This window comes from Streptococcus sp. CCH8-C6, from assembly GCF_001557225.1.
GTDB lineage: Bacteria > Bacillota > Bacilli > Lactobacillales > Streptococcaceae > Streptococcus > Streptococcus sanguinis_C.
Window position 1 is genome coordinate 54,719 of sequence record NZ_LSJN01000061.1, and the last position, 97,469, is coordinate 152,187.

At 44.3% G+C, this 97,469-nt stretch carries 91 protein-coding genes, 1 tRNA gene and 1 pseudogene (1 of these 93 cut by a window edge); 13 read left to right on the forward strand and 80 right to left on the reverse strand.

Features of this window, described 5'->3' with window-relative positions; genetic code table 11:
* A protein-coding gene (locus tag AX677_RS06020; RefSeq protein WP_060976495.1) for a hypothetical protein crosses the window boundary here: on the reverse strand, positions 1-1,434 show its 5' portion. It extends 549 nt beyond the left edge of the window; the window shows 1,434 of its 1,983 coding nt (coding positions 1-1,434); its start codon is at positions 1,432-1,434; its stop codon lies off the left edge, out of view.
* A gap of 326 nt (positions 1,435-1,760) precedes the next feature.
* Here AX677_RS06020 and AX677_RS06025 point away from each other — a divergent pair, with 326 nt between their 5' ends.
* On the forward strand, positions 1,761-2,609 hold the full coding sequence (locus AX677_RS06025) for a helix-turn-helix domain-containing protein (RefSeq protein WP_060976496.1): 849 nt from the start codon (positions 1,761-1,763) through the stop codon (positions 2,607-2,609).
* A gap of 9 nt (positions 2,610-2,618) precedes the next feature.
* On the opposite strand, the gene AX677_RS06030 is transcribed toward AX677_RS06025, so the two are convergent.
* Together AX677_RS06030 and ruvA are read right to left on the reverse strand one after the other, a co-directional pair.
* Entirely contained in the window at positions 2,619-3,191 is a 573-nt protein-coding gene (locus tag AX677_RS06030; protein ID WP_060976497.1) for a DNA-3-methyladenine glycosylase I, read from the reverse strand.
* 9 nt (positions 3,192-3,200) lie between these two features.
* Positions 3,201-3,791, reverse strand: coding sequence for a Holliday junction branch migration protein RuvA (gene ruvA / locus AX677_RS06035; RefSeq protein ID WP_060976498.1), 591 nt, complete (start codon positions 3,789-3,791; stop codon positions 3,201-3,203).
* 169 nt (positions 3,792-3,960) lie between these two features.
* On the opposite strand from ruvA, the gene AX677_RS06040 reads away from it, so the two are divergent.
* Together AX677_RS06040 and AX677_RS06045 are read left to right on the forward strand one after the other, a co-directional pair.
* Positions 3,961-4,467, forward strand: coding sequence for a helix-turn-helix domain-containing protein (locus AX677_RS06040; protein WP_060976499.1), 507 nt, complete (start codon positions 3,961-3,963; stop codon positions 4,465-4,467).
* Positions 4,451-4,972 (forward strand): RDD family protein, encoded by a 522-nt coding sequence (locus AX677_RS06045; protein ID WP_060976500.1) that lies wholly within the window; start codon positions 4,451-4,453, stop codon positions 4,970-4,972. Before AX677_RS06040 ends, AX677_RS06045 begins: the two co-directional genes overlap by 17 nt.
* A 35-nt stretch (positions 4,973-5,007) precedes the next feature.
* On the opposite strand, the gene mutL is transcribed toward AX677_RS06045, so the two are convergent.
* Positions 5,008-6,954 carry a DNA mismatch repair endonuclease MutL gene (gene mutL / locus AX677_RS06050; protein ID WP_060976501.1) on the reverse strand — a complete coding sequence of 649 codons (1,947 nt, stop codon included), beginning with the start codon at positions 6,952-6,954 and terminating at the stop codon, positions 5,008-5,010.
* A 184-nt stretch (positions 6,955-7,138) separates the two neighbouring features.
* On the opposite strand from mutL, the gene AX677_RS06055 reads away from it, so the two are divergent.
* The gene (locus tag AX677_RS06055; protein ID WP_060976502.1) at positions 7,139-7,579 is read left to right on the forward strand and encodes a LytTR family DNA-binding domain-containing protein; all 441 of its coding nucleotides are present in this window, start codon (positions 7,139-7,141) and stop codon (positions 7,577-7,579) included.
* Positions 7,576-8,037, forward strand: coding sequence for a DUF3021 domain-containing protein (locus AX677_RS06060; RefSeq protein WP_060976503.1), 462 nt, complete (start codon positions 7,576-7,578; stop codon positions 8,035-8,037). The genes AX677_RS06055 and AX677_RS06060 overlap by 4 nt, the downstream gene beginning before the upstream one ends.
* 48 nt (positions 8,038-8,085) lie before the next feature.
* On the opposite strand, the gene mutS is transcribed toward AX677_RS06060, so the two are convergent.
* Positions 8,086-10,635 carry a DNA mismatch repair protein MutS gene (gene mutS, locus AX677_RS06065; RefSeq protein ID WP_060976504.1) on the reverse strand — a complete coding sequence of 850 codons (2,550 nt, stop codon included), beginning with the start codon at positions 10,633-10,635 and terminating at the stop codon, positions 8,086-8,088.
* 78 nt (positions 10,636-10,713) lie between these two features.
* Entirely contained in the window at positions 10,714-11,151 is a 438-nt protein-coding gene (gene argR, locus AX677_RS06070) for an arginine repressor (RefSeq protein WP_060976505.1), read from the reverse strand.
* Positions 11,152-11,451: 300 nt separating this feature from the next.
* Between argR and argS the strand changes: the two genes are divergently transcribed.
* Positions 11,452-13,140, forward strand: a complete 1,689-nt coding sequence (gene argS / locus AX677_RS06075) for an arginine--tRNA ligase (protein ID WP_048773722.1) — start codon at positions 11,452-11,454, stop codon at positions 13,138-13,140.
* Positions 13,141-13,171: 31 nt separating this feature from the next.
* Here argS and nrdI read toward each other — a convergent pair whose 3' ends face one another.
* From nrdI to malQ, 4 genes are all read right to left on the reverse strand, one after another.
* A complete protein-coding gene (gene nrdI / locus AX677_RS06080; protein ID WP_060976506.1) occupies positions 13,172-13,660 on the reverse strand; it encodes a class Ib ribonucleoside-diphosphate reductase assembly flavoprotein NrdI in 489 nt (162 codons plus the stop codon).
* 62 nt (positions 13,661-13,722) lie between these two features.
* Entirely contained in the window at positions 13,723-14,241 is a 519-nt protein-coding gene (locus tag AX677_RS06085; RefSeq protein WP_002902015.1) for a hypothetical protein, read from the reverse strand.
* Between the two features lie 177 nt (positions 14,242-14,418).
* Entirely contained in the window at positions 14,419-16,680 is a 2,262-nt protein-coding gene (glgP, locus tag AX677_RS06090) for a glycogen/starch/alpha-glucan family phosphorylase (RefSeq protein WP_060976507.1), read from the reverse strand.
* A gap of 32 nt (positions 16,681-16,712) precedes the next feature.
* Positions 16,713-18,224, reverse strand: a complete 1,512-nt coding sequence (gene malQ, locus AX677_RS06095; RefSeq protein ID WP_060976508.1) for a 4-alpha-glucanotransferase — start codon at positions 18,222-18,224, stop codon at positions 16,713-16,715.
* 432 nt (positions 18,225-18,656) lie between these two features.
* On the opposite strand from malQ, the gene AX677_RS06100 reads away from it, so the two are divergent.
* Both AX677_RS06100 and pulA read left to right on the forward strand, forming a co-directional pair.
* Entirely contained in the window at positions 18,657-19,640 is a 984-nt protein-coding gene (locus tag AX677_RS06100; protein ID WP_060976509.1) for a LacI family DNA-binding transcriptional regulator, read from the forward strand.
* Positions 19,641-19,757: 117 nt separating this feature from the next.
* Positions 19,758-21,833, forward strand: a complete 2,076-nt coding sequence (pulA, locus tag AX677_RS06105) for a type I pullulanase (RefSeq protein WP_060976510.1) — start codon at positions 19,758-19,760, stop codon at positions 21,831-21,833.
* A 43-nt stretch (positions 21,834-21,876) separates the two neighbouring features.
* Here pulA and thrC read toward each other — a convergent pair whose 3' ends face one another.
* The 12 genes from thrC to AX677_RS06165 all read right to left on the reverse strand — a co-directional run bounded on the left by thrC (position 21,877) and on the right by AX677_RS06165 (position 34,369).
* Positions 21,877-23,361 (reverse strand): threonine synthase, encoded by a 1,485-nt coding sequence (thrC, locus tag AX677_RS06110; protein ID WP_060976511.1) that lies wholly within the window; start codon positions 23,359-23,361, stop codon positions 21,877-21,879.
* A 112-nt stretch (positions 23,362-23,473) separates the two neighbouring features.
* The gene (locus tag AX677_RS06115; RefSeq protein WP_060976512.1) at positions 23,474-24,571 is read right to left on the reverse strand and encodes a LysM domain-containing protein; all 1,098 of its coding nucleotides are present in this window, start codon (positions 24,569-24,571) and stop codon (positions 23,474-23,476) included.
* A 326-nt stretch (positions 24,572-24,897) separates the two neighbouring features.
* On the reverse strand, positions 24,898-25,521 hold the full coding sequence (locus AX677_RS06120; RefSeq protein WP_060976513.1) for a V-type ATP synthase subunit D: 624 nt from the start codon (positions 25,519-25,521) through the stop codon (positions 24,898-24,900).
* Complete coding sequence (locus AX677_RS06125) at positions 25,518-26,912, reverse strand: V-type ATP synthase subunit B (protein ID WP_002902006.1); 1,395 nt, start codon at positions 26,910-26,912, stop codon at positions 25,518-25,520. The genes AX677_RS06120 and AX677_RS06125 overlap by 4 nt, the downstream gene beginning before the upstream one ends.
* A complete protein-coding gene (locus AX677_RS06130; protein ID WP_060976514.1) occupies positions 26,899-28,689 on the reverse strand; it encodes a V-type ATP synthase subunit A in 1,791 nt (596 codons plus the stop codon). Before AX677_RS06130 ends, AX677_RS06125 begins: the two co-directional genes overlap by 14 nt.
* 164 nt (positions 28,690-28,853) lie before the next feature.
* Entirely contained in the window at positions 28,854-29,549 is a 696-nt protein-coding gene (locus AX677_RS06135; RefSeq protein WP_060976515.1) for a GNAT family N-acetyltransferase, read from the reverse strand.
* A gap of 7 nt (positions 29,550-29,556) precedes the next feature.
* Positions 29,557-29,877 (reverse strand): V-type ATP synthase subunit F, encoded by a 321-nt coding sequence (locus AX677_RS06140; protein WP_060976516.1) that lies wholly within the window; start codon positions 29,875-29,877, stop codon positions 29,557-29,559.
* A complete protein-coding gene (locus AX677_RS06145; RefSeq protein ID WP_060976517.1) occupies positions 29,864-30,877 on the reverse strand; it encodes a V-type ATPase subunit in 1,014 nt (337 codons plus the stop codon). The genes AX677_RS06140 and AX677_RS06145 overlap by 14 nt, the downstream gene beginning before the upstream one ends.
* A gap of 10 nt (positions 30,878-30,887) precedes the next feature.
* Complete coding sequence (locus AX677_RS06150; protein WP_002917872.1) at positions 30,888-31,478, reverse strand: hypothetical protein; 591 nt, start codon at positions 31,476-31,478, stop codon at positions 30,888-30,890.
* A gap of 10 nt (positions 31,479-31,488) precedes the next feature.
* Positions 31,489-31,968 (reverse strand): V-type ATP synthase subunit K, encoded by a 480-nt coding sequence (locus AX677_RS06155; protein WP_002898768.1) that lies wholly within the window; start codon positions 31,966-31,968, stop codon positions 31,489-31,491.
* A gap of 132 nt (positions 31,969-32,100) precedes the next feature.
* A complete protein-coding gene (locus tag AX677_RS06160) occupies positions 32,101-34,056 on the reverse strand; it encodes a V-type ATP synthase subunit I (protein WP_060976518.1) in 1,956 nt (651 codons plus the stop codon).
* A complete protein-coding gene (locus AX677_RS06165; RefSeq protein WP_060976519.1) occupies positions 34,046-34,369 on the reverse strand; it encodes a hypothetical protein in 324 nt (107 codons plus the stop codon). The genes AX677_RS06160 and AX677_RS06165 overlap by 11 nt, the downstream gene beginning before the upstream one ends.
* Positions 34,370-34,783: 414 nt before the next feature.
* On the opposite strand from AX677_RS06165, the gene AX677_RS06170 reads away from it, so the two are divergent.
* Positions 34,784-35,635, forward strand: a complete 852-nt coding sequence (locus AX677_RS06170) for a MurR/RpiR family transcriptional regulator (protein WP_060976520.1) — start codon at positions 34,784-34,786, stop codon at positions 35,633-35,635.
* Positions 35,636-35,694: 59 nt separating this feature from the next.
* On the opposite strand, the gene AX677_RS06175 is transcribed toward AX677_RS06170, so the two are convergent.
* The 28 genes from AX677_RS06175 to AX677_RS06300 all read right to left on the reverse strand — a co-directional run bounded on the left by AX677_RS06175 (position 35,695) and on the right by AX677_RS06300 (position 63,076).
* A complete protein-coding gene (locus AX677_RS06175) occupies positions 35,695-36,024 on the reverse strand; it encodes a hypothetical protein (RefSeq protein ID WP_060976521.1) in 330 nt (109 codons plus the stop codon).
* 45 nt (positions 36,025-36,069) lie between these two features.
* The gene (locus AX677_RS06180; RefSeq protein WP_060976522.1) at positions 36,070-36,954 is read right to left on the reverse strand and encodes an ROK family protein; all 885 of its coding nucleotides are present in this window, start codon (positions 36,952-36,954) and stop codon (positions 36,070-36,072) included.
* 33 nt (positions 36,955-36,987) lie between these two features.
* A complete protein-coding gene (locus AX677_RS06185) occupies positions 36,988-37,905 on the reverse strand; it encodes an N-acetylneuraminate lyase (RefSeq protein WP_060976523.1) in 918 nt (305 codons plus the stop codon).
* 62 nt (positions 37,906-37,967) lie between these two features.
* Entirely contained in the window at positions 37,968-39,071 is a 1,104-nt protein-coding gene (locus tag AX677_RS06190) for a Gfo/Idh/MocA family protein (protein WP_002894435.1), read from the reverse strand.
* A 72-nt stretch (positions 39,072-39,143) separates the two neighbouring features.
* Positions 39,144-39,977 (reverse strand): carbohydrate ABC transporter permease, encoded by an 834-nt coding sequence (locus AX677_RS06195; RefSeq protein WP_002898776.1) that lies wholly within the window; start codon positions 39,975-39,977, stop codon positions 39,144-39,146.
* Positions 39,977-40,861 (reverse strand): carbohydrate ABC transporter permease, encoded by an 885-nt coding sequence (locus AX677_RS06200; RefSeq protein ID WP_002898777.1) that lies wholly within the window; start codon positions 40,859-40,861, stop codon positions 39,977-39,979. Before AX677_RS06200 ends, AX677_RS06195 begins: the two co-directional genes overlap by 1 nt.
* Positions 40,862-40,928: 67 nt before the next feature.
* A complete protein-coding gene (locus AX677_RS06205; RefSeq protein ID WP_002894432.1) occupies positions 40,929-42,275 on the reverse strand; it encodes an ABC transporter substrate-binding protein in 1,347 nt (448 codons plus the stop codon).
* A gap of 17 nt (positions 42,276-42,292) precedes the next feature.
* Positions 42,293-42,745, reverse strand: a complete 453-nt coding sequence (locus AX677_RS06210) for a YhcH/YjgK/YiaL family protein (RefSeq protein ID WP_002894431.1) — start codon at positions 42,743-42,745, stop codon at positions 42,293-42,295.
* Between the two features lie 23 nt (positions 42,746-42,768).
* The gene (locus AX677_RS06215; RefSeq protein WP_002894430.1) at positions 42,769-43,902 is read right to left on the reverse strand and encodes an ABC transporter ATP-binding protein; all 1,134 of its coding nucleotides are present in this window, start codon (positions 43,900-43,902) and stop codon (positions 42,769-42,771) included.
* A gap of 13 nt (positions 43,903-43,915) precedes the next feature.
* Positions 43,916-44,614: an N-acetylmannosamine-6-phosphate 2-epimerase gene (locus AX677_RS06220; protein WP_048773683.1), complete on the reverse strand. Its 699-nt coding sequence runs from the start codon at positions 44,612-44,614 to the stop codon at positions 43,916-43,918.
* 376 nt (positions 44,615-44,990) lie between these two features.
* Positions 44,991-45,992, reverse strand: coding sequence for an alpha/beta fold hydrolase (locus tag AX677_RS06225; RefSeq protein ID WP_060976524.1), 1,002 nt, complete (start codon positions 45,990-45,992; stop codon positions 44,991-44,993).
* A gap of 115 nt (positions 45,993-46,107) precedes the next feature.
* Positions 46,108-46,788 (reverse strand): DUF6796 family protein, encoded by a 681-nt coding sequence (locus AX677_RS06230; protein WP_060976525.1) that lies wholly within the window; start codon positions 46,786-46,788, stop codon positions 46,108-46,110.
* Positions 46,789-46,870: 82 nt separating this feature from the next.
* Positions 46,871-47,029 (reverse strand): shikimate dehydrogenase, encoded by a 159-nt coding sequence (locus tag AX677_RS09170; RefSeq protein WP_082730258.1) that lies wholly within the window; start codon positions 47,027-47,029, stop codon positions 46,871-46,873.
* A 4-nt stretch (positions 47,030-47,033) separates the two neighbouring features.
* Complete coding sequence (locus tag AX677_RS09580) at positions 47,034-47,159, reverse strand: hypothetical protein (protein WP_269450185.1); 126 nt, start codon at positions 47,157-47,159, stop codon at positions 47,034-47,036.
* A gap of 72 nt (positions 47,160-47,231) precedes the next feature.
* Positions 47,232-49,886, reverse strand: coding sequence for a bifunctional acetaldehyde-CoA/alcohol dehydrogenase (gene adhE / locus AX677_RS06235; RefSeq protein WP_060976526.1), 2,655 nt, complete (start codon positions 49,884-49,886; stop codon positions 47,232-47,234).
* Between the two features lie 303 nt (positions 49,887-50,189).
* Positions 50,190-51,995, reverse strand: coding sequence for an acyltransferase family protein (locus AX677_RS06240; protein WP_060976527.1), 1,806 nt, complete (start codon positions 51,993-51,995; stop codon positions 50,190-50,192).
* A complete protein-coding gene (locus AX677_RS06245) occupies positions 51,985-52,410 on the reverse strand; it encodes an MORN repeat-containing protein (RefSeq protein ID WP_197416891.1) in 426 nt (141 codons plus the stop codon). The genes AX677_RS06240 and AX677_RS06245 overlap by 11 nt, the downstream gene beginning before the upstream one ends.
* Positions 52,403-52,825, reverse strand: coding sequence for a low molecular weight protein-tyrosine-phosphatase (locus AX677_RS06250; RefSeq protein WP_060976529.1), 423 nt, complete (start codon positions 52,823-52,825; stop codon positions 52,403-52,405). Before AX677_RS06250 ends, AX677_RS06245 begins: the two co-directional genes overlap by 8 nt.
* Positions 52,826-53,100: 275 nt before the next feature.
* Positions 53,101-53,670, reverse strand: a complete 570-nt coding sequence (locus AX677_RS06255) for a nucleotidyltransferase family protein (RefSeq protein ID WP_060976530.1) — start codon at positions 53,668-53,670, stop codon at positions 53,101-53,103.
* A complete protein-coding gene (gene ruvB, locus AX677_RS06260; RefSeq protein WP_060976531.1) occupies positions 53,667-54,665 on the reverse strand; it encodes a Holliday junction branch migration DNA helicase RuvB in 999 nt (332 codons plus the stop codon). Before ruvB ends, AX677_RS06255 begins: the two co-directional genes overlap by 4 nt.
* Before the next feature lie 348 nt (positions 54,666-55,013).
* Complete coding sequence (locus AX677_RS06265) at positions 55,014-56,060, reverse strand: aldose epimerase family protein (protein WP_060976532.1); 1,047 nt, start codon at positions 56,058-56,060, stop codon at positions 55,014-55,016.
* A 24-nt stretch (positions 56,061-56,084) separates the two neighbouring features.
* Positions 56,085-57,122: a tagatose-bisphosphate aldolase gene (gene lacD, locus AX677_RS06270; protein ID WP_060976533.1), complete on the reverse strand. Its 1,038-nt coding sequence runs from the start codon at positions 57,120-57,122 to the stop codon at positions 56,085-56,087.
* Positions 57,123-57,136: 14 nt separating this feature from the next.
* Positions 57,137-58,315: an SIS domain-containing protein gene (locus AX677_RS06275; RefSeq protein WP_082730257.1), complete on the reverse strand. Its 1,179-nt coding sequence runs from the start codon at positions 58,313-58,315 to the stop codon at positions 57,137-57,139.
* Positions 58,316-58,624: 309 nt separating this feature from the next.
* The gene (locus tag AX677_RS06280; protein ID WP_002894390.1) at positions 58,625-59,029 is read right to left on the reverse strand and encodes a PTS sugar transporter subunit IIA; all 405 of its coding nucleotides are present in this window, start codon (positions 59,027-59,029) and stop codon (positions 58,625-58,627) included.
* 11 nt (positions 59,030-59,040) lie between these two features.
* The gene (locus AX677_RS06285) at positions 59,041-59,865 is read right to left on the reverse strand and encodes a PTS system mannose/fructose/sorbose family transporter subunit IID (RefSeq protein ID WP_060976535.1); all 825 of its coding nucleotides are present in this window, start codon (positions 59,863-59,865) and stop codon (positions 59,041-59,043) included.
* On the reverse strand, positions 59,852-60,757 hold the full coding sequence (locus AX677_RS06290) for a PTS mannose/fructose/sorbose/N-acetylgalactosamine transporter subunit IIC (protein ID WP_002894386.1): 906 nt from the start codon (positions 60,755-60,757) through the stop codon (positions 59,852-59,854). The genes AX677_RS06285 and AX677_RS06290 overlap by 14 nt, the downstream gene beginning before the upstream one ends.
* Before the next feature lie 25 nt (positions 60,758-60,782).
* Entirely contained in the window at positions 60,783-61,259 is a 477-nt protein-coding gene (locus AX677_RS06295; protein WP_002898809.1) for a PTS system mannose/fructose/N-acetylgalactosamine-transporter subunit IIB, read from the reverse strand.
* Positions 61,256-63,076: a beta-galactosidase family protein gene (locus AX677_RS06300; protein WP_197416892.1), complete on the reverse strand. Its 1,821-nt coding sequence runs from the start codon at positions 63,074-63,076 to the stop codon at positions 61,256-61,258. The genes AX677_RS06295 and AX677_RS06300 overlap by 4 nt, the downstream gene beginning before the upstream one ends.
* 106 nt (positions 63,077-63,182) lie before the next feature.
* Between AX677_RS06300 and AX677_RS06305 the strand changes: the two genes are divergently transcribed.
* Positions 63,183-63,899, forward strand: coding sequence for a GntR family transcriptional regulator (locus tag AX677_RS06305; RefSeq protein WP_060976537.1), 717 nt, complete (start codon positions 63,183-63,185; stop codon positions 63,897-63,899).
* A 308-nt stretch (positions 63,900-64,207) separates the two neighbouring features.
* Here AX677_RS06305 and dhaM read toward each other — a convergent pair whose 3' ends face one another.
* Genes dhaM through dhaK form a run of 3 tightly spaced genes read right to left on the reverse strand, consistent with a single transcriptional unit; the run spans position 64,208 to position 66,160 of the window.
* A complete protein-coding gene (gene dhaM, locus AX677_RS06310; RefSeq protein ID WP_060976538.1) occupies positions 64,208-64,582 on the reverse strand; it encodes a dihydroxyacetone kinase phosphoryl donor subunit DhaM in 375 nt (124 codons plus the stop codon).
* Positions 64,582-65,160, reverse strand: coding sequence for a dihydroxyacetone kinase subunit DhaL (dhaL, locus tag AX677_RS06315; RefSeq protein WP_060976539.1), 579 nt, complete (start codon positions 65,158-65,160; stop codon positions 64,582-64,584). Before dhaL ends, dhaM begins: the two co-directional genes overlap by 1 nt.
* A 10-nt stretch (positions 65,161-65,170) precedes the next feature.
* Positions 65,171-66,160, reverse strand: a complete 990-nt coding sequence (dhaK, locus tag AX677_RS06320; RefSeq protein WP_060976540.1) for a dihydroxyacetone kinase subunit DhaK — start codon at positions 66,158-66,160, stop codon at positions 65,171-65,173.
* A 216-nt stretch (positions 66,161-66,376) separates the two neighbouring features.
* On the opposite strand from dhaK, the gene AX677_RS06325 reads away from it, so the two are divergent.
* Together AX677_RS06325 and AX677_RS06330 are read left to right on the forward strand one after the other, a co-directional pair.
* Entirely contained in the window at positions 66,377-66,973 is a 597-nt protein-coding gene (locus AX677_RS06325; protein WP_002894377.1) for a TetR/AcrR family transcriptional regulator, read from the forward strand.
* Entirely contained in the window at positions 66,970-67,536 is a 567-nt protein-coding gene (locus AX677_RS06330; RefSeq protein WP_049547559.1) for an NAD(P)H-dependent oxidoreductase, read from the forward strand. The genes AX677_RS06325 and AX677_RS06330 overlap by 4 nt, the downstream gene beginning before the upstream one ends.
* A gap of 44 nt (positions 67,537-67,580) precedes the next feature.
* On the opposite strand, the gene purB is transcribed toward AX677_RS06330, so the two are convergent.
* The 9 genes and pseudogenes from purB to purD form a co-directional block, all read right to left on the reverse strand.
* Positions 67,581-68,876 (reverse strand): adenylosuccinate lyase, encoded by a 1,296-nt coding sequence (gene purB, locus AX677_RS06335; protein ID WP_060976541.1) that lies wholly within the window; start codon positions 68,874-68,876, stop codon positions 67,581-67,583.
* A gap of 11 nt (positions 68,877-68,887) precedes the next feature.
* Complete coding sequence (locus tag AX677_RS06340; protein ID WP_231730788.1) at positions 68,888-71,320, reverse strand: AAA family ATPase; 2,433 nt, start codon at positions 71,318-71,320, stop codon at positions 68,888-68,890.
* 142 nt (positions 71,321-71,462) lie between these two features.
* Positions 71,463-71,598: pseudogene (locus AX677_RS09435) on the reverse strand (SRPBCC family protein); the annotation flags it as partial.
* Positions 71,599-71,604: 6 nt separating this feature from the next.
* Positions 71,605-72,318: an aspartate/glutamate racemase family protein gene (locus AX677_RS06345; RefSeq protein WP_060976543.1), complete on the reverse strand. Its 714-nt coding sequence runs from the start codon at positions 72,316-72,318 to the stop codon at positions 71,605-71,607.
* Positions 72,319-72,321: 3 nt separating this feature from the next.
* Positions 72,322-72,549, reverse strand: coding sequence for a hypothetical protein (locus tag AX677_RS06350; protein ID WP_060976544.1), 228 nt, complete (start codon positions 72,547-72,549; stop codon positions 72,322-72,324).
* Between the two features lie 14 nt (positions 72,550-72,563).
* Positions 72,564-73,199 carry a YdcF family protein gene (locus AX677_RS06355; protein ID WP_060976545.1) on the reverse strand — a complete coding sequence of 212 codons (636 nt, stop codon included), beginning with the start codon at positions 73,197-73,199 and terminating at the stop codon, positions 72,564-72,566.
* A 27-nt stretch (positions 73,200-73,226) separates the two neighbouring features.
* A complete protein-coding gene (gene purK / locus AX677_RS06360; protein WP_060976546.1) occupies positions 73,227-74,318 on the reverse strand; it encodes a 5-(carboxyamino)imidazole ribonucleotide synthase in 1,092 nt (363 codons plus the stop codon).
* On the reverse strand, positions 74,305-74,793 hold the full coding sequence (purE, locus tag AX677_RS06365) for a 5-(carboxyamino)imidazole ribonucleotide mutase (RefSeq protein ID WP_002894355.1): 489 nt from the start codon (positions 74,791-74,793) through the stop codon (positions 74,305-74,307). The genes purK and purE overlap by 14 nt, the downstream gene beginning before the upstream one ends.
* Positions 74,794-74,997: 204 nt before the next feature.
* Positions 74,998-76,263 (reverse strand): phosphoribosylamine--glycine ligase, encoded by a 1,266-nt coding sequence (gene purD / locus AX677_RS06370; protein ID WP_060976547.1) that lies wholly within the window; start codon positions 76,261-76,263, stop codon positions 74,998-75,000.
* 321 nt (positions 76,264-76,584) lie between these two features.
* Here purD and AX677_RS06375 point away from each other — a divergent pair, with 321 nt between their 5' ends.
* Positions 76,585-78,540 (forward strand): GBS Bsp-like repeat-containing protein, encoded by a 1,956-nt coding sequence (locus AX677_RS06375; protein WP_060976548.1) that lies wholly within the window; start codon positions 76,585-76,587, stop codon positions 78,538-78,540.
* Positions 78,541-78,676: 136 nt separating this feature from the next.
* Here the strand turns inward: AX677_RS06375 and purH are convergent, their stop codons facing one another.
* From purH to AX677_RS06465, 18 genes are all read right to left on the reverse strand, one after another.
* The gene (purH, locus tag AX677_RS06380; RefSeq protein ID WP_060976549.1) at positions 78,677-80,224 is read right to left on the reverse strand and encodes a bifunctional phosphoribosylaminoimidazolecarboxamide formyltransferase/IMP cyclohydrolase; all 1,548 of its coding nucleotides are present in this window, start codon (positions 80,222-80,224) and stop codon (positions 78,677-78,679) included.
* Position 80,225: 1 nt separating this feature from the next.
* A complete protein-coding gene (locus AX677_RS06385; RefSeq protein ID WP_060976550.1) occupies positions 80,226-80,690 on the reverse strand; it encodes a GNAT family N-acetyltransferase in 465 nt (154 codons plus the stop codon).
* A 44-nt stretch (positions 80,691-80,734) separates the two neighbouring features.
* Entirely contained in the window at positions 80,735-81,286 is a 552-nt protein-coding gene (gene purN, locus AX677_RS06390) for a phosphoribosylglycinamide formyltransferase (protein ID WP_060976551.1), read from the reverse strand.
* On the reverse strand, positions 81,283-82,305 hold the full coding sequence (purM, locus tag AX677_RS06395; protein WP_060976552.1) for a phosphoribosylformylglycinamidine cyclo-ligase: 1,023 nt from the start codon (positions 82,303-82,305) through the stop codon (positions 81,283-81,285). Before purM ends, purN begins: the two co-directional genes overlap by 4 nt.
* Before the next feature lie 42 nt (positions 82,306-82,347).
* The gene (gene purF / locus AX677_RS06400) at positions 82,348-83,790 is read right to left on the reverse strand and encodes an amidophosphoribosyltransferase (protein WP_060976553.1); all 1,443 of its coding nucleotides are present in this window, start codon (positions 83,788-83,790) and stop codon (positions 82,348-82,350) included.
* Between the two features lie 98 nt (positions 83,791-83,888).
* Positions 83,889-87,623: a phosphoribosylformylglycinamidine synthase gene (locus AX677_RS06405; RefSeq protein WP_060976554.1), complete on the reverse strand. Its 3,735-nt coding sequence runs from the start codon at positions 87,621-87,623 to the stop codon at positions 83,889-83,891.
* Positions 87,624-87,642: 19 nt separating this feature from the next.
* Complete coding sequence (purC, locus tag AX677_RS06410; protein ID WP_060976555.1) at positions 87,643-88,350, reverse strand: phosphoribosylaminoimidazolesuccinocarboxamide synthase; 708 nt, start codon at positions 88,348-88,350, stop codon at positions 87,643-87,645.
* A 153-nt stretch (positions 88,351-88,503) separates the two neighbouring features.
* Positions 88,504-88,752 (reverse strand): acyl carrier protein, encoded by a 249-nt coding sequence (locus tag AX677_RS06415; RefSeq protein WP_049547547.1) that lies wholly within the window; start codon positions 88,750-88,752, stop codon positions 88,504-88,506.
* Positions 88,753-88,754: 2 nt separating this feature from the next.
* The gene (gene plsX, locus AX677_RS06420; RefSeq protein WP_060976556.1) at positions 88,755-89,753 is read right to left on the reverse strand and encodes a phosphate acyltransferase PlsX; all 999 of its coding nucleotides are present in this window, start codon (positions 89,751-89,753) and stop codon (positions 88,755-88,757) included.
* A gap of 5 nt (positions 89,754-89,758) precedes the next feature.
* On the reverse strand, positions 89,759-90,532 hold the full coding sequence (gene recO, locus AX677_RS06425) for a DNA repair protein RecO (protein WP_060976557.1): 774 nt from the start codon (positions 90,530-90,532) through the stop codon (positions 89,759-89,761).
* Positions 90,525-91,697 carry a pyridoxal phosphate-dependent aminotransferase gene (locus tag AX677_RS06430; RefSeq protein ID WP_060976558.1) on the reverse strand — a complete coding sequence of 391 codons (1,173 nt, stop codon included), beginning with the start codon at positions 91,695-91,697 and terminating at the stop codon, positions 90,525-90,527. Before AX677_RS06430 ends, recO begins: the two co-directional genes overlap by 8 nt.
* Positions 91,698-91,876: 179 nt before the next feature.
* Entirely contained in the window at positions 91,877-92,707 is an 831-nt protein-coding gene (gene srtB / locus AX677_RS06435) for a class B sortase, LPKTxAVK-specific (RefSeq protein ID WP_060976559.1), read from the reverse strand.
* A gap of 79 nt (positions 92,708-92,786) precedes the next feature.
* A complete protein-coding gene (locus AX677_RS06440; RefSeq protein ID WP_060976560.1) occupies positions 92,787-93,332 on the reverse strand; it encodes a hypothetical protein in 546 nt (181 codons plus the stop codon).
* A gap of 217 nt (positions 93,333-93,549) precedes the next feature.
* Entirely contained in the window at positions 93,550-94,515 is a 966-nt protein-coding gene (locus tag AX677_RS06445) for a ribose-phosphate diphosphokinase (RefSeq protein WP_002894321.1), read from the reverse strand.
* Positions 94,516-94,639: 124 nt separating this feature from the next.
* Positions 94,640-95,833: a peptidoglycan hydrolase PcsB gene (gene pcsB / locus AX677_RS06450; RefSeq protein ID WP_032907118.1), complete on the reverse strand. Its 1,194-nt coding sequence runs from the start codon at positions 95,831-95,833 to the stop codon at positions 94,640-94,642.
* A 96-nt stretch (positions 95,834-95,929) separates the two neighbouring features.
* Positions 95,930-96,430, reverse strand: a complete 501-nt coding sequence (gene mreD / locus AX677_RS06455; RefSeq protein ID WP_060976561.1) for a rod shape-determining protein MreD — start codon at positions 96,428-96,430, stop codon at positions 95,930-95,932.
* A gap of 1 nt (position 96,431) precedes the next feature.
* Positions 96,432-97,247, reverse strand: a complete 816-nt coding sequence (mreC, locus tag AX677_RS06460) for a rod shape-determining protein MreC (RefSeq protein ID WP_060976563.1) — start codon at positions 97,245-97,247, stop codon at positions 96,432-96,434.
* Between the two features lie 72 nt (positions 97,248-97,319).
* Positions 97,320-97,407 (reverse strand) — tRNA-Ser (locus tag AX677_RS06465).
* Positions 97,408-97,469 lie beyond the last annotated feature (62 nt).

The following is a 97,469-nucleotide window of genomic DNA, read 5'->3' on the forward strand; positions in this document are numbered from 1 at the left end:
ACTTTCCAAAGGTAGATTATCTTTATTTTCAGGGATACTACTGCCATTTTCATTGAAATAGAAAAATTCTTGCCCATCAGGAATGACTTGCACCGTAAGATCATCTTTTGTATAGTTTGTACCAGTAAATTGTTCTGCTACAACCGTATTCTCGATTGATGCCTTATTCTCTTTAAATTTATTAGGAATATAGATGGTTGCTATTTTATTATCTAAAATACGATAGTTTGTTCCATTAACTTTATTTTGTACCTTAGCACCTGTTTGATTGATATAAACCAGCTCTTTATTAACCTCTGGATTCGTTATCCCATCACTTTTTAATTGCTTAGAAAAATCTTCTGTAACATGAGAAGTTTTCATAAAATCTGGAACATAGACTGAAGATGATTTGATATATATAAAATCCAGTTTTTTTAAGGCTTTAGCAATCTCTATATACTTAGCTCCTGAGTCATTTGCTTCTTCTCCATTAGTAACAGATTCATTTTCAATACCCAAAAACTCTAGTCTTTTCCAATCTTTTACTGCACTCCATGGTTCTAAATGCTTTATCTGTATATTTATCTTTGATTGACTAGCCTTTGTTTCCCGTAAAAAGACTCCTGAAACAACTATTATGCTAGAAATAACCGCAAGCCATACGATAAAAATGAGGCTGTTTTTGGCCTTGTTTTTTATAATTTCAATAGGTTTTTCAACCTGAATCGTCAGCCAAAATAAAACAAAGGTGATGAGATCAATGATTTGAAAAATTATAAAATTGGTTAGAAGTAGAGAGAAGAATAACTTGGAACTATAGGTGAAGAGACCACTCCCCAGAAAAGAGCCATAGAAAACCATCAATAAAGCAACTAAAATCAGCTCAAAAGTAACAGAAATTAAGTAATCCTTTTTTAGGTTATACATAGGTAATCCTAAAGAACGTCTTATCACCCCTTCTTTAATCTTTCTCGCTCTAACAACAAATAAAACAACTAATAAGGTTAAGTAAATTGAAATCATTAACAAAAATCTTAAAGAGCCAGTAAATTGTATCATTCCTCCCATATACCAAGGGTAAGCTATATATACTACTTGCAGACCTGTAGACGTAAGTTTTTTTAAATCATTTGAATCTATTTCCCCTAGAGTATAGTACATCCCTGTTATCGGTACAGACTTTAATTGTTCATAGCTGGCATCATCAAGATTTATATAAGTCAACTGCCCTGAATTCTGAACCACCGGCTTGTATATTTTAACTTTTTTTTCTTCTGATAGGCCACTAATCATTTGATACACTTCTTCATTAGAAAGATTGCTTTTCCCTTGAATGGAGAAGGCACCATCAATTGGTAAAGGTATTGGTTTTTGAGTATCACTAATACTAACCAGACCAATGGCAGCAATTAAGCAAAAAAAGAGTCCTATAACACCTAATTTTAATTTCATAAGCTCCTACCTATATTATAAAAGACCCTATAATATTATTGGGTCTTCCAACTTTCATAAACTATTGTTAAAATTTAAAGTAGTTCCAATGTGCATTTATTTGAAATATTTAGAACATTGAACTCACTCCCCTTCTATCCTATCCACCTTATCTCCACGGCCACCACCATGGGAGTGCATTTACAAGCATTATTAGCGTCATTGCCAATAAAATAGAATTGTATTTCACTTTCTTCATTTTTGCCCTCCTTTTTATTTCATGGTATACTATTTTAAAATATTTTTTCAAAATGTAGCTTTTAGTAACATTTTAAAAAGGAGTTCTTATGCGCTGGGATTATGGAAAAATCTATAAAAAAATTAGGAAATCAAAAGGGTTGACTCAAGAAGAAATTTGTGGAGATTTTTTAGCTCGCTCAACTTTGGCACGAATTGAAAGCGGGCAAGTCGTGCCAAAGTTCGATACCATGATTTTTTTACTTCGCCAGATAGATATGACACTAGAAGAATTTAAATACATTTGTGATTATTATCAACCTAGTCAGAGACAGAAAATTTTAAATTCTCTTTACAACCAAGGTGAGTCTATTGTAGGGACAGAAGGTTTGTTACAACTAAAGAGAGAATGCGAGGCATATCTATATAAACATTCCGATATTCCGATTAAACATGCTTTAGATAGCATCAATATTACTATTCATCTGAGACAAAATGGAATTTCTGAGACAAAAGAAATTAATGCTACTACCAATAAAATTTGGGCGTATTTAGAAAAACAGGACACTTGGTATGAAAGTGATTTTCGACTGCTTTCTACCATCCTTTATTTCTTCCCTTTAGAAAATATCAAACAATTTACCCAAAAGATTTTAAATAGCATAAAAAAATACCAATCATTTCGCAATGGGAATAATCTACAAATCGGACTCTTAGTCAACCTTTCTACCATCTATCTTTATAATGGATTAAAGAGAGAATGCGCTGAAATTACTAAGTACATTTACGATTTGTCAAAAAAAGAAAAACGTTATGATTCCCTCGGGCTTTCACAGATTCGACTTGGAATTTGCAAAAATGATAACGAATTAATAAAAAAAGGGATTGCTCTACTACACCTTGCCGATGAAAAAGAGCTAGTAAAATCTCTAAAAGAAGAAATTGAAAAATACCGTTGAGAATCTTTCTCAAACGGTATTTTTATGTGGATTAAAGTCACAATCATTTTCATGGTCATTGATAAGGCCAGCGGCTTCTAAGAATGAATAGACACAAACAGGACCAACAAATTTGAAGCCTTGCTTTTTCAGCGCCTTGGACATAGTTTCTGACAGCTCTGTCTTAGTAGGGGCTTCCTTGTAGTTCGTAATTTGATTGTCAATCGTTTTGAAATCGACAAAGGACCAGATATAGTCGTTAAAAGAGCCAAACTGCTTTTGAACAGCCAAAAAAGCCTGGGCATTAGCCCTAGTCGCATAGATCTTCATCTTATTGCGGACGATATTAGGATTATCCAAAAGAGCATCCAAGTCTGCATCCGTCATCTGGGCAATTTTCTGGGCGTCATAGAAATGAAAAGCTTCCCGAAAAGCCTGGCGTTTATTCAGAATGGTCTCCCAAGAAAGTCCAGCCTGATAGGTCTCCATGCAAAGCAATTCAAATAATTTCTGATCATCATGGAGGGGCTTGCCCCACTCCTCATCATGATAAGCTACATACAAAGGGTTATTCATCTTTACCCAGCCACAGCGTTTGGTCATAGCTTTCTCCTATTTCACCAACATCTTGAGAGCTGACTTGATATAGTTTTCAGCTGTATCCGACGTGCCTTCAAAGAATTTCTTGATTTTCTTAAGTTCAGCAGCTTTGTAGCCCAGAGCCAACATAGCTTCCATGGCTTCTTCCAGCTCCTGATTATCTCCATTCTGGACGGGCGCCTTGCTTTCTGTCGGACCATCCGTCGCCACTACCTTTCCCTCCAAGTCTAGCACCATCTGCTGAGCTGTCTTCTTGCCAATCTTAGGAAACTTGGTCAGGTAGGTGATGTTTTTCTGCTCAATGGCTTGCACTAAGCCAGCATTATCATCCGCCGCAATAATTGCCAGAGCAGACACTGGTCCGATACCTGAGACTGAAATCAAGCTGAGAAAGAGTTGTTTCTCCTCCTCGGTCGCAAAACCGTAAAGGAGCTCCGCGTCTTCTCTCACCACCTGGTGAACATAGACCTTGGCTTCCTGATGAAGATGGCCTGAGTAAGCATAGGGGTTGGCCACATGAAGAATGTAGCCGATAGAGTTGACTTCCAATACAATGTACTTGGCTGTAATTTTGCTGATGATTCCTTTAAAATATTCGTACATAATCTTCCTTCTTTTTGTATCATTTTGCCTATCTAGTATATCATATTTTCTACCTGGAAACTGCAAATAGAAGTGCAACCGGTGGTTGACAAAATGTACAGGAAGCTGTATTCTCAAGATAACTAAAAGCTGTTAGGATAGAGTTAGCAAAGAAAAGGAGGCTGCAATCATGAAACTCGCCGATAAATTATTTGAACTAAGAAAAGAAAAGGGCTGGTCACAAGAAAAGCTAGCTGAACAAATCAATGTCTCTCGCCAAAGCATTTCCAAGTGGGAGTCTGGCCAAGCACTGCCAGAACTCGAAAAAGTTGTAGAACTGAGCAAGATTTTCCAAGTGACGACAGATTATCTGCTTTTAGAAGACAGCGATAAGCCGGAAATAAAACCCGTCCTCTCAGAAGACGAAAAAAATCGCTACTACAAGGAAGTAAAATCTTATGGCTTCTGGCAGGTTCTATATATTTTTGTATCAGCTCTGGCTATCTTTCTCTTTTTCGCAGGTTCTAGCTTTCCAGCAAAATTCACTGCCCTGGTCTGGTTGAGCTTTTTCCTCTTAATCGCATCAGCAATGGCTATTAACAAGGCGCTAAAGATTAAGAAAAAGTATCTGGACAAGGTTATCGGCCTTGATGAGGATTCTAAGAAAGAAGGTGCTAAAGATGAAACTAAAAACTGACAATCCCATACCTGTCAAAACTCGTCTGAAAGAGCTGATTGGAGACTGGCTCTTCATCTCAGGCTACCTCATTGCTCTTTTTTTACTAGCTATGGGCTTTTATAATCTGGTTCTAGGAGGCATTCCTATATTCACTGAAGCCCAGAGCCAGCTACTGGCTTTTTCTAGCTCAGTTCTGCCTCTAACTATCATCTTTGCTTGGCTTGACTATAGAAAAGGCAGTTTTGGCAAGCGTTGGGCAGGTTTACAGTTGGTTTACAAACATAGGAGCCTTTCCCACAGCTTTTTGCGATCTGCTATCAAGTTTTTCCCTTGGCAGCTTGGACATATGGGAGCTATCCGTAGTGCTTATCAAGCAGATACACTGTCAATTTTCTTGTCAACTTCAGCAGGGATTCTCTTCTTAATCTTTCTACCGATGGGACTGCTTCGCAAAGACAAACGCCATCCAGCTGATTTTCTTGCTGGAACACAAGTTCAGCTCAAAAATTCAAAACAGCTCTAGTTTTATAACTAGGGCTGTTTGATTTTCTATAAGGTTTAGTATTTCCCCAACTCCCGCAGGCTAGTATGATTTTCCTGAATGCGGCGGAACATTTTTTCCATATCCGACTTGGTAAAGTTGACCAAGACCGGTCGGCCGTGTGGACAGTTGTAAGGATTGTCACACTGGGACAGCTGAAAGAGCAAGTCACGCGCAGAGTAGTCATCCAGACTGTGATTGGCCTTGATGGAGCGTTTGCAGCTCATCATAATGGCCAGCTCTGCTCGATATTTCTTAATGGAAACTTCCTTGGTCAGGAGAAGCATATCACACATTTCATAGATGCCGGCCTCAATCTCCTCTTCTTTGAACCAAATCGGATGTTCACGGAGGATAAACTGATTGGCTCCGTACTCTTCTAAAAAGATGCCAGCGTCTTCTAACAGCTCCATCCGCTGCTTGATTCGCAGCATATCGTCTGCTGGAAATTCAAAAATATAGGGTACCAAGAGCTGTTGCTGGCTATTGTCCACATCTCCAATCTTCTCCCGATAATACTCATACTTGACCCGCTCTTGGGCAGCATGCTGGTCAATAATGTAAAGACCACCCTTGCCCTGAGCAAAGAGATAAGTGCCATGCATCTGACCGAAATATTCTAACTCTGGGAAGCTTGACTTCTCTTCCTGTTCCAACTTATCCACAGCCCGCTCCAGACTAGCCTGGTCTAGCTCTGGATGGTCTAGTTGGTCATAGCTGGCAGGCTTTCTCTCTGCAAATTTGACCGAAGTTGATTGTGGCAGTTCTGATTTTTCATCTGTCGCTTCATGAACAGGTTCCGCTGATTCTTCAAAGGATAGCTGCTGCTCGGCCACCTGTGGCTTGAGGAAGAAATCATTCTTCTCCTTATCGTAATAGAGGCGATTTTCTTTCAGCGGAAGACTGGTCTGTTCAGGCTTATTGGCACGTTTAACAGTTGATTTGGCTAGATTTTCCAAAGCATCCGGGATAAGATCCTGCTCCTTGAGACTAGCCGCAATAGCTTGCGAAATCAGGGTCATGAGTTCTCGCTCTTTAGAAATCCGCACCTCTTGCTTGGTAGGATGGACATTGACATCAGCCAGATAGGGGTCAATCTGAATATTGATGACCGCTAGTGGAAAACGGCCTACCATCAGCTTGCTGCCGTAGCCGTCCAAAATAGCACGATTGAGTAGGAAATTCTTTATATAGCGGCCATTAATGAGAATCGTAATATAATTGCGATTCGCACGAGTCAGCTCAGGCAGGCTGACATAGCCGCTCACCTCAAAGTCCAGATCTGAAGCCGAGATTTCCACCATTTTCTTAGCTGTTGCCAGGCCATAGATGCCTGCAATAGCCTGACGCAGATTGCCACTGCCGGCAGTCCGTGTCATTTCTCGGCCGTCACTGATAAGGGTGAATGCTACTTCCGGATGGGCTAGACTGAGCCGATTAATCACATCAACGATATGAGACAGCTCAGCCTGCTGGCTCTTCATATACTTGAGCCGGGCGGGAGTATTGAAAAAGAGATCTTCTATCTTGATTTTCGTTCCTACCGGACTGCTGGTAGGCTCATGCTCTTCGATCTCACCACCTTGGGCAACTAGCAAAGTTCCGTGCTGGCCCGTTTCCGTTGCAGTCTCAATGGTAAAGCGCGAGACAGAAGCAATGGAAGGAATGGCCTCACCACGGAAACCCAGCGTCCGAATCCGAAAGAGATCCGCCTGCTTCTTGATTTTACTGGTAGCATGGCGTCGAAGAGCCAGAGGAACATCTTCGTGATCTATGCCCTCGCCATTATCCGTCACCTGAATGCCCTTGAGTCCGGCCTCCTCGATTTCGATAGTAATCTGACTTGCACCCGCATCAATTGAATTCTCCACTAGCTCCTTGACCACGCTGCTGGGCCGCTCAATGACCTCACCGGCCGCAATCTGATTGGCTAGAATTTCTGGAAGTTCGATAATTTTTGACATCTTTTTCTCCGTATTCGTTCTGCTATCTATTATAACACATTGGGCTCTTTCTATCAGAAGGCAGCCTTGTATTAACCACTCTGCTCACAAGACCAACCAGATAGACACAAATAGCTGCCACATGGACAAAAGGGCTTGTTTTCGCTGCCAAGTTGCGGTTTAATAAAGGTGAAAGGAGGAAGTTATGAAAGTTAAGCTAAGAATTGATTCTCAAGTCACCGAAGACTCCGTCAGCATTGAGGCTCGCCTCATGACAGAAAGCATTCAGGAATTGGTCCACTTTGCTCAACATCTAGGCAAAGAAGACAAGATTCATGTCAAAAAAGAAGATGAAATCTATCTGCTGGATGCTAAGGAAATCCACCGAATCTATACAGAAAATCGCCAGATTCAGGTTCGGACAGAAAAAGACGGCTATCGAGCTCAACAAGCTCTTTATCAATTGCTGCAGGTCCTGTCGGAGTATTTCCTGCAGATTTCTCAGTCGGAGATTATCAACAGCCAACAAATCAGCCACCTCAAGCTGACTCCAAATGGTCTGATTCAAATATTTCTGAAAAACGGCGATCAGACATACTCGTCCCGCCGCTATCTCAAATCCATTAAAGAAAGGTTGCAATTATGAAAACTCGTCTTAAAGAACTCTTTTTCGGAGGGATTTTCATCGGTCTCTTCTTCTCCATGATTGTTTCTTATTTTTACAATCCAGCTTATCTACCGCTTCACCCTCGCTCTCCTATTGGCCACTTCTTTTTGAGCCAGCATGTCCATGTTTCCCTCATCATGCTCTACTGCCTGCTTATCTGGTTTATCATGGGAGCTATTTTCAGATGGAGTGGAAGCTTCTTCCAAAGAGACTGGAGCATTATTCGCTCCGTCGTTAGCCACTATTGTGCGATGATTCTGACCTTTGTACTTTTGGCTAATCTAGCTGGATTCTTCCCAAGAGAAAAAATACTCAGCCTGACACTGACTGCCGTCTGGGAATTCACCCTTATCTATCTAATTATTTCAGGCGCCATCTATTACCACACCTATCGCAACATTCAAAAAATCAATAGCGGTTTGTCTGGCAAATCGTGAGAAATAAAAAGAACAGACTTGAAGCATTAACAAGTCTGTTCTTTATTTTTACAACTTCTTCTTGAGCTCGGCCACTGCTGCCATGACTTCCAGGGGAGTCATATTGTAGATGTCCAAGTCTCGGAGTTCAGTCAGGATTGGATTTTCCGTTCCTTCTGCGAAAAGAGACATCTGCTCCGCCACTTGTAACCGTTTTTGTCTGGATTCGGTAGGAAGCTCTGAGCCTAGTCCTGTATCCTGACTCTCCAAATGACTCAAAATGCTATCCGCCCGCTCCAGTAATTTCTCAGGAAGTCCGGCAATCTTCGCCACATGGATTCCGTAGGACTTGTCAGCCGGACCCGGCTCAATCTTATGCAGGAAAGTCACCTGCCCGTCCTTTTCCAAGGTTGCCACATGGACATTTTCCAAATGCTCCAAGCTATCCTCTAAGGCTGTCAGCTCATGATAGTGAGTGGCAAAGAGGGTCTTGGCTCCAGTATAATGATGAATATGCTCGATAATAGCCTGAGCCAGCGCCATCCCATCGTAAGTCGCCGTCCCGCGCCCCAGCTCATCAAAGAGAATGAGCGAACGCTCGCTGGCCTGCCGAATGGCCCGATTGGCCTCCATCATCTCCACCATAAAGGTGGACTGGCCGGACACCAGATCATCCGCCGCACCGATGCGAGTGAAAATCGCATCAAATATTGGCAGACTGGCAGACTGAGCGGGCACATAAGAGCCCATCTGTGCCATAATAACGATGATAGCCAGCTGGCGCATATAAGTTGATTTCCCGCTCATATTAGGCCCGGTAATCAGCTGAATGTTCGTTTCCTGGTCCAGCAGAATACTATTTGGAATGTAGCTTTGGGCTCCCATAACCTTTTCCACAACAGCATGCCGACCTTTTTCAATCTGCAGACGGCGCTCCTCAGTAAAGACAGGGCGCACCAAATGCAGTTGTTCTGCCACGGCAGCAAAGCTCTGTAGGACATCTACAGCTGCCAGCGTTTGTGCCAAGGCCTGCAAGCGCTGGATGTATTTGCCTGCTTCCTCGCGAATCCGCATGAAAATCTCGTATTCCAAATTAGCAGATTTTTCACGCGCCTCCAGCATCTCTCCCTCAATCCGGGCCAGCTCCTCCGTTCCGAAACGCTCCGAATTTTTCAGGGTCGCCTTGCGAAAGAAATGACTAGGCACATGAGCCAGTTGGGAATTGGTCACGTGGAAATAGTAACCATCTTTTTTATTGTAATCAATCTTCAGATTGCTGATGCCGCTCTTAGCACGTTCTTTGACTTCCAGCTCTGCAATCCATCCAGTCCCCTCCCTCAGCACAAGCCGATACTGATCCAGGGTCTCATCAAAGCCTGTCCGAATGATATTGCCCTCGGTGATGATATGAGGTGCATCCGGCGAAATAGCTGAGCTAATCAAGCCCGCCAACTCTGGAATAGGATCTAAGCCCTCAATCAAACGAGCTAGATGCGGGCTGCCGATTCCTTGCAAGATAACCTTAATCTGAGGCACATTGCCCAATGTAGCTGCTAGCTGCAGCAGATCCTTGGGATTAGTCTTGCCAAAAGAAACCCGACTAGCCAGCCGCTCGATATCGTAGACTCCCTTGAGGCTCTCCGTCAAATCACTCCGCTCAAAGAAATGATCCAGAAAAACCTCAACGACATTCTGTCGCTGGCTAATCCGCGCTTCATCAATCAGCGGACGCTGGATCCAAGAGCGCAGCATGCGGCCACCCATGGCCGTCTTAGTCTCGTCCATCAGCCAATAAAGACTGCCGTGCTTCTTACCCGAGCGAGCATTTTCTGTCAAATCCAGACTCGCCTTGGTGGCATAGTCCATTTGCAGAAAGTCCTTGATTTCATAATGCTGGGCCTTCTTCAAATGGCTGAGCTCCCTCATCTGGGTCCGGTGCACATACTCCAGCAATTTCCCCGCTGCCTGACGCTCCATAGGAGACAGCTCCTCGCCCAGCAGCTGAACATCGTCCAAAGCTGTCTGTACATAGGATAATAAGAGGTTCATTTGTCCAGCCAAGACCTGCTCCTCAGCTTCTGGCAAGGCATAGCCCAGCACCACTTCCCTAGCTTTCAAATTGCGGATTTCCCCGCAGACCAAGGCAAAGTCCTCTAGACTGGTCACCTGAAACTCACCGGTCACCAAGTCCATATAAGCCAGACCATAGAGACCGTCTGAGTAATCCAAAGCCACCAGAAAGTTATTCGCAGAGTCCGGCTTACTGGAATCCACTACTGTCCCCGGCGTGATAACCTGAACGACCTCCCGCTTAACAACGCCCTTGGCTTCCTTGGGATCTTCCATCTGCTCTGCAATCGCTACCTTATAGCCTGATTCGACCAAAACATCAATATACTGCTGAGCCGAATGATAGGGAACTCCGGCCATGGGAATAGGATTTTCTGCATTTTTATTGCGGCTGGTGAGGGAAATCTCTAAAATCTGGGCGGCATTGACCGCATCATCATAAAACAACTCATAGAAATCCCCCATCCGAAAGAGCAAGAAAGCATCTGGATAGTCCTTTTTGATATCCAAATACTGCTGCATGCCTGGCGATAACTTTTCTACTGCCATCTCTATCCTTTCTAAAAACAAACGAGGTCAGGACTTCTGTCTCAAACCTCTCCATTTTTCCTGAAAAAACTGTGACTCTTACATCACTTCCTGTATTTGATCTTCAATCTCCTGAGCAGCTGCCTGATCCCGGCAAACCACTAAAAGAGTATTGGCACCCGCAACGGTTCCCAGAATGCGGCTATCGAACGAGCTATCCACGACATTGGCTAGCACTGTTGCCTCTCCCAGACCAGTGCGAAGAACCAGACTAAACTCTGCCCTGGCCACACTCTCCACATGCTTGGCTAAAAACTCTATAAAATCAATTTCTTCAGTCTCATGCGCCAAAACATAATAAGTCAGCCCCTTCTTCTTAACTTTAGTCAGGCCGATTTCACGGAGGTCACGCGACAGGGTAGTCTGCGTTACATAAATCCCTTGCGCTTCCAGACGATCCTGAATCTCCTTTTGCGTTCCTAGCTTTTCTTCCTTAATCATCGTTTTGACTAACTGATGACGGTCATTCTTTCTCATTTTTACCTCATTATTGAATAATTAGAAGCTGCATTCATGAAGGGCACTTCATCCGATTAAAGGCTGCTTCTCCATCAATCTAGGCAAAGATTTGCAGGAATACTGAGAATAAACAAAAAACTTTAACCAAGAGTGTCAGGGAAGGAAGCATTTAGATGGAAAACTCACCTATAAATACAGGTTCTTATCCCTCTTATTATATCAGAAAAATTCCTATTAGCCCAAAAATTATTCCCAAAAAAATTGAAGATTCCTTGAAAAATGTGATAAAATAATAACAAAAGACACAAAGGAGCAAATATGGATAACAAACAGTTGATTGCCGGCGAATTGGCCAAGGTTATTGACAGCCTTGATCAAGACGCTATTTTAAATTTATTGGAGCAGCCAAAGAGCTCTGAACTTGGCGATATCGCCTTCCCAGCCTTTTCTCTGGCAAAGACTGAGCGCAAAGCTCCTCAAATCATCGCTGCTGATATCGCTGAAAAGATTGACACAGCGCATTTTGATAAAGTCGTTGCGACTGGTCCTTATGTCAACTTTTTCCTCAGCAAGGCTGAAATTTCTGGCCAAGTCATCAAAGAAGTCATCAAAGACGGAGCTGACTACGGCCAGCAAAACGAAGGAAACAATCAGAATATCACCATTGACCTGTCCAGCCCAAACATTGCCAAGCCTTTCTCAGTCGGCCACTTGCGCTCTACTGTTATCGGTGATGCTCTTTCCAACATCTTCCGCAAGATTGGCTACAACACCATCAAAATAAACCACTTGGGAGACTGGGGCAAACAGTTTGGCCTCTTGATGGTAGCTTATAAGAAGTGGGGAAGCCAGGAAGCTGTTGAAGCCAACCCAATCGACGAGCTCCTCAAACTCTACGTGCGTATCAATGCCGAGATTGAAAACGACCCATCTCTGGATGAAGAAGGCCGCCTTTGGTTCAAGAAACTGGAAGATGGCGACCCAGAAGCAACTGAGCTCTGGCAATGGTTCCGCGATGAAAGTCTGACAGAATTCAACCGTATCTACGAACTCCTAGGTGTCGAATTTGACAGCCTAAACGGCGAAGCCTTCTACAATGACAAGATGGATGAAGGGATTCAAATCCTCGAAGACAAGGGTCTCCTGCAGGAATCAAAAGGAGCTAGCATTGTAGACTTGGAAGACTTTAACCTTCCGCCTGCTATGATTAAAAAATCAGACGGCGCTACCCTCTACATTACACGGGATATCGCAACAGCCATCTACCGGGCTCGCACTTACAACTTTGTCAAAAATGTCTATGTTGTAGGTCAAGAGCAGGCCAACCACTTCAGACAGCTCAAGGCCGTTCTGAAAAAGATGGGCTTTGACTGGAGCGATGACATGATTCACGTTGACTTCGGACTGGTGACTAAGAACCGTCAAAAACTGTCTACACGTAAAGGAAACATCATCCTCCTCGAACCAACTCTGCTGGAAGCTATCAGCCGGGCTAAGAGCCAGATTGAAGCTAAAAACCCAGATTTGGAAGACAAGGAAGCTGTTGCTCGTGCAGTTGGGGTAGGAGCAGTTAAGTTCTACGACCTCAAAACTGACCGCCGCAATGGTTACGACTTTGATCTGGAAGCTATGGTTTCCTTCGAGGGAGAAACAGGCCCTTACATCCAGTATGCCTATGCTCGTATCCAGTCTATCCTGCGCAAGGCGAACTTCCAGCCTGATGCAGAGGCTACGTACAGCCTGAACGATCCAGAAAGCTGGGAAATTATCAAGCTGCTTCAAGACTTCGGTCGCGTTGTCAAGCGTGCTGCTGATAACTATGAGCCATCTCTGATTGCCAAATACGCTATCAGTCTGGCTCAAGCCTTTAACAAATACTATGCGCACACACGGATTCTGGACGAAAGCCCTGAGCGTGACAGCCGTCTGGCTCTCAGCTACTCAACAGCTGTTGTCCTCAAAGAAGCTCTGCGTCTGCTGGGAGTAGAAGCCCCAGAAAAGATGTAAGCTTGATTTAGAACATCAAAAAACGAAAACCTCACTGGTTTTCGTTTTTTTCAATGTGATAGAGCTCCTCAATAATTCCTGCAACCTTCTTAATGTCTCCCAACATGCCACGCATTTCAAAATCAGCCAAAACCGGAAATCCGAAGCGCTCTGAATATTGCTTGGCTGTCAGACAGTATTGGTTGTTAAAGTTACGATTGCCACTGCCAATGACGCCCAGGCACTTGCTGGCATTCTGACCATAGGCAATAAAGTCCCCCACATCGGTTGTCAGAATTTCTACATCACCATTGTCCACACCATTGCCGCCCTCCAAATAAGTCGGCAGAAAAGCTACGAAAGGATTGTCCATTTCAAAAAAGGGCTGCCCTTCCTTTACCATGTCTTTGATATGAATCTTCTCTACTTCTAGGCTTGGATGCTGCTCCAGCAAATAGTCTGTCAGCCGTCGGACAAAACTCTCTGTATTGCCGCTCAAGCTGATGTAAACCAAGGAAACCTTTGTCATTTTATTCTCCATTCTAAAAAATAACAGATATTGCTTCTTAAAATTGTAAGCACTTATCTGTTATTTGTCAAATTTTATTCGTTTGCAGCTAGTTCCGCTTTTTCAGCCTCTTTTTGCTGCTGGATTAGCTTAAAGACGACGATTGAAAGATAAATTAAACTGATAATAAAGCCCAGCACTGTTCCTAAAAGAAGGCTGTTTGAATGCGTTGCAATGTTTTCAGGGCTTGTAAATACCTTGCCAACAATTCCTTTCGATGAAATATAGACGTAAACTTGAGATAACAAACTGACTAGTATATAAACGATATAGCTAATATTAGCCATCTGCAGATTTTTTCTAACCAAAAAGACGATAGATGCTATTAACAGAGCCGTCATAACGAAAAAAATCATCATATTCATTCCATTACGAAGAAATTCAAAATAAAGTTTATTAAACTGATTTGTCTGATCACTCAATTCTTTTGAGAAACCGATTTGTGTATAATCTACCTCAGAAAATTTAGAGAAAAAACGGCTCCATACTCCTAGTAAAGTTCCGATTGCTGACAAGACCAGCAAAACATAAAGATAAATTGGTTTCTTTTTCATGAACGCCTCCTGTAAAGAAATATTTTCACTTATTATACACCGAAAAGAAAAAGCTGACAAGACCGATTGACTTACACCTTTTCAGAAGCCTACACAATAGCAAAATCCTTATTCATATCTTCGATTAAAAAATCAAAGCCGAAACACTGCTGTCTCGGCTTTTTTGATTTAAAGATATTAGCTGTTCAAGTGCCATACTTCTTCTTCGTATTGAGCGATAGTACGGTCAGATGAGAAGAAGCCAGCTTTAGCGATATTGACGATGACTTTGTCCATCCAAGCATCGCGATCTTCGTAGTCCGCCAACATGCGCTCTTTCACTTGGATATAGTCTTCTAGATCCAGCAGGGTCATGAACCAGTCCTTGCTGATCAGTTCATTGTAAAGACGTTCCAAGCGTTCAGCTTTACCGACTGCCAAGACTTCATCGCTGACGATAAAGTCAACCAATGGCTTGATAGCTTCGCGCGCATAGTACTCACTAGACTTGTAAGCAGATTTTGCGTAGAGGTCAATAACAGTCTCAGAATCTTCACCGAAGATGTAGATGTTGTCTTCGCCGACCAACTCTGCAATCTCAACGTTCGCTCCGTCCATAGTACCAAGAGTCAAAGCACCGTTAAGCATGAACTTCATGTTACCAGTACCAGATGCTTCCTTAGAAGCCAGGGAAATCTGCTCAGAAATGTTACCAGCTGCAATCAAGAAGCTAGACGCTGTAACATTGTAGTTTTCTACCATAACTACTTGCAGGTGTGGAGCCACTTGAGGGTCATTAGCAATCACTTCTGACAAGCAAAGGATGAGGTGGATGATGTCCTGTGCAATTGTGTAAGCAGGAGCAGCCTTACCACCGAAGAAGACAGTAATTGGACGAGCAGGGATGTTACCAGCCTTGATATCCAGATACTTGTGGATAACGTACAGAGCGTTCATTTGTTGGCGCTTGTACTCATGCAGACGCTTGATTTGGATATCAAAGATAGATTCTGGATTGATTTCCACACCTTGGGCTTCCTTCAAGTGACGAGCCAATTTACGTTTGTTGTGAGCCTTGATACCTTCCAATTTTTCTTTAACATTTGCAGCGCCAGTGAATTCCAACAAGCCTTCGAGCTTAGTTGCATCATGGTGCCAGTCGCGGCCCAGCAACTCATCTAGATAATGAGACAGACGTGGGTTGGCATGCATGAGCCAGCGGCGGAAAGTAATACCGTTGGTCTTGTTATTGAATTTTTCAGGGTAGATATCGTAGAAGGCTTTAAGCTCAGAGTTTTTCAGGATTTCTGTATGCAGAGCAGCAACACCATTGACACTGTATCCGTAGTGGATATCCATGTGAGCCATGTGCACACGATCGTCTTCATCAATGATTTGCACTGCTGGATCTGCGTATTTAGCTTTCACGCGCTTGTCAAGCTCTTTGATGATTGGTACCAGATGCGGCACTACTTCTTTCAAGAATTCCAGAGGCCATTTTTCAAGAGCTTCTGCCAGAATCGTGTGGTTCGTATAAGCAGTCATCTTCTGTACGATGGCAATTGCTTCATCCAGATCCAAACCACGTTCAGTCAAGAGACGAATCATTTCTGGGATAACCAGAGATGGGTGGGTATCATTGATTTGGATGACAGCATAGTCTGCCAAGTCGTGCAGGTTGCTGCCTTTTTCAATCGCTTCGTCAATAATCAGCTGAGCACCATTTGAAACCATGAAGTACTGTTGGAAGATACGGAGCAATTCCCCTTGCTTGTCACTATCATCTGGATAGAGGAAGAGGGTCAAGTTGCGGGCAATATCTGTCTTATCAAAGTCAATACCGTCTGTGATGATATCCGCATCCACTGAGTCCAAATCAAAGAGACGAAGACGGTTCTTAGTTTCTGTCTTGTAGCCTGGCACATCAATATCATAAAGAGTAGATGTCAAAGTGAAGTGAGCAAATGGCACTTGGTAGCTGCGGCTAGAGCGAACCAACCAGTTTTGCTCAGTCAGCCAGAAGTTAGGAATTGTTGTCTGTTCGTTGTTTTTCAAAACCTGTTGGAAGAGACCAAAGTGGTAGTTCAGTCCTACACCATCACCATTAAGACCCAAGGTCGCAATAGAGTCTAAGAAGCAGGCAGCCAAACGTCCCAAACCTCCGTTACCCAGAGACGGCTCCAACTCAACTTCTTCTACCTCGATCAAGTCTTTACCAGCATCTGCCAATTCTTGCTTCACATCATCGTAAAGTCCAAGGTTGATCAAGTTGTTAGACAAGAGTTTACCAATCAGGAATTCAGCTGAGATGTAGTAGAGTTTTTTCTTACCAGTGTTGACCGGCTTTTGAGCGCTGGCTAATTTAGTGTAGTTTAAAAGAGCCAGATAGAGTTCTTCGTTGCTGCAATCAGCAAGATTTTTTGAATAAGTATTTTTGATATAAGTTTGTAAGTTTGACATGATTACTCCTTTCAAGTCTAGTTAGCTGTTCTTTATTTGTTAATTAAATCGGTATTCATACGACGGTAAGTCTTGGTCAAGCTGTAAAGCTCACCTTCGACGATTGGATTCAGCTCTTCAGCTGTCATCCGCCAAGTCCAGTTGCCACCAATTGTGGATGGATAGTTCATCCGTGCTGCACTGTCTAATTCCAGCAAGTCTTGCATGGTCGCAATGGCCATAAAGCTGACTGAAGCAAAGATTGTACGCAGCATTGCATGAGGTACTGTTTCGTACTCCTTACGGTTGGTGTACTGTGCCATGTACTGGCGAGTAGCGTCGTCAATCTCATCCTTGTACCAGCCCAAAACAGTATTGTTATCATGGGTTCCTGTATACATGACTGAGTTGTTTGGCGCCAGATGCGGGCTGTCGATGCTTTCATCATCAGGATTGAAGGCGAATTGCAAGATCTTCATTCCTGGGAAACCAGTGCGCTCGCGCAGCTCGATCACTTCGTCCGTCATAAAGCCCAGATCTTCTGCGATGATATTCAAATCACCCAAGGCTTCCTTAACCGCTGCAAAGAGCTTGTAGTCTGGACCTTTGACCCACTTACCAGAAGCAGATGTTTCTGAGCCAGCAGGTACTTCCCAGTAAGACTCAAAGCCGCGGAAGTGGTCGATACGAACAATGTCGTAAATCTTGAAGCTTTCACGCAGGCGTTCAATCCACCAAGCATAACCATCCTTATCCATAGCTTCCCAGTCATAGATAGGATTGCCCCAAAGCTGACCAGTTTCTGAAAATTCATCTGGCGGACAGCCTGCCACACAAGTCGGCTTACCAACAGCATCTGTCTTAAAGAAGTGCGGCTGTGCCCACACATCAGCACTATCAGCTGCCACATAGATTGGCATATCTCCGACAATCTCGATGTGATGTTCATTAGCATAGGCTTTTAATCTTAACCACTGCTTAAAGAAGAGATACTGGGTTACACGATGGTAGGCCAGCTTGTCAGCCAGATTCTCACGGTATGAAGCGAGACTAGCAGCCTCACGGCGACGAATAGCTTCATCCGGCCACTCTGTCCAAGCTAGATTATCAAAATGTTCCTTGATAGCCATGTACTCAGCGAAAACTTCCAACCAAGCTGCATTTTGCTCTACAAAGCTCTCATAGTCAGACAGATCGTCTGCTTTCAAGAAGCGAGCTACTGCTTTTTCCATGATTGGACGGCGAGCGTCAAAAATCTTTGCATAATCCACTTTTCTAGGATCATCTCCAAAATCAGCTCCCTTGACATCTGCCTCGTTCAGCAGTCCTTCTTCTATCAGAATATCAAAATCGATAAAGTAGGTATTCCCCGCGAAAGCAGAGAAAGACTGATAAGGAGAATCACCATAACTGGTCGTTCCCAGTGGCAAAATCTGCCAATAGCGCTGCTTGGTGCGAACCAAGAAGTCTACAAAATCATAAGCACTTTGGCCAAAAGATCCGATACCGTACTTGCCCGGAAGGGATGAAATGTGCATGAGCACACCGCTTTGACGTTTTTTCATTTTGTCACCTCGTTATTTTTCCTCTACGCCTTTTCATTTTTACTTAATGCAAACGTTTGCGTCGACTTGATTATAACCTATTTTTTTTTTTAGTGCAAGGGGTTTTTGAGATTTTTTTCAATTTATTGATTAATGGATATAATGCTCTTTTAGGACTCTCCTACTGCCCCAATTGTTTACCGTTTTTCTCTTCTTGCAAGCGTTCTCTTTTTGTGTTAAAATGTTCTTACAAACAGAAAACGTTTGCGTTTGTGGAGAATCCGCCTCATACTTGCTTTTTTGACCACAATAGTTAGGCAAAATCACTGTCGCTGCCAGCTATTTTCGGCACAGGTTTGCATTCCTTATAGAAAGCGAGTGGCTCTACTAGTTTTCAAATAGTTCATGTTATCGTAAGGATTTCCAGCAAATGCAGGCCTTTAGGAGGTTTTTATGCGAGTTACTATCAAAGAAGTCGCAAAACTAGCAGGCGTGTCGCCCTCTACTGTGACCCGTGTCGTGCAAAACAAATCAACCATTAGTGAAGAAACCAAAAAACGGGTCCGTGCTGCTATGAAGGAACTGGACTATCATCCCAATCTCAATGCCAGAAGTCTGGTCAGTCAATCCAGCCAGGTCATCGGCTTGGTCCTACCGGACGACTCAGATGTCTTCTATCAAAACCCTTTCTTCCCAACTGTATTGCGGGGGATTTCTCAAATCGCTTCTGACTATGACTATGCCATCCAGATCAGCACTGGGCAAGATGAAGAGCACCGCTTGGAAAATCTGAAGCAGATGATTTTAGGCAAGCGAGTAGACGGACTAGTCTTCCTTTATTCTAAGCAGGACGATCCTTTGGTCGACTTTGCAGTTAGAAACAACTTCCCCTTCCTAATCCTAGGGAAAGCTGTCTCACCTTTCATCTCTCTGGTGGACAATGACAATATCAAGGCTGGCTATGACGCGACCAGATATTTCCTTGACAAGGGCTATCAGAAAATTGCCTTTCTAGCCGGGAATAAGGAGCTGGTCGTTTCTCAGGATCGTTACACAGGCTACAAACAAGCTCTGAATGAAGCAGACCGACCTTTGGATGAACGCATTATCAAATTTGCCTTCGGTTTCCTTCTGGAAGACAACAGTTACAAGATTATGGAGGAGCTGCCGCTGGATGAGATTGAAGCTATCGTAACCTCTGATACCTTGGTAGCAGAAGGAGCCCTGCACTATCTCAAAGATCAGGACTACCAGATTCCCATTATCACCTTTGACTCTCTCAAACCGCGCATTGATGTAGATGCTTATATCGATATCAATGCCCTCGAGCTTGGGAAAGAGTCTTTCCGGACCCTCTTCCAAATCATCAAGGACAATAAAGAAGACAAGCAAATCTGCTATCGCCAGCTGATTCCGCATAGCATCAGCACTCGCTAATCCGAGTGCTTTTGCTCATTTATCAACGATTCACAGAACGGCATTGTCCCAACCCAAGGAAGAGCCTAAACTCAAAATAATTACCCGAAGAGAAACTGACAAAGAAAGAGGAAAAACATGGCCTTTCGTATTTTTCAAGCCTATTTAGATGACGAAAACATCATCACCATCGAACTGGAAAAGAGCTTTGAAGCCTACTCCATCCACTTTACACTGGAAGACAAGCACAGCTCTAGCCCCTTAACCATCAAAAACATCAACAATCAGGAAGAGCGAATTATCTACACCGTGTCGGCTAATGAGCCCATTGACCTGACGCAGTCCTACAAGGTCTATGACCAAGACCGCAATCATACCGACCTGCAGTACCGCCATATCGTGAAAAAGCCTATTTTCGATGAGATTTTTGACTATGCAGGCGACGATTTGGGAGCTCGATACAGTCCCCAAGCCACCGACTTCAGATTCTGGGCACCTATTTCTGAAAAAGTCCTCCTGCATCTGAAAGACCAGGTTCACCATCTCAAGCGTCTGGATAAGGGAGTCTGGCATACCCGCATTGAAGGAGATTTAGAGGGAGCCTCCTATTCTTATCTCCATAAGATCAATGGCAAGTGGGTAGAAGTCCATGATCCCTACGCCCTATCCTCAGATGTTAATTCGGGCAACAGCTATATCATTGATTTAGAAAAGATTAAAAAGCCTATCAAACGAGCGAAAACACAGCTGGATCCGACAGAAGCCGTCATTTATGAAATGAGCGTCCGCGATTTCTCTATGCAGAAAGAAGCTGGCTTCTCCTATCCTGGGAAGTTTGCCTCGCTGAGCGAATCACCAGTCGTCCACGGCCAGAAGTTCGGTTTGGACTATCTGAAAGAGCTAGGCATCAGCCACGTGCAACTTATGCCTGTCTATGACTTTGGCAGCGTTGATGAAAAGCATTCAGAGCTCGTCTACAACTGGGGCTACGATCCTGTCCAGTACAATGTCCCAGACGGCAGTTTTGCCAGCGATCCGCGAGACCCTTATGCACGCATCTTAGAGCTGCAGTCAGCCATTTCTGCCTACCACAATGCTGATATCAGCGTCATCATGGACGTGGTCTACAATCATGTCTATGATGCCAACAGCTATGCTTTTGAAAAAATCGTTCCCGGCTATTTTTTCCGGCTCAATGATATGGGCTACCGGACCAACGGGACCTTCTGCGGCAATGATGTAGCCAGTGAGAAGGCCATGGTTCGCCGCTATATCAAGCAGTCGGTCAAGCAATGGGTCAGGCTCTATGGCTTTGACGGTTTCCGCTTTGACCTGATGGGGATTTTAGATATCCAAACCATGCAGCAAATAGCTGACGAGCTCAAGGCACTCTATCCTAACATCTATCTCTACGGTGAAGGCTGGCAAATGGATACTGGACTGGCAAGTGAGCGTTTGGCCCATCAGTACAATGCTACCCAACTGCCAGATTATGGGTTCTTCAGCGACCATTTTCGTGACAGTCTCAAGCAGACCATCGCTCAAGGCCGGCAAATCGAGAGCAAGACGCCTGCCAGTCAGATTGAGAATGTCCTGACAGCCAATATTGGTCTAAAAGGCGAGGCCCACTTCACCGCGCCCCAGCAGGCTATTAATTATGTCGAGTGCCATGATAATGCAACGGTTTTTGATTACTTTGATATCGTCAACCCTGCTATCACCTTGCGGGATCGGCTGGCCAATTCGCGGTTGGCTCTCCAACTCGTCCTGCTGGCTCAAGGTGTTCCCTTTATCCACAGCAGTCAGGAATTTTTCCGGACTAAAAATCTGATTGACAACACCTACAATATGCCTGACGAAATCAATAAACTAGACTGGCTGCGCTCCCTGCATTACACAGAGGATATTGCTTTTGTTAAACAGCTGATTGCTTTTCGCAGAGCACATCCGCTGCTGCATCTAAAGACTAGCGTCGCCATCAAGCAAGCCTGTCAGGTCAATTGGCTGACAGACAGTTTATTGGAGTACAAGATTCAAGACAGCAAAGAAAGTATGACAATCGTCATCAACTTTGGCAACCAAGAGGCTGTCTATGAAAACAAAAACAAGCAAAGATTACATCTCAAGTATCCAGCCATTGATGCCCAAAAACCAATCGCACCACTAGCTGACAGTTACAGCCTAGCTGGCAAGCAGTTGATTGTGTTAAAATAGATTATAAAACATCAGCCAATGAATAAGCTGATGTTTTCGTTTTTTATAATCCCAAATAATCCTCGACTGCTACCTGCATTTGGTCTGCAGCGACTGTCGTTTTGTGGCGCACTGGGGCTGTTTCTAAGCCATCCACAGCTGGTGGAAGGGCTACGCCAGAAAGTTCGTGCAGTTGGTCCAAAGCTTCAAAGTCACCAAGTCCTGTTTGGCCAGTCACAGCTTCAACGGCCACAACTGGGAATTTATAGGGACTAGCGGTAGACGCGATAACAGTCTTGCGCTGATCACCTGTCTCTGCCAGATATTTTTGATAGACAGCAGACGCAACGGCAGTATGAGGGTCTTCGATGTAGTCAGATGCTTGATAGACCCGCTTGATTTCAGTTGCTGTTTCTTCTTCTGTCGCATAATCAGCCGCAAAGAGCTCTAAAATCCCAGCGTCAAAGTCCGTCAGTTCATACTGTCCATGCTCATTCAGGGCCGCCATCAAGGCCGCTGTTTTCTCAGCGCTGTTACCAGACAGATGGAAAATCAAGCGCTCCAAGTTAGAGGAAACCAGAATATCCATGGACGGACTAGACGTCACCTTGAAGCTCCGCTTCTTGTCATAAACCTGAGTCTTGAAGAAGTCCGTCAGGACATTGTTCTCATTTGATGCGCAAATCAGCTTGCCAACCGGCAGACCGATTTGCTTGGCATAGTAGGCCGCCAAGATATTACCAAAGTTCCCTGTCGGAACGGTAAAGTTGACCTTGTCTCCTGCTGTGATTTCTCCTGTCTTCACTAGCTGAGCATAAGCATAGACATAGTAAACAATCTGCGGCACCAAACGGCCGATATTCATGGAATTAGCTGATGAAAACTGCAGTTTGTGCTCCAAGAGACGAGCTCGTAGGGCTGTGTCGTTAAACATGTGCTTGACATTGGTCTGGGCATCGTCAAAGTTGCCGTCAATGGCCACCACATGCGTATTGGCACCTGTCTGTGTCGTCATTTGCAGCTCTTGGACCTTGCTGACACCATCTTTCGGATAAAAGACGATAATCTCAGTCCCAGGAACGTCCGCAAAGCCTGCCATAGCCGCCTTGCCTGTATCGCCAGAAGTTGCTGTCAAAATGACAATTTTGTTTTCCAAGCCGTGCTTTTTGGCTGCGGTTGTCATCAGATGAGGCAGGATAGACAAAGCCATATCCTTGAAGGCAATGGTCGCTCCGTGGAAAAGCTCTAGATTGTACTGACCATCCAGCTTGACCAAGGGAGCAATCGCCGCATCATCAAACTTGCTGTCATAGGCATGGTTGATACAGTAGTCCAGCTCTGCTTCAGAAAAATCGTCCAAAAATGCAGACAAAACCAGCTTGGCTACTTCCTGATAAGAAGCGTCTTTGAGCTTGGCAAAGTCCAAATCGACCTGCGGACAGGTAATGGGCGTAAAGAGACCGCCGTCTGTCGCCAAACCTTGCAGAATCGCCTGGCTAGCTGTTACTCTATTCTTTTCGTCGCGTGTTGATTGATAAACTAAGGTCATTCTCTCTCATCCTTTATCTGTAGTTCGCTTTATTATACCAAAATTTATCAGAAAATTCTCGCTTTTTCACAGAGAATATAAGAAAAAGCCCATTTCTGGGCTTGTTTTCATCTTATTCATTCATAGATACGTGAACGTGGTCGTAATGGTTTTCAGTTACACTACCACGGTCTGGCATTTGGTTCCAAGTATTAGCTGGTCCATAAATACTTTCAAATGGTGCATAGAACTGTTGCTGCCAGATAACGTAAGAGATGCCTCTTTCAGTCATGTTAGAAGTAACATCGGCTGCGACCTGGTTTCCTAATTCAGTATTGTCACCAACGATAAAGTCAGCTGCCAAGCCCTTACCATGGTCACCACTATCACCTGGGCGGTAAAGACTAAATTCTGTAATGCCATATTTAGCTGCTATTTCTTCTTTCAAAGCTGCAGTTTGTGGCTGAAGACCTTCATTAGCAGGATTGTTAGTTGTCACGCTAGCAGCATCTGTTACAGCTGGAGCATTGTAAGTTGTTGGCTCAACAGCGGCAGTTGCTTGACTGACTTGGTCTTGGCCTAATTTAGTAGCTTCTGGAGCCGCCTCTGCTGGAGCTGCTGGACTTGCAGCAACTACTGGCTGCGGTGCTGCTTCTACAGGAGCGGCTGCATTTGCTTCCGCAGCTGGGGCTGCTTCACTTGCAACTTCTGCTACTGGTGCAGGAGCTGCTTCAGCAGGCGCTGGTGCTTGATCTGCTGGAGCCGCAACAGCTTCCTCAACAGCCGGAGCTGGAGTTTCTGCTGCTTGAGTCGGTGCCGCTGGTGCGGCTTCTTCAGTACCAAAAATCTCGCTAGCCGTATAATCTTCTGTTACCAATCCTGCATTATTTCCTGCTTGGTAGCTTTGGATTTCTACAGAGGCAATTTCATTGTGGCCATTTGTCGTAATAGTCAAAACAGTACCTGGGAAAATCAAGTCAGCATTGGCAATTTGGTTGATTTTAGCCAAGTCAACAAGATCAATGTTCATCGCTTGAGCGATATTTCCCAAAGTGTCACCATATTGAACAGTGTACGTTTGTTGGTTTTCATTACTTGTAATATCTGCTTTGATTTGCTCAACTGTTCTGGCAGTCCAATTTTGTGGCTGCTCCTCAGCTCGCGTTGTCAACAAAGGCAATGCTGACAAAGCAACAGTTGAAGCCAAAAGTAATTTCTTATTCATTTTCATATGCAAAATGCACCTTCCTAATCATTCATGATACGAAAACCATCTTACCATAAATCTTCTAAGAAAAAAGCCTTTTTCGACCTATTTAACAAAACTGTCTGACCTCTGTAATATGGAGATTTGTTTGTAACATATAAAAAATTGTAGCAAGCAAAAGAACCCCATTTAGAGAGGTTCTGTTTCTTTTGGGCTTATTTGAATTTTTTCTACTCTGGTGAACTAAACCCGACCTAAGCTCTGGGCAAAAAAGATAAAATCTCCTAGAAGCTATCGCTTCTTCGTCTATTTTCCTATTTTTGCTGTGAGCTCTTAACGGTCTTGGTATCTTATTTCACCTTCATCATTCGGACGAGGCTGGCCCGTTCAGCTTCTTCCAGCTTCATTTCGATGTAGTAGATGGTTTCTTTGAGGTCAGGGATGGTAGCATACTCTAGTCCGTTGACTCGACGGCGGGTTTTCTCGATTTCATCCGCCATGAGCTGGCAGTTTTTTTCAATCTCAGCCAGTCGCAGCAGGTCAGGAAGCAGATCGCTCATGCTTTCAATGGTTTCATCCATCTGGCTGTTAGACGCCACATAGCTATAAACCACGTCTCCCTCGTCATCAGTATGCGGATTGTCAATATGGGTGTACATCTTGGGCACGCGCACACTCATGATATTCTCAGTCTCCACATGCAGATTGACCTCCCGCGTGGGCACAGCAAAAATCTCCTCGACCATGAGGTCACTCTCCAGCGCCTTGGCCATGACAAAATCCTGCAGATGACCGACCAGAGCGGATTCGACCTTTTGGCGGAGCTGATTATTCTCACGGACAGACTCAATGAAGCGCCGCATCAGCTCATCCCGCTTGTCCTTGAGCAATTTATGCCCACGGACAGCCGTTTTGAGACGGGCTTTTAAGTTATTCAGCTCCATCCGAGTCGGCTTGACATTGAGTCGCGTCATCTTTCTTCCTCCTTGGTCTGCGGCAGGTATTGGTCAATCATATCGTCCTTGATCCGCTTAAGCTCCGTTCTAGGTAAGATGGACAGGAGTTCCCAGCCCAGATCCAAGCTTTCCTCGATGGTTCGGTTGGTCTGGAAACCTTGATTAATGTACTCCTGCTCAAAGCGGTCGGTAAAGCGTACATAGAGCTTGTCCGTTTCGGACAGGGCGGATTCCCCCAGAACGACAGCCAGCTCCTTGGCCTGCTTGCCTTGCGCATAGGCTGCAAATAGCTGGTTCATAGTTGCGGCATGGTCTCCTCTGGTCTTGCCCTCACCTGACCCCTTGTCCTTGAGACGAGACAGAGAAGGCAGGACATTGATGGGCGGACGATAGCCACTGTTGTAAAGGTCGCGTGAAAGGATAATCTGACCTTCCGTAATATAACCCGTCAAGTCTGGAATCGGATGGGTAATGTCATCCTCTGGCATGGACAGGATCGGAATCTGCGTCACCGAGCCTTTCTTGCCGACCAGACGTCCAGCCCGCTCATAAAGGGTGGATAGGTTAGTATAGAGGTAACCCGGATACCCACGACGGCCCGGCACCTCACGACGAGCTGCGGAAACTTCCCGCAGGGCTTCACAGTAGTTGGTCATGTCAGTCATGATGACCAGAACGTGCATGTCCTTTTCATAAGCTAGGTACTCGGCTGCTGTCAGGGCAATCCGCGGCGTTGCAATCCGCTCGATAGCCGGATCATTAGCCAGATTGATAAAGAGCACCGAGCGGTCAATGGCTCCCGTCTCCCGGAGGTCATTCATGAAGAACTCGGCTTCTTCAAAGGTAATACCCATGGCCGCAAAGACCACGGCGAAGTTTTCATCAGAGTTGAGCACAGTTGCCTGACGGGCGATTTGAGCAGCTAATTCCTTGTGGGGCAGACCAGAGCCAGAAAATACTGGCAATTTTTGTCCCCGAACCAAGGTATTGAGGTGGTCGATGGCCGAAATTCCAGTCTGAATAAACTCATCCGGATAATCGCGAGCTACTGGATTGATGGCTTGACCGTCAATATCCAGATATTTTTCTGGCAAAATAGCTGGGCCGCCATCAATTGGCTTGCCCATTCCATTGAAAATCCGTCCCACCATGTCTTCTGACACTGGCAGCTCTAGCGGTCGACCGGTAAAGCGGACCTTGGCTTTTTCCAGATTGATACCGCTTGATCCCTCAAAAAGCTGGACCATAGCCTTGTCTTCTTGGACTTCCAGAACCTGGCCCTGACGCTTGCTGCCGTCATGCAGCTGGATTTCTACCAATTCATTGAAATGCACGCCAGCGACTTGGTCGACAATCATCAGAGGGCCGACAACTTCACTGACGGTGCGGTATTCTTTAATGACGCTCATTGTCTAGTCCTCCTTGGGCAAGAATCTGATGCAGGGTTTCCTCGATAGTCTGACTGAGAGCCTGAATTTTTTCCAACTGATCTTCATGGATAAACTTACTGCGGGCAATTCGGTCACGCAGCTCCACTGTTCCTTCCATGATTTCCCGGAAATAAGCCCCCAGCTCCAAGGCACGATTGGCCTCCGCATCGAAGGTCAGGATATTGCTCAATAAAGCCACCTGCTTTTTGAAAGAAGTATAGGTGTCAACATCATCAAAGGCATTCTGCTGCAGGTAGTCCTCGCGGATCATCTTGGCTGCATTCATGGTCAGCCGGTCCTTCTCAGACAAGGAATCCAAGCCAACCAAACGCACGATTTCCTGCAGTTCGCTTTCCTTTTGCAGGATATTCATGGCCTTGGTGACCTTTTCCGCCCAAGCAATCTTCTCATGCTGGTCGATATATGCTCCCACTTCGTCTAAGTAGAGTGAGTAAGAGCTCAGCCAGTTGATAGCTGGGAAATGCCGGCGTTGAGCCAGCTGGGCATCCAAGCCCCAGAATACCTTGACAATCCGCAGGGTATTTTGCGTCACCGGCTCAGAAATATCTCCACCTGGAGGTGATACGGCTCCGATAGCGGTTATAGAGCCTTCGCGTGCAGTCGAACCGAGTGTTTTGACTCGGCCAGCCCGCTCGTAATACTCAGCAATCCGGCTGCCAAGATAGGCTGGATAGCCTTCGTCACCTGGCATTTCTTCCAGACGGCCGGACATTTCCCGCAGGGCTTCTGCCCAGCGAGAGGTGGAGTCCGCCATGATGGCCACGGAATAACCCATGTCACGGAAGTATTCTGCGATCGTAATCCCTGTGTAAATCGACGCTTCCCGAGCCGCCACCGGCATATTGGAGGTGTTGGCAATCAGCACCGTCCGCTGCATGATGGACTGGCCAGTTGATGGGTCAATCAGTTCTGGAAATTCATTGAGTACGTCGGTCATCTCATTGCCACGCTCGCCGCAGCCGACATAGATAACGATGTCAACATTGGCAAACTTGGCCACCTGGTGCTGAACGACAGTCTTACCAGCCCCGAAAGGTCCTGGTACGGCTGCTGCTCCGCCCTTGGTCACTGGGAAGAAGGTATCAATGACCCGCTGACCTGTCACCAAAGGCTCAACCGGAATCAGCTTCTGAGCAAAAGGACGCCCACGACGGACCGGCCATTTTTGCATCAGAGTCCCTTTAAAGACAGACCCATCCGCTTGCTCAATCTCGTAAACAGTTTCTTCAACAGTGAAACTGCCAGCCGAGATATTGGTCAAACGTCCACTGACGCCTACCGGCACCATGATGCGGTGCTCCACCAGATTGGTCTCCTGCACCGTTCCCAGAATATCGCCTGCCTCAACCGCATCTCCGACAGACAGACTTGGAACAAAATCCCACTTAGCCTCTCGGTCTAGATTTGGCAGTTGGACACCGCGGACGAGGAAGTCGCTCTCCGTGATGGTCTGGAAGCGCTCCAAAGGCCGCTGAATCCCGTCAAACATCTGAGAAATCAGACCTGGACCCAGCTCAACGGACAGAGGACTTCCCGTCGTAATGACCGGCTCTCCCGGCCCCAAGCCAGAAGTTTCTTCATAAACCTGAATAGAGGCTTGGTCCCGCCGCATTTCAATAATTTCACCGATCAGCCCCAAATCGCCAACCCGGCAGATATCCTGAATATTCGCTTCCTGCATCCCTGATGCCAGCACCAGAGGACCAGAAACTTTGATAATCTTTCCTTGACTCACAATCTTCCTCCATTCTTGGGAGATTTTTCTTGCTTCTCCATGAAAATCAAAGAGCAAACTAAGCAAGAGTTTGGATTTCATTTCCAAAGAGTATTTTTTGATTCTTGCCGCGAGTTTGAAATCTTTCTTAGCTAACTCTAGGGCAAGGATTGTTACTTTTTATTTTAAAAATCAGATAAGGCTTTTATTTGCTGGCCCTTTTTGTCGAAATTGTCTGGGCTTAGCCATTTTTCTAGACGGCTCTTGACGGCCGGCCAATCCTTGTCAATCATAGACAGCCAGTCAGTATCTCGGTTGCGCCCCTTATAGACTACCGCCTGACGAAACCTGCCTTCGTAGGTGAAACCAAGCCGCTTAGCTGCCCGTCTTGAAGGCTGATTGAGGGCATCGCACTTCCATTCATAGCGGCGATACTCCAGCTCTTCAAAGACATAGCGTGCCAGCAAGTACTGGGCTTCCGTAGCCAGTCTGGTGCGCTTCAGCTTGGGCGAATAGGTCACAGAGCCCACTTCAATGACGCGGTTATTTCGGTCAATCCTCATCAAGGCAAAAGTTCCTAGAGCCTTACCGCTCTCCTTGTCTACAATGGCATAGTGAAAACGATCCTGTACTGCCAGCATCTGTTCTAGCAACTTGGACCATTCTTCCTGACTTTGGGCAGGAGTTTGAAAAAGATAGGTCCACATATCCGCAGGAGAATCTGGGCCATACACTTCATACAAATCCGCCCCATGCTTGTCCTTGGACAAACGCTCGATAATAACATACTGGCCTTCGATTCGCTCCAGGTTAGGCAAGTCCCCTGGCTGAAAATCCGGCAGAGCATCCCCAATGGGTTGACCTAGTTCATTCATTCGCATAAAAACCTCACAATATGTCCTGTCCGACAGCCTTTTCGACATTTTCATGGATCCGCGAAAGAGCCAGTCCCGTGCTCCCCTTATGGGTAGGAATGAGCACAAGAGCAGGGATCTCCAGCTGGTCATAGTAGGCCAGGGTTTCTGGAATATCCGCTGCCATATCCTCCGTCAGATAGATAATGCCGAAATCTTCGCGGGCGAGCTGACGCAGGGTATTGATCGTCTCCTGAGCTTCCTTCACTGGAAAGGTCTGAAAACCAATCAGCTTAAAAGGGAGAATGGTATCGCGATTCCCCACGACCGCAATCTTGTAGCTAGTCTTGTCCATAAATCGGTCGCATCCTTTCTCTGATAAGCTCTACGGGCAGCTGATTGTCCATACCTGTTAAAATCAGCCGTAGATTCTTGACTTCCAGCTCCTTACCCAGCAGATAGCGGGCCAGAGGAAGCGGGCCATCTGTCTCAAACTGACCAGCCGCCAGCAACTTAGCCTGCAAGAGATCCGCTAGATATTCTAACTCTACCGTCGTCAAGGTCTGGTTCCGCATTTTCTCCTCATAGGAGCGCAGATCCAAATCGTAACCACAGGGATTGACTTGACTAAACCAAGTCAAGAAATCTCCCTGCTCCGCCATGGCAATCCAATTGGCAGCGGAGAGGCTCCCCTCATCAGACAGGAGCTGCCTCATAAAGCTGCGCGGTTTTCCCAAGCCAACAGCCCGCTTGACGGTGATGGCATTGTAAAAATCAATAGTCAGATTCACCAGCTCCAGCAGGCTCTCATCTTCCAACTCCTGTGTCAGACGCTTGAGATGCTGGAAATAAGCCATGTCCATGCCAATCTCCAGCACGCGCACATCCTGATAATCCTGGTATTCCTGCCAGGTCGCAAGCACCTCGTCTAGCATGAAATCTGGACAATACTCAGCTGAAAAGGCCATAACTAGGTGCTCTAAAACCTCCAGCGAATAGGTCCCCACCGGCATCAGCAAATGCTCCAAGGACTGACCTGTCGCCCGACCCTTGAGAAAAACTTTGAGATTGTGGTAGGTATAGCGGAGCGTGAAAATCTCCACTAACTCCTTACTTGGACTGATCTCAAGCGCCCAATTATAAACGGAATACAAATGCTTCATCAGTACTTGCTCAATGGAATTGAGATCCTTGATGGCATCAGCATCCATGGCATAGACCGTTCCCTGCAGAAGAGCCGAACGGCTGGCAGCATCGTCAGTCTGCAGCAACTGTTCATATTGCTGGGGCGTCAAAAAGGAAGCCTCCTGCACGCTAATGGCTGTATTGACTTGAGAGAAGCTTGTTTCACTCATGGTCCGCCTCCTATTCTGCCTGGTCTTTGAAAATGTCCTGAGCCAGTCGGTAACTTTCCTCCTGCCAGACAGAGTCCAGCAAGTCACGATAGAGATAACTATCATCCACTCGTCCTTGGCTCAGCACAAAACCTGCCTGACCGGCTATGGACTGGTCTGAAAAAGACACATTTGGAAAGGCTTTTTTCAAGTCTTCTAACTGGTTGGTGCTGAATTTTTCGGCTGACAGAGCACCGAAAGTCAGTGTCAATTCTTCCTCTGGATATTTAGCTAGGGCACTCTTTAGAAAATGCTCTTCTTCAGCTGGTGACCAAGCCACCATCTGAGCATAAGCTTCCTCAAAAAGCTCTCTGAGAACCCGCTGCTTGATGACCAGAGTAGACTGGCGTTTTTGATTTTCCAGCTGCTGAATATCGCGCTGACTACGCCGGCTGATTTCTTTCAGCTGCTGCTCCCGCTGTCCAAGCTTTTGCCGAACCAGCTGGGCCTCACGTTCCTTGGCTTCCTGTTCTATTTTCTCAGTAGCCTCGGCCAAGAGCAAACGCCCCTTCTCGTGAGCCTGCTCCAAGACAGAAGCTTTGAGATCTGATATGTCAGACATAAAAGCCTCCTTACTTCACATTCAGAACCATGATGAAGGATACAACGAAGGCCAAGATAGCGTAGGTTTCAACCATGGCCGCTAGGATAACCCCTTTCATGACCTCTTCCGGACGCTTGGCCAAAATCTGAATACCAGCTGTCGCCACTCGTCCTTGATGCTTGGCTGAAAAGTAACCAACAATCGCAACTGGCAGAGCTGCTAGGAAATAAGCTACACCTGATTGCAGAGCCAATTCCGGCTTGATATTAAAGAAGACGGTAATCCCGATAACAAAGCCGTAGAGACCTTGGGTACCTGGCAAAAGCTGTAAGATTAGAGCTTGAGCGAATTTTTCCGGCTGTTCTTTCAAGAGGGCCGCTGCTGCCTGACCAGTGCTTCCAACACCCAGCGCTGAACCCATTCCACTGAGAAAGACCGCCAAAGCTACTCCCAGACCTGCAAAAAAGGCGCCGCCGTAAGTTCCAAAATATGATGCTAAATGTTCCATGATTTACTCCTATGAAAATGCTGTAATTGTCGTAAAACCAACAGCTAGTTGAATGACTGTTGCTTGTTTTGATGTTTTAGAAGGTGTTTTTATAAAGACGAGTTTCTCATCTCTTACCCTAGTTCCTAATCTTTATTTCTTGCTTTGCTGGACGTATTTTTCGCTAGGCTTGAGCGGAGTGAAAGGCTTGCCACCGCCGTCGTAGAATTTTCCAAAGAATTCCACGAAAATCAAACGCGCTCCGTGCACATAACCGGACAGAAAAGATAGAAACATATTGACCAAATGCAGGGCAATAAAGAGCAGAATGCCAATGCTAAAGCGAGCGACAGGTGGAAAGAGGCTGACAATCAAGTTAAAAGCCGAGCCAATGCTGGCCCCCGAAAGCCCTAGAGCCATCAGCCGCGTAAAGCTGACAAGGTCTCCTACATAGCCGCTGACATTGTAAAGATTAAAGAGACCTGACCCCAATCCTGCCAAGCTCTTAGCACTGACAATGGATACTGCCAGTATGCCCAGAGCATTGATGATAGCCAGCCACTGACCAATCGTTGCTGCAAAGGCCAAGGATGGGAAGAAATTTCCCAAGGCCAAGAGTAGCAGCCCCAGCAAAATCAGCACCCAAGCAAAGCCTGCATTATAAGCTTCTGCATAATCCTTGAGGCGGATATTTTTCAGACCGCTGAGGAAGAGGCCCGCCAGCACTGTAATGAAGCCAAAGACGACCGAAATAACCAGAATCGTCATGGCGTCGGAACTGGTGCTAATCAAAGCAATGGGCAGTTCAAAGCCAAAGAAAGAGCCATAAACCAGTCCCCAGATGATGACTGCCACGCCTAGCAGGCGGAAGAATCGTAGATTCTTAGCCAACCCAGACTTGACATGCAAGAAGTGCAGCGCCAGACTGGTGCCCACAAAGAGCAAAAGGCCGTAGCCGATGTCGGCAACCATCATGCCAAAGAATACAAAATAAAATAGGGAAACGACAGGGGTAGGATCCTTGTCACCATATTTAGGCAGGGAATACATCTCCGTCACTAGCTCGAAGGGCTCCACCAAGGCATTGTTTTTAAGCTTGGTCGGAACCTTATCTTCCTCGTCCTCTCGGATTTCTCTGGTCTGGATGAGAATGCTCTGGCCAAACTGCTCTGTCAAGCAAGCCTCAAGAACTTGAACCTGATTGCTTTCGATCCAGCCTTCCAAGGCTGCTAGATTTTGCGTACTGGCTAACTGGTTCTTACTTTCTTGACGGGAGGAGAGATTGCAGAGATAGTCCAGCTGAACCTTGAGCTGATCCAGTTCATTCTTGGAAGCTGCCAGACTCTTGGTCATAGCATCTGCCACAGCCTCCTGCTGTTGAATGTTGGCCTTGAGCAGGGCTATCCGCTCAGCAGGCAGTTCCGCGTGGTCATACTCAAAAGGCTTAAAGCCATACTCTTTCAAGATTTTGCGAACTTCTTCCAAAGAGCCTGTCTTGTAAAACATAAGCACCCCATGCTCGGTATCGTCAGTAAAGACTTCCTGAAACTTCAGGTCAGGATGTGCTCCCAGAGCCAAGCGCAGAGCATCGTCGTCGGTATTGGGAATCGTCCCGATCAAAGCTCCCAGATGACTGAAAGTCGCAGCTGCTTGCGGTGTTAGCTCCAAAGGCTCCCACTTCTCCAGCGCAGCCACTTCCAAGCGGTCAGCTTCTATCTGAGCTTTGGCTTCTTGCAAGACCTTAAGCTGCTTGCTGATTCCTTCCAGCAGCGCTTCCTCATCTCGTGCCTTCCCTGCCTGCTCTAAAGCAGCAAAAGACAGTTCCAAAGGTTCTTCTTTTAAGGATTCCAGCAGTTTCTTTTTGGGCATAAAAGGCTCCAGCTCTGCAATCAGTCTCTCGAGCTTTTCCTGACGACTGAGCAAATCCTGCTGAGATAGCTGCTGATCCGGCCGACCGACTAAAGCCTGCTCAAAGGCTGCCTGCCAGTCCTCTTCCTGCCGTAAGTCATGAATCTGAACCGACTCTAAACCCTGTAGGTAAAAGAGAAGCTGATCCAGCAGTTCCTTGGGCAGAAGCAGAGACAACTGCCGCATTTGACTAATGGCCATAGGCTTCTACCACCTTCTCTACAATGACTCGCGCCAAGTCTGCTTTTCTGTCCGTCAGCGCAGCCGCAACCTTGTCCTCATTTTGCTGGGTTGTCTGCTCCAGTTCTTGCTGCAGGTGCACCAACTTTTGCTGGGAACTCGCGGTTAATTCCTCTGCCAGCTTCTGCGTTTCATCGTCATAAGTCAGACCTAGCTGCCTGAGTTCTTCATCTACGCACTGTCGTAGCTCCTGAGCCTGCGTCCTGTAGCCCATCAAAACTTCTTCTGCAGCAGTTTCAATTTCCTGCATTTTTTCAAGTGTTTCATTGGCCATCTATTCACCCCCTCGTTTTCAAAAAACTTCGAAAACGGATTTTAAAATCTGCATTCCTGGCTGACTGTCCCGCATCTGGTACAGTCATCTTCTGGAATACAGCTTCGTACTTGCATAAATTATAACATATTTTCAGAAAAACAGTCAGAGATTGCTAAACAGCTATCTCAAACTGATAGAAAAGCCGATATAGATTTGATTCATTTCAATACTTACAAATCAGTCTCAGCTGTACACTCTTGATAAGTTTAAGTCTTGCAAACGGTTTATTTGTCTATAACTATGTTATAATATAAACACATTCTAAGACAAATATAGAATAGCGTAAAAGTAACAGCGGCACCAAAATGTTCCTTCCAACCAGAACAGCCCTTAAACTTTTAATAAACATTATCCCATGAAGAAAGTGATTTTATGAGTCAGCAGAATATCTTGGCCATCATTGAGAGCCATATTGACAAGATGACCGACTTGGAACAGAGGATTGGTCACTATTTTTTGGATCCAAATAGTATTCAAGAGGATTTATCCTCTTTGCAAGTCGCTCAAACCTTGCACATTTCTCAAGCAGCCTTGACCCGTTTCGCCAAAAAATGCGGCTTTAAAGGTTATCGGGAATTTAGCTTTCAATATTTACAGGACCTACAAAAGGCGCAAACCGAGGCGGATAATATGCAAAGCAGCTTATCCCGTCATGTCTTGTACAACTACAACCAAATCCACCAGCAGACAAAAGAACTGATAGATGAGGAAAAGCTGGAGCGAGTGGCTCAAATCATAGAAGAGGCAGATCGAGTTTATTTCTTTGGAACAGGGAGCTCGGGCTTAGTAGCACGTGATATGAAGTTGCGCTTCATGAGACTGGGGGTCGTTTGTGAAGCTCTAACTGACCAAGATGGCTTCGCTTGGACAACTAGTATTCTGGACAAGAACTGCCTCGTTATCGGATTTTCTCTATCCGGACAGACCCAGTCCATCATTGACAGCTTGATTGACGCTAAAAATATGGGAGCAAAAACCATCTTGGTGACCGGACAACCTGAAAAGATTCAAGAAGACTTCACTGAAGTCGTTCCTGTTGCCCTTCAAAGCAAGCCTGAGTTTATCCTGCGAATTTCCGCACAATTTCCCATGCTTCTCATGATTGACCTCATCTATGCCTTTTTCCTAGAGATTAACCGTGAAAAGAAAGAAAGAATCTTTAACAGCTATTGGGAAAATCAGAAATTGAATGGCTACTACCGTCGCAATACCCATAAAAGATAAAAACGAATCAGGATTTTCTGACTCGTTTTCTTTTTTGGTCTAACGTTTTCCTCTTTTTTTCACAAGGAAAGGATTGGCCCGTAGATTTCTAATTGGGGCTGAACTTTCTCCATATGAAAAGCATCGTAGGCACGCCACTTTTGATAAGTAGACTGATCCAGTTTGAGGCTACTAAGACCAATTAAAAAACTAGCACTTTTATGGAATCTTTCAAGAGCAATGAGGAGGCGGTTATCCGGGGCTTTGGCTTTCTCCAAGCTCCTTAAAACTTCTGCTAAGCACTCGTAAAAGCGGATTTCATCACTTGATTGAATTGCCTTCTTTTGAAAATCTTCCATCAAAGAACCTAGAAGCTGAGCAACTTCCTGAATGAAACTTCTTTCTGCCATTTGATTTTCCTCTTGAAAGACAAGGAACCTGAGAAAAATCTCAGGTTAAGCTTGTCTATTTTTGAAATGATAGTAGGCTCCAAACATACCCGCAGTATTTTGATGATGAGCAAAGGCCAGTTTGGTTTTGTCAGCAATACTTGGAACCAAAGCATCCTGCAAAACCGCCTGAATACGCGGTCTAAGAATAGCTTCTTGTCCCATAATGCCGCCTCCTAGGATAACAACTTCTGGATTAACAACATAGCAGATATTGGCAATTCCTTGACCTAGATAGCCAACCATGCGATCGATGCCCTCGATACAGAGTTTATTGCCCTCGGTTGCTTCTTTGAAAATCCGACGGCCATTCCAATGCTCTGCGTCTTCTCCGTGTAGCTCAGCCACATAATTGACTAAAGCAGTTGTAGATGCCACATCCTGAAAGGCTCCGTCTGGTAGATGCAGGTAACCGACCTCACAAGCAGAGTTACTAAAACCATGGAAGACTTGACCATCTACGACTAGACAGCCTCCAATACCTGTACCAATCGTCAAACAAAGGGCAATCTTGGCTCCCTTGCCGCTGCCCGACATAGCCTCCGCCAAGCCAGCACAGTTGACATCATTTTCAATCTCACAAGGCAGGGAGAATTTTTCTTCCAGCACTTTTTTGAACTGGGTCCCAGCGTAATTCGGAATCTGCGGCCCGGCATAGAAAATTTCACCCTTGTCTGGATCCACCATACCAGCTGATGAAATACAAATCCCAGCCAGAGGTCCTTTTTCTAAATAGGCTGCAACAATTCCTTCAACCTTCTGCATAATTCCCGGGCCACCTTTGTGGGCCTCCGTCGGCATTTCATGTGCTTCCACCAAGGTTTCCGCCTCGTTGATTAAGCCATACTTGATATTGGTACCGCCAATATCAATAGCAACATAGTGTTTCATAGCACACCTTCTCTCTAGTGTTTATCCTGTTGCTTATAAAAATTGCTCCTTGGTTTGTCTAATCAACTGAGCAGCTTCTTCCACAATTGGCCGATCACTTTCCTGCACTGGTGTCAGAGGAGAGCGGACAGATCCGATGGTCAAGTCTTCGTTAATTTCCAAAACACCCTTAATAACAGCGTACATATTGCCGTGGGCGCTGGTTAATTTTCCGATGATGTCATTAATCGCATATTGCAACTCTTTAGCCCGTTCCAATTCCTTGTCAGCAATCAGTTGATTGAGTTTGAGAAAGAGTTCTGGCATAGCTCCGTATGTACCACCGATACCGGCTGCAGCACCCATAAGACGGCCACCTAAGAATTGCTCATCTGGACCATTAAAGACTACATGATCTTCTCCCCCAAGAGCTACAAAGGTCTGAATATCCTGCACCGGCATTGAAGAGTTCTTCACACCAATCACGCGCTCATTCTTGAGCATTTCCTTATAAAGACTAGGAGTCAAGGCTACACCAGCCAGCTGAGGGATATTATAAATCACGAAATCAGTATTAGGCGCCGCCGCACTGATGTCATTCCAATATTGGGCAACCGAATACTCTGGCAAACGGAAATAAATCGGCGGAATAGCTGCAATAGCATCCACACCCAAACTTTCCGCATGACGAGCCAGCTCCACGCTGTCTTTAGTATTGTTGCAAGCCACGTGGGCAATGATGGTCAGACGCCCCTTAGCAACTTTCATCACTTCTTCTAGAACTCGTTTTCGGTCTTCTACACTCAGATAGATACACTCGCCCGAAGAACCGTTGACATAAAGACCTTGCACGCCCTTGGCGATGAAATATTCCACTAAAGCGCGAGTCCGCTCCGGGCTGATTTCACCTTCCTCGTCATAGCAGGCATAGAAAGCAGGAATTACACCTTGGTATTTTTTTAAATCTGACATAGTTTTCTCCTAATGTTTTAGAAATGAGAGGGACGAAAATCATTGTTTCATCCCCACATCTTTTATTTTACAATTTCCGATAATTTAACTTTACGATCTTCAAACATAGACTGAGTACATGCATCTGCTGTTGCAATAGCCTCTAGAGCTGCTTCTCCTGTCAATAATTTTTTGAATTCTTCTGTTACCGGTGCTCCCTGCATGATTTCATGAAGGTAACGCATTTCCTTGTCAATAACAGATGATAACCACAATGGAGTACGTTTACCAGGTTTTCCGTAAGCAATCGCTCCATCCATTTCGGTACTATGATAAATACGAGTACGATCATCATCTTCTTCCTGCGACTCATGGATTAGGAAATAACTTTCTTGACCATCTAATTTGAGAGTTCCTTTACAGTTGAACAAGTCCAGACGAATCGCACCTTTTGTCCCTTGAATCAAGACATAGTGTTCACCCCAGCGATAAGCAGAACCCCATTCTAGCAAAGCAAAACGCTTGTTTGAAAATTCCATATTGACAAAAATCATGTCATCTTCATCACCAAAGTTTTCTCCCTCATGAGCTACATTGCCACCAGTCATTGTAACAGTTTCAGGCATCCCACCCATAAGAAATTGAACACAGTCTAATTCATGGATATGGTGATATAAGTGACCACCAGATTTTTCGCGGATTTTCTTCCAAGATACTGATGGTTGTTGCTCCTCCCATCCATTACGAGCCGTATGACAATACAGAACATCTCCAATCACACCTTGATTGATTAATTCTTTGGCATGATGAACACCATTAAAGAAGTTCATGATATGCCCCGCCATAAAGGTCACATTATTTTCTTTACAAGCATCTACCATTTCGCGACAATCCTCATAGGAAAGAGCAATTGGTTTTTCACAAAAAACATTTTTTCCATGCTGAGCTGCTTTGATAACCGGCTCTTTATGAAGATTATTTGGAGAAGCTACAATAACACAGTCAACTTCATCGCTAGCCACTAATTCATCTATCGAAGCTGCAACTTTCGCTCCTAACTCTTCAGCTACTGCTTCCGCGTTTTCTGGATCATAAACAATTGTAATCTCTGCACCATCATTTTTTTGCATATAACGAGCCAATTCAGCTCCAAAATATCCTGTTCCTACGACGCCATATTTAACCATTTTTATTCTCCTATTGTTTAATACAATATCCTATTTTTAACTTATATATTGACTAATGTTGTTTCGAAATGTCTATTTTACAGACCCTTCTGAAAGACCACTTGCAATCTTATTTTGAATGATTGAGAAGAAGATGATAGAAGGCAATACAACAATCACAGATGCCGCCATCATATCTCCCCAGTCTAGCACCTCTGACCCATTCAATGAACGAAGTGCTACTGCAACGGTCATTTTACTTGTATCGTTAATCAGTATCAATGCATATAAGAATTCATTCCACGCATTAATAAAGGTATAAATCGCTGTTGCAACAATTCCCGGAGCAACGATTGGTAATACCACTTTATAAAAAGTAACAAATTTATTTGCTCCATCAATACGGGCTGCCTCTTCAATCCCAATTGGAACCGTTTGGAAGAAGCCAACCAGCAGCCATACCGCATAAGGTACACTAAATGACAAATAAATGATGATAAGGCCAATGATGCTATTTCCCAAACCTGCTTTTGCAATTGCAATAGAATAAGGTATTGCTAGCAAAATAGGTGGGAAAATATAAGTTGTTACCAAAAGCCGTGACATTATTGCTCCTAGTTTAGGGAAGAAACGAACAATACCATAAGCAGCCATGGAAGAAATAATCGTTGCAATAACTGTTGTGGACAAAGAAATTACTAAACTATTTCGGATATTATCAACAAAATGCAAATCATTAATAACATGTGTAAAGTAGTCTAGCGTAAAAGTCTGAGGCCAGAAGCGAGTTGGGAATTGTGTCAACTCCCCTTTTCCTTTAATCGAAGATATAATAATCCATACAAGCGGGAAGATTGCAACAATTGTTGCAATTATCAAAACTAAATGAGCTCCGATATCTAAGTAGAAATTTGATTTTTTCTTCATTATTTTCTACCCTCCTTTTCCCATTTACTAATTACAGAGAAGTAAATGAAGCAAACTGTCAATAGGAAGATAAAGAGCAATACTGTGACTGCTGAAGCACGTCCTAATAACTTCGTTCCCCAACCTAAGTTGTAAGCGAAAATCGGCAAGGTCATAGTCGCATTAGACGGACCACCACCAGTAATGAGGTAGATAATATCAAAATTGTTAAAGATCCAAACCGTTCTCAGTACAACTAGCAATCCTACAACGACCTTAATATGCGGAAAAGTAATATGTCTGAACACTTGCCAACTTGTCGCACCATCAATTTTAGCTGCCTCAAACTGCTCCTGAGGAACTGTTTGAAGTGCAGATAAAACATTAACCATAATCATTGGAGCTCCAAACCAGATATTGATAAACACCAAGCAAATAAAGGCCCACGTGCTATCAGTCAGAAAAGCTGGAGCATGCTCCATTAAACCAAGCTTAACAATGATATTTGGCAGATACCCATAGACACCATTTAGAATCCATTGCCATGAAAAAGCAATAACAATTGTAGGAAAGGCCCACGGTACGATTAACAACGTCCGATAAAGTTTTTTAAATCGTCGCACTCTATGCAAAGCAAGAGCCAGAACAAATCCGATGATAACTTGTCCAGCTAAGGAAAGGACAGTCCATTTTATTGAATTAAAAAATGCACTAAAAAAGTTAGGGTCTGACAATACTGCTTTATAATTATCCAAACCAACAAAACGATAGTTGGGCATAATTAAATTCTTATTGGTAAAGCTATAAAAGATGCTTGAAAAAAATGGATAAACAAAGAGTAATCCTACGATAATCACCGCTGGCAGTACAAATATCCAACGCGTCAAATTACGATCTCTGACCATCTCTTACCCCTTTCTTTAAAATAAGAGGCTATAGCGCTACTGCACCATAGCCCTAATAATCTAGGTATTATTTCACATCAACTGCAACCGTTTCAAATAAATCGTTTAATTGCTTTTCAGCATCTTTTGCTGCAGCCATAGGGTCTTTCCCATTTGTGATAATATCTTGGAACATTTGTTCAATAATGTGTTGGTTTGTCAACATACCAGCCTCAACACTTGGGCCGTTTTCATAACCAATAGCAGTACCTTTTTGAACAGCCTCGTTGATTACTTGTTCAGCATGTTGGAATTTTTGGCGTGTTTCATTTTCCTTATAAGCTGGTAAATCAGAAATACCGCTAATCGTTGGCAACATACCAACTGGAGTAGAATCTAAGAAACCAACATAGTTGTCTTGTTCATACAGATATTCTAAAAATGCTTTTGCAACTTCTGGATGTTTAGAATTTTTCCATACAACCATTGGAACATTTGAAGTTTCAATCCCTTGATCTTTATCGGATGCTTTGACCTTCGGAATAGGATAGGCATCAATTGATTCTAATAATTGTGGACTGTTCGCTTCAACCCCTCCAATGTGGAAACCTGAGTTAAAGTCAAAGGCTGTCTTACCTTGGTAGAATAGGGTAGCTTGTTGTAATACATTATAATTGAGTGAATCTTTAGGAGAAACATCCTTGTACATTTTCACCCAGTATTTGATTCCTTCTTGAGCCAAATCGCTAGTTAAATCAACCTTCTTATCCTTTGTTAACAGGCTTCCTCCTGCACTACGAACATAGAAATTCAGGAAACGAGTAGCCATAAAGTCATTCGTACCAAGCGGCACTGACATACCATAAACTCCATCAGCTGTTAATTTCTTAGATGCTTCATAAAGTTCATCCCAAGTTTTAGGTACTTCAATATTGTGTTGTTTTAATAAATCTGTTCGTACCCACATCACTTGCGCATGGGAATAAAGAGGAACAGAATAGTAATCACTCCCAATTTTTGCTTCATTCAGAGCTGTTTTATTGAAACGATCTTTTCCAATTTTGTCAATTGTATCATTCAATGGAACAATAGCATCTGAGTTAATCATTTCCATTACTTGGTTCGGCAAAGCTGTACTGACATCAGGTACGTTTCCGTTAGCAAGGCCTGTTGTCCATTTGGTGTAAAAGTCATTCCAAGAAAAAGTTTCAATTTTAATCTTAACTTTTGGATGCTTCTTCATAAATTCATCTGCAGATTTCTGGATACTTTCTAAACGAGGTCCCTGTGTAAATGAGTGCCACATAACGATTTCCCCAGATAATTCACCTGAATCATTTCCTTTACTATTTTCCCCACTTGGAGAACAACCACTGATTATCAGTGCAACAAGTCCTGTTAGAAGAACGAATAAAAATTTCTTTAGATTTTTCATAGTTTACCTCTTTCTATTTAAGAAATAGCTACTTTAAATACTACTTTTTTTAAGGGTAGATCATTTACACGAACTTTGGGCTGATGCAAATCCTCAGGGAATGTTATTAAACATTCTCCAGATTTCAAGTGAATAAGCTGCTCCACTTTTCCTTCATATAACTCAATATCCTTTTCCTTATTATAAGGTTGACTAACTGTTGTGCTTTTAACAGAAGAAACTGCCATGTCTTCTGTATTTTCTAACACCAGATGGATATCAAGATATTTCCTATGAGTTTCAAAGAAATCTCCTGGTTGACCATCTGCTACATAACTAAAACAATTGCCAAATAATTTATCACCTTCAATATCTATCTTCCCTTCTGGAAGACTTCCCAAATCAACTGTTTTTAAAAAATTTATTAATCTTTCAAAATATGGATTTACTCCTACATAAGTTGATAGATTATTAATTTCCGTTACAATCATAATTAAAATTTCCTTATAAAATTTTATTTAATACGTGAACCGTTCTCTAATTCAAAGAAGTGTGCTTTTGCAATATTGAATACCAAGTTTATTTTCTGTCCTGCTTCATGGTAATTATGAGCAGCAACACGTGCAGAAAATTCCTGAACTCCTACTTTACAATAAAGGATAGAATCGCTTCCTAAAAGTTCAGAAACTATAATCTCTGCTTCAACAACAGAATCTGGGAAAGCATCAGCAGCTATCAACTCAGCTGAGATATCCTCTGGTCGAATGCCCAGTATCACTTTCTTTCCTTGATATCCTTTTTCTTCTAGAATTTTACGCTGACCGTCTGGGAGTCCAACAGCAAAGCCTTGTCCATCTGTAAGCTGATTGCCCTCTAAGTTCACTTCAAAGAAATTCATGGCTGGACTGCCGATAAAACCTGCCACAAATTTATTAGCTGGTTCGTTATAAAGTTCCTGAGGTGTACCGATTTGCTCGATTCGACCGATAGTACCTGTTCCTGCTTCATTCTTAGTAGCTGACATGATAACGATGCGGTCAGCCAAGGTCATGGCTTCGGTCTGGTCGTGGGTTACATAGATTGTCGTCGCTCCGATACGGCGGTGAATTTTTGCGATTTCTGCCCGCATGGACACGCGCAGTTTAGCATCCAAGTTAGACAAGGGCTCATCCATAAGGAAGACTTTGGCATCACGAACAATCGCCCGCCCCATAGCTACACGCTGACGCTGACCACCAGATAAGTCGGCCGGTTTACGATCCAGCAGCTCTTTCAGCCCAAGGATTTCCGCCGCTTCCTGGACTCTTTTGTCAATATCAGCCTTGTCATACTTGCGAAGCTTGAGTCCGAATGCCATATTGTCATAAACAGTCATGTGAGGATAAAGGGCATAATTTTGGAAAACCATGGCTATATCCCGATCTTTAGGAGCAATGTCATTGACAAGATTTTGATCAATATAGAGCTCCCCTTCTGTGATATCCTCAAGTCCTGCAATCATCCGCAAGGTTGTTGATTTCCCGCAACCAGAAGGGCCTACAAAAACGATAAACTCCTTATCCTTAATATCCAAATCAAAATTTTCAACAGAGTAAAAATCACTATTAGGATACTTTTTATATAGTTTATTTAGTGTTAAGGTTGTCATTCATCTACCTCACTTATTTTAATCCTGCAACAAAGCGCTCTGTAATTTCTTTAGGGCGAGTAATGGCTCCGCCGACAACGATGCCTCTTACACCCAAATCATGTATCTGCTTGGCTTGACTCGGATAGTGAATCTTTCCTTCAGCGATGACATCAAAGCCTGCTTGGCACAAGCGGCGGATAAGCTCAATGTCTGGTCCGTCAACCTTAGGGCTGTAGGAAGTGTAGCCCGATAAGGTCGTGCCGACAAAGTCTACACCAGCTTCTACAGCAGCAGCGGCTTCCTCATAGGTGCTGATATCTGCCATCAATAGCTGATGGGGATACTTGGCCTTGACCTGCTTGATGAAATCCGCAATTGTCAGGCCATCATGGCGCTCCCGCTTGGTACAGTCCAGAGCAATGACTTCAATATCCAGAGCAGCCAACTCATCCACTTCCCGCATGGTAGCCGTGATAAAAGGCTCTTGTGGCGGATAGTCGCGTTTGATAATTCCGATGATAGGCAGAGAAGTTACTTCCTTAATCTCCCGAATATCGCGAACGCTATTAGCTCGAATACCTACAGCACCGCCCTGCTCAGCTGCCTTGACCAAGAGAGGAATCACTCCTCCAGCTTCCGTATAAAGCGGCTCCTGAGGCAAGGCTTGACAGGAAACAATGATGCCGTCTTTAATCTTAGCTATCAAGTCATCTTTTAAAATCTGTGACATGAATATACAATCTCCTTTCGTAAGACATCGGTCTGATCAGATAGTCTAACAACTACCTAGGACCTCAGGTGGAGCAGAGAAGAAGGCGCAAACAAATATTTTTACGTCCTTATCCTAGACTCCATTTTTTAACTCGAGTATTTCATAATGTTATTATAAATAATTTTTAAAGCGCTTTCAATATTGTTTGAGATTTAGATTATAGTTTCCGAATTTTCCAGAAAAACAGAAATTCCTGAAAGTACTTTCAGGATTCCGTTTTGTAGAAAAGCCAATGAAAGAGCAAGCAAACTTCTAAAAAGATTCTCATTTCTATGCTCCCTCAGGGAAGTAAAAAGGGCTAGACAAAGGCCTAGCCCCAAAGGGGGGACGAATATTATCTCTCGGATTTAAAGTCCGAAAAGAGTGAAAGTCTTTTTATTTTGGTTCCGCAGAGCCAGTTAAAGACAGTATCACTGACACGGACATTCATAGCCTCATGCCCATACTCAGGCAGGAGATGATACTCCTTTTCTCCAGCCAAGCGGTTATAAATGGCAAATTGTGTGATAGGATAGCAAACATCATCCTCCAGGCCAATAATCATCTGCACTGGACAGCTAATACGATGGGCCAGATTTTTCACGTCAATATAAGCAAGTGTCTGCAACAACTGCTCTTCTGTCTCATGAAAAGGATCATGGAATTTGAAATAACGAAAGAGCTCATCATAGGCTTCACTCGTATTGCCAATCTCCAAAACCCGTCTAAAGTCAGCAAGGAAGGGATAGATGGCTACAGTCTGCTTAATCCGAGAATTTAAAGCAGCTGCTACCAAAGCCAAGGCTCCGCCCTGTGAACCGCCAAAACTAGACAAACGGTTTTCATCCACGAAGTCCAAACCAGCCACTAGCTCGACCAAGGTGTAAACATCCAGATAGACATCCTTGAAAAAAAGCTGATCCGGTCCATCCAGAGCCCCGCGGATAATATGTCCTTTAACAGTATTGCCGCGGACTTCTCTATCACCATCCAGTGAATAGCCAGACTGACCACGGACATCCATTGACACCACACCCCAGCCCGCTGCCGTATAGGCCAGCATATCAGCCCAATCCCAGCCCTGCCCCATATAACCATGGAAATGAAACAATGCCGGAATTTTTTCTGATAACTTAGGCACAACTAGCTTAGCGTAGATTTGTCCACCGTTTCCAGACTTGAAGGTTAGCTCATAGCAAGTCGCATATGCAATTTGAAAATCTTTTTCCAGCAACTGGTAGTCCTGAGGCACTTCCACCTCCGCCACTTGTTTATTCCAAAAGGTATCAAAATCGTCGGGCATTTCATCTCTTCCGCGATAATGTAACATTTCTTTAAGTAAAGTAGGGTTTTTCATGTCTTATCCTCCCAACGATTCTTGAGACCTCTTTCATCATACCATATAAAGAGGAAGTTTTCAATAGGTTAATATATAGATTTTCTGTTTTTCTGAAATTTTACCGATTCGCCGCCTAAGAACCTATATGAAGCAGGAGCAGTAAATAGAACAAACTAAATCCTATGTTTAGGCCAGCTCCGTTAAGGTAGGGGCGTCCGATTCTCAGCTTTTCTACCAGTAAGATAGTCAAGAGACTGAGCGGTAAAGGAGTCAGCAGCCCCAGATAAGCAGGCAATATTGTCTGACCGGTAACTATTAGCAGTGAGTAAACGAACCAGCCTAGTCCGGTCAGAGCGATAGCTGTCCGCCAGGTTATATCTAGAAAGAACACTGCTTCATTGATAAGCCCGCTGTCTTCGTCTGAGCAGACCTGTCCGCCGCTTCGTTTATAAGCCTTTTTGCTAATGATCCCAACGTAGTAAAAGGCCACATGTGCCACCGGCGACAGGGCAAATCCAATTCCTAACAAGGCTATTGACAGATAGGACCACAAGCCCTTATTTGTCAAACCAAAGAGAGCATAAAGCGAGACTAACATAAGAGGAATTGAGAAGTTAGCCACCAGAGCGCCCAGACGCAGCCGACCGACAGAACCAGACAGCATCAGCATAGCCAGATTCTTATTGCCAATCCGACTCTGCTCCGTAAAAGAGGCATAACTTTCCTTGTCTACCTCAAAGCCAACCAGCAGAATATCCCCCAATAACCAGCAAAGGCCACTCAACAGCCCAGCCCATAAAGATAAAAAAATCACATTGCTCTCCTTTTTTCCATTGTCCCCTTATCTTAGCACAAAAGCTCACTCAATCACAAGTAGTCAGAAGGTTTACATATTTTTACCCCAGCAAGCTCCTTTCGTTAAGAGGCCTAGCGCTCACGTCGCTCCGCTCCTCAGCATCAATGTCTCTACGCTCGGCTTCGACCAACGGTCTTGCCTGCCTAAGTGTTACTTCAAGGTATACAGCTTTTGTCCCAAGGGACAAAACTGCATCCACTGCTCTATGACTCAACTTTGTCCTGCGGCCGCGTTTCGTTAAGACACATAGCGCTCACGTCGCTCCGCTCCTCAGCATCAATGTCTCTAAGCTCGGCTTCGACCGACGGTCTTGCCTCGCTAAGACACATAGAAATATCCCCTACCAAAGGGTAGGGGATGACCGACAAACTGTCTTATTTTTAATTGAGGAAGCTGCTCGCTTATTTGCGGCGTCCTGGGCGTTCCTTGTAGCCATAGTAAGCGTCTTCGATGATTTCCTGCATGTGGTCAACCATTGGAAGACGTGGGTTGGCTGGAGAGCATTGGTCTTCATAAGCAAGGAAGGCCAATTCGCGTGAATGTTCTTTCCATTCTTTTTCGTCAATACCTTGAGCCTTGAAGTTCATTTCGATACCGACGCGTTCTCCCAGTTCATAAACAGCTTTCGCAAATGATTCAACACCTTCTTCTGGAGTAGAAGCTGGCAAGCCGAGCATGCGAGCAATGTCTTGGTATTTCTCATCCGCACGGTAGTAGTTGTACTTAGGCCATGTCGCTGTTTTAGCTGGACGTGTACCGTTATAGCGGATTACGTATGGCAACAAGATCGCATTGGTACGACCGTGGATCGTATGGAACTGAGCACCAATCTTATGGGCCATAGAGTGGGAAATTCCCAGGAAGGCATTGGCAAAGGCCATACCAGCGATAGTAGAGGCATTGTGCATCTTTTCGCGAGAGTGGAAGTCAGCATTCTTAACAGAGCTTTCCAGATTTTCAAAGACTAGTTTAATAGCTTGGAGAGCCAAACCATCTGTAAAGTCGCTGGCCATCTGAGATACATAAGCTTCTGTGGCGTGAGTCAGAACGTCCATACCAGTGTCTGCTGCAACAAATCCTGGAACAGTCAGTACCAGAGCTGGGTCTACGATGGCTACAGTTGGAGTCAGAGAGTAGTCAGCGATTGGGTACTTACGGTTGTTAGCCTTGTCAGAGATAACGGCAAACGGTGTTACTTCTGAACCTGTACCAGATGTTGTAGGGATTGCGATAAACTTAGTCTTCTTGCCAAGCAATGGGAATTTGAAGGCACGTTTACGGATATCCATGAATTTTTGCACAAGGTCACGGAAGTCCACTTCTGGTTGCTCATAGAAGAGCCACATTACTTTAGCTGCGTCCATTGGTGAACCACCACCAAGCGCGATGATTGTATCAGGTTTGAAGGTACGCATAATCTCTGTACCACGTTCAACTGTTGTGATATCTGGATCTGGCTCTACGTCTGCAAAGATTTGGTAAACAACCTTATTACGACGAAGATCGAGTTGTTCGATGATACGATCTAGGAAACCAAGCTCTACCATCGCATGGTCTGTAACGATCATGACACGTTCCACATCACGACATTTTTGCAGGTATTGGATAGAGTCACGCTCGAAGTAAGTTTTTGAAGGGAGTTTCATCCATTGCATATTATTTCTACGTCTTCCTACTTTTTTGATGTTCAAGAGATTCACAGCACTAACGTTATCACCAACTGAGTTGCGACCATAAGAACCACAGCCCAGAGTCAGTGACGGCAGGAAGGCATTATAAACATCTCCGATACCGCCGAAAGTAGAAGGTGAGTTGCAAATAACACGGATAGCACGGACAGCCTTACCAAATTCCTTGGTCAACTCTTCGTCCGCTGTATGGATAGCAGCTGAGTGACCAAGACCATGGAATTCTACCATTTGACGGGCCTTTTCAACACCGTCTTCACGAGATTCAGACTTGAGCACAGCGATGACAGGTGACAGTTTTTCACGTGTCAATGGCTCTTTTTCACCAACTTCTTTACACTCTGCGGCCAAGATATTCGTATCTTCTGGCACGCTGAAGCCTGCTTGCTCTGCAATCCAAGTGGCTGGCTTACCAACGATATCCGGATTGAGCTTAGCACCAGCACAGTTCTTGCTGTTTGCCTTAGCACCAAAGCAGAATTCTTCCAACAGAGCTTTTTCTTTCTTATTTACAAAGTAAGTATGATATGATTTGAACTCTTCTACAAATTCATCATAAACCTCCTTATCAATGATAACGGCTTGCTCAGAGGCACAGACCATACCATTGTCAAAGGACTTAGACATAACGATATCGTGCGCTGCTTGACGGATATTAGCGGATTTTTCCACATAAGCTGGTACGTTTCCGGCACCAACCCCCAGAGCTGGCTTACCACATGAGTAAGCTGCCTTCACCATTGCGTTACCACCTGTCGCAAGGATAGTCGCAATTCCTTCATGGTTCATAAGGGCAGAAGTTGCTTCCATAGATGGCGCTGTAATCCATTGTACACAGTTTTCAGGCGCACCTGCTGCAATCGCTGCATCACGAACGATTTGTGCTGCATGGGCAGATGATTCTTGAGCAGATGGGTGGAAAGCAAAGATAATCGGATTACGTGTTTTTAAGGAAATCAAAGCCTTAAAAATAGCTGTTGAAGTTGGGTTGGTTGTTGGAGTAATTCCACAGACAACACCCACTGGCTCCGCAATCAAGGTCAATCCAGTCACATCATCTTCCTGAATAACGCCGACAGTTTTCGTGTGGCGCATATTATTCACAACGTGCTCACAGGCGAAAAGGTTTTTAGTTGCCTTATCTTCAAAAACTCCGCGACCCGTTTCTTCATAAGCATGCAGAGCCAACTCACCATGGGCATCCAAAGCTGCTACAGAGGCCTTGGCTACGATGTAGTCCACCTGTTCCTGATTCAGCTTTCTCATTTCCTCGAGTGCAACCAGACCTTTTTGCACCAATTCGTCGACATGCTTTTGCGCTGCCAAAGCCTTGTCTTCTTGTTCTACCGTTTTCTTCTTTTCAGCCATTCTATTCCTCCAATGGTTTTGCCTTAGGTTAGACGAAGAACCCTAACCTTTGTTAAATATTTCACAATTCAATTATAACCCATTTAATGATTTTTGTAAACACTTTCACTTAACATTCACAAACTTTTCTCTATTAATTTGTGAAATACATAACAAATTTGCTTGTTTTACAGTCTATTCTTTTAGTTATTGTGAAAAAATTTTTTATTTTTTAGAGATTTCACATACTTTTACTTTCACATAATATATGGAAGCGCTTTCTTTATTTAAATATAAAAAGCTCGGACAAACCGAGCTGATCATTTATGGTTTCACATTGCCAGAATTTGCTTCATCTATGGCTTGCTTAATGGTATTGGCATAGAGAGTTCCCCCTTCAATGATGGACTCTGAGTTTGAGCCAAAGTGGACATAGTCTGTCCCTTCCCAAATCTGCGGATTTTCGATAGCAGTTTGATGCCAGTCAGCCACAAAGACATAGTCGTACTTTTTGGCTAATTCCAGCTCATACTCCCGCTGCTGAGCTAAAACACCGCCCTCTGAGCGACCGTCATAAGGAGTCACGAGGATCAGTTGATGCCCCTTAGGCAGGCTGGAAACATATTCATCCAAAAGCTCATTCGAATAACCAGACGAATTGGTTCCAAGAGCCAGAACAACCTGCTTCTTCAGCACCCTATTAGCAATATCTGTCTTGTAGACCTCCAAGCCTGTACTCAGACTGCGGCTAACGACAGTATCTAGCTCGATTCCTGGCAAGATCTGCTGCAATTGATCGCTTGAGCGCAGGGCAACCGAGTCACCAATCATAGTAATCCCGTCCGCCACATTGTACTCAGTAGCCTTGGACTGATCAACCTGGCTGCGAGTTGTCTGCATCTTAGTGTCTGCTTGATTCAGAGCGTTGACAATCAAACTTTCCTCAAAAGCTCCTACCTTTGGTGCTGTCACCGAGATAAAGAACATGATTAAAGTCAACGGAATCATACTGTAAAAAATTGGTCTAGTGAGAGATGACAGATCCATCTTGGTTCCCATGATAACTGGCTGACGACCAGCCAGAGTTGGCTCCAAGATATAGAAAGACAAGGCTGCAAAAATAAAAGACAGCAGCGTGGTCAAGAGAACAGCCAAACCGTTACTCATCAGCTGGGTAAAGATAATATAGAATGGCCAGTGGAAGAGGTAAACACCATAGCTGGTATCTGCGATAAAGTTGATAAGGCTAGGCTCCTTCACATCAGGGAGCTTGTCATGCAGCATCCTAGCAGCAAAAATCATCAGACAAGCCAAGATAGTTGAAATCAAGAATCCTACCAGGTAGGTCCAAAGATTATCAAACTTGAGCAGAAAGCTGAGCAAAAGCAAAACAGCTGCGCTGCCCCCCATAATTCCTAACACTTGCTTAAGAGTCAGCTTCTCCTCCAACATCTTAAAGCGACTGCTGACATGGCCAACGCCAGATAAGGTTGCTAGGATACTTCCTGCAAAGAAAGGAAAGACGTGGGTCAAACTTGAGAAATAAATATCAGAGTAATTCTTAGTGGTCAAAGCGCCAGCAAACATTGATACAAAGCTGAGCAAAAAGAGACCTGCAGAAACCAACGCAATCATACCGCGATAGCGGGCCGTTGACTTGGCAACCTTGCCCAAGCCCCAAGCGGCCAAGCCCCAAAGAACATAATAGTGCACTTCTAAAGCTAGACTCCAAGTATGGATCAGGATGTGCGGCACAAACTGACTCTCATAACTGCCGCCTGAAAGCATTTCATAAAAGTTGGTCACAAATCCCAAGGCAGCCGCAATCTGCGTCCCAATCCCAGCCACAAAATCCTTACGGATTAAGAAAGTAAAGGGCATAACGACCAAAATCATAAAGACCAGAGGGGGTACAATCCGATAAAAACGTCGTTTGAAAAAGCCTTGGATATCGATTTCTTTCTTCTTAGCAAACTCGTCAATAAGCAGAGCGGTAATCAAGAAGCCAGAAAAAGTAAAGAAGATATCCACGCCAATAAAACCGCCAGGGAAAACGCCCTGGAAGTAATGATAAAGCAAAACTAAAAGCAGCCCCGTGATTCTGACGAGCGAAAACCATTTAATGCGCATTTTGATAAATTCCTTGTTTAAACGTTCCTTCATAAACGACATTGCCTTCTGTCGTTAGCTTTCCTTGTCCATCAGCCTGACCCTTGCTGAAGTCCCCTTCATATTTCCAGCCAGCCGGCGAGGTAAAGGTCCCTTTTCCGTCAAAGATGCCATTGCGAAATTGACCAGTATAACTGTCCCCATTTTGAAAAGTCATAGTCCCCTGACCGTTCATCTTCCCGCGAACCAAGGTCCCGTCATACTTGATCTTCCCCTGATCTAGCGTTAAAACGCCCTTACCAGGAATCCCCGAGGTAAAAACCAGAATAGCTGACAGTACAATGACCGTTACAGCCAAAAGTTCTAAATTCTGCCGGGTCAGATAGACCTTGTATTTATCGTAAAATTCTTTTACTTTATCCATATTCCTATCCATCCAAACGCTCTAGCCACTTCTTGCAGCCAGCCAAGACCAAATCATAGGTTTGGTCAAAATCTCCTGTGTACCAAGGATCCGGCACACTTTCTTCTTCAAACTGATAAATTTTATGCTGAAAATCCTCAGGCGCCATCCGCTTCAAATCTCGGACATTACTTTCATCCATTCCAATGACATAGTCAAAATCCGCAAAATCCGCTGCCGAAATCTGCTGAGAAGTCTTGTTCCTATCATAAGAAATGGCATATTTCTTAAAAATAGCCTGTGTTCCCCGATGAATGGGATTGCCATGCTCCCAGCTTGAGGTTGCTCGGCTCTCGATTTCCAGTTGGTCTGTTAAACTCTTCATGACAAACTCTGCCATCGGACTACGGCAGATATTGCCCAAACATACAAATACAATTTTCTTCATACAATACCTCGCTATCTATTATAACAAAATAATGGCAAAAACTAGCTCTGAATCGTTTACAGTTTCCTGATTCTCGTTGAAAACTGGCAAGCCCTGCCCCTCTCATATATGAAAATAGCAAAAAACCACCGTTTGGTGGCTTTTTGTAGGGAGATTATTTTTTAAAAAGAAAAAAGTTTTAGGAGTTAAGTTAATTTCTTAACTTGCTTATAGTATAATATCCATTCCTTAAAACTTCCTTAAAATAACTTAAACATTTTACTCTTATCTTATACTTATTTATCAAGATAATGATACTCCAGCTGCGGCCAGCATTTCTGCCAATTCTTCTTAGCCAAGCGCTCAGCATACACACGCTGGCGCTCCTTATTTTCAAGAAAATGAGGAGTCGGTCTGACCTGAAAGTTTAAGATATCCTCCAAACCATAGGGAGCAAAAAGTTCCAGTTTGTCATTTGCCAACAAGCGCAGTCCGATAGCAGTGCAGCGCTCAGGATACTTACTCATAGCTTCGCAAGCATTTTTATAAGGTGCCGTTCCAGGACTATGCTGGTGCATATAGGCTTGATTTCTGAGCTCCCATTGATACTGTGGCCAGTCTGCCTTGAGCTTGGCTTCCAGCTCTATCGTCTCTGCCTCAGCATAAGTCGGATCAAAGAATATGACATCTACATCCGTCTCTGAATCAAAACCTGGTCGCTCTGACAGCATATTCCAGATAAAATTCCTCACACTTCCAGCCACTAACCAAGAATCCTTGAGCTCCAGACTGCGAATAATTTCCAAAATCGCTCGGATGTCTGGATCTTGACCTAGTTGGTCTAAAATCTCCTTTTCTGTCATCATTCCTTCATATACTCATATCCTAAATGCTCATAGGCTTTACGGGTAGCCACGCGCCCAGTCCGTGTCCGCATGACAAAGCCTTTCTGAATCAGGTAAGGCTCATACATATCCTCTACTGTTTCACGTTCCTCAGCAATATTGACCGAGAGGGTCCCCAGCCCCACTGGACCGCCACCGTAGACCTCTATCATAGTCTTCAAAATCTTCTGGTCCACGTAGTCCAGCCCTTCTTGATCCACATCCAGCATGGAGAGAGCCTGGTCGGTTATCTTATCATCAATCAGGCCATTGCCCATAATCTGCGCGTAATCCCGCACCCGCTTGAGCAAACGATTGGCAATCCGCGGAGTGCCTCGACTACGCAGAGCCAGCTCCTTCGCAGCCTCGTGGGTAATATCCATCTCAAAAATCTCTGCAGTCCGCTCGACAATTTCCGTCAAGTCGCTAGCTTCATAATACTCCATGTGACCGGTAATCCCAAAGCGAGCCCGCAGAGGATTGGACAGCATGCCTGCCCGAGTGGTCGCCCCAATCAGAGTGAAAGGCGGCAAATCCAGATGGACACTGCGACTGGTCTCGCCTGAGCCAATCATAATGTCGATGTAAAAGTCTTCCATAGCGCTGTACAGCACTTCCTCTACTGCCATTGGCAAGCGGTGAATCTCATCTATAAAGAGGACATCACCCGGCTCAAGGTCATTTAAGATCGCAACCAAATCACCGGACTTTTCAATCACCGGACCTGAAGTCTGCTTGAGATTAACGCCTAGTTCATTGGCAATGACAAAGGCCATGGTCGTCTTCCCCAGACCCGGAGGGCCAAAAAGCAGGGTGTGATCCAGCGCCTCATCCCTCAGCTTAGCCGCTTCAATAAAAATCTTCAGCTGGTCCTTGACCTTGTCCTGACCGATATACTCCTGTAAATACTGGGGACGCAAGGTGCGCTCCACCAATTCCTCATCACCCATTAATTCATTGTCTAAAATTCTACTCATAGAACTATTATAGCAGAAAATAAGGCAGAGGAAGCAAATCTAATCCACGTCTGAACACAAAAAAAGACCACCGGATTGGGTGGCCTTTATGGGAGATTATTATGAAAAAGTTTAGGATTATCAAACAAAGTTAGGGGGCTTCATTTGATACTCATAGTATACTGCCCTTAGCTTAAGAAAAACTTAAAGTAAAATTCAGTTAGCAAAAAAATTTTTGCTTTTGATTGTGGAGGCTTTTCACTTGCTTAAAATTAGCTTCTTATGAAAACATAGTCGCTGAAAACTGGACGAAGAAAAACGGCAGAAGGAGGTACTGCCGTTTTTTTGTGCTCTTTCGCGATTGTTTCTTTATAAAGTTGCTGGTACATCAGCAAAATACACCGTCCTGCTGGTAAAAATCTGACCGGCCTTGAGAATGACATCCGACTGCTGGCTACTGTGAATGGCATCCGGCAATGCCTGGGCTTCCAGGGCCAAGCCATTATGCTGAATCATAGGCTGGCCATCAAACCGAACCGAATCATCTACACAATTCGCTGAATAAATCACTAGGCAGGGCGCCTGAGTTTCAATAGTCAGGCGGCGGCCCGATGCTGGATGATAGAGCGTGCCTGCCTGGTTTCGGCTTGGGCTTAGCGCAAAGGGATGATCCAAGCCAGATACCAGCTGGATTTGCTCATCGGTAGCAGCGAAAATTTCTTTAAGGGAAGCGCCCTTGGCCAGCTTCTTGACAAAGTCACGCTCTGCATCAGCCTTTTTTTCAGGAAGGCCGTCAGCTGCGATAGGATAGACACCATCAGTATTGAGCTGCAGGATATGATCATCTATCGGTTGATTGAAACGACCAGACAGATTGAAATAGCTATGGTTGGTCGGATTGACCAAGGTATCTTGATCTGTCTGGACTTGATAGGAGATTTCCAGCTCACCCTTCTCTGTCAGGGTATAGGAAACCCAGATTTTCAGATTGCCCGGGAAGCAGCCAGTTCCGTCAGTCCGCTCTGTATAAAAGGTAAGTCCGTCATTACTGACTTCCTCTACTTCAAAAACGCTACTGTCCCAGCCGCTGGATCCACTATGGTTGCAGTTTAAGCCATTATTGGCCTCTAGCTGAAAGGTCTGACCATTCAGATCAAATGTTGCACCAGCAATACGTCCAGCAACTGGACCAATGCTGGCTCCGTGCTTAGGGCTGTTCCCAATATAGTCCTCAAACTGATCAAAGCCAACGACGATATTGTCAAAGTGATTATTTTTATCAGGAGAGACATACTTGATGACGGTTGCTCCGTAGTTCATGACTATCAGACGATAGCCTCGATCGTTTTCAAAAGTATAAGCCAGAATCTCCTGACCGCCCAGCTTGCCAAAAATGGATTCTCGGTAAGATTTCATACAAAACCTCTTTTATCTATCCTGCTAAAAATCACGAACTTGCCAAGTCCTGTCTTCAAAAGGCAGGTCAAGCTTGTCCACCCAAGACACCGCTGTTTGGCGCAAGACTTGATTAAGATCCTCGATATTCTGACGGCCTGTCTCGTCCAGCCACGCTTGAGCTGCTGCAGCTCCCTCTTGGGCAAAGACTGAGACTGCATCCTTCCAGGTAGCCCGTCCACACAGAACGCCGTTAAACTGTGAGCCCGCTTCATGGGCTAGCCGCAGCGTTTCTTGGAAAAGCTCGGCACTGACACCAGCGCTGAGGAAGATGAAAGGCAAGTGCGTCGCATCTGACTGTTCTTTAAAGAAATCTCGGGCTTCCGTCACGCTGTAGACTGGCTCAACTCCTTCTTTAGTGAAGCCCTCGACAAAGTTCATATTGACCGGCACTTCAACCTTTAAGACATCTACATGATAGCGGGAATCTGAAAAGAGCTTGATTGCCTCATTGACCTTATGCGGCTTAAGCTTGGCATAGTTAGCGTCCAAGACACTGTCACTCTTAGCATCATAGGTCAGAATCTCCAGAAAATAAGTAATGTCCTCAGCCAAACATTCGCTGCCCACGCGCTCAACCCAGGCCTGCTTAATGTCGTTGATTTCTGGCTTGTCGTCCACATCATAGTAAATCAAGACCTTGACGGCATCTGCGCCCATGTCTCGGATGCGACTAGCTGACCAGTTAGGAAGCAAGTCCGGCAGACGGCCCTCCGCTGTCGCATCATAGCCAGTCTTTTCATAGGCTACTATCAGCCCGCAGGAAGCATCCCGCAGCTCGGCTGCTGGCAGACCGAACTCTGGATCCAACAGGATGGAGCTAGCATAAGATGTTAGCTGACTAGAGATTAATTCTTTAAACTGAACCAGAGCTTGGTCACCAGAAGGCGCATCTTCTCCGCTGGCCAGCATTTTCTTGAGCGATCCACGCTGGTCAATGGCCAAAGCCCCGATAATCCCCTGCTCGTTTGATAGTTTTTTCAAATGGCTCACTTTTTTGTGGCCGATTTGTAATTTCTCCATAACTTTTCCTTCTCTTACTCCCCAAAAGGGTGAATGATAACTCCTTGTACTACACGATTGACTGTTCCTGTCGGAGACGGTGTGTCTGGACGGTTCTTGACCTTGAGCGAGGTCAGGAGGGCAAAGAGCTGAGCGTAAACGATGTAAGGGAAGATGCGATAGCTATCTCCCAGAGGCTCTTGGGTACTTAGCACTACTTGCTCGACTCCTTCCAACTGCTCCTCCCGGTCAGTCAGCAAGACCAGTCTACGGACAATCCCGTCACCAGCCACTTCCTTCACCAAGTCCAAATCATAAGCCTTGGTATAGGCATCTGCCGAACCAAAGACCAGAACGACTGTATCTTGATTAATCAGCGACTTTGGTCCATGCCGAAAACCGACTGGACTTTCGTACATGGTCGCAATTTGGCCGGCTGTCAGCTCTAAAATCTTAAGCTGGGCTTCATGAGCCAGACCAAAGAAAGGCCCTGCTCCCAGATAAATGACCCGACTGAAATCCAAATCAACCAGCTGCTGCACATCTGCAACGCGTCCTAAAACATCCTGACTGAGCTGAATCAGAGCCGCTACCTTGGCTTCCTTCTGGTCTAGTTCAGCCCGGTCAAAGACCAAAAGGGCTGTCAGCATCATAGAGCTGAAGCTAGAAGTCATGGCAAAGCCAGCATCATTAGACGCTTCTGGCTGAAGGAGCAAGAGATTCTTCTCATCACCTTGGGCCTGCTGGGCTAGCTTGCCTTGGGCAGCACAAGTAATGGTAATCTGGTACAAGTCATCTACCAGCTGCTTGGCCAAGTCCACAGTCGCTACACTTTCTGGGGAATTTCCGCTACGAGCAAAGGAAACCAGCACTGTCGGCACTTCTCTCTTCAGATGCACCAAGGGATTGGCCACGATATCTGTCGTCGCAATGGCATTGAAATTCCATTTGCGCTCATCATAAATCTGCCTGAAATAAGGCATCAAGGTATCTCCGACGTAGGCTGATGAGCCGGCTCCGGCAAAAATGACCTTGATGTAGTCATGTTTGTCCTCGATTTTTTTCAGAAAAGCAGCGATGTCTGCGGCCTGAGCCTTGTAATGTTCAAAGGCTTCCTGCCAGACCTCAGGCTGCTGATAGATTTCTCTCGTTGTGATGTCAGCCCCCAGACGCTGCAATTCTTCCTGTGAATAATCTAACATTCTCTTTCTCATTCCTTTCCATCATTTGAAAAAGGGGGAGTGGGACAGAATCCAGAAAATCAAAGATTTTCGGCTCGCTGTCCCACCCCCGCAACGATGGCTAGACTTGAAACATGCTTTTAACAAGCTTTTTCAAACCAAACAGCGACTGCATTTTGCAATGTTGAACCATCCAGTTCCCTAGGCTAAGAGGCATCTCCCAAATTCCTCTTAGACCAATATGCTTGAATCAACCACTGTGGCTTGGCCTTACCTATCAGCAGTCTCCCATCTGCTGACAGCGCAAAGACTTGGCCCAGCTAGAAGTGATTGTTCAAACTTTTATTCATCTTCATCATCCATTAGGCCAGCCAGAACATCATTGACCTTAACAATATTCTCTGCTGCCTTGGATGGATAGCTAACTTCTGCTCCTGTCAAAGAAGCGTTAATAAACTCAATGACCATGGGCAGATTGACCCCCGCATAAAGCTCGATATCCTGCCCTTCCATAATGAAGCGACTGACTACATTACAAGGAGTGCCCCCCAAGAGATCCGCAAAGACCAAGTAATCCTCAAAGTCTTTGACCGTTTCTAAGAATTTAGCTGCGAAGTCTTCTGGACCTTCCTCCGGAAGCAGGGCTACTGCATGGATGTCTTCCTGAGGCCCCATAATCATTTCCGTAGTTGTTTTCAGCTCTTCACAAAAGCGACCATGGCTGACTAAAACTAATTTCTTACTCATAAATCACTCCATTACTCTGGTACTTGTCCCAGCAGGAAGTAGCCGATAGCGGAGAAGCTTACTGCCATGAAAATGATAATGAAGATAGCCTTGGTAGAGTTCATTCCTTTCTTGCCCAAGAGCCAGAAGATAAAGCCTGTAAAGACTGCTGGAATCAAACGTGGGAAAATCAGATTCATCATGTCTTGGAAATCAATAGCTTTTTTACCGATGTTCCATACCCAAGATACTTCAAAGTTGATCATAGTCGCAATCAAACCACCCACCATGAAGATACCCAGTACAGAAGCCGCTTCAACAAGAGCTGTCAAAGTACTTTGCATGTTGGTGATGAGATTGACCCCTTCTTTGTATGCAAATTCTAACTGTTTCCAACGGAAAATATCATAAGCAACCGCTACAGCAATCCAAAGGAAAATTCCCCAAGGCTGGCCTGCGATAGCCATGGTAGCAGCGATAGAGCCCATGATTGCTGGCACAAGAGAGCCAAATATAGAGTCTCCGAGAGGAGCAAACGGCCCCATAAGACCTGTCTTGATACCATTGACCGCATCTTTTGATTTAACACCGTCTTTTTCTTCCATAGCTAGGTCAAAACCTGCAATAATGGTGTGGAAGAAAGGTGATGTATTGAAGAATTGCGTATGCAATTTCATCATTTCTTGCAATTCTGGAGTGCCGTCACCGTACATTTTGCGCAGCTGAGGCAAGAGCATGTAGAGATAGCCAGAACCTTGCATCCGCTCGTAGTTCCAGCCTAATTGGAAAGTGAACAAGCTGCGTTTATTGATTTGTTTAAAATCTTCTTTTGTTAATTTATAATTAGAGTTCGTCATCTTCAATTTCCTCACTTTCTGAGTTTGTGCTAGCAGCTGGAGCAGCAACTACTGTTCTTTGGCTGTATTTGAAATGCTGTACTGCAAGGAAGATACCAAAGATAGCTACACCAATCATAGACAAGCCTTTGAAATTGTTGGCAAATGTAACTGCAGCATCTTTTGGAAGAGTTCCAACAATGCTAGATACAGCACCACCCAAAGTTTGAATGTTTGAGTAAAGCACAGTCAGCATAGCCGTCAAGCCAAAACCAAGAGCTAAGTAATGAAGATTACGTTTAACTGGAAGGTAACGAAGCAAGATAGCGAACCCGAGTCCTGGAAGCATACGACCAGCCAGTGTCAAGCCTGCAGCCAGCCATTTCACACCAGCAACACCATCTACTATCGCTTGAACAAATGTTCCACCATAAGCCAGAGCCAGAAAGACTGGCAGGGCACGAGACAGAGCCCAAGGAAGGGCACCTAAGAGATAGTTGCGTTCAATACCTTTATAGTCGAAGCGTTCAACTGCTGCATCCACACGGTGTGCGAAATAAGTCGTTGTCATGCGACCTAAGATATCGAAGTATGTCAACAAAGTTGCTACTGGTACTGCGATTGTCGCAATAGCCAACTCTGGCTTAATGCCTTGTGCTACAGAGAAGGCTGTCGCCAAAACGGCACCTGATGTTGCATCAATACGAGAAGCCCCACCAAATGTCCCTACACCAAGAACGAATAATTGCAGGCTACCACCGATAAACAAACCAGTCGTCAAATCACCCATAATCAAGCCAGTAATGAACCCAGCAAATACAGGGGATCCTGCTGACGAAACGATAGTCAACTCATCACAGATTTGATAAGCTGAGTACAAAGTGAGTAGTAAAATTTGCCACCATTGTATCATAACAATGTCCTCCTAAAATTTTGTCCTATTTTAATAACTTCATGAAATCCTCAACCGGATCGTTGGGAACCATTTGCGCTGTCAGCTTGACTCCTTTTTCGTGCAGCTTGTGAAAGGCTTCAACATCTGCATCTACCACATTGATAGAGCGGGTAATGGAGCGAGTTTCGTCTGACTGAGACATATTGCCGACATTCAGCGTTTCCAGCGGAACACCAGCTTCGACCAACCGCAGGAAGCGGTCTGGCTTGCGAGCGACAATCAAGAGTCGCTGTGAATCATACTTGCCAGCCAATATATTTTCTGCTGCCTTAGCAATCGGCAAGACACTAAGTTTCACACCAGCTGGCGTTGCGAGCTTGAGCCCGCTCTTTTCGATAGCATTTTCAGCTACCTCATCGTCAATCACCATAATACGTGAAATGTTGAGCTTGGTAGTCCAAAGATTGGCTACCTGTCCATGGATCAAACGTCCATCGATACGTGCACCTACTATTGTCATAGATTTTCCCCCTTTATTGTTTTAAATGTAGGTTGGTTAACTAAGTGAATGATTTCGTTGTATACCCCTTCTGTCTCAAAGATAATGATGCGATTGTCGCCTTCTCTGAGCAAGCTGTGCGGGATATAAAGCGATAAGGTCGGTCCGACATTCCAGAAGCGGCCAATGCTGACACCGTTGACAAAGACGACGCCCTTGCCAAAGTCAGACAGATCCAGATAAGTATCTTTAAGCGCTTTCATTTCAAAGTCAAAAGCGTAGAAAGCTGGTTGCTTTTCCTGCCACCCTTTCGAAAAATCAATCTTTTCTGGATGGTCCAGCGGCAATGGGTAATGCTGCCAGTCAAGCAGGAAGTGCAGATCCTTGCAGACACCGGTACGAATGCCCTTCTGCTGGGTATCTGCCAAGAGTTTGTGCCCATAATTGACCCGGCCCATATTTTCCATCAGAATGTCAAGCTGGTGCTCTGCCTTTTTCTGGCCGTCCACCATGATATCCTGACCGATTTCTGTCTGGTACTGGGTTGCTATGTGCTGAGCGTCCACATAAAGCTGCATCCGGTCGCGGCCGTCAATGACACGGAGCCTTTCCTGATCAGCATCCCAACTAGCCCAAGTCCGATAGAGCAGGTAGCCGACATTTTGCCCCAGCTCCTCCATCTTCATCGGATAGAGACTTTCGATAGGCTCTGCCAAGTCAGGCAGTGTCTCAAAGAGACTGACCTTCTGACTGAGCGGGATATTCCTAAACTCAAAAGACTCTTTCACCAAGGGCTCCATCTGCGGATACTCTGGATAATGCTCTTTCAGCATCCTCTGGACTGCATAGTACTTATCCGTCGGATTGCCACGCTCATTGAGTAGAGCATCATAGTCATAGGAAGTTACCTGTGGCAGGTCAATGACACCTCTGGCCGAACAGCCGTTCATAAAGCCAAAGTTGGTACCGCCATGAAACATATAGAGATTGATTGAGCCCTGCTGGAGCACTTCGTGAACAGCTTGAGCCAGTTCGTCTGGATCTCGCTTGATGATAGGCTCTTTCCAGCGATTGAACCAGCCGTCCCAGAACTCCATACACATGAGCGGCCACTTTTTGCCATGTTCGTCAAAGAATTCCTGCATCTGGGCAAAATTGTAATCTGCCTTAGAGCCGAAATTTCCTGTCACAAAGACATCGTCATCAATCAGCGTACCAGCTTGAAGCGTAGCCCGCCAAGGTCCGTCTGAAGTAAAGAGCGGACAGGTTACACCTCGTTCTTCCATGAGCCGTCTGATTGCTCTCAGGTAGGCCTTGTCTTCCCCATAGGAACCGTACTCATTTTCCACCTGCATCATGAGGATATTTCCCCCATTGTCCAGAAGCCTTGGAGTCAGTCGCGGCAGCAGCTCGTCATAATAGCTGGCTACAGCCTGCAGAAAGGCCTCATCTGATGAGCGGATGCGCATGTTCTCATTGAGCAGCCAGGCCGGCAGGCCGCCGAACTCCCACTCCGCGCAGATAAAAGGCGAAGGGCGGATAATGGCATAAAGTCCCAAATCCTGAGCTGTCTGTAAAAATGCCTCAATATCTAAAATTCCTTGGAAGTTAAAGACACCTTTTTGGGGTTCGTGCATATTCCAGGGAAGATAGGTCTCCACCGTATTAAAGCCCAGAGCTTTGAGATTATAAAGGGAATGGTACCAATCCTCAGGCTGTACCCGAAAATAGTGAATGGCTCCCGATAAAATCTTAAACTCTCGATCATCCAAACAGAAGGAATGATCAATTTTGAATCTTGCCATCTGTTGTCCCCTCTGGTATAAAACCGTTTTCATATCTTATTATAATTAATATAATAATTTTTTGCATAAATGTCAACATTTTTTTTAAAAATATGTTAAAATTTTAATTAAGAGGGATAACTAAAGAGAGGTGACCACAATGGCTATTCCAAAATACCAACAAATCAAAGATGAGCTCAAGCAACAAATCATTTCTGGCAATTTTGAAAACGGAGATAAGTTCTACACAGAGGCAGAACTGATCCAGTTGTTTAATGTTAGCTCCATTACTGTCGTCCGTGCTTTAAATGAGCTGGCAAATGATGGGTATATTATCCGTCAGCAAGGCAAGGGAACTTTCGTTTCACGCGCAAGAAAGCACAAGCTAGTAGAATTTTCTGACGTTGAGACCTTCCCTATCCAAAAAGATAAGGTAACTGTTCTCTCCATCAAGCGTGGGAATGACCTGAAAATCTTGGATAAGCTAGAACTAGCACCAACACAGTTCTACTATAAGATTGATCGGATCAGACGGACTGGCGATAAAGTCTATATCTATCACCAAACCTATATTCCAGAGCAATACATCAATCCTAACTATCCAGATTTGGACTATTATAGCTCAATCTACAACCGCTTCAAAACTGACTACCACATTCATATGAATGATGAGCATTTTGAAGAAACCAATGAAATTGTCTTCCCAACACCAAAAGATGTTGCGAAAGTACTGGAAGTTGATACCAACTTCCCGACCGTTCATCAGGTGAAGATTACCCAGCTAGAAAGCACTGGACAAATTTTAGAGTACAGCGAAACATACAAACGCGGTGACTTTTTCAAAATTAAATTTATTTCCCGTAATCGGGATCATTAAGACCAGAAACGGCAGCTGTTTAATATGCTGTCGTTTTTTGTTTCATCTTGTATGTTCCTATCTATTTTAAATCTATCTATACCAATTTGCAACCCTTTAAGACTTTTTAATCAATAAAATGTAAACATAAGACGTCATTTTGTCCTATTTTTAATCAATTTAAAGAAGAAAAAAATAAGAAATACTGGCTGTTCCCCTGAAAATTGGTACATGATGAAGCAAAAAGCTGGGATTGAATCCCAGCTTTTTGATATAAAATGTTCCTTATTTTGCAAATAAAGTCGTTTATTAAGTCTCTAGAAAACCTGCTATTTCTTTATTTCTAATTCACGGACCTGAAGCAAAACATTAGGTAAATCTGCCCCAGCCTGAAGAAGGGCAGCAGCCGTATAAGTGCCTTCTACTAAGGGAACATTATTGATAATGATTTCCTTGTCAGAAAAGTCTGCGACCATTTCTAGATTCATCCGAGCCGAACCCAGATCGAAAAAGGCCAAAATAGTGTCCTTGTCATTAGCATCTAAAGCTGCCTGAATCCCTTCAAAGCTCGTACCAATGCTGCCGTCTTCTAGCCCGCCTACATAGCTGATGCTCACATCTGCCGCCACCTGCGAAATGAGGTCAAACAAGCCTTGGGCCAGGTTTTTGGAATGAGAAACGATAAGAATGCCAGTATCTGCCATCAGCCTGCCTCCGTTTCTAGAAGAGCCTCAAAGAGGAGACCAGATGAAGCCGAACCGGGATCGATATGACCGATAGAGCGCTCACCGACATAGGAAGCCCGCCCCTTGGTCGCCTTCAAATCCTTAGTCGCTTCCACTAGGGAACCAATCATTTCACGCGTCAAGTCTCCGGACTGCAGAGAAAGAGGAATCCCCGACCAGACATCCACCATGGTCTTCTCACCCGGCACAGCCTTGCCCCGCTTCTGAATCATGTCCAGCCCAGCTTGGATGACTTCTGACAAGTCTTTGCCGTCTTTTTCAGCTTTGGCCATACCCATGAAAGCTGAGCCATAGAGAGGTCCGGAAGCACCGCCGACCTTGCTAATCAACTGCATGGAAACAGCCTTAAAAACCTCAGCCGCACTGGCAAAGTCCTTAGCAGCTAGACTCTCTACTGCTGCTGCCATTCCTCTGGCCATATTGGCACCATGATCGCCATCACCGATGGGTGTATCAAGGTCAGATAGATAGTCTTTCTGATCCTGGATCTTCTCGTTGAACAACTGCATCCATTTTTTTGCTCTTGCTGCGTCCATAAGCACCTCCTTACCAAGCGGCTGTTGTGACAGAACTGTTGAGAGCTGTCAGCCAGTCTGGCTGGTCCAGCTCGATAAAGGTCAGAGAAATCCCCGCCATGTCAATGGAGGTCATGTAATTACCCAACTTTTTATAGACAACTTCGACTCCAGCTTCTGCCAGAAGATTTGCTACATCGGCCGCGAAGACATACTGCTCCATGAGCGGTGTTGCACCCATACCATTGATGAGAATGCCGATCTTCTTACCAGATTTGAGCTCAACAGACTGACTGAGCTTTTCGACTAATTCCTTGGCTAAGTCCTTAGACGGCTGCATCTTTTCCTTGCGATAGCCGGGCTCACCATGGATGCCAATGCCGAACTCTATCTCATCATCAGCCAAAACAAAACCAGGCTTGCCGACTTCCGGAACGGTTGCCCCGCTCAGAGCCAAGCCGACCGTATGGATATTTTTGACCAGCTCATCAGCTAGAGCCTTGATTTCAGTCAGAGATTTGCCTGCATGCGCCGCATCCCCTAGAATCTTATGGACAAGAATGGTACCAGCCACTCCGCGACGACCTTGCGTATAGAGGCTGTCTTCCACTGCGATATCGTCATCTACGACGACACTAGCCACCTCAATCCCTTCCATCTCAGCCATTTCCTGAGCCATTTCAAAGTTCATAATGTCACCGGAGTAATTCTTGATCACCATGAAGACCCCAGCTCCCTCATCTGCTTCCTTGATAGCTTGCAAGACTTGGTCAGGTGTTGGTGAAGTAAAAACCGCTCCGCAAATAGCAGCCGACAGCATGCCCTCACCGACAAAACCCGCGTGGGAAGGCTCATGACCACTGCCACCGCCAGAAATCAGGCCAACCTTACCTGTCTTCTCACTCTTGCGGGCAATAATATTAAAGCCCTCCACCCGATAAACCAAATCGCTGTGAATATAGGCTAAGCCTTCCAGCATCTCGTCCACAACCGCTGTTGGATCGTTGATAATTTTCTTCATAGGTGTCCTCCGTTTCTCAGCGTTTCTCTAAAATGAGCAATTCACCCTAAAAAGAAAGCGCTATCATTTTGATATTATTTTAACATTTTATCTTACCGAAAGCAAATTCTGCCACATCTTAGACTAGAAGAAAGCATCAAATTAGTTGACAAGAAAAAGTAGACAGTGTATACTAAAGATAAATAAGTAGACAGTGTATACTTTAGGAGAAAATGAATGAAACGCAATACTGCCCAGCTGAAAGAACAACTCATCCAAACAGGGATTGACGAAATCGGAAAACACGGAATTGAACAGCTTTCGCTCAGGACTGTTGCCAAGGCCTGCGGTGTAACTCACGGCAGCCCCTACCGCCATTTTGAGAGCAAGGAAGGCTACCTCAAGGTAGTTTTGACCCAGCTTTCGCTGTTTCTCAATCAGGAAATCAATGAAAATATTGATGCGACAGGTTCTGCGCGTGATCAGCTGACCCGGCTTGGACTTAATTTCATTATTTTTGCCAAGACCTACCCTCATTTTTTCGAAGCTCTCTTTATCAAATTTCCTTTTAAATATATGAAGGTGACTCAGGACACCATTCTCTTGGAGTCTGACCTGCCTGGATTTGATAAATTTAAGGAGCTTGTTTTAAAGCTTCGCGAGGAGGAAAATTTTAGCAATAGCGAAGCAGAAAGCCTTTTTCACTTTTGGAGCTTTATCACAGGCCTAGCCGTTCTGACCAACAGTCCTATCGGACAAGACCTTGATCCTCAAGCCATCCAAAGCACGATCGAGCACATGCTTGACATTTATATCAAAGGAGAACGATCATGAAAACCTTGATTATTTACACCCACCCCAGCCCAACTGGCTTCAATACTGCTATTCTCAAAGAGGTTCAAAGCAACCTTTCTAAGAAGCATGAGGTGAAAACCTTGGACTTGTATGCTGAAAATTTTGACCCGATTTTGCGCTTTGACCAAGAACATAGACGCCGTGACCTGCACAAAGACCCTGAAATGGCAAAATACAGGGATTTGATTACTTGGGCAGACCATCTGATTTTCATTTTCCCTATCTGGTGGAGCGGTATGCCGGCCATTCTCAAAGGCTTTATTGACCGTGTCTTTGCGGCTGACTTTGCCTACTCTTATAAGAAAGTCGGACTCCAAGGCCACCTGCAAGGGAAATCCGGCTGGATTATCGTCAGCCACAATACACCAGGTTTTGCCCTGCCTTTTGTCCAAGACTACGGTAAGGTGCTTAAAAATCAAATCCTGAAACTTTGTGGTATTTCTCCAGTCAAACTGACCGAGCTCAACGGAGTAGAACGTAAAACAGACCAACAACGCCAAGAAATGCTCAAGAAAATCGGGCAACTGGCCAGTCAAATTTAAGATAAAGAAAGCAGGCGCTTCTTAGGAAGTGCCTGCTTTTATGTTCAATCTAAGCCCACGCGCTTGAAGATTTCATCTACGCGCTTGGTATAGTAAACTGGGTTGAAGATTTCATCAATCTCTTCCTGAGTAAGACGGGAAGTGACTTCTGGATCCGCTTCGAGCAGAGGCTTGAAGTCCACTTGATTGTCCCAAGACTGGGCGGTCTTTGGCTGTACCAAGTCATAAGCCTGCTCCCGCGTCATGCCTTTTTCAATCAAGGTCAACATAGCCCGCTGACTAAAGATAAGACCAAAGGTTGAGTTCATGTTACGCTTCATGTTTTCTGGGAAGACGGTCAAGTTCTTGACGATATTACCGAAGCGGTTGAGCATGTAGTCGATAAGAATGGTCGTGTCCGGTGTGATAATCCGCTCAGCAGATGAGTGGGAAATGTCGCGCTCATGCCAGAGAGAGACATTCTCAAAGGCTGTCACCATGTGACCACGAATAACACGCGCCAGACCAGTCATATTTTCAGAGCCGATTGGATTGCGCTTGTGAGGCATAGCTGAAGATCCTTTTTGACCCTTGGCAAAGAACTCTTCAACCTCGCGTTGCTCAGACTTTTGCAGACCACGAATTTCGGTCGCCATGCGCTCGATAGACGTCGCAATCAAGGCTAGAGCTGAGAAGTATTCAGCGTGGAGGTCACGTGGTAGGACTTGAGTCGAAATCTCCTGCGGACGGATGCCTAATTTCTCACAGACATAGCTTTCCACGAATGGCGGAATGTTAGCAAAGTTACCAACCGCACCAGAGATTTTCCCAGCTTCCACACCCGCAGCCGCAATCTCGAAACGCTCGATGTTGCGCTTCATTTCGCTGTACCAGGTCGCAAGCTTAAGCCCGAAAGTCGTAGGCTCCGCATGCACTCCGTGGGTCCGTCCCATCATGATGGTGAACTTGTGCTCCCGCGCCCGCTCTGCAATGATGTCGGTGAAGCGACGCAGATCCTCACGAATAATATCATTGGCCTGCTTGTAGAGGTAGCCGTAGGCCGTATCCACCACATCAGTCGAGGTCAGGCCATAGTGCACCCACTTGCGCTCTTCACCCAGTGTCTCAGAAACCGCCCGAGTAAAGGCCACCACATCGTGGCGCGTCTCCTGCTCAATCTCCAAAATGCGGTCGATGTCAAAGCCTGCCTTTTCACGAATCAAGGCCACATCTTCCTTGGGAATCTCACCCAGCTCAGCCCAGGCCTCATCAGCTAGAATCTCAACCTCCAGCCAAGCCTTGTACTTATTTTCCTCAGTCCAAATGTTCGCCATCTCGGGGCGAGAGTATCGGTTGATCATGTTGTTTCTCCTTATTTGATTGTGTTCTTCCAAGCCTCTATATTTTCAACCACTTTTTTTTCGTTCTTAGATTTGAGATGCATTAAAACATGTAAATCATTTAACAAATATAATAGAACCAATAGATCTTTTGCAGTTTTTTGTTTCTCTGCACCAGATATATGGGCAAAAAAATCTATTTCCACTGCTTTAACATCATCCTCAAGGTGACTTTCTCCATGAAGAACTAGTCTATACATTAGATTCTCAAAATAAGTACGGTAAGGTTCATCTAATTTAGATAGAATTTTGGCATTAGTTGTTAAAGAGGCTATTCCCTCTTTATATATAAACGTTGAAAATGCTTCTAATATTTTTCTCATTTCGTTACCAATAGCACTATATTCTTCAGGAGGTTGGCTCAGCGTTGCAAAATCGTAGATATGTTCTATCAGCTCTGTATAACCATGTGATTTAACACTAAATTCTTTAAGAATTCCATTAGATAATTCTAATTTTCTGAAAGCTAATTTATTCCCTCCTTCTATTTCTTTGCAATAATTCATTATTTCTTTGCAATAATTCATTATTTCTTCCATGAATTTCAAAAAATCATAATAAGTTAATCTGTCATGCGTCATCAATATGACACGAGAGTCTTTGTTGCTACTCAAGACTCTTTGTAGACGACTTTTTAAATAACTAATCATACCTATACGATTTTCCATGTCAAAACTAGAAATAGGATCATCAATCACAAGAAAGTATTCATTTTTAAATTGGTCGTTTTGCTCTCTATTTTCTTGTAAGATCGTAAAAAAATAACAAAGCGCAATAGCATTTCGTTCCCCAACCGATACCCTCGCAGGACTAACCTTTTTTCCTCTTGATAGAAGATAATATTTCCCATTCTCATTTTGAATCATTAAACGCTTATCTGAAAAGAAAATATAACTTAGTCCTCTATTAATTTCATCAACAGCGATATGAGTATTTTCTTTTTGTGAATTAAGTTCATTTATCAATCGTTTATTTTTTTCAATGTTTGATTGTAATTCCCTTAACTTCTTGTCATTATCCTCTTTATGTTTTATTGCTTCACCTATTTTTTTATAGTCACCTTTAATATCATAATAGGCAATCTGATTATTAATTTCAATTAACTCTTCTTTTAGTCCTTTGATATTATCAATGGAACTATTAAATGACACTCTGTTATTTTCAAGCGCTTCTAGAGCTTTATTCAAATCTTCAAAATCTATTATTAAACTTTCAGGAATTCTATGAATTGGACTGTATGGATTATTAACTTTATTATCTATCAAAATATTTATATCATGTATTTTTTTATTGACCTCATCCATTCTTAACTGGACTATATTCAATAACTCTTTATCCAATTGATTAAATTTAGCAAAATCTAATTCAATAGGCTTCAAGTATAGTTTATATAGATTCTCTTTATGTTCATCTATAGTTTTTGAAAGTAGTTTTTTTATACTCTCAGACAAATTCTTTCTATAATCTATCGAGACATCTTGAACACAAAACGGACAGTATGTATGTTCTTCATTTTCAAAATAATTTTCAATATCTTTGAGATGTTGCTCTCCTCTATCAATTTCTGATAGTAGGTTAAGTAAACGTTCTTCTCTTTCATTCAACTCCGGTTGTTCAATCTGTTCGCTTAATAATACACAGAGAGACTCATATAACTCTTCAGGAAAATATGTTATCTGAGGTACTTCGTCGTTTATTTTAATAGCAGTTCTCCTGAAATCAAAGTATTTCTTCTTCTTCTCTTCAAAAGAAATCAATAACTCATCTCGTGTTATTTCAGGAGATAATTTGATAAATGTTTCATAGGTATCTTTGTGTACCGGAGTGGCTGATCTATTCCCCTTTATTTCTCTATCTCGTTCTGCCCAATTACCTTCACCCTTTAATTTTGAAGCAACTTGATTTTCCCAAAAAATAGAAGATAAGCTGTTTTTTCCATCAGTATAATTTTTAGCTAAATTTGTGAGTTCTTCCTTCTCAGCCAAATATTCTTTTTGTTCTTTATCTATTTCATTAATTTTAGAATTAATTTCGTTATCTTCACCTAATATAACAATTGTATCTAATCCATCTTCAACTAACTTTACTTTTTCATCAATAAAAGATTCGTTGAAAACAAAAATTGAATCTCTCAGATCATCTAAATCTACAGCATTATTATTTAAATCAATAAAATTTACAATTTCCGCAGTACCTTTACCAGTCCTAAGTTGTTCGATAGCCCTTGATAAAGTACTTTTCCCAGCCCCATTTCGACCGAATACTACGCTAGATTTTGTAGTTCTATAACGTATTTCATCAACACCATTATTTTTATGTTTATACTGTTCCTTAAAGAGATATAAATTTTCATCACCTTTAAAAATTGAATCTTTTATTGTAATTCCTGAAATTCTTTCAAACAATATCGAACCTCCACTAAAACTCCTACACATCACTAACCACTGTCTCATGACTCATTTTGCGGTTTGTTTTTCACTACCTAGCTTCCTGTCTTTTGTCTAAATATCGAAAATACTGTTTCTGCTGCTTACTTAAATAAGGCTACACAAATGATGTCAGGAAGACATTTTGAGTGCATTCAATAAAATGATTGTCATCTACTTTTTCAAATTGAAAAAGTCTGATTAGACAAGTCGGTTACAAGTTTCCAGACCTAATCAATAGGATAAGAGAAACTCATTCCCTATTATATTTTAACATATGTTGTCTCCTGCTTTAAAGATGATTCCGCTGCTTTCTCTGCATGAATCACTGTTGTGTCGTAGAGTGGCAAGTCAGTGTCGGATTGCTTGACGAGGAGACCAATCTCGGTGCAACCCAAGATAACAGCTTCAGCGCCTGCTTTTTTCAAATCATCTATAACGGCAAGATAAGTCTGCTTTGAGCTTTCTTTGATATCTCCTAGACAGAGTTCGTCATAAATGATTCGATTAACCTTTGTAATGCCAGCTTGGTCTGGAATCAGTACTTCTAACCCAGATTCTATTAATTTTTCCTTGTAAAAATCTTGAGTCATGGTGTACTTGGTCCCTAAGAGACCAACTTTTTGAATACCGTTAGCCAACAAGGCCTGCGCGGTTGCCTGCGCAATATGCAAGATTGGAATCGTAATCTTTTCTTGTATCTGCGGAGCAACCTTGTGCATGGTGTTGGTACAAATAACGATGAAATCCGCACCTGCTTGCTCCAAACGCTGAGCAATATCTGTCAACAGTTGACTGCTTTTCTCCCAGTCTCCGACCGCCTGATAATGCTCAATCTCTGCAAAATCAACACTATAAAGCAGAATCTTAGCTGAATGCAAGCCACCCAGCTCTTTTTTGATGGTTTCGTTGATGATTTGGTAGTAAGATGTGGTGCTTTCCCAACTCATGCCACCAATCAGACCGATAGTTTTCATAGGCTAATCAAACTCCTCCTTGCTTATCGCCACCGACGGATAGTGCGGCAAGCTACTCAGATCTGTATCCAATGGCAAATCATAGATAGCCAGATAATTGTCTGGATATTGAATCTTTAATTCCTGATATTTGGCTTTTACTTTTTCATGGTCAGCGCTGGCAAAAAGCACTTCTACAACGGCAGTTTCTTTGCCTTCTTCCAAAAAAGCATTAATGATGATTTGAATCATAGAAACCTCCTATATCACAATTCAACATCTAACTTTAAAATATCTCCCTTTTCTCCATAATGAAGAAGCCGCAGATATTCTCCCCAAACTCTGGACTTGCCAATTTCTGTATTCATCCAGCTATCCCGACCAATCTCAACATCCTTGTAAAAGGCATTGAAGGTATAAGGGATATAGCGAAGATGCTTCGGTAAGTGCTGAGCCAAAGTCCGCCATTGCCTACCAGTCGCGTGGCTTTTGCAAATGAACATAACGGTCTCAATAGTGTTAAAATCAAAAATTTCTTTGGCAAACAGTACGTTTTCTAAAGTATTGCTAGATGAGTTTTCAGATTTAATCGCTTCTTCAGGAATGCCCGCAGCCAGCAGATGCTGAATAATAACCTCTGCCTCTGTATATCCATTCCAATCCGGATGAGGCGTTCCCGTCAAACTTCGGCCGCCAGTCACAATGATTCGTCTTACATAGCCTTTTTGATAAGCCTCAATAGCTTTTTCCCAGTGGCCTGGGTGAGTCCCACTGAAAACAAATAAAACGTCACACGGCTGAGGTTCGATTATTTCCCCAAAAACACTCTTAGTCAAAAAGGAAATTTCTTTATCAGAGAACTCTTTCGGAACTTCTGGACTTTTCGGGATAATTGGTTTCATCTATAACATTTTCTCCGCAGAATTTTCTTAAAAATCAATCCCTTTCCCAAACTCAACCACGCTATCCGGCACATCACTAAACAAAGTCACATGCCCCATTTTACGGTTGTGTTTCGCTTCTATTTTACCATACAGGTGGAGGTGGGCGCTTGGATTTTCTGTGACATATTTTTCAGCGGCATCAACATGCTGGCCGAGTACATTGAGCATGACGGCTGGCGCATGCAAGTGGATAGCTGGCAATGGTGCTCCAAGAACGCCAAGAATATGGGTGTCAAACTGGGAGAAGTCGCAGGCTTCGATAGAGTAGTGGCCAGAGTTGTGTGGGCGCGGGGCAATCTCATTGACGATGATGTCATCAGCCGTCGCAAACATTTCCACGCAGAGCGTTCCAGACAGCTTGAGCTGTTCTGCGATTCGCACTGCCATAGCTTTGGCCTTGTCAGCCAAACTTTCTGAAATGCGAGCTGGCACAATGGTCTTAGACAGGATATTGTTGCGATGGATATTTTCCTGAACTGGGAAAACCGTGACGTCCTTGCCATTTCCAGATACGATAACGGAAATTTCAAGGTCAAAGTTGACAAATTCTTCCAAGATACAGTCTGCCGAGTCAGCTAGTGTATAGGCTTCCTCCAAGTCTACTTCTGAACGAATGACCTTTTGTCCATGCCCATCGTAGCCACCAGTCGCCGTTTTGAGGACATAGCTTTTCGACAGGTCGATATCTGCCAAGTCTTGGCTAGAAGTCACAACCTTATAGGGTGCAACGGTGACTTGGGCCTTGTTTGCGAGAAAGTCCTTTTCAAAAATCCGATTTTGAGAGATGCGGAGCAGATCCGTTCCTTGAGGGAGCTGACCATCCTTGATAACAGCATCCAAGCCGTCGGCATCGACATTTTCAAACTCATAGGTCAAGACATCGCAACGCTCAGCCAACTGACGCAGAGCGTCCACGTCATTATAAGGTGCCACGATAATTTCTGCCACACGAGAGGCCGGGCAGTCCGCCGCAGGATCCAGCGCGATGACCTTGTGCCCCATGTAGATAGCAGAAATGGCCATCATCTGCCCCAGCTGACCACCACCGATGATTCCGATTGTTTTAGATGAGCTCATTGCTAGACTCCTCAGCGATTTTTCCTTGTTCTTCAGCAAAATCCGCTAGCGCTGCTGCTAGGTCTTGGTCTTCAATGGCCAAGATCCGAAGGGCAGTCAGAGCAGCGTTTGTCGCTCCCGCTTCCCCAATAGCCATAGTTGCCACTGGCACACCGCCCGGCATCTGCACGATCGAATAAAGTGAGTCCAGACCGCTGAGAGCGCGTGATTTGACCGGTACACCGATAACAGGTAGAGTCGTTTTGGCTGCTACCATACCTGGCAAATGCGCGGCACCACCAGCACCGGCGATGATGACCTTGATACCGCGACTGCGAGCCTCTTCCGCATGCTGAAACATGAGGTCAGGCGTGCGGTGGGCAGAGACAACCTTTTTTTCGTAGGCTACACCAAAGCGGTCTAAAACTTCAGCTGTTTTTTGCATGGTTGCCCAATCAGATTTGGAGCCCATGATGATGGAAATAATTGGTTTCATTGTTAATATCCTTTGTCTTTTTGATAATGGTCTTAGGTGGTGGGTCGGAAGCAAACCTTCGGTTTCATTCCTAAAATTTGAGCCCCAAGTCTCAAATTTTCCCTAGACCAGAACATACACTGTTCTGGTCTTTTCACCACGGCGACCATTATCTTACTTTGGCTCGCTTTCGCTCGCCATTTTCAAATTAAATATCAGTAACTTTTAATTTTTAACCGCCTTGCTTCCTATGTCTGTTCGGTAAAAGAGGCCTGTTGTGTTCTGTTTTTTTAGTTGGTTGTAGATTTTTTCCTGCGCAGCTGAGACGGTATCTGCTGTGGTGACCAGCATGTACACTCGGCCGCCATTTGACAGCAGTGCTCTGCTATTTTCCGCAAACTTAGCCCCAGCATAGTAGGTGATGATGTCGCCGTCTGTTTTGGCTGGCAACTCAACGCCTTTCTCATAGTCCAGCGGATAGCCCTCTGAGGCGACAACCACGCCAAGTGTCACGCCTTCGTCCAGCCAAGTGATAGTCGGCTCCTTCTTGTCCAAAATGTCCGTGATGTTCTGCGCAAAGTCAGACGTCAAGCGTGGAAGGATAATCTGGGTCTCTGGGTCGCCAAAACGCGAGTTGAACTCGATGACCTTAGGGCCATCTGTTGTCAGAATCAGCCCAGCGTAGAGCACGCCCAGATAAGGTCGTCCTTCAGCTATCATGCCTTTTAGAACCAGCTTGATAATCGTCTCAACTGACTGGTCCACCACGCTTTGTGGCAGGTGAGGCACTGGCGCATAAGCTCCCATACCACCTGTATTGGGACCCTTGTCCCCATCGTAGGCCCTCTTGTGATCCTGAGCCGTCGGCAGGATGTAAAACTTATCGCCATTGACAAAGGCAAATAGGGAAAACTCCTCACCGTCTAGAAACTCTTCGATGACCACACGCGCACCGCTGTCGCCGAACTTATTATCCAAGAGCATCTCCTGCGCGGCCTCAACCGCCTGCTCTACTGTCTCTGCGACGACCACACCCTTGCCCAGAGCTAGGCCGTCCGCCTTGACCACGATAGGTGCTCCCTGCTTTTCGATGTAAGCTTTGGCTTCCTCAAAGTCGGAAAATGTGCCATAGGCTGCTGTCGGAACACCGTATTTGACCATGATTTCCTTGGCAAAATCCTTGGACCACTCCAGCTCCGCTGCTAAACGAGATGGACCGAAAGCCTTGAGCCCAGCTTGGTTAAAATCATCTACAATTCCAGCTGCCAGCGCATCATCCGGACCGATAAAAGACCAAGCAACATCATTCTCCTTGGCAAATTCAATTAGTTTGGAATGTTCGGAAATTCCAATGTTTACTAAATCCAACCCATCCAAGGTCATGCCATCATTTCCAGGAGCGACAAACACCTGCTCCACACCCTGAGATTCCAATAACTTCTTGGCAATCGCATGCTCACGACCGCCTGAACCAACAACTAAAAGCTTCATAGCCAAGATACCTCAATATCCAATATCACAGGCGCTTACGCACCAAGCTAACACATCACGTAAAAATCATTCTATTTTCACGAATTATTTATCTAAATTATAACACAATCGTTCGTTTTATTCCATTCGAATGAGAAAAAGAATATCTCTTCTATATGATCGCCGTAATTATTGTTGGCTTCAGACTTCTCCTTCTTGAGTGGATTATGCCTATTTTAGACAGAAAATATTCAGGGCTTTTCAAATTTACTATCATTTTCAAATAAGTTTTCCGAATAATACAGGTGGGCCCATCCAAAACCATTCTCACAAAGGAGTTTTATGAAGAAATATCAAAAACTGTTTTTATTATCCGGAGCTGTCCTAGGTCTCTTTGCGAGCCACTCAACAGTTCATGCGACCGAAACGCCTGAATCTGAAGTCAAAATTCTAGGCCCTACTGATCGTGCCAGCAATGTCGATGTGACTGTGAACGATCGTACAGCCTCTATTAGTTATACCCGTTCTCAAGCTCAAGAACCTCATCGTATTCTCCACGCTGTTTGGTCTGATGAGAACGGACAGGATGATATCAAATGGTATGAAGCACCGTCAACAACAACTACTAACACTGACATTGACCTGAGTAACCATCCAGGATATGGTACGTTTCATGTTCATACCTATATTGACCTCTATGGAAAATTAATTGGGCTGAATGGAACGACCTTTACTCTCAACAAACCAGCCGTTAATGTCACTTCTAATATCCTAGGGAGAACTGCTCAAATTCATTTTAATCGCAATAAAGACCAAATAAATTCTAATATTTTACATGCTGTTTGGTCTGATGAAAATGGACAAGATGATATCAAATGGTACAATGCAGGACAAGATATTACTGAATTTGAACTTTCAAATCACAAAGGCTATGGAACTTATCACATTCATACTTATGAAAATAAAGATGGTAAGATGATTGGCTTAAACGGAACCACTTTCAATTTAGAAAAACCTAATCCTACTGTTGAGACTAGCTTCCCTCAGACCGGTATCATGGAAATTACTGTCAAAAACGTACCTGACACCATGCATCGAATTGTTCTTCCAACTTGGTCTGATAAGAAAGGGCAAGATGATCTACAATGGTATGAAGCAAGCAAAAATCCAGATGGCAGCTACAGCGCTCGGGTGGAACTCAGAAAGCATAACTACGACACAGGGATTTACAATATCCACCTTTACGGTGAAAGTTATGTTAAGCCTGACTTAACAGGTCTCTCAGGGACTACTGCACAAATTGATAGTGGAAAATTGCCTTCTGAAGAGGAGCAAAAGCCGCTTTTTACTATAGAAAATATCAACCCCAAACAAGGAACCTATACTGTAAAAATCACTGAAACAGCTTTATCTAAACCTATAAAGTCTGTCCAAGTTCCCATTTGGAGCACTAGCAATCAGAGCAATCTTAAATGGTACGCAGCCACTCCTAACGGAGACGGAACCTTCAGTGCGACCTTTGATATCCGCAATCATCAGGCCTTGTCTGGGACCTATAATAATCATGTCTATATCACTTACAATGATGGTAGCGAACACAACTACGCAGCTGATCCCACACCAATGTCTACCGACCAAATTCAAGCCAAGGTTGCAGTCAGGAAAACTGAGGCTAATCGCTATGAGGTGACAGTGACAGACGCCTACGGAGATGGCGATATTATTCTGCCAACTTGGTCAGAAGTCAATGGACAAGATGATTTACAATGGTATACTGCAAATAAGGTCGGCAATGGAACATACAAGTTTACCGTAGATACTCAGAATCACAAGGGAAGCGGTCTATTTAACACCCATGTCTATCGTAGAAAAGCGGGACAACTGACTGGTCTGACTGGAACTAGCTATCAGGTTGAGAAATCAAGCGTTCAATCAGCTAATATTCAGCCAAACTATGCCGCTGCTAATGCGACAACTTATCCTGTCGGCCAATGCACTTGGGGAGCCAAGGCTCTAGCTCCTTGGGCAGGAAATTACTGGGGTAACGGCGGTCAATGGGCAGCTAGTGCTAGAAGAGCTGGATTCCGTACCGGCAGTAGGCCTGAGGTTGGCGCCATCGCCTGCTGGGATGACGGCGGCTACGGCCACGTCGGTGTTGTGACTCATGTCGAATCCAATACCCGCATCCAGATCCAAGAGTCTAACTACCTCGGCAAGCAGTACATCAGCAACTTCCGTGGCTGGTTTGACCCAACTGCTTCCTACTGGGGCCGCCTGACCTATATCTATCCTAAATAAGTTGCTTTCGCACTCCTCAAAACCACTTCAAACCAGTGCTTTGAGCAGATTGCTCCTGCTTAGTTTATTCATGAATTTCATTGAGTATAAGCCTACTCAAAAATCCTCGGTTCGACCCGAGGATTTTTTATAGTTTTTAATGCCTAAAATGCCGTACGCCAGTGAAAATCATAGTCAAGCCGTGCTTGTCAGCTGCGATAATAGATTCCTCATCACGGACAGATCCACCCGGCTGGATGATAGCTTTGATACCAGCGGTTGCGATTTCTTCAATATTGTCCGCAAAAGGGAAGAAGGCGTCAGAAGCTAGAGCGGCACCGTCAAGGCGATCTTTGGCTTGCTCAATAGCAATCTTGACAGAAGCCACACGGTTAGTCTGACCGGGACCGACTCCCAGCACCTGACAGTCATTGGTAATGATGATACCGTTGGATTTGACATATTTGACGGACTTCCAAGCAAATTCCAAAGCCACACGCTCCTGCTCGGTCGGCTGGTGCTTGGTCACGACCTGCCAATCAGCTGGATTTTCCTCAATGACATCCTGGTTTTGCACAAGAAGACCACCCAGAACACCTGTCACTTCCTTCTCTGCTCCAGAAGCTGCCTGCGCATCAAAGGCCAACTCCAAAATCCGCAGATTTTTCTTTTTATTGGTCAAAATTGCTAGCGCTTCTGCCGTGTAGCTCGGTGCGATGATAATTTCTAGGAAAATACCGTGCATCTTCTCAGCTGTCGCAGCATCCACCTCGCGGTTGAGGACGACAATCCCACCAAAAATGGAAACTGGATCAGACTCATAGGCATAGTCCCAAGCGGTCTCAATATCGTCTGCCTGACCGATACCACATGGATTCATATGTTTTAGCGCCACAACAGTTGGGCGCTCTTTGAAATCACGAATGATGCGAATGGCCGCATCGGCATCACGGATGTTATTGAAAGACAACTCTTTCCCATTCAGCTGCTTGGCCGAAGCGATGGAATAGCCCAGTGGCAAGGCCGTCTGATAGAAATCCGCATCCTGCTGGGGGTTTTCCCCGTAGCGCATGGGCTGCTTGAGTTCATAGGTCAAGGTCAGCTTTTCAGGCTTGCTTTCGCCCACCTGATTCGTGAAATAGTCTGCAATTAAAGCATCGTAAGCTGCTGTGTGACGGAAAACCTTGGCTGCTAAGCGCTGCCGCGTTTCATAGGTCGTTTGGTCATTTGCTGCCAACTCTTCCAGAACAAGAGCATAATCAGCCGGATCTACGACAACTGTCACGCTGGCATGGTTTTTGGCTGCAGAGCGCAACATAGAGGGTCCACCGATGTCAATATTTTCCACCGCGTCCGCATACTCAACACCCGGCTTGAGAATGGTTTCCTTAAAAGGATAGAGGTTCACCACGACCAGGTCAATGAGTTCAATCTGATTCTCCTTGGCTGCTTGCAGGTGGCTATCCAAGTCCCGACGAGCCAAGAGGCCGCCGTGAATGTTTGGGTGGAGGGTCTTGACACGGCCATCCATCATCTCTGGAAAACCAGTCACATCATCGATAGCAATGGTGCCCACTCCTTCATTGTCTAGGACCACCTTGGTACCGCCAGTTGAGATGATATCCCAGCCCAGAGCTTTCAGCTCTTTCGCAAATTCTACAATGCCTGTCTTGTCTGAGACACTGATCAAGGCTTTTTTTGTCATTCTATTCCTCTTTCTTTAGATCCAAGCGCATAGCGACTTCGTTATTTTCTTCTATAAATCCTGTTTCCTGAAAACCCAGACTAGTCAGCAGGTGCTTCATTTTTTCATTTCCAACCACATAATCTGCGATAATATGACTGCAAGCTCTATCCATCTGAGCCTTTTTGATCAGAACTTCCAAGGCTTTTCGACCATAGCCTCTTCCTTGGTACTGCTGACCAATCATTATCCGCCAGATAAAGTATTCCGCTTCATCCTTGTCTATTTCCAGCAGGAGAAAGCCAACCACTTGCTCATCCCAATAGATTGCCATCGGAAACACATCTTCATTTTTCCGGTAGAGCCATGCGTCAGCTAAAGAGCGTACATTTGAAGCTACGAAACGTGCTTGTTCATCAGCTTCTGATATTTTTAAATCCAGCACTGCCTGAAAACTGCTCTCATCTACTAATTTCAGCTCAATCATTTTTTCTCCTAGCAATATTGCACAATCAAAACTTGATTTACTTCTTACTTTCTCCCCACCCCTAAACTCTCCAGCACTTGTGAATAGAGCTGATACTCGGCGGCATGGATGCGTTCTTCAAAACTTTCAATCGTATCATCAGCTAGTCGAGGCACGCGCACTTGCTGGATGATCTTGCCAGTGTCAATGCCCGAGTCCACCCAGTGAATGGTCACGCCAGACTGGTCCACGCCAGACTGCCAAGCATCCTCAATGCCATGAGCTCCTGGAAACTCGGGTAGGTAGGCAGGATGGATATTGATGATACGTCCTTCATAAGCACCAAGCAAGGTCGGCCCGACAATTTTCATATAGCCTGCTAGGCAAACCAAGTCAATCTGCTGGGCTTCTAGTAGGTCTACAATGGCTTGCTCGTAAGCCACCTTACTGTCAAACTCCCTAAACTCAAAGGCATAGCTTTTGACACCTAGCTTATCCGCCCGCTCGAGCACATAGGCATCTCGATGGTCTGAAAAGACAAATTCAACAGGAAACTGCTCAGCAATCACTTGGAAATTTGATCCATTCCCCGAAGCAAAAACGGCAATTTTTTTCATTTGATAAGGACACTTTCATTTTCTTTTTTGACAATCCGGCCGACTTCATAAACAGGCTCGTCAAGAAGTTCTTTGACACGATCCACATTTTCAGGTGCTACAGCCAAAATCATCCCTAGCCCCATATTAAAGATTTCAAACATTTCTTGGTGCTTGATATGACCATATTTTTCTAAGGCCTTAAAAATCGGCAAGACTGGAATCTTGTCTTCTTCAATCTCAGCAGCCAAGTCATCACCAAACATGCGAGGCACATTTTCGATAAAACCGCCACCAGTAATATGGGCAATCCCATGAACCAGCTTTTCCTTAAGTAGCGGCAGCAAAGCCTTGACATAGATACGAGTCGGCTCAAGCAGCACTTCCTTGAGTTTCTTACCTTCCAATTCTGGCAAGACTTCCTCACCTGTATAGTCGGCAAAGACGCGACGCACGAGTGAGTAACCATTGGAGTGAATCCCACTTGAAGCAAGCCCGAGAAGAACATCTCCTTCCGTCACTTTTGAACCATCAATAATTTGAGATTTTTCAGCCACACCGACTGCAAAACCAGCCAAGTCATAATCATCTTCACCGTACATACCAGGCATTTCAGCCGTTTCTCCACCGATAAGAGCGGCGCCTGCCTGCACACAACCTTCTGCTACACCAGCAACCACTTGTTCTAGCTTGGCTGGTTCATTCTTACCAGTTGCGACGTAGTCAAGGAAGTAAAGAGGCTCAGCTCCCGCAGCGATGATATCGTTAACACACATAGCAACACAATCTTGACCGATAGTATCGTGTTTGTCATACTTGATAGCTAGCATCAACTTGGTACCAACACCATCTGTACCTGAGATCAAAACAGGCTCTTTAACCCCTGTCTTTGAAAGGTCAAACATGCCACCAAAGCCACCCAAAGCTCCCATTACCCCTGCACGCTCCGTACGAGCCACGTGCTTTTTAATCCGTTCAACAACTTCATAACCCGCTTCAACATCCACACCAGATTGAGCGTATGCATTCTTATTTGTCATTTAGTCTCCTCTTCCTTTTGTATAATGGAAAATCTCATCCGTCTATTTGTAAAAACTCGTCTTTTCTTCCAAACTTCTACGATAGTCTTCTTCATAGTCGTAGAGAGGAGTTGGGTAGTCACCGTCAAAGTAAGCGACACAGAGACCACCATTTGGCGCATCTGTTTCAATCCCGATAGAGTTAATCAAGCCATCAATAGAAAGATAGGTCAAGCTATCCGCACCAATAATTTGGCAGGTTTCTTCAACCGTATGATTGGCAGCAATCAGTTCCTGACGCGTCTGGATATCAATCCCATAGAAACATGGATAAGCTAGCGCAGGACTTCCAATAGCAACGTGAACTTCAGATGCACCTGCTTCTTTCAAAAGCTGAACGATACGGCGAGAGGTTGTCCCCCGAACAATGGAATCATCAATCATAACCACACGTTTTCCTTTAACAACGCCTGAAACAGCTGACAATTTCATCCGCACACCTTGCTCCCGCAATTCTTGAGTTGGCTGGATAAAGGTGCGTTGGGTGTATTGGTTTTTGATAAGCCCCATTTCGTTTGGCAGACCTGATTCTTCTGCAAAGCCCATAGCAGCGCTCAGTGAGGAATTCGGTACACCAACCACGATATCGGCTTCGTGTTTGAATTCACGCGCCAATTGAGCCCCCATTCTCTTGCGGGCTGTATGGACGTTGACACCATGGATATTGGAGTCAGGACGCGCAAAATAGATATACTCCATAGAGCAAATAGCCAACTGGGTATCATTCGTATAACTATCGTACTGGATGCCACTGTCATCAATGATGACAATCTCCCCTGGCTTCACATCACGAATCCACTCAGCACCAATCACTTCAAAAGCACAAGTTTCAGAAGAAACCACAACTGCTCCATTGCTCATTTTCCCAATAGAAAGCGGACGGAAGCCATTTGGGTCAAGCGCCGCAATCAACTTGTCTTCAAAAAGTAGAATATAAGCAAACCCACCTTTGACAAGACTGAGTGCTTCCTTGATTTTACCCATTAGACTAGGATTGTGACTACGACGAATCAAGTGAGCCAAGATTTCAGAATCAGAGGTTGAGCTGAAAATAGCGCCTCTTTGTTCCAATTCTTTCTTTAGAGATTCTGCATTAGTTAGGTTCCCATTATGAGCAAGTCCAAACTGCATATCATGAAAGCGAAAAATGAAAGGCTGGATGTTATCCGCAGAAGCTTCTCCTGCAGTCGCATAACGAACGTGCCCAATCGCACTTGTTCCAGTCAGTTTATCCAAATTAGCTGGATTTCTGAACACTTCTGATAGAAGTCCCATATCACGATGGCGCTTTAGTTGTCCTTGGTCATTGGAGAGGATTCCTGCCCCCTCCTGACCGCGGTGCTGAAGACTATGGAGCCCAAAATAGGTCAATTTAGCTGCATCAGGATGTCCCCAAATACCGAAAACACCACATTCTTCATTAAGTGACTTTACTTCGTATGTCATTGTTTTACCTAAATTCTTTTGTCTTGTAAAAGGGAGAAAACCTGACCTGTCAGGCCAAGCAGACTCCTTTTTTGATTGCTTGCTCTTGCAAGCCAACTTTATTCGTGACTCGCTTGGAAATAACGAACGGCGCTTTCAAACAATTTCTGGTCTTTCTGACCTGGAATATTTTGGAAAAGACCGTCTTCATAACGCTCTGAGTGCCCCATCTTCCCGATGATTTGGCCGTTCCTACTTGTAATTCCTTCGATAGCGTAGAGAGAGCCGTTTGGATTATACTTGCTGTCCATGCTCGGCTGACCGTGAAAGTCTACGTACTGACTCCAAATCTGACCATTATCGCGCAGCTCAGCAAATTCCTCAGCCGTCACGACAAATTTCCCTTCACCATGTGAAACCGGAATGGTATGGATATCTCCCACTTGCACACCAGCTAGCCAAGGCGAGTTGGTATTGGCAATGCGGGTTTCAACCATCTTAGCCACGTGCTGGTTGGCATCATTATAAAAGAGAGTTGGGCTGCTAGCCCCTGCTTCTTCGAAGTTCCCGTAAGGAAGAAGGCCGGATTTAACCAGAGCCTGGAAGCCATTACAGATACCAATGATGAGACCGCCTCGAGCAATGAAAGCATCGATGGCTTTCTTGACCTTATCGTTGAGAAGGATATTGACGATAAACTTAGCGGATCCATCTGGCTCATCTGCAGCAGAGAAGCCGCCTGCAAAGAAGATGATATTTGCCTTGTCAATGTTGTCAACCATGGTGTCAACGGACTGAACAATGGCTGCTTCATCCAAAGTGACAAAGGGAACTAGATTGACCTTAGCTCCAGCTGCTTCAAAAGCTTTGGCTGAGTCGTATTCTGAGTTGGTTCCAGGGAAGACTGGGATATAAACCAACGGCTCCGCCACTGTCTCTTTGGCTTTGATAACTGTATCAGCGACAAGAACCGGCACTTCTTCAATAACTGTTTCCTGATTGAATTCTGTTGGGTAGATAGGCTCCAATCTGCCTTCAAAGCTTGCCAAAAGCTCGGCTCCCTCAAGCTGGACACCATTGACAATCAGGGTAAAGTCTGGCTTGGTCTGACCAATCTTTACTGCGCCTGGAATATCCTGTTCCGGACTAGTAAAGACAAATCCGCCCAGCTGCGCCTGCAAAACGGAAGGCAAGTCAGCAACATCCACTTGAGCACCAATGCGATTACCAAAGCTCATCAAGGCCAGACTCTCTGCCAGACCACCGTATTTGACAGCGGCGGCTGCTGTAATCTCATACTTGTCCTGAATGGCCACAAAATTTTCAAAGTTATTCTTGATTAAGTCAAAGTCAATATCCTGAGACAAGACCTGTCCTGGCAGATAGTAGATAAACTCTCCTGCCGCCTTAAACTCTGGAGATAGGATGCGCCCAGCAGTTGAAGTAGTCACTCCAAAAGCTACTAAGGTCGGTGGTACGGTCAATTCTTCAAAAGTTCCGCTCATGGAATCCTTGCCACCGATAGACGGCAAACCTAGCTGAATCTGGGCTTCAATCGAACCAAGCAGAGCAGAGACCGGCTGTCCAAAACGCTCAGCCTGCTTGTCCATCCGCTCAAAGTACTCCTGATAAGAGAAGCGAGCCTTGGACCAGTCCGAACCAGCAGCAACCAAGCGAGCTGTCGCTTCAATCACTGCATAAGCTGCTCCATGATAAGGTGACCAAGCTGCTACATAAGGATTGTAGCCCTGCGCCATCACAGATACTGTCTCTGTCTTGCCATGCTCAACTGGCAGTTTCTGCACAGAAGCCTCAGTCGGCGTGATTTGGTAGCGCCCGCCGATAGGATGATTGACAGTAGAGCGGCCAACAGAGCTGTCAAAGATAGTCTGTAGCCCCTTTTGACTGGTATGATTGAGGTCGCTTAGTAAGCTCTTGAGGTCATGCTCCAAAGTCGCTTCAGAAGTCACAGTCTGCCCTGGCAATGCTGCTTGGGCATCCACAACCTTGGCATCCACAACCACGCGCACACCATTGGTATCTAGAAAACTCCGCTCAATATCGACGATGGTTTCCCCGTTCCAGTGCATGACCAGATTTGGCTTTTCTATCACTTTAGCCACAACGACCGCCAGCAGATTTTCCTTAGCTGCTGCAGTGATAAATTGTTGCACATCTTCTGGGCGGACCACTACTGCCATCCGCTCTTGCGACTCTGAAATCGCGATTTCTGTTCCGTTAAGGCCTTGGTATTTGAGCGGTACCTTGTCAAGGTCAATTTCCAGCCCGTCTGCCAATTCACCAATAGCTACGCAGACCCCACCAGCCCCAAAGTCATTTGATTTCTTGATGAGACGAGTCACATTGCCATCGCGGAAGAGACGCTGAATCTTGCGCTCCTCAATAGCATTTCCTTTTTGGACTTCCGCACCAGCCGTCTCCACAGACGCAGCTGTCTGCACCTTGGACGAGCCAGTGGCTCCGCCGACACCATCACGACCCGTCTTGCCTCCCAGCAAGATGACCACATCACCTGCTGCTGGTTTTTCACGGACAACATTTTCCTTAGGAGCTGCACCGACAACCGCTCCCAGCTCCATCCGCTTGGCTACAAAGCCTGGATGGAAATACTCACGGACATAGGTCGTTGCTAGACCAATTTGATTCCCATAAGAAGAATAGCCGTGCGCTGCAGTTTTTGAAATGACCTGCTGAGGGAGCTTGCCAGCCCGCGTTTCAGCAATCGGCTGAGTAATATCGCCCGCACCAGAAATCCGCATAGCCTGATAAACATAAGAACGGCCAGAAAGCGGATCGCGAATAGCTCCTCCGATACAGGTCGCAGCTCCACCAAAAGGCTCTATTTCTGTTGGGTGGTTGTGGGTTTCATTTTTAAACATCAGCAGCCAAAGCTCTTTGACACCATCCACATCCACTTCAATCTCTACGGAGCAGGCATTGATTTCATCAGACACTTCCATGTCATCAAGACGGCCATTGGCTCTCTCGTAGCGACCAAAAATGGTCGCCATATCCATGAGAGTCTGCGGTTTGTCCCCACGTCCCAGCTCATCGCGCATAGCCAAGTATTTATCATAAGTGGCCTGCAGTTGCTTTTCAAACTTAGAAGCCGAAAAATCAATCTTCTTCAACTCCGTCTCAAAGGTCGTATGTCGACAGTGGTCGGACCAGTAAGTATCTAAAACCTTGAGCTCGGTCTCCGTCGGGAAACGGCCAATCGACTTGAAATAATCCTGAATAAAGAGCAAATCTGCCACTTCCATAGCCAGACCATGCTCCTGCTTGTAGGCCTTAAAGTCCGCTTCCGTATAGTCCTTAAAGAAGTCCAGAACCGGAATGGTCTTATCTGACTCGGAGAATTGCTCCAGCTGGATCGGCTGCTCAATATCTTTAAAACGTGAATCAACTGGATTCAGCAAGTATTTCTTGATTGCTGCCAACTCGCTGTCTGAGATGTCTTTATTGACCAAATAAAGCTGAGCAGTCCTCACCAAAACATCTGTCCCAGCGCCGAGCAAAAAGAGGGCCTCCTGAGAGCTGGCTGCCCGCTGGTCAAACTGACCCGGCAGCGCTTCGATGGCAAAAAACGCTGTCTCTGCAAGTGCAGCCTCTACTTCCTCTTCCGCCAGCAATCTATCAGTCACTTGCTCAGAGAAAATATGCTTTTCAGCACGAGAAACCAAGTCTTCTGCCAGATGAAAGACATCATAAACTTGAATCATCCGAAGATCTGACAATGTTTTCAACTGGAGATTATGCGTCAGCTCTCTCACCAAGCTCTGTGACTTCACACCGAAGTTGCTCTTCTTCTCTACAAAAATACGCTTGTCCATGATTTTTCACACCCTGTCCTTACTTAATCGCCTGCAATTTTTCCCAAACAACCTGATAGACATCTGTCAGTTCACCAAGGCCACGCCGGAAAACATCCTTGTCCATGTGATGGCCTTCCGCATCCCAGAGGCGGCAATTGTCTGGTGAAAATTCGTCCGCCAGAATAATCTTGCCATCTTTGTCAAAGCCGAACTCTAACTTGAAATCAATCAATTTCAGTCCGATTTGGCGGAACCAGTCTGACAAGAGCTCATTGATCCGACGAGTCTCCTCTTTCAAAAAGGCAATTTCTTGATCGCTGGCAATCTTCAAGAATTTCACATGTTCGTCATTGATGAAAGGATCATCCAAATCATCATTTTTGTAGTAAAATTCCACAATCGGAGTTTCAAGCGCGATGCCCTCTTCTACTCCAAAACGTTTGGAAAAAGAACCTGCTGTGTAGTTGCGCAGCACCACTTCCAAAGGAATAATCTCTACTTTTTTGTTGAGCTGGTCCGTATCCGAAACCTTCTCAATAAAATGCGTCGCCACACCAGCTGCATTGAGTTTCTCAAAAATAAAAGATGAAATCTGGTTGTTGAGCACTCCTTTACCAGCAATCTGCTCCTTCTTGACTCCATTAAAGGCCGTTGCCTGGTCCTTGTAGCGCGCCAGAATGACTTGCTCATCATCTGTAGATAAAATATCCTTGGCTTTTCCCGAATATAACAACTTATTAGACATTTTAATATTCGCCTTTCGTGGTTTTATACCCTAATTTTATCATCTTTGAATACATTTTACAAGAAATTCCGTATAAACTTTCTGTATCCAGTTAAAGAAATCGTTTCCTTTCCAAGATACGAAAAAAGACCGGAAGATACCGATCTTTGATTTTTAATGTTGCTTCTTCAGTTTCTCATGGATATAAGCCACCACATCGGAAATTGTTTTGAAGTTATCCATATCCTCATCAGGAATCTCAATATCAAAAGCTTCTTCCAGATTGATGATAAATTCCATCAAATCAACAGAGTCCACTCCCAGCTCCTCTTTCAAGCTCAGTTCTGGAGTGATATGCAGCTTCCTGCTGTCATGTTCTTGAATGATTTCGACAATTTTTGCATAAATTTCTTTTTCGCTCATGTTTACTCCTTTACATCTGAAAATTCAACGACCGATTTACCAACAACATCTGTTTCCAGCATGGTCCGAATCTGACGAATCGTGCTATAAACAGCCTTAGCATCGCTAGAGCCATGCGTTTTGACAACAGGCGCTTTCAAGCCGAATAGAACTGCGCCGCCTGCACTAGAATAGTCCAGACTGTTCTTGAGCCCTCTCAGACTGTCCTTGAGCAGCCAAGCTCCCAATTTAGCCTTGAAACCACCGCCTAAAATAGACTTCTTCAGCTGACCCATGATACTGATAGCAGTTCCTTCGATTGATTTCAGAACGGCATTACCAGTAAAGCCATCTGCAACGACAACATCCGCCACATCATCCATCAAATCACGCGCTTCTACATTGCCGATAAAGTTAAGTGTCGAATCCCCAGCTAAAAGCTCATAGGCTTCCTTGCGCAGAGGATCGCCCTTGCTGCTTTCCGTTCCGTTATTCAAAAGACCAACCCGCGGCTTCTTGATTCCTCGGACATTTTCAGCATAGAAAGAACCCAAAGTCGCATACTGGTGTAAATGATGGGCTGTGTTTTCAGCATTAGCTCCCAAATCCAGCATATCAAATCCCTGACCTCCAACCGTTGGCATAGTAGATAGGAGACCCGGTCGGTCAATGTTCTTGATACGCCCCACGATAAAGAAACCTGCCGCTAAAAGCGCTCCAGTATTTCCAGCAGACAACATGGCATCTGCTTCCCCTGCCTTCACATCCTTAGCTGCCAGCACCATACTAGCTTCTTTCTTCTGACGAATGGCCTTTGTCGGCTCGTCGTCCGAGTCAATCTTTTCCTCCGTGTGGATGATGCGGACCCGCTCACCAGCAGTCAGATAAGGCTTAATTTTCGCCTCATCGCCATAAAGGAGAATTTCAATATCCGAAAACTCCTGTACCGCTCGATTGACTCCTTCCACCAAAGCCTGAGGGGCATTGTCCCCTCCCATAGCATCAACAGCTATTTTTTTCATTCGATTTATTCCTCGTTCTTATCTTTTAAAATGCTTCCCCAGTCCCCCAGAGAATCTATAAATTTTTTGGATTTGAGATGGATGCCGACATATTCATCATAGAGCAGGTCAATAAAATCCCGTAGCTGCTTTTTTATATCTGGCTTCAAAGAAATGGTCTCCAATTCGCTAAAGCGAACCGCCTGAAATTGGTCCAGCAGAAAAGGAAGATTAGGATTTAGATAACAGCGCCGTTCATCCTGATGGTAATGATCAGGGCAAAGGACTCCGCTATATTTGAAAGAAAAGTCAAAAGGCAGACCTGTCCGATGACAAAAGGCACATTCATGGAAGTTCAGTGAAACCCCAAAACGTGACAAAATCTGAATCTCAAAGATATTGGTCAGCACCTCATAGTCCAGACCATTATTCATCAGCTCCAGGGTTTTCTGCAAAAAAGCAAAGAGCGCCGGATCCGGCTGATTGTCCTGAAGACTGGCATCTGCCAAGGCTGCCACATAGCTGGCATAGGCCATGATGAATAAGTCCTCATTGATGCGATGGTAGGTGACTACATCCTGATAATCCTCGATATAGCTAAGACCATCATCATTGATTTTCATCAGCAAGTTCGCCGCAGTCAAAGGCTGAATGACGGGTGCTAGCTTGGATTTACTAGCATGCTTGACGAAAAACATACGCTTACCAGCCTGTTCCGTAAAGATCTTTACCAGCTTATCATCCTCGCGGAAATTGCGGTTATAGAGAACCAGACCTTGACTTGTTAGAGATTTAAGCATAGTCCTCCATGTAGTCCTTGAGGCGTTTCAGGGCTTCTCGAATCGTCTCCATACTAGCCGCATAGGACAGACGGATATAGCCTTCCCCGTATTGACCAAAAGCCGCCCCCGGGATAAAGGCCACGGCCTTCTTCTCCGCAAAATCCTGCAGAAAGGCGAACGAATCTTGATTATAACCATCTGGTATCTTAGCAAAAATATAAAAAGCCCCTTCTGGTTTGATAATCTTAAAGCCTAGCTCAGCCATTTTCTCTATGATATAGTCGCGACGCTGGATATACTCAGCCTTCATTGGCTCCGCATCATCTTTCCCAACGGTCAGCGCTTCAATGCCGGCAAACTGAGCCATAGTATTGGCTGCTGTTACGAGATACTGATGGCTCTTAATCAGCTGAGCAGTGAAAATTGCTGGAGCAAAGATAAAACCTAGCCGCCAGCCAGTCATGGCATGAGACTTAGACAGGCCGTTGATGACAATGGTTTGGTCTGGCAGATACTCCGCGATGGAGACATGCCCCTGCTCCGTATAGGTCAGCTCAGAATAGACCTCATCGCAGACCACAAAGACTTGGTATTTTCCTAGGACATCCGCCAGATCTTTGATCTGCTCCCGCGAATAAGTCACGCCGGTCGGATTGGCTGGATAATTAAGAATGACCGCTTTTAACTGCTCGCCCTGCTCCAAAATAGCTGCTTCCAGCATCTCTGGAGTGAGGACAAAGTTATTGGCCGTTGTGTCAATCTCGACAATCTCTGCCCCCACTAGATTGACAATAGGCTCATAGCCTGGATAAGCAGGAGCTGGCAGCAAGACCTTGTCTCCTTCTTCTAAAATAGCTGTCAGCGTAGCTGACAAGGCCTCTGTCGCCCCAATTGTGACCAAAACCTCATCTTCCGGGCGATAGTGCAGATTGTACTTTTCTTTCACAAAGCTGCTAGCCGCCTGACGCAGCTCCAAGAGACCGCTCATACCAGTGTAGTGACTTTGATTAGCATCAATCGCCGCCTTGGCTGCTTCTTTGATATGATCCGGTGTTGTAAAGTCCGGCTCCCCTAAGGTTAGCCGAAGAACTCCCGGAATAGCAGAAATTGATTGGTCAAACTGACGAATCAGCGAAATTTCTATTTTTTCTAAGTTTTTATTAAATTTCTTACTTAAATCCATACATACCTCCAGCCGCTCAATAGAACTATTATACTATAAATGCAGAAGCATAGCAAAAGCTATTACATGATTTCTTATGCAGAAAAAGGACTAAGCTTGCACTTAGTCCCTTTTTTCCTTGCCTTAAAATTCTTCTCTGGCAGATAATGGATATAGCCACATCTCACGTGACTGGCCAATTAACGAGTCGGAGTATAAGTTAATTCCTTGCCATGCTTGACCAGAAAATCTGTCAATTCCGAATCAGGAATCTGCCGCAAATAAAGGTTAGAACGAATCGTGTCGTCTTCTTCACGGCAAGTTGAAAGAACCACATACCGGTCACTTGCCTTAATCTTTATCTTGGGATCCTTTGTCCGAGCAGCCTCATAGATATTTCTAAGCTGAGTCGTAAAGTCCTCGTCATCCTTAAATTCCGTCCGATAAAAAGCTGTCTCTTCCGGCACGATAACCAGTCCCATAGCTTGATAATAATACTTACGATCAGGAGTCTCAATCACGACATATCTATGTTTGTCAAAATAATCCTGACGATCATAGTAGTTGACATCATTAAACATACGATGATCTCCAGCCTTGCTGCCCCGAGCATGCCCGAAAAGCCAAGTCAAACGATCGCTGAAATCTTTATGGTTATCCATATCCATAAAGACTGTTCCCATAAAGGGCTCATGTTGCCCTTCAAACGTCTTATCCAAATAAGTGGCATTATCACTGGTTTGCACCACTGGCTCATCAAGTTGTGTACCTGGTGCATAGACATAGGCTACCGTTTCCGGATTAACAGCTTTCAATTCTTTAAAACGATTAGCTAGATAATTTATCTCTTCGGTACTAGGTTCATATTTCTTATTGGATTTATCAGAGAATTCTTTAATTTGCTGATTTTTATGAACATTAAGTATTTGAAATACTAAAGCAGCTACTAAACTGATAGACATTAAAACAATTAAAATTCTAATAAGTCTTTTTCTAGCAAAAATCTTTCTTTCATTATTTTTTTTTAACATATAAAATCCCTTGTTTATTCTTAAAAAATATCACTGAGTCTTTGACTCAGTGATATAATTGTGTCAGTAAAAATATATCTTATTTGACTGCACTTGTTTTTGGAAGAGAACCTTCTTCTTCGTCAGGTGTAACTTCAGATTTCTTCTCTTCCTTTTTAGTTGATGACTGCTTCGACTTATTTCTATCAACAGATTTAGTAGAGTTAGCCGCCTTGGACGGTATAGTCCCGGCAGATTTTACTGTTGCCTCGCTACTATCATTAACTACCTCATCACTCGATGATGGTGTACTTGCAGGATTCTTAGTTTCAGTTTCTGAAGATGTAGCTGAAGTTCCCTCACCTATAACAAGAACCTTATTACCAGCTTGATCTTCAATAACTGTATCCTGTCCGATTGGAGCTTTTTTAGCCTCAGTAACCTGCTGATCTAAAGCAGACTGAGTAGATTTATGTTCTAACAACGCATCAATAACTTTCCGTGCTTCATCATCTGTAGTTCCCTGAGGCACTTCATTATTCTCAATGTCCGAAACATGTACACTACCCGATTCTTCTGCGGATATAGGAAGAATCGTTCCAAATAGCACCATAAATACTACACTGGTTAACAAAACCTTTTTCACTGTTTCATCCCCTTTTTCTTTTTAAAACCGTTGTAACTCCCTTGTCACTCACTATTAGTATAGTGTTATAAATAACAAAAGTCAAGAGTTTTTCAAATTTTTTAAATAGTTAGTGATAATTACAAGAATCATATACTATTTAATCTATATAACCCTATAGATCGTACGTTTTTAGAAAATAATTAATTAAAAATAGATAGAACTTTTGTTCTATCTATTATTTCTTCCCTATTTCAAACAAGGGTGACAGTGGCCGTTTTTCATGAATACGGACAATGGCTTCCCCTAAAAGATGCGCAATTGAAATCTGCTCAATCTTATCAATCAAGCGCTCTTGAGGCAGATAAATCGTATCTAGCACAACCAATTTTTTAATCGCCGATTTTTGAATATTATCCATAGCAGGACCAGACAAGACTGGATGAGTACAGCTGGCATAGACTTCTACAGCCCCCGCCTCAGCGAGAGCGTCAGCTGCATGGCAGATAGTCCCTGCTGTATCAATCATATCATCAATTAGGATACAAGTTTTTCCTTCTACCTTACCAATGATGTTCATAACTTCACTGCTATTCATCTTGTCCACACTGCGGCGCTTATCAATAATCGCAATCGGGGTTTTCAGAAACTCTGCTAACTTACGGGCCCGACTCACGCCACCATGGTCAGGACTGACTACCACATAGTCCCCACCTGTCATATTACGGCGCTCAAAGTAATCAGCAATCAAAGGTGCACCCATCAAATGATCCACTGGAATGTCAAAGAAGCCTTGGATTTGTGCTGCGTGCAAGTCAATAGTCAGCATCCGATCCACACCAGCGATTTCCAACATATTAGCAACTAATTTAGATGTAATTGGCTCACGAGCTCTAGCCTTGCGATCCTGCCGAGCATAGCCATAGTAAGGCATGACAACGTTGATGGATTCAGCACTAGCCCGTTTCAAAGCATCTACCATAATCAAGATTTCCATCAAATTATCATTGACTGGCGAACTGGTAGACTGCAAAATAAAGACGTGTTTCCCTCGAATAGATTCTTCAATATTCACTTGAATCTCCCCATCAGAGAACTGACGGACAGTTGATTTCCCAAGTGGCAATCCAATCTCTTGAGCAACACGCTGCGCTAATTCTTGATTAGAAGAAAGAGCAAAGAGTTTTAAATCAGAAAAAGACATGATTCCCTCCAGATTCTAAATCGTCTTTCATTGTCCAATTACAACTTTTCCCAACTACCATTGTAACTTTTTTCAGTGGATTTTTCAATTAAAAATAAAAAACGCCAGAGGCGCTTTTTACTGATTAGTTCGGATAAATATATGAAACTGTACCTTGTGCAGTTGTTGGATTAAACCATCCACGGTAGTTACCGATTGATTGTTGTCCAAGGTAGTTTGCTTCTGATACTTGGATACTTGTAGTAGATTGAACAGCTGTTACTACTGCAACGTGTCCGTATCCACCGTCAGTCCAACATGCAATCGCTCCAACTTCTGGCTGTGAACCAACACGGAAGCCTGCTGCTGCTGCACTTGCAGACCATTGTCCACCATTACCCCAGTAATCGCCAGCCCAAGGAGCTAATGTCTTAGCACCCCAAGTACATTGACCTACTGGATAAGAAGATGCAGATGAGCTATAAACTGGTCTATTCGCACGGGCAACAGACTGAACAACTGCTGGTGCTGAGGCACCTGAATTATTAACTGCTTGAACTTGCGCTTGTAACGTAGTATTTCCAGAAGCTACAATTGCTTGTTGTTGGGCAGTCTGTTCTGCTTTATATGCAGCTTCACGAGCTGCTGCTTCTTCAGCAGCTTTTTGAGCTGCTGCTTTCTGTTCAAGTAAACTATTCTTTTCACCTTCAGCAGTTGCTTTTTCAGCAGCAAGTGCCGCTTGAGCTGCTTTTAATTCTGCTTGTTTAGTAGCCAAAGTCTGCTCGTCATCTGCTAATTGTTGTTGATTAGCGATAACAGTATTAATTGCTTGATTATTTGCAACTTGTTTTTCAGAAATCGCTTCTTTATCTTTCTTTTGTTGTTCCAGCATCTTGTTATTTGCTGCAACAATTTCGCTCATAGCTGTAACACGTGAAATAGCTTCCGTTACAGAACTAGAATTGATTACTGTATTGATATAGCTAGTAGCACTTCCACTTGTCTGCGCACTCCGTGCTTGATTTGCAAGCGACTCATTACGAGCTACGATATTTTTAGACAGTTCGTCAATCTCAGCAGAAAGTTTTGCAGATTCAGCAGACAATTTTTCATTTTCTGCTTTAAGCTCTTCTTGTTGCTTTTGAATAGCAGATACTTGTCCTTGAATCTCGTTAACTTGTGTCTGCGCAGTTTGTTCTTGCTCTGTTAAACTATTAATCTTGCTGTCTTGTGCAGCAATCTTTTCATCAGTTGTCTCCGCTTTAACGCTCACAAGTGCAGCTCCTTGTGAAAGGATAACTGTACTCAATAAAATTGATGTGAGTAGTTTTTTCTTCATAAAAATAATACACTCCTTCTTATAAGACATTAACTAGTATACCAGAAAATGCTGTATCATATGTTACGCCTTTATTACATTTTTATTTCTTGTTTATCATAAATACATTTTTTCGAAAATAGGCTGAAAAATGAGGAATATCAAGCTATTGAGGAGGATAGTCGGTACTAGGCTACTAAGGACAAATGCCTGAAAATTAAGACTAGAAAGATTCAAAAATACTGCAAAAGTAAAACTGATTAATTCAAATAAAAATACAAGAATCAAAACAGATAAAAAGCGAGTGAATTTATTTAAAAGCATAGTCGAACTAGACTGACAAACCAAGAGACTTAAAAGAGGAAAAAGAATAAGAGCAATACCGATGGTATGAAAATAGTAAACATCATAAATGAGCCCCAAACAACAAAATAAGAGAATATTATAGTTTTTAGAGAGGTTGATGGAAACAAAAAGCATGAAAATAAAGATAAAATGACTGACTAAATGCCATTGCAAAGGCAGAATATTAGCCAGAAAAGTTGAAATCTGTCCATCTATCAGTAAAACAAAAAATAAAATAATAGGAGTCAAAAGGTGTTCTTTAATATCTCTCATATTAGTTCCCTACCAACATTACAGCACGGATATCCGACAAATCAGCAGCCGGCTTAACTAGGACAACTTTGTTTAGTTGATCCTTAGCCTCAGACACGGAAAGTACCTTACCGACAGGAATATTTTCTGCATTATAAGAACCCAAGCCACTGGTTGCAACCTCATCTCCCTCTTTTATATCTTCAGCACTATTTAACTGACTGATGATATAAGCAGAATTTTTTGCATCATAACCCGTAATAATCCCATAAACTGGACCAGACTTCGTTTGAATTCTAACAGAAATTTTAGTTGAGTTTTCCTCGTTAGTCAGTAGAGATACTAAACTAGACTGGCTACTGGTTTCAGAAACACTTCCGACCAGACCACCATTAGCGACCACCAACATAGCATCTGTCACATTGTCAGACGTCCCTTTGTCAATGGTCAACTCATTTTTCCAGGATGCTGGCGTACGGGCAATCACTTCGCTGGCAATTTGAACTTGATTTTTATCAGTCTCTTTAAATTCCAGAAGTTTTCGCAACTGCTCATTTTCATCTTCTAAGGAATCTGCCTTCCCAGCCTTTTCCTCAACCTTATAAAGATTTTTCTTGAGCTGTTGATTCTCTCTATAAGTAGACATCAAATCTGACATTTCTTCTTTTTTATCAGCTACAAAAGCAAAAGGAGAGCCAACAAGTCTATCTACCAATGAAATAATATTTGAAGTAGTTGATACAAACCAACTTGAAGAGGTAGATAAGATAAGTATCGTCATTGCAACAACTAATACAAAAAAAGAAATTAAAAACTTAGACTTTTTAAATCGATTCATCAGAAAAACCTCACTAAACAGGACGAGAAAGTATAAGAAAAGGAGATAGCAAATGCTAAACCCCTCATTATACGGAGAATGGGGGATTCGAACCCCCGCGCCGGTTACCCGACCTAACGATTTAGCAAACCGTCCTCTTCAGCCTCTTGAGTAATTCTCCAATATTTAATGGGCACGAGTGGACTCGAACCACCGACCTCACGCTTATCAGGCGTGCGCTCT

Excerpts from the sequence above, each read along its gene's own strand:
- AX677_RS06150 (WP_002917872.1), bottom strand. The coding sequence starts at position 31,478 with ATGTCTGACATATCAGATCTCAAAGCTTCTGTCTTGGAGCAGGCTCAC.
- AX677_RS06215 (WP_002894430.1), bottom strand. The coding sequence starts at position 43,902 with ATGACAACCTTAACACTAAATAAACTATATAAAAAGTATCCTAATAGT.
- glgP (WP_060976507.1), bottom strand. The coding sequence starts at position 16,680 with ATGTCAAACTTACAAACTTATATCAAAAATACTTATTCAAAAAATCTT.
- nrdI (WP_060976506.1), bottom strand. The coding sequence starts at position 13,660 with ATGGAGAATAAAATGACAAAGGTTTCCTTGGTTTACATCAGCTTGAGC.
- AX677_RS06025 (WP_060976496.1), top strand. The coding sequence starts at position 1,761 with ATGCGCTGGGATTATGGAAAAATCTATAAAAAAATTAGGAAATCAAAA.
- AX677_RS06165 (WP_060976519.1), bottom strand. The coding sequence starts at position 34,369 with ATGGCCAATGAAACACTTGAAAAAATGCAGGAAATTGAAACTGCTGCA.
- AX677_RS06225 (WP_060976524.1), bottom strand. The coding sequence starts at position 45,992 with ATGAAAAACCCTACTTTACTTAAAGAAATGTTACATTATCGCGGAAGA.
- argS (WP_048773722.1), top strand. The coding sequence starts at position 11,452 with ATGGATAACAAACAGTTGATTGCCGGCGAATTGGCCAAGGTTATTGAC.
- purF (WP_060976553.1), bottom strand. The coding sequence starts at position 83,790 with ATGACATACGAAGTAAAGTCACTTAATGAAGAATGTGGTGTTTTCGGT.
- AX677_RS06030 (WP_060976497.1), bottom strand. The coding sequence starts at position 3,191 with ATGACCAAACGCTGTGGCTGGGTAAAGATGAATAACCCTTTGTATGTA.
- AX677_RS06045 (WP_060976500.1), top strand. The coding sequence starts at position 4,451 with ATGAAACTAAAAACTGACAATCCCATACCTGTCAAAACTCGTCTGAAA.
- AX677_RS06135 (WP_060976515.1), bottom strand. The coding sequence starts at position 29,549 with ATGCGAATGAATGAACTAGGTCAACCCATTGGGGATGCTCTGCCGGAT.
- mutS (WP_060976504.1), bottom strand. The coding sequence starts at position 10,635 with ATGGCAGTAGAAAAGTTATCGCCAGGCATGCAGCAGTATTTGGATATC.
- AX677_RS06085 (WP_002902015.1), bottom strand. The coding sequence starts at position 14,241 with ATGAAAAAGAAACCAATTTATCTTTATGTTTTGCTGGTCTTGTCAGCA.
- pulA (WP_060976510.1), top strand. The coding sequence starts at position 19,758 with ATGGCCTTTCGTATTTTTCAAGCCTATTTAGATGACGAAAACATCATC.
- AX677_RS06405 (WP_060976554.1), bottom strand. The coding sequence starts at position 87,623 with ATGGACAAGCGTATTTTTGTAGAGAAGAAGAGCAACTTCGGTGTGAAG.
- AX677_RS06180 (WP_060976522.1), bottom strand. The coding sequence starts at position 36,954 with ATGAAACACTATGTTGCTATTGATATTGGCGGTACCAATATCAAGTAT.
- mreC (WP_060976563.1), bottom strand. The coding sequence starts at position 97,247 with ATGAATCGATTTAAAAAGTCTAAGTTTTTAATTTCTTTTTTTGTATTA.
- plsX (WP_060976556.1), bottom strand. The coding sequence starts at position 89,753 with ATGAAAAAAATAGCTGTTGATGCTATGGGAGGGGACAATGCCCCTCAG.
- AX677_RS06185 (WP_060976523.1), bottom strand. The coding sequence starts at position 37,905 with ATGTCAGATTTAAAAAAATACCAAGGTGTAATTCCTGCTTTCTATGCC.
- ruvA (WP_060976498.1), bottom strand. The coding sequence starts at position 3,791 with ATGTACGAATATTTTAAAGGAATCATCAGCAAAATTACAGCCAAGTAC.
- AX677_RS06295 (WP_002898809.1), bottom strand. The coding sequence starts at position 61,259 with ATGACAATAGTAGGTGCACGTATCGATGGACGTTTGATCCATGGACAG.
- AX677_RS06140 (WP_060976516.1), bottom strand. The coding sequence starts at position 29,877 with ATGGACAAGACTAGCTACAAGATTGCGGTCGTGGGGAATCGCGATACC.
- AX677_RS06145 (WP_060976517.1), bottom strand. The coding sequence starts at position 30,877 with ATGAGTGAAACAAGCTTCTCTCAAGTCAATACAGCCATTAGCGTGCAG.
- purM (WP_060976552.1), bottom strand. The coding sequence starts at position 82,305 with ATGACAAATAAGAATGCATACGCTCAATCTGGTGTGGATGTTGAAGCG.
- AX677_RS06160 (WP_060976518.1), bottom strand. The coding sequence starts at position 34,056 with ATGGCCATTAGTCAAATGCGGCAGTTGTCTCTGCTTCTGCCCAAGGAA.
- AX677_RS06175 (WP_060976521.1), bottom strand. The coding sequence starts at position 36,024 with ATGGCAGAAAGAAGTTTCATTCAGGAAGTTGCTCAGCTTCTAGGTTCT.
- AX677_RS06285 (WP_060976535.1), bottom strand. The coding sequence starts at position 59,865 with ATGACGAACTCTAATTATAAATTAACAAAAGAAGATTTTAAACAAATC.
- purN (WP_060976551.1), bottom strand. The coding sequence starts at position 81,286 with ATGAAAAAAATTGCCGTTTTTGCTTCGGGGAATGGATCAAATTTCCAA.
- thrC (WP_060976511.1), bottom strand. The coding sequence starts at position 23,361 with ATGACCTTAGTTTATCAATCAACACGCGACGAAAAGAATAGAGTAACA.
- AX677_RS09580 (WP_269450185.1), bottom strand. The coding sequence starts at position 47,159 with ATGTGTCTTAGCGAGGCAAGACCGTCGGTCGAAGCCGAGCTTAGAGAC.
- AX677_RS06115 (WP_060976512.1), bottom strand. The coding sequence starts at position 24,571 with ATGAAAATGAATAAGAAATTACTTTTGGCTTCAACTGTTGCTTTGTCA.
- mreD (WP_060976561.1), bottom strand. The coding sequence starts at position 96,430 with ATGAGAGATATTAAAGAACACCTTTTGACTCCTATTATTTTATTTTTT.
- AX677_RS06210 (WP_002894431.1), bottom strand. The coding sequence starts at position 42,745 with ATGATTGTAACGGAAATTAATAATCTATCAACTTATGTAGGAGTAAAT.
- srtB (WP_060976559.1), bottom strand. The coding sequence starts at position 92,707 with ATGTTAAAAAAAAATAATGAAAGAAAGATTTTTGCTAGAAAAAGACTT.
- AX677_RS06430 (WP_060976558.1), bottom strand. The coding sequence starts at position 91,697 with ATGGATTTAAGTAAGAAATTTAATAAAAACTTAGAAAAAATAGAAATT.
- AX677_RS06170 (WP_060976520.1), top strand. The coding sequence starts at position 34,784 with ATGAGTCAGCAGAATATCTTGGCCATCATTGAGAGCCATATTGACAAG.
- AX677_RS06415 (WP_049547547.1), bottom strand. The coding sequence starts at position 88,752 with ATGAGCGAAAAAGAAATTTATGCAAAAATTGTCGAAATCATTCAAGAA.
- purC (WP_060976555.1), bottom strand. The coding sequence starts at position 88,350 with ATGTCTAATAAGTTGTTATATTCGGGAAAAGCCAAGGATATTTTATCT.
- AX677_RS06350 (WP_060976544.1), bottom strand. The coding sequence starts at position 72,549 with ATGATTCAAATCATCATTAATGCTTTTTTGGAAGAAGGCAAAGAAACT.
- AX677_RS06265 (WP_060976532.1), bottom strand. The coding sequence starts at position 56,060 with ATGAAATCTTACCGAGAATCCATTTTTGGCAAGCTGGGCGGTCAGGAG.
- dhaM (WP_060976538.1), bottom strand. The coding sequence starts at position 64,582 with ATGGCAGATACTGGCATTCTTATCGTTTCTCATTCCAAAAACCTGGCC.
- AX677_RS06375 (WP_060976548.1), top strand. The coding sequence starts at position 76,585 with ATGAAGAAATATCAAAAACTGTTTTTATTATCCGGAGCTGTCCTAGGT.
- AX677_RS06190 (WP_002894435.1), bottom strand. The coding sequence starts at position 39,071 with ATGGTTAAATATGGCGTCGTAGGAACAGGATATTTTGGAGCTGAATTG.
- AX677_RS06040 (WP_060976499.1), top strand. The coding sequence starts at position 3,961 with ATGAAACTCGCCGATAAATTATTTGAACTAAGAAAAGAAAAGGGCTGG.
- AX677_RS06055 (WP_060976502.1), top strand. The coding sequence starts at position 7,139 with ATGAAAGTTAAGCTAAGAATTGATTCTCAAGTCACCGAAGACTCCGTC.
- AX677_RS06250 (WP_060976529.1), bottom strand. The coding sequence starts at position 52,825 with ATGAAGAAAATTGTATTTGTATGTTTGGGCAATATCTGCCGTAGTCCG.
- purH (WP_060976549.1), bottom strand. The coding sequence starts at position 80,224 with ATGACAAAAAAAGCCTTGATCAGTGTCTCAGACAAGACAGGCATTGTA.
- dhaL (WP_060976539.1), bottom strand. The coding sequence starts at position 65,160 with ATGGACGCAGCAAGAGCAAAAAAATGGATGCAGTTGTTCAACGAGAAG.
- AX677_RS06255 (WP_060976530.1), bottom strand. The coding sequence starts at position 53,670 with ATGATGACAGAAAAGGAGATTTTAGACCAACTAGGTCAAGATCCAGAC.
- purK (WP_060976546.1), bottom strand. The coding sequence starts at position 74,318 with ATGAGCTCATCTAAAACAATCGGAATCATCGGTGGTGGTCAGCTGGGG.
- purB (WP_060976541.1), bottom strand. The coding sequence starts at position 68,876 with ATGATCAACCGATACTCTCGCCCCGAGATGGCGAACATTTGGACTGAG.
- AX677_RS06155 (WP_002898768.1), bottom strand. The coding sequence starts at position 31,968 with ATGGAACATTTAGCATCATATTTTGGAACTTACGGCGGCGCCTTTTTT.
- AX677_RS06290 (WP_002894386.1), bottom strand. The coding sequence starts at position 60,757 with ATGATACAATGGTGGCAAATTTTACTACTCACTTTGTACTCAGCTTAT.
- AX677_RS06205 (WP_002894432.1), bottom strand. The coding sequence starts at position 42,275 with ATGAAAAATCTAAAGAAATTTTTATTCGTTCTTCTAACAGGACTTGTT.
- argR (WP_060976505.1), bottom strand. The coding sequence starts at position 11,151 with ATGAGAAAGAATGACCGTCATCAGTTAGTCAAAACGATGATTAAGGAA.
- AX677_RS06240 (WP_060976527.1), bottom strand. The coding sequence starts at position 51,995 with ATGCGCATTAAATGGTTTTCGCTCGTCAGAATCACGGGGCTGCTTTTA.
- purD (WP_060976547.1), bottom strand. The coding sequence starts at position 76,263 with ATGAAGCTTTTAGTTGTTGGTTCAGGCGGTCGTGAGCATGCGATTGCC.
- AX677_RS06120 (WP_060976513.1), bottom strand. The coding sequence starts at position 25,521 with ATGACGCGACTCAATGTCAAGCCGACTCGGATGGAGCTGAATAACTTA.
- adhE (WP_060976526.1), bottom strand. The coding sequence starts at position 49,886 with ATGGCTGAAAAGAAGAAAACGGTAGAACAAGAAGACAAGGCTTTGGCA.
- AX677_RS06300 (WP_197416892.1), bottom strand. The coding sequence starts at position 63,076 with ATGAAAACGGTTTTATACCAGAGGGGACAACAGATGGCAAGATTCAAA.
- AX677_RS06200 (WP_002898777.1), bottom strand. The coding sequence starts at position 40,861 with ATGGTCAGAGATCGTAATTTGACGCGTTGGATATTTGTACTGCCAGCG.
- mutL (WP_060976501.1), bottom strand. The coding sequence starts at position 6,954 with ATGTCAAAAATTATCGAACTTCCAGAAATTCTAGCCAATCAGATTGCG.
- AX677_RS06445 (WP_002894321.1), bottom strand. The coding sequence starts at position 94,515 with ATGTCTTTTTCTGATTTAAAACTCTTTGCTCTTTCTTCTAATCAAGAA.
- AX677_RS06330 (WP_049547559.1), top strand. The coding sequence starts at position 66,970 with ATGAAAACCTTGATTATTTACACCCACCCCAGCCCAACTGGCTTCAAT.
- AX677_RS06245 (WP_197416891.1), bottom strand. The coding sequence starts at position 52,410 with ATGGATAGGAATATGGATAAAGTAAAAGAATTTTACGATAAATACAAG.
- dhaK (WP_060976540.1), bottom strand. The coding sequence starts at position 66,160 with ATGAAGAAAATTATCAACGATCCAACAGCGGTTGTGGACGAGATGCTG.
- recO (WP_060976557.1), bottom strand. The coding sequence starts at position 90,532 with ATGCTTAAATCTCTAACAAGTCAAGGTCTGGTTCTCTATAACCGCAAT.
- AX677_RS06385 (WP_060976550.1), bottom strand. The coding sequence starts at position 80,690 with ATGATTGAGCTGAAATTAGTAGATGAGAGCAGTTTTCAGGCAGTGCTG.
- pcsB (WP_032907118.1), bottom strand. The coding sequence starts at position 95,833 with ATGAAGAAAAAACTACTCACATCAATTTTATTGAGTACAGTTATCCTT.
- AX677_RS06280 (WP_002894390.1), bottom strand. The coding sequence starts at position 59,029 with ATGAGTAAGAAATTAGTTTTAGTCAGCCATGGTCGCTTTTGTGAAGAG.
- AX677_RS06325 (WP_002894377.1), top strand. The coding sequence starts at position 66,377 with ATGAAACGCAATACTGCCCAGCTGAAAGAACAACTCATCCAAACAGGG.
- AX677_RS06100 (WP_060976509.1), top strand. The coding sequence starts at position 18,657 with ATGCGAGTTACTATCAAAGAAGTCGCAAAACTAGCAGGCGTGTCGCCC.
- purE (WP_002894355.1), bottom strand. The coding sequence starts at position 74,793 with ATGAAACCAATTATTTCCATCATCATGGGCTCCAAATCTGATTGGGCA.
- AX677_RS06125 (WP_002902006.1), bottom strand. The coding sequence starts at position 26,912 with ATGAGCGTCATTAAAGAATACCGCACCGTCAGTGAAGTTGTCGGCCCT.
- AX677_RS06195 (WP_002898776.1), bottom strand. The coding sequence starts at position 39,977 with ATGAAGAAAAAATCAAATTTCTACTTAGATATCGGAGCTCATTTAGTT.
- AX677_RS06275 (WP_082730257.1), bottom strand. The coding sequence starts at position 58,315 with ATGAGAAAGAGAATGTTAGATTATTCACAGGAAGAATTGCAGCGTCTG.
- ruvB (WP_060976531.1), bottom strand. The coding sequence starts at position 54,665 with ATGAGTAGAATTTTAGACAATGAATTAATGGGTGATGAGGAATTGGTG.
- AX677_RS06220 (WP_048773683.1), bottom strand. The coding sequence starts at position 44,614 with ATGTCACAGATTTTAAAAGATGACTTGATAGCTAAGATTAAAGACGGC.
- malQ (WP_060976508.1), bottom strand. The coding sequence starts at position 18,224 with ATGAAAAAACGTCAAAGCGGTGTGCTCATGCACATTTCATCCCTTCCG.
- AX677_RS06355 (WP_060976545.1), bottom strand. The coding sequence starts at position 73,199 with ATGAAACCAATTATCCCGAAAAGTCCAGAAGTTCCGAAAGAGTTCTCT.
- AX677_RS06305 (WP_060976537.1), top strand. The coding sequence starts at position 63,183 with ATGGCTATTCCAAAATACCAACAAATCAAAGATGAGCTCAAGCAACAA.
- AX677_RS06345 (WP_060976543.1), bottom strand. The coding sequence starts at position 72,318 with ATGAAAACTATCGGTCTGATTGGTGGCATGAGTTGGGAAAGCACCACA.
- AX677_RS06060 (WP_060976503.1), top strand. The coding sequence starts at position 7,576 with ATGAAAACTCGTCTTAAAGAACTCTTTTTCGGAGGGATTTTCATCGGT.
- lacD (WP_060976533.1), bottom strand. The coding sequence starts at position 57,122 with ATGGAGAAATTACAAATCGGCCACAAAAAAGTGAGCCATTTGAAAAAA.